64 protein-coding genes, 2 pseudogenes and 1 riboswitch (1 of these 67 running past the window's edge) are annotated in these 81697 nt (G+C 69.5%); of the genes and pseudogenes, 22 read left to right on the plus strand and 44 right to left on the minus strand.

What is annotated here, in order from left to right; all coding sequences use genetic code 11:
* From FHU35_RS14800 to clsA, 12 genes are all read right to left on the minus strand, one after another.
* Positions 1–59, minus strand: partial view of a class I adenylate-forming enzyme family protein gene (locus FHU35_RS14800; protein ID WP_145739675.1) — the 5' end (the start) only. The gene continues 1441 nt to the left of window position 1, outside the view; the window shows 59 of its 1500 coding nt (coding positions 1–59); the start codon lies at positions 57–59; the stop codon falls past the left edge of the window.
* A gap of 66 nt (positions 60–125) precedes the next feature.
* Entirely contained in the window at positions 126–902 is a 777-nt protein-coding gene (locus FHU35_RS14805; protein ID WP_425474133.1) for an energy-coupling factor ABC transporter ATP-binding protein, read from the minus strand.
* Positions 890–1657 (minus strand): cobalt ECF transporter T component CbiQ, encoded by a 768-nt coding sequence (gene cbiQ, locus FHU35_RS14810; RefSeq protein WP_145739677.1) that lies wholly within the window; start codon positions 1655–1657, stop codon positions 890–892. Before cbiQ ends, FHU35_RS14805 begins: the two co-directional genes overlap by 13 nt.
* Positions 1658–1993: a PDGLE domain-containing protein gene (locus FHU35_RS14815; protein WP_145739679.1), complete on the minus strand. Its 336-nt coding sequence runs from the start codon at positions 1991–1993 to the stop codon at positions 1658–1660.
* Entirely contained in the window at positions 1990–2658 is a 669-nt protein-coding gene (locus FHU35_RS14820; RefSeq protein WP_145740076.1) for an energy-coupling factor ABC transporter permease, read from the minus strand. Before FHU35_RS14820 ends, FHU35_RS14815 begins: the two co-directional genes overlap by 4 nt.
* Before the next feature lie 185 nt (positions 2659–2843).
* Positions 2844–3113 (minus strand): HesB/YadR/YfhF-family protein, encoded by a 270-nt coding sequence (locus FHU35_RS14825; protein ID WP_145739682.1) that lies wholly within the window; start codon positions 3111–3113, stop codon positions 2844–2846.
* A gap of 84 nt (positions 3114–3197) precedes the next feature.
* A complete protein-coding gene (gene gcvP, locus FHU35_RS14830) occupies positions 3198–6086 on the minus strand; it encodes an aminomethyl-transferring glycine dehydrogenase (RefSeq protein ID WP_145739684.1) in 2889 nt (962 codons plus the stop codon).
* A gap of 163 nt (positions 6087–6249) precedes the next feature.
* A riboswitch (glycine riboswitch) is annotated at positions 6250–6346 on the minus strand.
* A 79-nt stretch (positions 6347–6425) separates the two neighbouring features.
* Positions 6426–6998, minus strand: coding sequence for a MerR family transcriptional regulator (locus tag FHU35_RS14835; RefSeq protein WP_145739686.1), 573 nt, complete (start codon positions 6996–6998; stop codon positions 6426–6428).
* Positions 6999–7266: 268 nt separating this feature from the next.
* Positions 7267–7743 (minus strand): bifunctional nuclease family protein, encoded by a 477-nt coding sequence (locus FHU35_RS14840; protein ID WP_145739688.1) that lies wholly within the window; start codon positions 7741–7743, stop codon positions 7267–7269.
* 392 nt (positions 7744–8135) lie between these two features.
* Entirely contained in the window at positions 8136–8603 is a 468-nt protein-coding gene (garA, locus tag FHU35_RS14845) for a glycogen accumulation regulator GarA (RefSeq protein ID WP_145739690.1), read from the minus strand.
* A 117-nt stretch (positions 8604–8720) separates the two neighbouring features.
* Positions 8721–9104, minus strand: a complete 384-nt coding sequence (gcvH, locus tag FHU35_RS14850) for a glycine cleavage system protein GcvH (protein WP_145739692.1) — start codon at positions 9102–9104, stop codon at positions 8721–8723.
* Positions 9105–9206: 102 nt separating this feature from the next.
* Positions 9207–9902 carry a cardiolipin synthase ClsA gene (gene clsA, locus FHU35_RS14855; RefSeq protein WP_145739694.1) on the minus strand — a complete coding sequence of 232 codons (696 nt, stop codon included), beginning with the start codon at positions 9900–9902 and terminating at the stop codon, positions 9207–9209.
* Positions 9903–10599: 697 nt separating this feature from the next.
* Between clsA and FHU35_RS14865 the strand changes: the two genes are divergently transcribed.
* Entirely contained in the window at positions 10600–12480 is a 1881-nt protein-coding gene (locus FHU35_RS14865) for a propionyl-CoA synthetase (protein ID WP_145739696.1), read from the plus strand.
* 4 nt (positions 12481–12484) lie between these two features.
* On the opposite strand, the gene FHU35_RS14870 is transcribed toward FHU35_RS14865, so the two are convergent.
* Positions 12485–13066, minus strand: a complete 582-nt coding sequence (locus FHU35_RS14870) for a TetR/AcrR family transcriptional regulator (RefSeq protein ID WP_145739698.1) — start codon at positions 13064–13066, stop codon at positions 12485–12487.
* Positions 13067–13185: 119 nt separating this feature from the next.
* Here FHU35_RS14870 and FHU35_RS14875 point away from each other — a divergent pair, with 119 nt between their 5' ends.
* Together FHU35_RS14875 and FHU35_RS14880 are read left to right on the plus strand one after the other, a co-directional pair.
* Complete coding sequence (locus tag FHU35_RS14875) at positions 13186–14040, plus strand: NAD(P)H-binding protein (protein WP_145739700.1); 855 nt, start codon at positions 13186–13188, stop codon at positions 14038–14040.
* Between the two features lie 115 nt (positions 14041–14155).
* Positions 14156–15739 (plus strand): beta-N-acetylhexosaminidase, encoded by a 1584-nt coding sequence (locus tag FHU35_RS14880; RefSeq protein WP_145739702.1) that lies wholly within the window; start codon positions 14156–14158, stop codon positions 15737–15739.
* A 91-nt stretch (positions 15740–15830) separates the two neighbouring features.
* Here FHU35_RS14880 and FHU35_RS29635 read toward each other — a convergent pair whose 3' ends face one another.
* The 7 genes from FHU35_RS29635 to FHU35_RS14910 all read right to left on the minus strand — a co-directional run bounded on the left by FHU35_RS29635 (position 15831) and on the right by FHU35_RS14910 (position 23466).
* The gene (locus FHU35_RS29635) at positions 15831–16067 is read right to left on the minus strand and encodes a phosphopantetheine-binding protein (RefSeq protein ID WP_222429369.1); all 237 of its coding nucleotides are present in this window, start codon (positions 16065–16067) and stop codon (positions 15831–15833) included.
* A 31-nt stretch (positions 16068–16098) separates the two neighbouring features.
* Positions 16099–16752: an isochorismatase family protein gene (locus FHU35_RS14885; protein ID WP_222429370.1), complete on the minus strand. Its 654-nt coding sequence runs from the start codon at positions 16750–16752 to the stop codon at positions 16099–16101.
* A gap of 40 nt (positions 16753–16792) precedes the next feature.
* Positions 16793–18418: a (2,3-dihydroxybenzoyl)adenylate synthase gene (locus tag FHU35_RS14890; protein ID WP_145739704.1), complete on the minus strand. Its 1626-nt coding sequence runs from the start codon at positions 18416–18418 to the stop codon at positions 16793–16795.
* Between the two features lie 15 nt (positions 18419–18433).
* Positions 18434–19693, minus strand: coding sequence for an isochorismate synthase DhbC (dhbC, locus tag FHU35_RS14895; protein WP_145739706.1), 1260 nt, complete (start codon positions 19691–19693; stop codon positions 18434–18436).
* A 25-nt stretch (positions 19694–19718) separates the two neighbouring features.
* On the minus strand, positions 19719–20504 hold the full coding sequence (locus FHU35_RS14900; protein WP_145740081.1) for a 2,3-dihydro-2,3-dihydroxybenzoate dehydrogenase: 786 nt from the start codon (positions 20502–20504) through the stop codon (positions 19719–19721).
* Between the two features lie 177 nt (positions 20505–20681).
* Positions 20682–22019 carry a carboxyl transferase domain-containing protein gene (locus FHU35_RS14905; protein ID WP_145739708.1) on the minus strand — a complete coding sequence of 446 codons (1338 nt, stop codon included), beginning with the start codon at positions 22017–22019 and terminating at the stop codon, positions 20682–20684.
* The gene (locus FHU35_RS14910) at positions 22012–23466 is read right to left on the minus strand and encodes an acyl-CoA synthetase (protein WP_145740083.1); all 1455 of its coding nucleotides are present in this window, start codon (positions 23464–23466) and stop codon (positions 22012–22014) included. Before FHU35_RS14910 ends, FHU35_RS14905 begins: the two co-directional genes overlap by 8 nt.
* Before the next feature lie 181 nt (positions 23467–23647).
* Here FHU35_RS14910 and FHU35_RS14915 point away from each other — a divergent pair, with 181 nt between their 5' ends.
* The 5 genes from FHU35_RS14915 to FHU35_RS29300 all read left to right on the plus strand — a co-directional run bounded on the left by FHU35_RS14915 (position 23648) and on the right by FHU35_RS29300 (position 28918).
* Positions 23648–24349, plus strand: coding sequence for a FadR/GntR family transcriptional regulator (locus FHU35_RS14915; protein ID WP_145739710.1), 702 nt, complete (start codon positions 23648–23650; stop codon positions 24347–24349).
* A 38-nt stretch (positions 24350–24387) separates the two neighbouring features.
* Positions 24388–24888: a VTT domain-containing protein gene (locus FHU35_RS14920; protein WP_246110302.1), complete on the plus strand. Its 501-nt coding sequence runs from the start codon at positions 24388–24390 to the stop codon at positions 24886–24888.
* Positions 24889–24972: 84 nt separating this feature from the next.
* On the plus strand, positions 24973–27081 hold the full coding sequence (locus FHU35_RS14925) for a catalase (protein ID WP_145739712.1): 2109 nt from the start codon (positions 24973–24975) through the stop codon (positions 27079–27081).
* A gap of 147 nt (positions 27082–27228) precedes the next feature.
* The gene (locus tag FHU35_RS14930; protein ID WP_145739715.1) at positions 27229–28686 is read left to right on the plus strand and encodes an amino acid permease; all 1458 of its coding nucleotides are present in this window, start codon (positions 27229–27231) and stop codon (positions 28684–28686) included.
* A gap of 64 nt (positions 28687–28750) precedes the next feature.
* The gene (locus FHU35_RS29300; protein WP_186459421.1) at positions 28751–28918 is read left to right on the plus strand and encodes a hypothetical protein; all 168 of its coding nucleotides are present in this window, start codon (positions 28751–28753) and stop codon (positions 28916–28918) included.
* A gap of 48 nt (positions 28919–28966) precedes the next feature.
* On the opposite strand, the gene FHU35_RS14935 is transcribed toward FHU35_RS29300, so the two are convergent.
* The 3 genes from FHU35_RS14935 to FHU35_RS14945 form a co-directional block, all read right to left on the minus strand.
* Positions 28967–30337: an FAD-binding oxidoreductase gene (locus FHU35_RS14935; protein ID WP_145739717.1), complete on the minus strand. Its 1371-nt coding sequence runs from the start codon at positions 30335–30337 to the stop codon at positions 28967–28969.
* 148 nt (positions 30338–30485) lie between these two features.
* Positions 30486–31751, minus strand: coding sequence for an SLC13 family permease (locus tag FHU35_RS14940; protein WP_145739719.1), 1266 nt, complete (start codon positions 31749–31751; stop codon positions 30486–30488).
* Between the two features lie 2 nt (positions 31752–31753).
* Positions 31754–32944, minus strand: a complete 1191-nt coding sequence (locus FHU35_RS14945; RefSeq protein WP_145739721.1) for a pyridoxal-phosphate-dependent aminotransferase family protein — start codon at positions 32942–32944, stop codon at positions 31754–31756.
* Positions 32945–33113: 169 nt separating this feature from the next.
* Between FHU35_RS14945 and FHU35_RS14950 the strand changes: the two genes are divergently transcribed.
* Entirely contained in the window at positions 33114–35978 is a 2865-nt protein-coding gene (locus tag FHU35_RS14950; RefSeq protein WP_246110303.1) for an FAD-binding and (Fe-S)-binding domain-containing protein, read from the plus strand.
* Between the two features lie 111 nt (positions 35979–36089).
* Here the strand turns inward: FHU35_RS14950 and FHU35_RS14955 are convergent, their stop codons facing one another.
* From FHU35_RS14955 to FHU35_RS14965, 3 genes are all read right to left on the minus strand, one after another.
* A complete protein-coding gene (locus tag FHU35_RS14955) occupies positions 36090–37028 on the minus strand; it encodes an NAD-dependent epimerase/dehydratase family protein (protein ID WP_145739723.1) in 939 nt (312 codons plus the stop codon).
* A 167-nt stretch (positions 37029–37195) separates the two neighbouring features.
* Positions 37196–37399: a cold-shock protein gene (locus FHU35_RS14960; protein ID WP_145739725.1), complete on the minus strand. Its 204-nt coding sequence runs from the start codon at positions 37397–37399 to the stop codon at positions 37196–37198.
* Between the two features lie 321 nt (positions 37400–37720).
* Positions 37721–38914 (minus strand): Glu/Leu/Phe/Val family dehydrogenase, encoded by a 1194-nt coding sequence (locus tag FHU35_RS14965; protein ID WP_145739727.1) that lies wholly within the window; start codon positions 38912–38914, stop codon positions 37721–37723.
* 506 nt (positions 38915–39420) lie between these two features.
* On the opposite strand from FHU35_RS14965, the gene FHU35_RS14970 reads away from it, so the two are divergent.
* From FHU35_RS14970 to FHU35_RS14980, 3 genes are all read left to right on the plus strand, one after another.
* Positions 39421–40272 carry a hypothetical protein gene (locus FHU35_RS14970; protein WP_145739728.1) on the plus strand — a complete coding sequence of 284 codons (852 nt, stop codon included), beginning with the start codon at positions 39421–39423 and terminating at the stop codon, positions 40270–40272.
* A gap of 117 nt (positions 40273–40389) precedes the next feature.
* Positions 40390–41988, plus strand: coding sequence for an amidohydrolase (locus FHU35_RS14975; protein WP_145739730.1), 1599 nt, complete (start codon positions 40390–40392; stop codon positions 41986–41988).
* A gap of 131 nt (positions 41989–42119) precedes the next feature.
* Positions 42120–44300, plus strand: a complete 2181-nt coding sequence (locus FHU35_RS14980; protein ID WP_145739732.1) for a terpene synthase family protein — start codon at positions 42120–42122, stop codon at positions 44298–44300.
* On the opposite strand, the gene FHU35_RS14985 is transcribed toward FHU35_RS14980, so the two are convergent.
* The 6 genes from FHU35_RS14985 to FHU35_RS15015 form a co-directional block, all read right to left on the minus strand.
* A complete protein-coding gene (locus FHU35_RS14985) occupies positions 44261–45091 on the minus strand; it encodes a serine hydrolase (RefSeq protein WP_145739734.1) in 831 nt (276 codons plus the stop codon). The two genes, FHU35_RS14980 and FHU35_RS14985, sit on opposite strands and share 40 nt — an antisense overlap.
* 55 nt (positions 45092–45146) lie before the next feature.
* On the minus strand, positions 45147–45380 hold the full coding sequence (locus FHU35_RS14990) for a hypothetical protein (protein WP_145739736.1): 234 nt from the start codon (positions 45378–45380) through the stop codon (positions 45147–45149).
* 3 nt (positions 45381–45383) lie between these two features.
* Complete coding sequence (locus FHU35_RS14995) at positions 45384–45623, minus strand: hypothetical protein (protein WP_145739738.1); 240 nt, start codon at positions 45621–45623, stop codon at positions 45384–45386.
* 39 nt (positions 45624–45662) lie between these two features.
* Complete coding sequence (locus FHU35_RS15000; protein ID WP_145739740.1) at positions 45663–46517, minus strand: helix-turn-helix domain-containing protein; 855 nt, start codon at positions 46515–46517, stop codon at positions 45663–45665.
* Complete coding sequence (locus FHU35_RS15005) at positions 46504–47013, minus strand: DUF6879 family protein (protein ID WP_145739742.1); 510 nt, start codon at positions 47011–47013, stop codon at positions 46504–46506. The genes FHU35_RS15000 and FHU35_RS15005 overlap by 14 nt, the downstream gene beginning before the upstream one ends.
* A gap of 294 nt (positions 47014–47307) precedes the next feature.
* A complete protein-coding gene (locus FHU35_RS15015) occupies positions 47308–48246 on the minus strand; it encodes an ornithine cyclodeaminase family protein (protein ID WP_145739746.1) in 939 nt (312 codons plus the stop codon).
* A gap of 154 nt (positions 48247–48400) precedes the next feature.
* Between FHU35_RS15015 and FHU35_RS15020 the strand changes: the two genes are divergently transcribed.
* From FHU35_RS15020 to FHU35_RS15040, 5 genes are read left to right on the plus strand one after another with little or no spacing between them, the layout of a single operon-like run.
* Positions 48401–49981 carry an aldehyde dehydrogenase family protein gene (locus FHU35_RS15020; protein ID WP_145739748.1) on the plus strand — a complete coding sequence of 527 codons (1581 nt, stop codon included), beginning with the start codon at positions 48401–48403 and terminating at the stop codon, positions 49979–49981.
* 2 nt (positions 49982–49983) lie between these two features.
* On the plus strand, positions 49984–51120 hold the full coding sequence (locus FHU35_RS15025; RefSeq protein WP_145739750.1) for an NAD(P)/FAD-dependent oxidoreductase: 1137 nt from the start codon (positions 49984–49986) through the stop codon (positions 51118–51120).
* A gap of 12 nt (positions 51121–51132) precedes the next feature.
* Complete coding sequence (locus tag FHU35_RS15030) at positions 51133–52284, plus strand: Glu/Leu/Phe/Val family dehydrogenase (RefSeq protein ID WP_186459422.1); 1152 nt, start codon at positions 51133–51135, stop codon at positions 52282–52284.
* Between the two features lie 27 nt (positions 52285–52311).
* Entirely contained in the window at positions 52312–53226 is a 915-nt protein-coding gene (locus FHU35_RS15035; protein ID WP_145739752.1) for a LysR family transcriptional regulator, read from the plus strand.
* Positions 53223–55403 (plus strand): thiamine pyrophosphate-dependent enzyme, encoded by a 2181-nt coding sequence (locus tag FHU35_RS15040; RefSeq protein ID WP_145739754.1) that lies wholly within the window; start codon positions 53223–53225, stop codon positions 55401–55403. The genes FHU35_RS15035 and FHU35_RS15040 overlap by 4 nt, the downstream gene beginning before the upstream one ends.
* Here the strand turns inward: FHU35_RS15040 and FHU35_RS15045 are convergent.
* On the minus strand, positions 55387–56769 hold the full coding sequence (locus tag FHU35_RS15045) for an aminotransferase-like domain-containing protein (RefSeq protein WP_145739756.1): 1383 nt from the start codon (positions 56767–56769) through the stop codon (positions 55387–55389). The genes FHU35_RS15040 and FHU35_RS15045 overlap by 17 nt on opposite strands.
* Between FHU35_RS15045 and FHU35_RS15050 the strand changes: the two genes are divergently transcribed.
* Positions 56768–57679, plus strand: coding sequence for a DMT family transporter (locus FHU35_RS15050; protein ID WP_145739759.1), 912 nt, complete (start codon positions 56768–56770; stop codon positions 57677–57679). The two genes, FHU35_RS15045 and FHU35_RS15050, sit on opposite strands and share 2 nt — an antisense overlap.
* Before the next feature lie 312 nt (positions 57680–57991).
* Here FHU35_RS15050 and FHU35_RS15055 read toward each other — a convergent pair whose 3' ends face one another.
* The 9 genes from FHU35_RS15055 to FHU35_RS15095 all read right to left on the minus strand — a co-directional run bounded on the left by FHU35_RS15055 (position 57992) and on the right by FHU35_RS15095 (position 73438).
* Complete coding sequence (locus FHU35_RS15055) at positions 57992–59392, minus strand: FAD-binding oxidoreductase (RefSeq protein ID WP_145739761.1); 1401 nt, start codon at positions 59390–59392, stop codon at positions 57992–57994.
* Positions 59393–59488: 96 nt separating this feature from the next.
* Positions 59489–60946, minus strand: a complete 1458-nt coding sequence (locus tag FHU35_RS15060) for a carboxylesterase/lipase family protein (RefSeq protein ID WP_145739763.1) — start codon at positions 60944–60946, stop codon at positions 59489–59491.
* 57 nt (positions 60947–61003) lie between these two features.
* Positions 61004–62353, minus strand: a complete 1350-nt coding sequence (locus FHU35_RS15065) for a wax ester/triacylglycerol synthase family O-acyltransferase (RefSeq protein WP_145739765.1) — start codon at positions 62351–62353, stop codon at positions 61004–61006.
* Positions 62354–62997: 644 nt separating this feature from the next.
* Positions 62998–63885 (minus strand): mycobacterial-type methylenetetrahydrofolate reductase, encoded by an 888-nt coding sequence (locus tag FHU35_RS15070; protein ID WP_145739767.1) that lies wholly within the window; start codon positions 63883–63885, stop codon positions 62998–63000.
* Between the two features lie 215 nt (positions 63886–64100).
* Positions 64101–65558: an adenosylhomocysteinase gene (gene ahcY / locus FHU35_RS15075; RefSeq protein ID WP_145739510.1), complete on the minus strand. Its 1458-nt coding sequence runs from the start codon at positions 65556–65558 to the stop codon at positions 64101–64103.
* Positions 65559–65605: 47 nt separating this feature from the next.
* Positions 65606–69172: a methionine synthase gene (metH, locus tag FHU35_RS15080; RefSeq protein ID WP_145739769.1), complete on the minus strand. Its 3567-nt coding sequence runs from the start codon at positions 69170–69172 to the stop codon at positions 65606–65608.
* 18 nt (positions 69173–69190) lie between these two features.
* Positions 69191–70165 carry a carbohydrate kinase family protein gene (locus tag FHU35_RS15085; protein ID WP_145739771.1) on the minus strand — a complete coding sequence of 325 codons (975 nt, stop codon included), beginning with the start codon at positions 70163–70165 and terminating at the stop codon, positions 69191–69193.
* Positions 70166–70460: 295 nt separating this feature from the next.
* Positions 70461–71663 (minus strand): methionine adenosyltransferase, encoded by a 1203-nt coding sequence (gene metK / locus FHU35_RS15090; RefSeq protein WP_145739774.1) that lies wholly within the window; start codon positions 71661–71663, stop codon positions 70461–70463.
* A 74-nt stretch (positions 71664–71737) separates the two neighbouring features.
* The gene (locus tag FHU35_RS15095; protein ID WP_145739777.1) at positions 71738–73438 is read right to left on the minus strand and encodes a glycine/sarcosine N-methyltransferase; all 1701 of its coding nucleotides are present in this window, start codon (positions 73436–73438) and stop codon (positions 71738–71740) included.
* A gap of 999 nt (positions 73439–74437) precedes the next feature.
* On the opposite strand from FHU35_RS15095, the gene FHU35_RS15100 reads away from it, so the two are divergent.
* Entirely contained in the window at positions 74438–76180 is a 1743-nt protein-coding gene (locus FHU35_RS15100; protein WP_145740091.1) for a glycoside hydrolase family 2 protein, read from the plus strand.
* Between the two features lie 8 nt (positions 76181–76188).
* Positions 76189–76470, plus strand: coding sequence for a hypothetical protein (locus FHU35_RS29305; RefSeq protein WP_186459423.1), 282 nt, complete (start codon positions 76189–76191; stop codon positions 76468–76470).
* Here the strand turns inward: FHU35_RS29305 and FHU35_RS15110 are convergent.
* Together FHU35_RS15110 and FHU35_RS15115 are read right to left on the minus strand one after the other, a co-directional pair.
* Positions 76440–76721 (minus strand): hypothetical protein, encoded by a 282-nt coding sequence (locus FHU35_RS15110; RefSeq protein ID WP_145739779.1) that lies wholly within the window; start codon positions 76719–76721, stop codon positions 76440–76442. The two genes, FHU35_RS29305 and FHU35_RS15110, sit on opposite strands and share 31 nt — an antisense overlap.
* A gap of 106 nt (positions 76722–76827) precedes the next feature.
* A pseudogene (locus FHU35_RS15115) lies at positions 76828–77985 on the minus strand (glycoside hydrolase family 2 protein); the annotation flags it as partial.
* A gap of 999 nt (positions 77986–78984) precedes the next feature.
* Here FHU35_RS15115 and FHU35_RS15120 point away from each other — a divergent pair.
* Both FHU35_RS15120 and metK (FHU35_RS15125) read left to right on the plus strand, forming a co-directional pair.
* Positions 78985–80685 carry a glycine/sarcosine N-methyltransferase gene (locus tag FHU35_RS15120; protein ID WP_145739777.1) on the plus strand — a complete coding sequence of 567 codons (1701 nt, stop codon included), beginning with the start codon at positions 78985–78987 and terminating at the stop codon, positions 80683–80685.
* Positions 80686–80822: 137 nt separating this feature from the next.
* A pseudogene (gene metK, locus FHU35_RS15125) lies at positions 80823–81697 on the plus strand (methionine adenosyltransferase); the annotation flags it as partial.

The raw sequence follows: 81697 nt of genomic DNA on the forward strand, positions 1-81697 counted from the left end.
AGCCCCGTGTAGTGGGCGACACCCCGCTCGTCCCGCACGATCCCGGACCTGTCGAACATCGCCTGACCTCCCCGCTGAAAGGACCGTGATCACGGTCACTCCCCGGATGGCGGGGGTCAAGCCGGTCACGGCACCCGGAACCCGAACGGCAGTTCCAGCCGGTGCTGGGCCAGCAGCTCCTCGTCGGCCAGCAGCTCGGCCGTGGGGCCGTCGGCGACCACCCGGCCGTCGTCGATGATCACGCTGCGCGGGCACAGCTGCAGCGCGTAGGGCAGGTCGTGGGTGACCATCAGGGTCGTCCCGCCCACGGCGAGCAGGACCTCGGCGAGCTCGCGGCGCGCGACCGGCTCCAGGTTCGCGGAGGGCTCGTCGAGCACGAGCAGCTCGGGACGGCACGCGAGCACCGCCGCGAGCGCGACGCGCTTGCGCTGACCGCCGGAGAGCCGCAGCGGGGAGCGCTGCGCGTGCTCGGTCATGCCGACGGCCTCGAGCGCCTCCTGAACGCGCTGGTCGAGCTCGCTTCCCCGCACGCCGAAGTTGGCCGGGCCGAACGCGACGTCCTCCCGGACCGTCGGCATGAACAACTGGTCGTCCGGGTCCTGGAAGACCAGGCCGACGCGACGCCGGATCTCCTTGAGGTTCTTGCTGGAAACCGCGAGGCCACCGACGGTGAGCCGTCCGGACGCGGGACGCAGCACGCCGTTGAGGTGCAGCGTCAGGGTCGTCTTGCCTGCCCCGTTGGGCCCCAGCACGGCGACCCGCTCGCCCGGCTCGACCCGCAGGTCGACGCCCCGCAGCGCGCGGTGACCGTCCGGGTAGGCGTGCACCAGACCGGAGATCTCCAACGCGGGCGCGGTCAGCGCCTCGCGGGGTCCGGCACGCTGCTCGGTCACGCGGTCCACAACGCCACCCCCAGTACGACGGCCGCGGCCGCGGGCGCGGCCAGCCCCATGCTCCAGGTCTTCCACGAAGTCCGGCGGGCCGGGTCGACCTCGGGCATCTCACCGCTCCACCCGCGCGAGAGCATCGCGAGGTGCACCCGCTCACCGCGCTCGTAGGAGCGGATGAACAGGCTGCCGACACCACGAGCGGTGGCGCCCACCTGCCACAGGAACCTCGGGTCGTGCCCCCGGGAGATCCGCGCGACCCGCATCCGGCCCGCTTCGGCGACGATCACCTCGGCGTAGCGCAGCATCAGGGTGATGATCGTGATCACCAGCGCCGGCGCGCGCAGCCGTTGCAGGCCGAGCACGATCTCGCGCGGCGCGGTCGTCGCCGCCAGCAGCAGCGAGGTCCCCAGGCCCAGCGTGCCCTTGACCATGATGTTGAACCCGGCGAGCAACCCCTCGGTCGACAGCGCGATCCCGGCGACCTCGGTGCTCGGGCCCCCTGCGGTGAACGGCAGCAGCAGCGCCAGCACCACGAACGGCACCTCGATCAGCAGACGCGTCACCAGCCAGCGCGGCGGGATGCGCGCGACGCTCGCGAGCGCGGCCAGCAGCAGCGCGTAGCCGCCGAAGGCCCAGAAGATCTCGCGCGGTGTGGCCACCACGCACAGCACCAGCAGGAACGCCGCGGTGATCTTCACCTGCGGGTCGAGCCGGTGCAGCGCCGTGTCACCGGGCAGGTGCAGGGCGTCGGCGTGCCCGGCGCCCACCTACGCGTCCTCGGACCCGGACCGGCGGCGCAGCCCCCAGAACAGGCCACCGGCCGCGGCGAGCGTGACCACGGCACCGATGATCCCTGCGACGCCGGTGAAGCGGTCGTCACCGCCGACGGTGTAGTCGGCCAGCGGGCCGTCCGACAGCGCGTGGTCACCCGCGTGCTGGGCGATGCAGCGGCCCTCCAGCGACTCGCCGCCTCCGGTCTCCACGACCGCGCAACCGCGCTGGGTGACGGCGTCCAGACCGTCGGGGTCGGAGTCCGCGAAGTAGGCGACGCCGCCGGCCACGACGAGCACGACCAGGGCGAAGATCAGCAGAAATCGCTTCATCGGGCGAGCTCCTCGCTGCGGGCACCGCGCAACAGGTGGACGAGGTCGGGCCGGGCCGAGGCGACGGCACCGACGGTGGCCGCGGTGATCAGCCCCTCCCCGATCCCGATCAGGGCGTGCACTCCGACCATCCCCAGCGCCACGGTGGGCAGGCTGAATCCCGCGGCCCCGCCGAGTGCGTACTCCGCGAGGAAACCGCAGGAGGCGACCACGGTGTTGACCCAGGCCGCGACGAAAGCGGTGGTCATCAGCCCGGCTCGGCTTCGGGTCGCCAGGCCGCGCAGCGCCAGCGCCACCAGGTAGCCGACGGCCGTGCCGATCAGCGCCATGTTGGTGATGTTCGCGCCGAGCATCGTCAGCCCGCCGTCGGCGAACAGCAGCGATTGCACGACCAGCACGATCGCCACGCACAGCGCGCCGACCCACGGTCCTGCCAGGATCGCGGCCAGCGCGCCTCCCAGCAGGTGTCCGCTCACACCGGGCAGCACCGGGAAGTTGATCATCTGGGCGGCGAACACGAACGCCGCGACCAAGCCGGCCATCGGGGCCGTGCGGTCGTCGAGGTCGGCCCGGGCGCGTACCAGCGCCAGCGCCAAGCCGGCTATCGCCACGACGGCGAAGAGCAGGGCGGTGCGGGCGTTGAGCAGCCCGTCACTCATGTGCATGGCCAGCGTGGTGGTCGGCACCGGCTTCCTCTCCCGCGACCGGTCGTTCCCCAGCGGAACGACCGCCGGTCAAGGGTAGTTGCCGCTCAGGTGCTATCACCAGGCTCTGGCAAGAGGCCATCCTCGCAAAAAAGCCGTCGGCCCGGGCGAATCGCCCAGGCCGACGGCTTCAAGTCGCGATCGAGTCAGTCGCGCACGGCGAGTGCCAGCTCACCGTTGGCGTCCTTCTCGGCGTCCAGGGTCTTGTCCCCCAGCAGCTCCGACACCTCCTGCTCCAGGAAGATCCGGACACCGTTCTCCTCGATCACCTCGTCGCCCTCTTGGGGTTCCTCGGCGATCGACGCCTGCAGCCCCTGCCCGGCCGGCGCGATGCGCAAGCCCGAGCTGGCCGGAGAGTCGCCGCCGACGAGGACGAGCTTGATGACCTCCACGGCGCTCTCACTGATGGTGAGCATGGTGCTCAACTCCTCTCGGAGCCGGTCGGTTGAAGGGGCCACCGTGTCATCGCCGCGACCGAACGCGCAAACCGACCCGCCGACTCAGCCCTCGTACGCCGACAGCGGTGGGCAGGAGCAGACGAGGTTGCGGTCGCCCTTGGCGCCGTCGATGCGGCGGACCGGCGGGAAGACCTTGATCGCGTCGGTACCCAGCGGGTAGGCCGCCTCCTCGCGGGAGTAGGCGTGGTTCCACTCCTTGGCGAGGCTGGCCGCCGTGTGCGGCGCGCCGACCAGCGGGTTGTCGTCGGCGGGCCACTGACCTGCGACCACCTTGTCGATCTCGGCGCGGATGGCGATCATCGCCTCGCAGAAGCGGTCCAGCTCGGCGAGGTTCTCGCTCTCGGTCGGCTCGACCATCAGCGTGCCCGCGACCGGGAACGACATCGTCGGGGCGTGGATGCCGTAGTCGGCCAGCCGCTTGGACACGTCGTCAACGGTGATGCCGCTGGACTTGCTGATCGGCCGCAGGTCGAGGATGCACTCGTGGGCGACGAAACCTCCCTCGCCCGTGTAGAGCACCGGGAAGTACTCGCCGAGCCGGCGTGCGACGTAGTTCGCCGACGCCACCGCGGTCAGCGTCGCGCGGCGCAGACCGTCGGCACCCATCATCCGCACGTAGGCCCAGGAGATCGGCAGGATCGACGCGCTGCCCCACGGAGCCGCGCTGATCGGGCCGACTCCGGTGGCCGGACCGGCCGCGGGCTGCAGCGGGTGGTTGGGCAGGAACGGCGACAGGTGCTCGCGGACCCCGATCGGGCCCACACCGGGGCCGCCACCGCCGTGCGGGATGCAGAACGTCTTGTGCAGGTTCAGGTGCGAGACGTCGGACCCGAACTTGCCCATCCGGGCGAGGCCGATCAGCGCGTTGAGGTTGGCGCCGTCGACGTAGACCTGACCGCCCGCGTCGTGCACCAGCCCGCAGACCTCGCGCACGGTGTCCTCGTAGACGCCGTGGGTGGACGGGTAGGTGATCATGATCGCGGCGAGGTCCTGCGCGTGCTTCTCGGCGAGCTCGCGCAGGTGGTCCATCTCGACGTTGCCCGCCTCGTCACAGCGGACGACGACCACGCGCATCCCCGCCATGACAGCGCTGGCCGCGTTGGTGCCGTGCGCGCTCGCCGGGATGAGGCAGACCTCGCGATCGGTCTCACCACGGCTGTGGTGGTAGGCGCGGATGGCCAGCAGACCCGCGAACTCGCCCTGGCTGCCCGCGTTGGGCTGCAGGCTCACCGCGTCGTAGCCGGTGACCTCCGCCAGCCATTCCTGCAGGTCGGTGACCACCTTGAGCAGCCCCTCGGCGTCCTGCGCGGGCGCGAAGGGGTGCAGCGAGGAGAACTCGGGCCAGGTGATCGGCTCCATCTCGGCGGTCGCGTTGAGCTTCATCGTGCACGAGCCCAGCGGGATCATGCTGCGGTCCAGCGCGATGTCCTTGTCCGACAGCTGCCGCAGGTAGCGCAGCAGCGAGGTCTCGGAGCGGTGCGTGCGGAACACCGGGTGCGTGAGGTACTCCGAGGTGCGCGCCAGCGCCGACGGCAGCGCGTCCGCGGTCTCCGCGTCGAGCGCGTCGACCTCGCCCTGACTCACGCCGAACGCCTCCCACACCGCGACCAGGTGGGCGCGGGTGGTGGTCTCGTCGCAGCTGATGCCCACGTGGTCGGAGTCCACCCGGCGCAGGTTGATGCCGCCGCGGCGAGCCGCCGCCAGCACCTCGTCGGCCTTGCCCGGCACCTTGGCGAGCACGGTGTCGAAGAACTCGGCGTGCACGACCTCCACGCCACCCCGGCGCAGCTGCTCGGCGAGCACGCTGGCCATCCGGTGCGCGCGAGTCGCGATCGCCTTCAGCCCGTCCGGGCCGTGGTAGACCGCGTACATGGAGGCCACGACCGCCAGCAGGACCTGCGCCGTGCAGATGTTGCTGGTGGCCTTCTCGCGGCGGATGTGCTGCTCACGGGTCTGCAGGGCGAGCCGGTAGGCCTGGTTGCCCTCGGTGTCCACGCTGACGCCGACCAGGCGTCCGGGCAGCTGCCGCTCCAGGCCCTTCGCCACGGCCATGAACCCGGCGTGCGGGCCGCCGAAGCCCATCGGGACGCCGAAGCGCTGGGTGCTCCCCACGACCACGTCGGCACCGAGCTCGCCGGGCGCGCGCAGCAGCGTCAGCGACAGCAGGTCGGAGGTCACCACGACCTTCGCGCCCCGCTCGTGGATCTGCCCGATCAGCGCCTCGGGGTCGCGCACGGCGCCGGAGGCGCTCGGGTAGGACAGCAGCGCGCCGAAGAAATCGCCCTCGGGCAGCTCGCCGGAGCTCAGATCCGCCACCACGATCTCGATGCCGAGCGGCTCCGCGCGGGTCTCGATGACGGCGATGGTCTGCGGCAGCGTGTCGGCGTCGACCAGGAACCGCGGCGACTTGGACTTGCCCGCCCGCCGCACGAGGGTCATGCCCTCCGCCGCGGCGGTCGCCTCGTCGAGCATCGAGGCGTTGGAGACCTGCATCCCGGCCAGGTCGGCGACCATGGTCTGGAAGTTCAGCAGCGCCTCGAGCCTGCCCTGCGAGATCTCCGGCTGGTAGGGCGTGTACGCGGTGTACCAGGCGGGGCTCTCCAGCACGTTGCGCAGGATCACCGGGGGCGTCACCGTGCCGTAGTAGCCGAGGCCGATCATCTCGGTGTGCGGGGTGCAGCGGCCGGCGAGCTCGCGCAGCTCGTCGAGCGCTTCGGTCTCGGTGGCCGGTTCCGGCAGCGCCAGCTGCAGGTCACCCTCGCGAATGGTGTCCGGGACGGCCTTCTGACCCAGCTCCTCCAGGGAGCCGACGCCGATGACGTCGAGCATGCGGGCCAGTTCGGCGGGCATCGGCCCGACGTGGCGGTCAGCGAACGGCCTGCCGTGCTCCAGCGCGGCCAGAGGAATGCGGTCGTGCGTCGCGTCGGTCATCGCCAAAACCTCAATCTTCGCGGCGAACAAAGGGCGGCAGCGGTTGCTGCTCTCCCCCTCTGTCACTGTTCGCGCTGCGAACGCCTGAGAGCTTCACCCGGCGGGACCGGGCTTGCACCGTCGGCGGGGCTCACCTCATGGTGCGCCCTCTTTCCAGAGGTATCTCGCCCGTGCGGTCCAGGTGGCCTGAGAGGTTGTCGGGGAGAGTTGCTCCTTCGGCGCCGGTCCTGGCCAGGACCGGACTCTCCCGCACGGGGTCGACGATGGCGCTCAGAGTACCCGATCAACAAGGTCGATCCGGCCATCAATGTCGCCTACCGCACACTGGCGGACGGTCGTTCAGCCCGTCTCCGCCTGGCGGTCGCGGCGCCTGGCCGCGAGCTCGTCGTTGATCGCCGACTCGAGGTTGACGCCACCGTCGGCGCGCTCGGCCGGGAACTCGTGGATGGTTCCGCTGATCTCGCGCATCGCACCGCTGACCGCGATGCCGAACACGCCCTGGCCACCCTGCAGCAGATCGACCACCTCCTCGGCGGAGGTGCACTCGTAGACCGTGGTGCCGTCGCTGAACAGCGTCAGCTTCGCCAGGTCCTGAACGCCACGCTTGCGCAGGTGCTCCACCGCGACCCTGATGTTGTGCAGCGAGACCCCGGTGTCCAGCAGGCGCTTGACGACCTTGAGCACCAAGATGTCCTTGAACGAGTACAGCCGCTGCGAGCCGGAGCCCGCCGCTCCTCGTATGGACGGCCCCACCAGCTTGGTGCGCGCCCAGTAGTCCAGTTGCCGGTAGGTGATGCCCGCGATCTGGCAGGCCGCCGGCCCGCGGTAACCGACCAGCTCGTCCGGGGCAGAGGCGTCGGGGAACAGCTCACCCTGCTCCGCAGCATCCGAATTTGCTGCTTCCTCCACCACGCCTGCCTCCCCTCGTCCGGCCCGAAGCCGACGACGACGATCACCAGCGCCCGGACCGTTGGCGATCCGGGGCCGCGAAGCCGTGTACCGGCTGAATCACACCGGGGCAATTCGCGTAAGTCCGAAGGTATGCCCGCTCAGCAGGCGGGTCAACGCGACGCGCGGACCGTGCGGGCTCTCGATCCCGGTGCGACGGATCCGGCCCCCGGCTGCTGTGGGCAACCGGGGGCCGGAGTGGTCTGTTCAGCGCAGGAGTCCGCCGCGGGGCTCAGGTGTCGGCACCGCGGAAGTCCTCCGGCGAGACGGAGTCGAGGAACTCGCGGAACTTCTCGACCTCGTCCTCCTGCTCGTCCGGGATGATCAGTCCCGCCTCGTCGAGAACGGACTCGTCGGCGTGGATCGGCACTCCGATGCGCAGGGCCAGCGCCACCGAATCGCTCGGCCGCGCGGACACCCGCACGTCCCCGTCGAACACCAGCTCCGCGAAGAACGTGCCTTCCTGCAGGTCGGTGATCCGCACCTGCTCCAGGTCACGCCCCAGGGCTCCGATGACGTCCTTGAGCAGGTCGTGGGTCAGCGGCCGCTGGGGCCGCACGCCCTGCTGCTCGAGCGCGATGGCCGTGGCCTCGACCGACCCGATCCAGATCGGCAGGTAGCGCTCACCATCGGACTCGCGCAACAGCAGGATCGGCTGGTTGGCTGGTAGTTCAACTCGCACGCCGACGACGCGCATCTCACTGCTCATCGTCACATCGCCTCCTCCAGCGCGCCGAAGCGTGACATCCCCGTCGAGGGTCCCGCACCGACGCCTCCGACGCTACCCGCGATACGGCGGACACGCCCTTCCATCGGCGGTCCAAGCGGACCACCACCATCGCGGTCGTTGAGTCGGGGCGCACGGCCCGGACCGCTGGCGAGCTCGTCGTTGAGCATTACCCAGCACGATACACCGCGCAGGGCCCCGCCGAAGTCGCCGGAATTGCCCTGCTGCGCGGTGAAAACCGCTCGTGGCCCCGGGAAATTCCCGGCTAGGAGGGAGCATCCGCGCGCGGGCGGCGCAGCTGCCTCATGCGTCAGCGGGGCGACGCCTCACGGCGCCGCCCCGCTGACGGGTTCAAAAAGCCCGGTTCGACGGCCTCAGCGGCCGGCCTGGCCCCCATCGATCGGCCCGGTGAGGAACACCAGGCGGAACTTCCCGATCTGGACCTCGTCGCCGTTGGCCAGCACCGAGGTGTCCACCGGCTCCCGGTTCACGTAGGTGCCGTTGAGGCTGCCCACGTCGACCACCACGAAGTCGTTGCCCTCGCGGCGGAACTCGGCGTGCCGGCGGGACACCGTCACGTCATCCAGGAAGATGTCGCTGTCCGGGTGCCGGCCTGCGCTCGTGGTCTCCCGATCGAGCAGGAACCGCGAACCCGCGTTCGGGCCGCGCTTGACCACCAGCAGGGCGGAACCCGCCGGCAGCGCATCGACCCCGGATGCGGGGGCAGGTTCCGGGGCCGCGCTCTCGGTGCTTTCCTGCTCCGAGAGGAAGGGCCTGAAGACCGAAGTGGTCTCCGGTGACTGCTCCGGCGGAACATCGCCGAAGCCGCTGTTTTGGCTCACCTGAGCTCTCCCTTACGCGGATAGATCGTGCCAAGTATGCGCCCAACGTACCGTGCCTGGACAGCCTCGGAACGAGCGACTCCCGTCATCGTCCCACGACGTGGCCGGTCCGGACGATCATCCCTGGTCGATCAGGTTCTGGTAACCCTCGGCGTCGAGCAGACCGGCCAGCTGGTCCGGGTCGGCGAGCCGGACCTCCACCATCCAGCCCTCCCCCGCGGCGTCCGAGTTGACCAACTCGGGCTGGTCCTCCAGCGCGGGGTTGCCCGCCGTGACCTCACCGGTCACCGGGGCGTACAGGTCGGAGACGCTCTTGGTCGACTCCACCTCGCCCATCGACTCCCCCGCGGCGACCTGCTGCCCCACGTCGGGGAGCTGCACGAACACCACGTCGCCGAGCTGCTGCTGGGCGTAGTCGGTGATGCCGATGCGCACCGCGTCCTCGCTGATGCGCTGGACCCATTCGTGCTCTTCGGTGTACTTGATCTCCGGGGCCGCCACGGTGGTCCCGCCTTTCGTCCGCTGTGTGCAACGTGCCGAGTGATCGGCGCGGCGAGCGTATTCACGGGCCGCCGAAAGCCGCAAGACGACGCGCAGCGCAGATCAGGTGCGAGCTCGGGTCCCGCGCACGGCGGCGATGACCTGGGCGAGGTAGAGCACGCCCGCCCACAGGTAGAGCGCCCCGCCCCAGGCGGTGAAGGCGTAAGCGATCGGCCGGACCACGTCCGCCCCGGTGAAGTCGTCCTGCACCAGCAGCAACAGCGGGAACGCGTACATCAGGCAGAAGGTGGCGGCCTTGCCCAGGTAGTGCACTTCGGGCGGCTCGTAGCCGTGCCAGCGCAGCACCGGCAGGCACAGCGTGAGCACGACGTCGCGGACGACCAGGGCGACCGCCATCCACCACGGGATGACGTCGCGCAGCACGAAGGCGATCAGGGTGGCCACGATGTAGAGGCGGTCGGCGGCCGGATCGAGGAGTTCGCCGATGCGGCTGTACTGGTTGAGCCAGCGGGCGAGCTTGCCGTCGAGCCAGTCGGTGGCGCCGCTGATCACCAGGACGAGCAGGGCGAGCAGGTCGGCTTGCGGCCCGAGCAGCAGCCAGAGGAAGACCGGCACGCCGGCCAGGCGGATCACGCTGAGCAGGTTCGGCAGCGTCCACCACGGGTCGGCCCAGACGTCACGGGCGACCTCTCGGATCCGGTCCAGGCCCGGATCCCCCGGACCCGGGTGGTCTTGGCCGTTCTCGGCCCGCGGCCCGCTCGTGGTGTTTTCCGTGGTGCGCTCGGCGTCCTGCACCACGAGCCTCCCCTGAATGGTTGTGCGCACGGCCCCGCAACGGGTGCACACCTGTGCATCCTGACCGGATCAGGGTCTCATATCGCCAGCGCAACCCACGTGGCGGCCAGCCGGAGCCGGGACACCTTGCGCCGCAGGAAGACACACCCGCGGTTCAGCCGCGAGTGCGGCTCCACCCCCGGCGGCACAACTCGGCATCGGTCAGGAACCGGGCTCTGCCGCGATCGTCCACGCCTGCCCAGCGGGCGCCCGCGGTTCCCTCTCGGACGTAGGAGTGGCCGCCGCTCCAGACCACGCTGCACGGCGCGGTGGGAAGGTCGTTCGGCTCTTCGACGGTCGCCGTTGCCCTGGGAGGCTGTGCCGGTTCCATCATGCTCATATTTCGTAGCACCTCCGATTCATTTGTCGGCGCGGGACACCTGGGTGTTAGCCCGGCCATCGGCTCGACACCGAGTGTGGGGTCTGGAAGTCGTGCCAGCGCGCCGGAAACGCGCCTGCTGCGCCCAGCGGCCGACCGGCGTCGCCGAAGTGCATGCGGATGCAGCGCGGCCGAACTCCCGCTGACCCGTCGGACCGAAGTCCGTAGTTCGCTCACGACGAACGCGCTGCGGCCGAACGGCCGCCGGGAGCTCTGGCGCGAAGATCGGATCTGGGGTACGACACAGGCGTTGTGACAGCGGACGCGGGAGGTAGTCGGTCGATGGGTGAGTACGCGCAGATCTACCGGCGGAGCCTGACCGACCGCGAGGGCTTCTGGCTCGACGCGGCGCGGGCGATCGACTGGGACCGCGAGCCGACTCGGGCGCTGGACGACTCCGCCGCCCCGATGTACCGCTGGTTCCCGGACGGCGAGCTCAACACCTGCTTCAACGCCCTGGACCGGCACGTGCGCGACGGCCGGGGCGAGCAGCCGGCCCTGATCTGGGACTCGGCGATGTCCGGTGTCGTGCAGACCTGGACCTACCGGGAGCTGCTGGACCGGGTCGCCCGCTTCGCGGGGGCGCTGCGGGCGCAAGGCGTCACCAAGGGCGACCGCGTCGTGCTCTACCTGCCGATGATCCCCGAGGCCGCGGTCGCCATGCTGGCGTGCGCGCGGATCGGAGCCGTGCACTCGGTGGTCTTCGGCGGCTTCGCGCCCAAGGAACTGGCGGCTCGCGTCGACGACGCGCTGCCGACCGTCATCGTGGCGGCCTCCTGCGGCCTGGAGCCCAACAGGGTCGTGGAGTACAAGCCGATCGTCGACGAGGCGCTGCGGCAGACCGAGCACCAGCCCGGCAAGGTCATCGTGTTCCAGCGCGAGCAGGCGCGGGCCGAGCTCGGTCCGCGCGACGTCGACTGGGAGGACGCTGTGGCCTCGGCCGAGCCGGTCGACTGCGTCCCGGTGGCGGCCACCGACCCGCTCTACGTGCTCTACACCTCGGGCACGACCGGCAAGCCCAAGGGCGTGGTGCGCGACAACGGCGGGCACGCGGTGGCGCTGCGGTGGTCGATGACCAACATCTACGACATCTCCCCCGGCGAGGTCTTCTGGACCGCCTCCGACGTGGGCTGGGTGGTCGGCCACTCCTACATCGTCTACGCGCCGCTTCTGGCCGGGGCGACGACGGTGGTCTACGAGGGAAAACCGGTGGGAACCCCGGACGCGGGCGCGTTCTGGCGGGTCATCGCGCAGCACCGGGTCAAGGCGCTGTTCACCGCGCCGACGGCGTTGCGGGCGATCAAGCGCGTCGACCCGGACGCGGAACTGCTCGCCGAGCACGACCTCTCGTGCCTGGAAACGCTGTTCCTGGCCGGTGAGCGGCTGGACCCGGAGACCTACCACTGGGCAGCCGAGAAGCTGGGCGTGCCGGTGATCGACCACTGGTGGCAGACGGAGACGGGCTGGCCGATCTGCGCGAACCTGCGCGGGCTGGAACCGATGCCGGTCAAGCCGGGTTCGCCGACGGTGCCCGCACCGGGCTACGAGATCGTGGTCCTGGACCAGGCGGGCAACCCGCTGCCGCCGGAGACCGACGGGGCGATCTGCCTGAAGCTGCCGCTGCCGCCGGGCACGCTGCCGACGTTGTGGGGCGACGACGCGCGTTTTCACGAGTCCTACCTGTCGCGCTACGAGGGCTACTACCTCACCGGCGACAACGGGTACGTCGACGCCGACGGGTACGTGTTCGTCATGGGCCGCACCGACGACGTGATCAACGTGGCGGGCCACCGGCTGTCGACGGGCTCGATGGAGGCGGTCCTGGCGGCACACCCTGCGGTGGCCGAGTGCGCGGTGATCGGCGTTCGCGACGAGCTCAAAGGCCAAGTGCCGCGCGGTTTCGTGGTGCTCAAGTCCGGTGTGGACATCGCACCCGAAACGCTGCGCGACGAGCTGGTGGCGGCGGTGCGCGACCAGATCGGCCCGGTAGCGGCGTTCCGCGACGTTTCCGTGGTCGACGGGCTGCCCAAGACCCGCTCGGGCAAGATCCTCCGCAAGTCGATGCGCGAGATCGCCGATCGCGGGGACACCGCCGTGCCTTCCACCATCGAGGACCCGTCGGTGCTCGACACCCTGCGCCCCTCGCTGCGCGGCGAGGGCTGACTCCCTACCGCCCGCGGAGCCCGTCGAGGAGGTAGGCGGTGCGGCGGTCGTAGTCCTCCCGGCGGGGGCGGGTTCCGTGCTTGAGGGCGAGCGCGTTGTCGTGCACGAGCGCCTGAAGGTCGTCCGCGGTGAACTCGGCGCGCACCGCACCCGACGCGCGGCCCGACGCGATGAGCTCGTCGTTGATCTCGCCCCCGATGCGGCAGATCTCCACCAGGCTCTGCGCGTCGGGGTACACCTGCAGCATGGCGTCGTTGGCGGCGGGCTGGCGGTGCTGGAGATCGCGGATCGCGGTGACGTAGTGCGCGACCCGATCCCAGGGATCGTCGATGGCGCGCGTGCGATCGATGATGTCGCGCAGCTCGACGGCGACGACCTCTTCGATGACGGCGTCGATGAGCCCGATCCGCCCGCCGAACCGGTTGAAGATCGTCGCCTTGCTCACCCCCGCCGCCTGGGCGACCTCCTCCAGCGGCACGGTGAGGCCCCGTCCCTGGAACGCGTCGATCGCGGCGCGCCGGATCTGGTCGGCGTTGCGCCGGGCGTCGGCGCGCAGCCGTGGTGTTGAAGGCGCTCCACCGCTCATCCCCGCACCGTCCCTCGCCGTCGCGACTCCAAGTTGACTCGGTGGGTCATCTTACCTACGGTCGCAACGAGACCGAACATGACCCAGTGGGTCAATTTAGTGAGCGGAGGGGCAGGACCATGATCGTCGTCACCGGTGCCACCGGCGGGTTGGGCGGCGCGACCGTCGAACACCTCCTCCAGCGGCTGCCCGCCGAGCGGGTCGGCGTCAGCGTCCGCGACCCCCGCAGAGCCGGCCACCTCGCCGACCGCGGAGTGCGCGTGCGGCGGGGCTCCTACGAGGACCCGGCCTCGCTGCGGGACTCGTTCGAGGGCGCGGACCAGGTGCTGCTGGTGTCCGGCAACGACCCGACGGCCGATCTCGTCGAGCTGCACGGCAACGCGATCGAAGCCGCCGTCGCCGCTGGAGTTCGGCGCGTGATCTACACCGGTCAGCACGCCGCCACCCCGGACAACCCCTACCCGGCCTCGCAGATCCACGTCGCCACCGAGGCTGCGCTCGCCGACTCCGGGCTCGCCTGGACGTCACTGCGCAACGCCGCCTACGGCCCGCTCGACGTGGTGCTGGGCCCGTGGTCGCAGACCGGGGAGGTCGCCCAGCCCGCCGACGGCCCGGTCCCCTACACAGACCGGGCGGACATCGCGGAGGCCACGGCGGTCGTGCTGGCCGCCGAACACCACCGCGACGGGCCGGTCACGCTCAGCGCACCGACCGCCGTCACCTTGGGCGATCTCGCCGAGATCGCCTCCGGGCTCACCGGCCGCACCGTCGAGCGCGTCGTGGTGGACGACGAGCAGTGGATCGCCGACCAGGTCGCGAACGGCACGCCACCGGAGGCGGCCGAGTTCATGCTCACCTGGTATCGGGCCGCCCGCGCCGGGCACTTCGCGGACACCGATCCGCTGCTGCCCGAACTCCTCGGACGACAGCCCCGCACGGTCGCCGAGCGGCTCGCGGAGACCATCGCCGCGTGATCCGCGCCCGACTGCGCGGGTGCGGCTAGTCCGTTACGTCCGTTCGGGCGCTTCCGCGATGCGTTTTGGTCTATACCTTTGTGGTCACCGTTCCCCCGAGAATGGAGCCACGACGATGAGCGCACGACCCCGATCGAGGGCGGCGAGGGCCGGGATGGCCGTCGTCGCCGGAGCCCTGCTGGCCGCCGGAACAGCGGTTCCCGCCGGTGGTGATCCCGCCCCCGCGGCCTCCGCGATGGACACCATCGTGCCCGCCCCCGAGTCCGTGACCCCGGACCCGGCGGCGAACTTCGAGCTCTCCGAGCAGACCGCGATCCTGGCGCCCGGCGAGGCCGCCGGGGTCGGCGAATACCTGGCGGGCGTGCTACGGCCCTCGACCGGTTTCCCCGTGCCGGTCAACCCCGCGCTGCCGGGCACCGGCGACATCGCGCTGGCGCTGGACGGCGATCCGGGGCTCGGCCCGGAGGGTTACCGCCTGCAGGTCGCCGACGACGCGGTGCAGGTGCACGCCACGAGCCCGGACGGGCTGTTCAACGCCGTGCAGACGCTGCGCCAGCTGCTGCCCGCGGGCATCGAGAGCGCGACCGCTCAGCCCGGCCCGTGGACGATGCCCGGCGGCGAGATCACCGACAAGCCCCGCTTCGGACACCGCTCGGCGCAGCTGGACCCGGCGCGGCACTTCTTCACCGTCGACATGGTCAAGCGCTACATCGACCAGATCGCCAAGTACAAGATCAACAAGCTGCACCTGCACCTGACCGACGACCAGGGCTGGCGGCTGCAGATCAACAGCTGGCCGCGGCTGACCGAGTTCGGTGCGCAGACCGAGGTCGGCGGAACACCCGGCGGGTTCTACACGCAGCAGGACTACAGCGAGATCGTCGACTACGCCGCGTCCCGGCACATGACGGTCATTCCCGAGATCGACATGCCGGGCCACACCAACGCCGCGCTGTCGTCCTACGCGGAGCTCAACTGCGACGGCGTCGCCCCGCCGCCCTACACCGGCATCGACGTCGGTTTCAGCTCGTTGTGCGTGAACAAGGACATCACCTACACCTTCGTCGAGGACGTCATCCGCGAGGTGGCCGCGCTGACCCCCGGCCCGTACCTGCACATCGGTGGCGACGAGGCGCACTCCACCACCGACGAGGACTACGTCGCCTTCATGTCGAAGGTGCTGCCGCTGGTGGAGAAGTACGGCAAGAAGCCGCTCGGCTGGCACGAGTACGGCAAGGCCGCCCCGCAGGGCGACGCGGCGCTGCAGTTCTGGGGCACCACCAACGGCGACCCGATCCTCAACGAGGGCATCGCGCGCGGCAACAAGGTGCTGGCCTCGCCGGCGAACAAGTCCTACATGGACATGAAGTACGACGAGAACACGCCGCTCGGACTGCAGTGGGCCGGTTTCATCGAGGTCGCCGACGCCTACGGCTGGGACCCGGCCGACCACCTGCAGGTCCCGGAGGAGTCCGTTCTCGGCGTGGAGGCCCCGATGTTCAGCGAGACCCTGGAAACCTCGCAGCACATCGAGTTCATGGCCTTCCCGCGGTTGCCCGCCATCGCCGAGCTCGGCTGGTCGCCGAAGAACACCCACGACTGGGAGTCCTTCAAGACCCGGCTGGCCAACCAGGGTCCCCGCTGGCAGGCAGCGGGCCAGGACTTCTACCGAAGCCCCCAGATCCCCTGGACCCGGTGACCACCACCGGCAGGACCCCACGGCCTACCGAGGTGCCGTGGGGTCCTGCCGGGCAGGTGGCGATCCGAATGTCGCGCGTCAGGGGAGCCTGTCAGGTGATCTTGGGTTCGAGGACCTTCCACCAGTCGGTGAGCGTCGGGCGCTCGGCGAGGTCGGCGAAGGTGACCTGGACGCCCTGCTTGCGCCACTTCTCGACCAAGGTCATGATCCGGACCGAGTCGAGGCCCCAGTCGATGAGGTCCTCGTCGTCGGTGAGTTCCGACGGCTCCTCGTAGAGCAGCTCGGCGACCTGCTCGCGAACCGCTTCGAGGGTGAGCTTCTCCGGCATCGTGCGGGATCCTCCTGAGGACTGTTGGGGTTCAGGCGACTTCGGATTCGTGCGCGACCAGGTCGCGGCTCAGGTTGCGCGTCGTGTCGACGACGCCGCAGTTGCGCGCGGCGTAGGACACGGCCATGTCGTGATCGGCACGGGAGAAGTCGGCGACCGCGTCGGCCACGAAGAACGCCTGCACCTCCTGCTGGAACGCCTCCGCGGCGGTCATCAGGCACCCGATGTGGGCGTAGATGCCGGTGATGATCAGCTGATCGCGACCCCACTCCTGCATCCGGCGACGCAGGTCGGTGCGCTGGAACGCGCTGTAGCGCCACTTGGTCAGCCGCACGTCGCCCGCCCCGGGCGTCAGCTCGTCGATGATCGCCTCCATCGCCGGATCGGCGACGCCCGCGCCCCACCACTCCAGCTGCAGGCCGCGCTGCTCGGGCGTCTGCCCGCCCGGCTGGGCGCAGTAGACGACCGGAACGCCTGCGGCGCGGGCGCGTTCGCGCAGCAGGGCGATGTTGGGCACCACCTGGTTCAGCGGTTCGCGATCGGGGGTGAACGCGTTGACGAAGTGCCGCTCCATGTCGTGGATCAGCAGCACCGCGCGTTCCGGGTCCGGTCGCCAGGAGGCCTTGTTCCGGGGCAGGTCACCGGCCTGCGGAACGCTGTAGGGTGCGATGCTCGGAAGCGCCACGGGCTCCCCCTTCGATGTCTTCTCTTGTGGAAAGTCGTTGTCAGAGCGCGAGCTTCGGCACGAGCTCGCGGCTGATGGCCTCGCGCAGATCGCGCTTGGAGACCTTGCCGACGCCGGTCTGCGGGAACTGCTCGACGAACACCACGCGGTCCGGCACCTTGTACCCGGCCAGGCCGCGCTCGCGGACGAACTTGATCAGCTCGCGCGCCTGGGGCTGCGCACCGCGCGGGACGACGAACGCGCAGGTCCGCTCACCCAGGTAGTCGTCCGGCATGGACACCACGGCGGCGTCGTGCACGGCGGGGTGGGCCAGCAGGTGGTTCTCCACCTCCTCGGCGGCGACCTTCTCGCCTCCCCGGTTGATCTGGTCCTTCGCCCGGCCCTCGACGACGATGTTGCCCTCGGCGGTGAACCGGACGACGTCACCGGTGCGGTAGAAGCCCTCCGGGGTGAAGGCGCGCGCGTTGTGCTCGTCGGCCTGGTAGTAGCCGCGGATCGTGTACGGGCCGCGGGTCAGCAGGTGCCCGGTCTCCCCCGCCGGGACCGGCACGTCCTCGTCGTCGACCACGAGGACCTCGTCGTCGGGCGAGATGGGCCGTCCCTGGGTGGTGACGATGACGTCCTCGGGGTCGTCCAGCCGCGTGTAGTTGACCAGTCCCTCGGCCATGCCGAAGACCTGCTGCAAGGTGGCGCCGAGCGTCGGCCGGACGCGCCGGGCGACCTCTTCGCTGCACTTGGCCCCGCCGATCTGCAGCACATCCAGGCTCGAGAGGTCGTGCTCGGTGTCGGCGGCGGCGTCGAGCCACAGCAGCGCGAGCGGCGGCACGGCGGCCGTGAGCGTCACCCGTTCCCGCTCGACGAGCGGGAACACCTCGTCGGGGCTGGGCCGGCGGGCCAGCACCACGCGCCCGCCGGCGTGCAGGACGCCGAAGGTGCCGGGCGAGCTCATCGGGAAGTTGTGGGCCGCGGGCAGCGCCACCAGGTAGACGGTGTCCTCGGTGACGCCGCAGAGCTCGTTGCTGGCGCGGAACGAGTAGATGTAGTCGTCGTGGGTGCGCGGGATGAGCTTGGGCACCCCGGTGCTGCCGCCGGAGAGCTGCAGGAACGCGACGTCTCCCGGCGTGGGCTCGTCCAGCCCCGCCGGATCCGCGTCCACATCGGACAGCGCGGTGAACTCGCCCGCGTCGCCGACGACGAACACCTGCAGCCCCTCCTGCTTCGCCGCGACGTCGGCGGCCAGCGCGCGGTGGTCGAAGCCCGCTTCGACGTCGACGGTGATGTAGGCGGCGGCCTCGCTGAACTCGCAGAAGTAGGAGATCTCGGTCATCCGGTGCGAGGGCAGCGCGAACACCGGCACGGCGCCGAGCCGGAACAGCCCGAAGCAGACCTCGAAGAACTCCGCGATGTTGGGCAGCTGGACGACGACCCGGTCGCCCTTGCCGATCCCCCGCTCGCGCAGCCCGGCCGCGAGGCGGTCGGCACGCCGGTCCAGCCGGCCGTAGGTGATCCGCTGATCGCCCTCGACGACCGCGACGCGGTCGGGGTGCTTGGTGGCGCGCACCCGCAGCAGCTGGCCGAAGGTGTAGCCCTGCCAGTACCCGGCCGACCGGTAGCGCTCCGCGCACTCGTCCGGCCAGGGAGTCACGCCGGGCAGTTGTGCGATCATGATCGGTGATTCCCCTCAGACTGCCCGGCTCAGGCCCATCGCGGTGAGCGCGGTGCGGAACTTCGCGGAGGTCTCGGCGAGTTCGTCGGCCGGATCCGAGCCCGGCACGATCCCCGCACCGGCGAACAGGCGCATCGCCTCGTCCTCGACCTCGGCGCAGCGGATCGCCACCACCCACTCGCCGTCACCGGCGGCGTCGCACCAACCCACCATGCCCGCGTAGTAACCGCGCTCGAAGGGCTCGGTCTCGGCGATGACCTCGCGGGCGCGGTCGATCGGCGTGCCGCAGACGGCCGGGGTCGGGTGCAGCGCGTCGGCCAGGTGCAGCGAGGTCGTCGAGCCGTCCCGGAGCTCACCGGTGACCTCGGTGGACAGGTGCCACATCGCGTTGGTGCCGATCACCGACGGCGCCTGCGGCACGTGGAGCTCGGCGCAGTACGGGCGCAGCGCCTCGGCCACGGCCTCGACGACCACGGCGTGCTCGCGGTGGTCCTTCTCGGAGGCCGCGAGCTCGGCGGCCCGGCGCTCGTCCTCCACCGGGTCGGAGCTGCGCGGCCGCGAACCGGCCATCGGGTTGGAGCGAACCTTCGTCCCGCGCCGCGAGACCAGCAGTTCCGGGCTCGCGCCCAGGAACGTGCGCTCCAGCGCGGGATGCGGCCCGTAGCTGTCGCGGGTGCCGTCCTGCCCGCGGCGCGGGAGGTCCACGGCGAAGGTGTAGCTGGCGGGGTCGGCCATCGCGAGGTTGCGCAGCACCTCGCGCACGTCGATCGGTTCCGCCGAGGTCAGCTCCAGGCTGCGCGCGAGCACGGCCTTGGTGAGGTCCCCGTGCTCCATCCTGCGCAGAGCGCGCGCCACGCCGCGCTCGTACTCGTCGGGCTCGGGCACGGGGCGGACCGCGTAGTTCGAGGTGGAGACCGGTTTCTGGTGCGGCACCAGCACGTTCAGCGGCTCGGCGCGCACGACCTCCTCGGGCAGCACCAGGTGCGCGGGCAGGGTGCCGCCGAAGGGCACCGCACCGACGACCATCGGGTTGCGGCGGCCGAACTCCATCGCGCCGTCGAGGAATTCCTGCATCCTGGCGGGCAGGTCCGAGCGCGCGCACTGGGTCTTGGACATCGTGGCGGCCACGCCGCGGGTCAGCAGCACCCCGCGCGGGCTGGAGAACAGGAACGACTGGCCCTGCTCGTAGGCGGCCAGCAGGCGCGCCGCGGCGTCGTCGGCGAGTGCGTCGTCGGCAACGGAGTCGACGTGCCCGTCGGTCTCGATCGTGGTCATGACACCCTTTCGGCGAATGACGGGGTCAGGCGCGCAGCGTGGCGCCGCCGTCGACGTACAGGTCGTGCATCGTGATGTGCCCGGCATCGTCGGAGGCGAGGAAGACGACGGCGTTGGCGACGTCTTCCGGGGTCGCGATCTTGCGCAGCGGGATCCCGGCCTTGTAGGTCTCGAGCGAACCGGCGATGACCCGCTCCGGGCCGTTGCCGTCGGTCCACATCCCGCGCTGCATGTCGGTGTCGGTCGAACCGGGCGCGACGATGTTGCAGCGGATGCCGTGCTCGGCCAGCTCCAGCCCCAGCGATTTGGTGAACATGGTCGCGGCGGCCTTGGACGCGGCGTAGGCGGCCATCGAGTGGCGCGGCACGCCCGCGGCGTTGGAACCGACGGTCACGATGGAGCCGCGACGCCGCGAGATCATGTGCCGGGACACCTCGCGGCAGACGTTGAACACGCCGGTGGTGTTGACCGCGAAGGTGCGCTGCCACTCGGCGTGGGTGAGCTCCTGCACGGTCCCGACCTGCAGCACGCCCGCGACGTTGGCGAGAACGTCGACGGGGCCCTGCTCTGCTTCCACGCGCGTGACGACTTCGGTGACCGCGGCCGGGTCGGCCACGTCCGCGCGGTAGGCGCGCACTCGGTACCCGTCGGCGGAGAGCTTCTCGGCCGTTCCGGTGACCTCGTCCCCGTCCCGGTCCACGGCCGCGACCTCGGCGCCGAGCTCAGCGAACGCTCTCGCCACCGCAGCACCGATCCCCTGGCCTGCGCCGGTCACGATGGCGACCGTGCCGCTGATCCCCGTCCGGTTCATCTGGTCCTTCACTCAACTGAGGCTAGCCTAACCTTTGTCAGGTAAGGCTGAGTTTAGAACATGAACCGGGCGCGGATCTCCCGCCGATGAAGTGGCATTGATCACCGACGACGCGCCGTCATCGGACGACTCCGCTGCTCGCGCGGAACAACGGCGCAGAACGGGCTTACCGGACGATCAGCGCGCGATTCCCCGCGCGAACCCGAGGTCCAGCAGGTCCTGCGGACGGACCTTGAGGTGCGCCGCCAGTTCGGGCACCTGAGAGGGCTCGCGCTTGAGGATCGCGGCGGCGGATTCGGGCGCGATCACCGCGAAGTAGGCGTCAGCGGTCACCCAGGTGCGTTCCGGCGCCGCCAGCGCCAACGCACCTCCGGAGCCGCCCTCGCCGATGACCAGCGTGGTCACCGGAACCCGGGCCTCCGCGACGGCGCCGAAGACTTCGCCGATGGCCGGACCGATGCCGGTGCGCTCGGACTCGGCGTCGTTGGCGGCACCCGGGGTGTCGACCAGCGTGAGCACCGGGATCCCCAGCTGGTCGGCGAGCCCGATCAACCGGGCCGCGGTGCGGAAACCGGCTGGCGTGTTGGCGCTGCCCGTCTGGGCGGCGAAGGCGACGGTACGACCGCCGTGATCGCCGAACCCGCAGATCATCCCCTCGTCGCGGCCGCCCGCGCGATCACCGCTGATCTCGAACCGGGACGCGAAGTAGGCGTCCAGGTAGGCACCGGCCCGGGGCCGGCCGGCCGCGCGGGCTCGCTCGACGGCCTGCATCCCCGTCTCCGGCGGCGATCCTGCGGCCAGCGCGTCCGGGACCGGTGCCGGCTCCGCCGGGCGGCTCAGCCGTGCCGGGTGCAGCAGGGACACCAGCTCAGCGAGCGCGGACGGGAGCTCGGGCTCCTCGACGACGCGATCCACCTGCCCGTCGGCGAACTTGCCCTCCGCCCGGAAGGTGTCGCCGTCCTCCCCCGCCGAGCGCACCCGCGCACCGCCGAAGGCGATGCGGGCTCCGGGCACGGCCAGCACCACGTCCGCGGCGGCGCCCAGCGACGCCCACATGCCACCCGTGGTCGGATCGCGCAGCACCGCGACGTGCGGGATGCGGTCCTGCCTGGTCAGCAGGCACGCGCGGGAGATCGCCTGCAGCTGCTGCAGCGCGCGGATGCCCTCCTGCATCCGGCTGCCGCCGGAAGCGACCAGCGAGATCACCGGCAGCCGCTGCTCACGGGCGTGCTCGAAGGCCGCCACGATGCGCGCGCCGGTGTCCTCGCCGACCGAGCCACCGAGGAACGCGAAGTCGAACGCGATGAGAACCGCTTCCCACTCGCCGACCTTGGCCCGGCCGCACAGCACCGATTCCTCGGCGTCGGTGCGACCGGCGGCCCGGGCGCGCTGATCGGCGTAGCCGGGCCAGCCGAGCGGACCGTCGCCGCTGGTCTTCCGCGACGGCGGTGCGAACTCCTCGAAGCTCTGGCCGATGCTCTCGACCAGCGCGCGCACCGAGCTGTGCTCACCCATTGCCGGAGTCCTTCTGCAGGGCCTTCTTCTGGACCTTGCCCATCTCGTTGCGCGGCAGCGCGTCGCGGTAGCGGACCTCGCGCGGGCGCTTGTGCGGGGTGAGCAGCCGGGCGACGTGGTCGGCCAGCTCGGTGTCGGCGGCGTCCTGGCCGGGAACCCGCACCACCCAGGCGATGATGCGCTCGCCGAGGTCGGCGTCGGCCTCGCCGGTGACGGCCACCTCGGCCACCGCCGGGTGCTCCAGCAGGCAGTTCTCGATCTCGCCGGCGCCGATCTTGTAGCCGCCGCTCTTGATGATGTCGGTGGCCTTCCGGCCGACGATCCGGATGTAACCGTCAGGAGCGCGGGTGGCCATGTCGCCCGTGCGGAACCAGCCGGCGGCGAACGCGGCATCGGTGGCGTCCGGGCGGTTGAGGTACCCGCTGAACAGGTTGTCGCCGCGCACCAGGATCTCGCCGACGGTCTCGTCGTCGCTGGTGGCGATCTCCGCGCCCTGCTCGTCCACGAGCTTGAGCTCGACCCCGGCGAAGGGCTTGCCGACGTAGCCCGGGCGGCGGTCGCCGTCGGCGCGCACGCCGCAGTTCATGATCGTCTCGCTCATGCCGTAGCGCTCCACGACGCGCTGACCGGTGAGCCGCTCGATCCGCTCGTGCTCGACCGCGGGCAACGCAGCCGAGCCCGAGACCAGCAGGCGTGCCTTGCCGACCGCGCGGCCGATCTGCGGATCGTTCTCGGCGTCCTCGGCCAGCCGGTGGTACATCGTCGGCACGCCGAACATCATCGTGGCCGGACCGGCGAGCTCCTCGGCGATCGCCTGCGAGGAGAACTTGCCCAGGTGGTGCGCGGTTCCGCCGAGCCGGATCGGCCCGAGCGTGCCGAGGATCAGCCCGTGCACGTGGAACAGCGGCAGCGCGTGCGCCAGCACGTCGGCCGAGGTCCACTCCCACGCCTCGGCCAGGGCGTCGAGGTTGGCGCTCAGCGCGCGACGCGGGAGCACGACGCCCTTGGGCGGGCCGGTGGTCCCGGAGGTGTAGACGATCAGCGCCGGCGCGTCGGCCGCGACCTCGGCGGGCAGCTGGCTACCGCGCGCGCTCAGGTCGATCTCGGCGATCTCCACCCCGTCGAGCCCCGCGGGCGGGGTGAATCCCGGCTCGGCGAGCAGCAGCTCGGGCTCGCTGTCGCCCAGGATGTGGGCGAGTTCCCGCTCCCCCACCTTCGGGTTGACCGGCACCACGGCGACGCCCGCGGCGAGACCGCCGATGACCGCCGCCGCGGTCTCCAGCGTGTTGGTGGCCCACACGGCGACGCGGCGCTTGCCCGCGACCCGCTCGGCGATGGCTCCGGCGAGACCGGCCAGTTCCCGGTAGGTCAGGGCGCGCGGACCGAACCGCAGCGCCTCGGTGTCGTCTGGTTCGCGCAGCTTCGGGAACAGCACCTGGTCGGCCATGGCCACCTCCGGGTCCTCACCGGGCAATTTCTCACCGGCGGATGCGCGCCGCCCGGCGAAGCCCGGGTCAGCACTGGTCCACTGGCTGATCCAACTTTTGCCGTTGTGGACGAAACGAGTCAAGGGAATGTGGCAGAATTGGCTCAGCCAGTTTGCCTCTTTCGAATTCTGGAGCGCATCGGTGTCCGACTCCCTCCGCCCGCTCACCCGCCCGCGCCTCTACGAGCAGGTCGTGCAGCGGTTGCGCGAGCACGTCGCCGACTCCGGGTTGCGAGCGGGCGACCGCCTCCCGCCCGAACGGACCCTCGCCGAGCAGCTGGGCGTGAGCCGAGCCTCGGTCAAGCAGGCGATCGTGGTCCTGGAGGTGCAGGGCCTGGTCGAGGTCCGGCACGGCGGCGGCACCTACCTGCTGCGCGAGTCGCTGGAAGCCGAACCGGTCGAGGAGCTCGTGGAGCGCAAGCGGCGGCTGCCCGACGTGCTCGACGCCCGCGAGGGTCTGGAGACCAAGCTCGCCGAGCTCGCCGCTCAGCGGCGCACCGACGAGGACATGGCCGAGATCGACGCCGCGCTGGAGGCGATGCGCGGCGAGATCGACTCCGGGCAGATCGGGCAGGACGGCGACCGGCGGTTCCACGCCGCGGTGACCACCGCCGCGCACAGCGCGCTGCTCGAGGAGTTCATGCGCACCATCGCCCGGGAGATCGCCGAGAGCCGCACCGAGTCGCTGCGCCAGCCGCGCAGGCCGTCGAAGTCGCTGGCGCAGCACGAGCGCATCGCCGACGCCATCCGCGGCGGCGACGCCAAGGCCGCCGCCTCGGCGATGGGCCGTCACCTGCGCACGGTCAGCCGGGTCCGCTTGCTCGACTGGGACCCCGAGGCCTGATCGGAGGTTCACCGGATAGGCTGCCGCAGGTTTCTCTCGTGGGGGTCAGCGCTTCGGTGATCGGCTGGTTGTTGGGCACGGCGGGCACCGCTGCCCTGGGCGCGGTCTTCCCGCTGGTGAACATCGAGCTCTACCTGCTCGGCGTGGTCCCGTCGGTGCAGAGCGTCCCGTGGTGGGCGTTCGCCCTCGCGGCCGCGGTCGGCCAGGTCGCCGCGAAGACGGTGTTCTACCTCGCGGGCAAGGGCGGCTTCGCGCTCGGCGAGCGGCTCAGCAAGCGGGTGCAGAAGGAGCGCACCGGTCGCTGGGCGGCGTGGGTGGAGCGGTTCCACCAGCGCACCAGCGAGCACCCCTGGTGGGGCATGGGCGTCCTGGCCATCACCGCCGTCCCGGGCATCCCGCCGTTCAGCCTGATGTCGCTGCTCTCCGGTGCTGCGGGTCTCCCGCTGCTCGGTTTCCTCGCGGCCAGCCTGGTCGGGCGCATCGGGCACTTCCTCCTGGTGGCCGGCGCTCCTGAGCTCGTCAGCTGGCTCGGTTCCTGACCCGAACCGGTGGTGCGCGCATAGTTCGGCCGCGCAACGGGAATCCCCGGATCGATCCGCGTTCGCGACGAGGGGAGCCGACCGATGGCCAGCGGCGATGCCAAGCACGAGCAGCTCGACGGAGTTCGCGCCGATGCCGATGACACCGAACTGACCACCCAGCAGGGCGTGCGCATCGACCACACCGACGACTCGTTGCAGGCGGGCGAACGCGGTCCCACGCTGCTGGAGGACTTCCACTTCCGGGAGAAGGTCACCCACTTCGACCACGAGCGGATCCCGGAGCGCGTGGTGCACGCGCGCGGCGCCGGCGCCTACGGCCACTTCCAGCCCTACGACGGTTGGCTGGCCGACTACACCGCGGCGAAGTTCCTGACCGACCCGGAGGTGAGCACGCCGCTGTTCGTGCGGTTCTCCACCGTCGCGGGGTCGCGCGGTTCCGCCGACACCGTTCGGGACGTGCGCGGGTTCGCCACCAAGTTCTACACCGAGCAGGGCAACTACGACCTGGTCGGCAACAACTTCCCGGTGTTCTTCATCCAGGACGGCATCAAGTTCCCGGACTTCGTGCACGCGGTCAAACCCGAGCCGCACAACGAGATCCCGCAGGCGGCGTCGGCGCACGACACGCTCTGGGACTTCGTCTCGCTGCAGCCGGAGACGCTGCACACGATCATGTGGCTGATGTCCGACCGGGCGATCCCGCGCAGCTACCGCATGATGCAGGGCTTCGGCGTGCACACCTTCCGGCTGGTCAACGCCCAGGGCAAGGGCACGTTCGTGAAGTTCCACTGGAAGCCGGTGCTCGGCAGCCACTCGCTGGTGTGGGACGAGTGCCAGAAGATCGCCGGTGCGGACGCCGACTTCAACCGCCGCGACCTGTGGGACGCCATCGAGGGCGGCCGGTTCCCCGAGTGGGAGCTGGGAGTGCAGCTGGTCGAGGAGTCCGACGAGTTCGCGTTCGACTTCGACCTGCTGGACGCCACGAAGATCATCCCCGAGGAGCAGGTCCCGGTCCGGCCAGTGGGCAAGATGGTGCTCGACCGCAACCCGGACAACTTCTTCGCCGAGACCGAGCAGATCGCCTTCCACACCGCCAACGTGGTGCCGGGCATCGACTTCACCAACGATCCGCTGCTGCAGGCCCGCAACTTCTCCTACCTGGACACGCAGCTGATCCGCCTGGGCGGGCCGAACTTCGCGCAGATCCCGATCAACCGCCCGGTCGCCGAGGTCTCGACCAACCAGCGAGACGGCTACGGGCAGCAGCGGATCCACCGCGGAACGACCAGCTACACGCCCAACACCCTCGGCGGTGGGTGCCCGGCGATCGCCGACTCCGAGGTGTTCAAGCACTACCAGGCCAGAGTGGACGGAGACAAGATCCGCCGCCGCAGCGAGAGCTTCTCCGACCACTTCAGCCAGCCCACGCTGTTCTGGAACAGCATGGCGCGCTGGGAGAAGGAGCACATCGTCGAGGCGTTCCGGTTCGAGCTGGGCAAGGTCGGCGACCAGGGGGTGCGCGAACGCGTGCTCGGCGAGCTCAACCACATCGACCACGACCTGGCCGCTGCCGTCGCGCACGGGATCGGCCTGGAAGCACCCGCGGGCAGCACCGAGAACCACGGGCGCAGCTCACCGGCGTTGAGCCAGGCCAACTCCCCCACCGAGTCCGTCGAGACCCGCAAGGTCGCGGTCCTGGTCGCCGACGGCGTGGACGCCCCTGCGGTGCAGCAGCTGCGCCGCGAGCTGTCCGAGCTCGGCGCGGTCGCCGAGGTCCTCGGGGCCGGTCACGACGGGAAGGTGCGCAGCGCCGACGGATCCGAAGTGGACGTCGACGTCGCGGCGCGCACGGCGATGTCGGTGGTCTACGACGCGGTGTTCGTGCCCGGTGGGGCCGAGAGCGCGCGGACGCTCGCCGCCGACGGGCACGCCGTGCACTTCGTCGCCGAGGCCTACAAGCACCACAAGACCATCGCCGCCAGCGATGAGGGCGTGGACGTGGTGCGTCAGGCCGGAGTCGCCGAACGGGCGCGGGAGCTCGCCGAGCGCGACGGGTTCGCCGCCGACGGGGGCGTCGTGCTGGGCGCGAGCACCGGCGGGTCGTTGCCGGAGCGCTTCGTCGAGGAGTTCGCGGCCGCTCTCGGCAGGCACCGGGAGTGGGACCGGGACACGTCCTCCGTTCCCGCCTGATAGTTCCCGCTCCGCACGATTCGCGCGTTCTGCGACGATCACCCGCAGACCTCGGCGCGCACGGAGGGTGATGTTGAGTACCAGTCGGGTCACACTCCGCGAGGTCGTCCGGGGCATCCGGGGTGCGATCTTCTAACGTGCGGGCCCGTGAACATTCTGCGAACGCTGCCCGTCGAGGACGTCCTCGCCCGGGGTGAGCGGAGCGGCTTGGTCCGCAGGCTCACCGGCAAGGAGCTCGTCGGGTTCGGCATCGGAATCATCATCGGCACCGGTGTCTTCACCCTCGCCGGGGTGGAAGCCAAGGACCACGCCGGTCCCGCCGTGGTGCTGTCCTTCATCATCGGCGGCATCGTGGCCGCGCTGGCGGCGTTGGCCTACGCCGAGCTGGCCTCCGCGGTGCCCACCGCCGGCAGCGCGTACACCTACGCCTACGCGACGCTGGGCGAGCTGTTCGCCTGGATCATCGGCTGGGACCTGCTGCTGGAGTTCGCCCTGGGCGCGGCGGTGGTGTCGCGGAGCTGGTCGGGCTACATCGCCAACCTGCTCGGCCTGCCGGAGGCGTGGTTCGGCGAGGACGCCACGGTCAACTTCGGCGCCATCCTGATCATCGCGGTGCTGACCGCGGTGGCGGTCATCGGCATCCGCGAGTCCTCCTGGGTGACCAACGCGCTGGTCGTGGTCAAGGTCGCCGTGTGCGTGCTGGTCATCGTGGCCGGGCTGTTCTTCTTCAACGGCGCCAATCTGCACCCGTTCATCCCGCCGGCCCAGCCCGCGGAGAGCGGAGCCACCGTGCTGGAGCAGCCGCTGGTGTCGGCTCTGCTCGGCTTGGACCAGTCGGTCTACGGCTTCGGCGGCGTTCTCACCGCCGCTGCCATCGTGTTCTTCGCCTACACCGGTTTCGAGGCGCTGGCCAACCTCGGCGAGGAGACCAAGCGCCCGCACCGCGACCTGCCGACCGGTCTGCTGGGCAGCCTCATCGTGTGCACGCTGCTCTACGTCCTGGTGGCCGTCGTGCTGGCCGCGATGGTCGACTACCGGCAGATCGACGAAGGGGCTCCGCTGGCCGCGGCGTTCCAATCCGTCGGCCAGCCGTGGGTGGCCGCGTTGATCTCGCTCGGCGCGGTGACCGGCCTGACCTCGGTCATGATGGTGGAGCTGGTGACGATCGGGCGCATCGGCTTCGCGATGAGCCGCGACGGCCTGCTGCCGCCGAAGCTCTCGCAGGTCCACTCGAAGTGGGGCACCCCGCACCGGATGACCATCGGTGGCGCCGTGGTGATCATGCTGCTCGGCGGGTTCATCCCCATCTCGGAGCTGTCCGACATGGTCAGCATCGGCGCGCTGTCCGGGTTCCTGATCGTGGCGCTGGCCGTGCCGGTGCTGCGGCGGACCAAGCCGGACCTGCACCGGCCGTTCCGGATGCCGCTGTCGCCGGTGCTGCCGGTCATCACCGCCGTGGCGTGCCTGTACCTCATGTCGAACCTCGACGTGATCACCTGGCTGCGGTTCGCCGCGTGGCTGGTGCTGGGCCTGGTGATCTACTTCGCCTACGGCCGCACGCACGCACACCTCGCGCGGCGCACCGGTCAGGCGACCGAGGACTGAGCGACGGGCACCGCCGATCGGAGCTACGGTCGGTGGTGCCCCAGTCCACCACCTTGGAGGTTCGATGAATCCGGAGACGCCCGAGGCCGACGCCGCGGAGCAGCTGCGCCGAGCCGAGGACCTGCCCGAGGACGACGAGGCCGGGCCGACCGAGACGCCGTTCGACGCGGACCCGGCCGACGTCTCCGAGCAGTACCGGGCGGTCCCGGTCGAGGACGACTACGACCGCTGACCGCCACGACGACGCCGGGCCCCCGGTTGCCGGGGGCCCGGCGTCGTCTCATGGCAGGACCCGCGTGGGGTTGAGGATGTTGTGGGGGTCGAGGGCGCTCTTGATCGCGCGCGAGGCCCACAGCCCCGTCTCGTCGAGCTCCCGCCCCAGCCACGCCCGCTTGAGCTGGCCGACGCCGTGCTCGCCGGTGATGGTGCCGCCCAGGTCCAGGCCGAGCCGCATGATCGCGTCGAAGGCCTGCTGCGCACGTTCGGTCTCGGCCGCGTCCGCGTCGTCGAAGGCGACCACGGGGTGCATGTTCCCATCACCGGCGTGCCCGGAGCACAGCACTTGCACGCGGTGATGCTCGGCGATGCGCTGCAACCCCTCGACCAGGTCGGCCAGGTGCCTGCGCGGCACGCACACGTCGTCGATGAGCAGCGCCTTGCCGAGCTTCTCGTGGGCGTCGCCGACCAGTCGGCGGGCCTGCATCAGCATCTCGCCCTCGGCGGCGCTGTCGGAGACCACGACCTCGGCCGCGCCTCTCGCACGGGCCACCTCGCCGAAGGCGGCGAGGTCGGCCGGGGCCTGGTCGCCCCGATCGGACTGCACCAGCAACATCGCGGCCATGCCCTCGGGGAAACCGAGGTCGGCGATCTGCTGGACCGCCTTGACCGACGAGGCGTCCATGAACTCCAGCACCGAGGGGCGGTGACCTCCGGCGAGGTAGCCGGTGACGGTGCGGGCGGCGTCGACGACCTCGGGGAAGAACGCGACGGCGGTCAGCGGCTGGGCTTCCGCCGGGCGCAGCGCCACGGTCACCTCGGTGACCACGCCGAGTGTTCCCTCGGCGCCGACCACCAGTCGCGTCAGGTCGTAGCCGGCGACGCCCTTGGCGGTGCGGCGACCCGCGCGCATCACCCGGCCATCGGCCAGCACGACCTCCAGCCCGCGGACGAAGTCACCGGTCACGCCGTACTTCACGCAGCACATGCCGCCGGCGTTGGTGGAGACGTTGCCGCCGATGGTGGAGATGCTGCGCGAACCCGGGTCCGGCGGGTAGAACAGGCCCTTCTCGGCCACGGTGGCGGCGAGCACGCCGTTGACCACGCCCGGCTGCACCACCGCCAGCTGCTCCTCGGCGTCGACGTCGAGGATGGCGTCCATCTTCTCCAGCGACAGCAGCAGGCAACCGTCGAGCGCGTTGGCCGCACCGGACAGGCCCGACCGCGCTCCCTGCGGCACGACCGGCACCCGGTTGTCGTGGGCCCACTTCAGCACCGCCGAGACGTCACCGGTGTCGCGCGCCCGCACCAGCGCCAGCGGGGTTCCCGCCGGGCAGAACGTGGCCCGGTCCCTGCTGTGCGCGGTCAGCACGTCCGGATCGTCGAACACACGGCCTCCGGGCAGCAGCTCCCGCAGCGCGTCGGTGGAGATCATCGCCTCTTCTCTCCCAGGCTTCGAACGCAGGTCCTCCCGGTGCGAACCTAGACGGCCGAACGGACCGATCCCAGCCCGTGTGACCTTCTCCCCTCCCCACCCGCGCCGACTCGCGCACGATGACGCGGGGGGTTCTCCGGAGCGGCGGTCAGTTGATCCCGGGGAGGATCATGGTGATCCAGACGACGACCGGTGCGATGACGACCATGGCTCCGCCGTAGAGGGCGAGTCCCTTGAACACCGAATCCCGTTCGGGCTCACGGGAGTTGGCGAGCATGATGGCGCCACTGGTGGAGAACGGGCTGATGTCGACCACCGTCGAGGCGATCGCCAGTGCGGCGACCATGCCGGCCACTCCCACCTGACCGGCGGCCATGAGCGGCACCGCGAGCGGGATCAGGGCACCGAGCAGACCGGTCGACGACGCGAAGGCCGACACCACCGCGCCGATGAGGCACAGCAGGAACGCCGACAGCAGCGGGACGCCGATGCTGCTGACCGCGTGGCTCACGTAGTCCACGGTGCCCAGCTCCTGCAGCACGCTGACGTACGTGAGCACGCCGCAGATCAGCAGCACGGTCGGCCAGGTGACGTTCTTGACCGCATCGCGGTGCGCCTGCGGGGAGATCACGCCGAGCACCACGGCGACGGTGATCGCCACCAGTCCGATGTCGAGCTCCAGGAACAGCGTCAGCACGACCATCGTCAGGATGCCCAGCAGGGTCAGCGCCTTGTCCCGGCTCATCTCCACCCGTGTCAGCAGCGCGTCATCGCGCGCCGCCCCGGGTGCGTCCGCCGGGACCGGGAGCTCTGCGGGCCTCCGGCCTCCCAGCAGGACGAAGGCGACCGCCGCGAAGACCAGGTTGAGCGCGAAGCTGGCGAAGAAGAGGAACAGCGGGCTGCCGGGGAGTCCGCTGTCGTCGACGACGCCGTTGACGATGACGCCGAACACCGAGATCGGCGAGAAGCCGCCGACCATCGTGCCGTGCACGACCATCACCGACATCAGCAGCGGGCTGATCCCGTGCCGGGCGGCCAGTCCCATCGCGACCGGCGCGATGATCGCCACGGCCGCGGGCGGCACCGCACCGATGGCGGTCAGCAGCGCCGAGACCGCGAGCATCACCCACGGCACCAGCGCGAGCCTGCCCCGCACCAGCTGCACCGACCGGTAGACCAGCCAGTCGATGGTGCCGTCGGCCCGGGCGATGGCGAACAGGTAGGTCACGCCGACGAGGACCATGAAGATGTCGCCGGGGAATCCGGCGAGGATGCCGTCGGAGTCCATGCCGCCGGCCAGCGTGCCGACCAGGAACGCCGCGGCGAAGGCCAGCGCTCCCATGTTCACCGAGAACACGCCGGTGATGACGAAGATCGCCACCAGGGCCAGGATCGAGATGAGCTCGGCGGACATCGTCACTCCCCCGATCTGCCGGTCAGCTCGGCGATCGCGGCGGTGACGCCGCCGGTCCGGTGCGGGACTCCCGCCAGCCCGAGACCTGCTTCGACGACACCGAGGGTGCCGAGCAGGGTGGCGTCGTTGAAGGCGCCGAGATGTCCGATGCGGAACACCTTCTTGGCCACTTTGGACAGTCCTGCGCCCAGCGAGGTGTCGAAGCGGTCCAGGATGATCTCGCGCAGGTCGTCAGCGTCGTGGCCCGGTGGCATCACCACCGCCGTCAGCGCGCTGCTGTGGTGGGTGCCGGGCGCGGTTCCCGGCTCGCGGCAGAGGATCTCGAGACCCCAGGCGCGCACCGCTGCCCGGGTCGCCGCGGCGTGCCGGTCGTGCCGTGCGACGACCTCGTCGAGCCCTTCCTCCAGGAGCATCGACAGCGCTTCGCGCAGGCCGAAGAGCAGGTTCGTCGGCGGGGTGAAGCGGAAGTAGCCCTGCTTGCCCGAGTCGAGCATCGGCTGCCAGTCCCAGTACGACTTGAGCAGCGTCGAGGACCGCGCGGCCAGCAGCGCCTTGGCGCTGATGGCGTTGATCCCGATGCCCGGCGGCAGCATCAGGCCCTTCTGCGAGCAGCTGATGGTGACGTCCACGCCCCAGTCGTCGTGCCGGTAGTCCACCGATCCCAGCGAGGAGATCGTGTCCACCAGCAGCAACGCCGGGTGGTCGGCGGCGTCGAGGGCGGCGCGCACGGCGGGGATGTCGCTGACCACCCCGGTCGAGGTCTCGTTGTGCACCACCGCGACGGCCTTGATCCGGTGCTCGGTGTCGGCGCGCAGGCGCTGCTCGATGGCACCGGGATCAGCGCCGCTGCGCCAGTCCCCCGCGATCGTCTCGGGCCGCAGGCCGAGAGTGCTCGCCAGTTCGGACCAGAGCCCGGAGAAGTGCCCGGTTTCGCACATCAGCACTGCGTCGCCGGGTGAGAGCGTGTTGACCAGCGCGGCCTCCCACGCCCCGGTTCCCGAGGACGGGTAGATCACGACGTCAGCGGAAGTGCGCACCACGGCGCGGAGTTTGTCGAAGACCTCCAGGGCGAGGTCGGCGAAGTCCGGGCCCCGGTGGTCGATGGTGGGCTTGGCGATCGCGTGCAGCACCCGGTCGGGAACGTTGGTCGGTCCCGGGATCTGCAGGAAGTGGCGACTGCTGGCAACGGACATTCGTTCCTCCACGGTGAGGACGCTCTTCCGGCATGTGAAAACCAAGTCTCGGCGGGTTGAATTCTGTAGACAGTACGCCGATCATGTCAAGTGGCTCACTTCCCCCTTGACAACGGTTCTAGCCGGTCGCAGCCGTGAAATCGGCTGGAAAACGCTGGAGGGAAACCCAGTGCGCAACGCCGCCACCGCAGGGATCGCCACCGAACTCGCCCGAAACCTGGACGGCAACGTCCGTTTCGACGACTACACCCGCCACCTCTACTCCACCGACGCCAGCATGTACCGGGTTCTCCCGGCGGGCGTGGTCTTCCCGCGTCACGCCGAGGACGTCGCCACCACCGTCCGGATGTGCGCGGAGGCCGGTGTCGCCGTCCTCCCCCGCGGCGCCGGGACCAGCCACTGCGGGCAGACCGTCGGGGACGCGGTCGCGCTGGACTTCTCCAAGCACATGAACCGGATCCTGGAGCTGGATCCGGAGAACCTCCTCGCGCGGGTCCAGCCCGGACTCGTGCAGGACGAGCTGAACCTCGCGGCCGGCGCGCACGGGCTGTTCTTCGCCCCCGACACCTCCACCAGCAACCGGGCCACGCTCGGCGGCATGATCGGCAACAACTCCTGCGGTTCGCGCTCGGCCCGGTACGGCATGACCATCGACCACGTCGAACGCCTGGAAGTCGTGCTCTCCGACGGGACTCCGGCGTCGCTGGGAACCGGCGGTCCCTCCACTTCGGACGATCTGCTCGGCCGCATCCACCGGGGCTTGCCCAACATCGTCGACTCGGCACGACCCGGCCTGGCCGAGCAGAGCCGGCAGTTCTGGCGGCGGGCAGGCGGGTACCGGCTCGACCGGCTGGCCGAGGGACCGTTCGACCTGGCGAAGTTCGTCGTCGGTTCCGAGGGAACTCTGGTCACCGTCACCGAGGCGCTCGTCCGGCTCACACCCAAGCCCCGAGCCACCGTCATGGTCGTGGGGCACTTCGACTCCACGTCCGCCTGCATCGCGGGCACCGACGCGGCGATGCGCACCGGGGCCGCTGGGATCGAGATGGTGGACAACTTCATCCTCGACCTCGCCCGGCGGTCACCCGAACACCGGCACCTCTTCGGTGCGCTGGAAGGCGATCCGCGCGCGCTGATGTTCGCCGAGTTCTACGGCGACACCGTCGAGGAGGCCCGCGCCGGGGCCGCGGAGCTCGTCGCCGCGTGGCACAGCGAAGGCCACGGGTATGCGACGCGGCTGGCCTCCACCGACTCGGAGCTGGCGCCGCTGCGGGCGCTGCGCAAGTCCGGGCTCGGGCTGCTGATGGCCGCGGGCAACTCCACCGAGCGGTCGGTGGCCTTCGTCGAGGACACCGCCGTACCCCCGGAACACCTGGCCGAGTACACGACCCGGTTCGCCGAGATCCTCGACGACCACGGGTTGCGCGCCGGGTTCTACGGCCACGCCTCGGCCGGATGCCTGCACGTGCGCCCCTTCATGGACCTCACCCGTCCCGATCAGGTCGCCACCATGCGCGAGGTCGCCGAGGAGGTCTGCGACCTCGCGCTGTCCTACGGCGGGGTGAACTCCAGCGAGCACGGGGACGGGTACGCGCGCAGCGAGTTCAACCGGAAGATCTTCGGCGACACCGTCTACGAGGCGATGCGCGAGGTCAAAGCCCTCTTCGACCCGGCGGGCATCATGAATCCCGGCAAGATCGTGGACGCCCCGCCGATGACCGACAACCTGCGCGAGCCCACGATCCCCGTCGCCGCGCCCGTCGAGACGCACTTCGACTTCACCCGCTACGGCGGTATGCGGGGCGAAGCCGAGCGCTGCCAGCGCATCGGCGCCTGCCGCAAGCCCGAGACCTCGGGCGGCGCGATGTGTCCCTCGTTCATGGCCACCCGCGACGAGGAGCACTCCACCCGGGGCCGCGCGAACGCGCTGGTGCTCGCCCTCTCAGAACCCGATCCGAAGGCTGCGCTGGGCAGCGAGCGGCTCGCCGACGTGCTCGACCTGTGCCTGGAGTGCAAAGCGTGCCAGCACGAGTGCCCCATGTCGGTGGACATGGCCACGCTCAAGAGCGAAGCCCTCGCCCACCACCACGAGCAGCACGGGACCGACCTGCGCTCGCGGATCTTCGGCGCCACCAGGCGGCTCTACCGGCTGGGCGCGGCGGCGGCACCGCTGTCCAACCTGCTCGCCCGGCCGCGCCCGGTGCGCGCGCTGATGCAGCGGATCGCCGGCATCGACAGCCGGCGGCCGCTGCCGCTCTTCCGCCGCGACGACCTCGTGCGGTGGAACCGATCTCGTCCCGCCACACCGACCGCCCCCGGGGTCGCCCCGGGTGAGCGAGGCGAGGTCGTGTTCCTCGCCGACTCGTTCACCAGCCACACCGAACCCGACATCGGCCGGGCGGCGATCCGGCTCCTCGAACACGCCGGCTGGCAGGTCCGGGTCGAGTCGGGGGTGTGCTGCGCGCGCCCGCAGATCTCCAAGGGGCTGCTGCCCCGGGCCAAGGCGGTGGCCGCGAAACTGGTCGACGAGCTGGCGCCGGAGGCCGAGCGCGGCGTGCCGATCGTCGGGTGCGAGCCGTCCTGCGTCTCGACGCTGCGCGACGAGCACCCGAAACTGCTGGGCGATTCGCGGGTGGCCGCGAGTGCGAGCCTGGTCGAGGACCTGCTGCTGGAAGCGCTCGAGGACGGCACCTTGAAACCGCGTCCGGGACCGGCGAAGACGCTCTTCCACAGCCACTGCCACCAGAAGGCCGTGTTGGGAACGACGTCATCGGCTCGCCTGCTGGGCCACCTCTCGGCGGTCGACGTGCTCGACGCGGGCTGCTGCGGCATGGCCGGGTCGTTCGGGTTCGAGACCGAGCACTACGAGTTGTCCATGAGCATCGGCGGGCAGCGCCTGTTCCCGGCGATCGAGCGCGCGACCGAGGCGACGGTCGCCGCGACCGGCGTCTCCTGCCGCCAGCAAGTCGCCCACGGAACGGGCCGGGAGGCCAAGCACCCGGTGGAACTCCTCCACGATGCCCTCTTCGGGTGAAGGGGCCCGGCCGCTCCCAGTTTTAGTCCAAACCGAGGCTCTCACGCCCGAAATGTCCACTCAGTTTGGACTAAAACTGGGCCCTGCCGAGGCGCAGCACAGCTCGGACGGTCAGCCCGGCCAGAGACCGAAGAGGGAGGCGAAGCCTTCGCGCCAGCTCGGCCAGGTGGGCTTCCAGCCCAGGGTCTCGCGGAGCCGGAAGTTGCTCGCTCCGCGCTGCTCGGCGAGCTGGTGCACGGTCAACCAGTCCAACTGCGACTTCGCCTGCGCCGCCGTCAGCGCGACCGGCGCGGGAGCGCCGGCCATCCTCGCGTAGGCGGGCAGCCACTCGCTGGACTCGGCGGGCTCGTTGTCGACCACGTTGTAGGCGCCGGGGTCGCCGCCCTCCAGCAGTTCCAGGATCACCCCCGCCGCGTCGTCGACGTGGGTGAACGACGTGAGCCCGACACCATCACCGACGAGCGGCAGTTCGCTGCCGACGACGCGCGCGTGCACGTCACCACCGGGCGCGTAGTGGGTGTCCGGTCCGTACAGCGCGCCGTAGCGCAGGGACACGCCCTCGATACCGGTGCGGGTGAACAGCTCCTCCTCCATGGAGGCGAGCGCTCGCACCACGTCGCCCCAGCTGCCCGGGGCGTCCACCCACAGCGGTGAATCCTCTTCGAGGACATCGTGGCCGTGCGGGCGGTAGGCGGCGGTCATGCCCTGCGCGATGAACCGCCTGGCTCCGGCACCGACCGCGGCGTCGAGCAGGTTCTTGGTACCTCGCTCGCGCAGCTTCGCGGTGCGCCGCAGGGCTTCCTGCGGGTCCGCGGTGCCGAACGAGGAGGTCTGGTCGATCACGACGTCGGGCGCGCTGCGGCGCAGCTGTATTCGCAGCGAGTCGGGCTCGAGCACGTCAGCTGCCACGACCTCGTCGGCGGACAGCTCTTCCAGTCGGTCACTCCTGCGCCCCAGCGCGGTCACGTGATGACCGCGCTCCCGCAGCAGCGGCAGCAGAGTTCTCCCGACCACACCGGTCGCACCGGCGACAACCACACGCAGGGGCATTCCCCGAAACCTCGCACCTGGTCAAACGTCAGCGAGCCCCGAGGCTACCCCGGGATGCCTTGCCCCATCGGGTGAAACTCGCCGGTGATCGGCGAGAGGGAGATCATCTGCGACGAGTGGCGGCCGGCGCCCACGGACCGCCACCCGTCCAGACGAACCCGGAAGTCTCAGACCGTGCGGATGCCCGCCGCCTGAGGCCCCTTGGGCCCCTGGGCGATCTCGAACTCCACGCGCTGGTTCTCCTCCAGCGTGCGGAACCCGGTGGCATCGATGGCGGAGTAGTGCGCGAAGACGTCAGAGCCACCACCGTCCGGGGTGATGAACCCGTAGCCCTTCTCGGCGTTGAACCACTTGACCGTACCGCTAGCCATTCCTTGTTCTCCCGTTTCTGCTGACCGGGGTCCACACTGCGCAGATCCCTGGTTGCCGAACCGGTCACCTGCAGCCCGCCGAGCCGCACCACGGCACGAAAAAAGCGCCTGCGTTCTGGCAGGCGCTTTTCCAGCACTGCAAGGACCAAAACCGCAACCGGAAATCACGCTAGCACCACGGTTGCGGGTTGTCACACGTTGATCGCAGGCAGTCAACATGAGACGGTATCCGGTCCACCGCAGGACTTTTCACGCGGTTCACACGTCCGGACGCAAGCAGCGGTCCCCGGGCCGTCCGACCCGGGGACCGCGCAGCCCGCGTCACGGGATGCTCAGCAGCGCCTCCCCGCTCTCCTCGGCGACCCTGTTCTGCTCGGTGCGCTGCTCGGCCAGCATCAGCGCCGCGTCGCGCGGGGTGTGCCCCTCGGTGTCCCACGCCGCCAGCAGCAGCGGGATCTTGGCGAGCATCTCCTCGCGCAGCACCTGGAAGGACAGCACCGGGTCGGCGTCGACCCGGCCCAGCAGCAGCCACCAGGCCCAGGCAGCGGCTCCCGCGTTGGCCACGAAGTCCGGGATGACCGGGATCCCCTTGGCCGCCAGCATCTCCTCGGCCTCGGGCGTGACCGGGTTGTTGGCCGCCTCGACGATCACCCGAGCCGCCACGTCCGGCACCTGGTTGGTGCCGATGGCGAAGGAGACCGCCGCCGGGATCAGCACGTCGACCTGCTGCGAGAGCACCGCCTCGCGCGGCAGGTGCTCGACATCGGCCGGGACCTGGTCGCGGTCGATCTCGCCGAAGCGGTCGCGCGCCTCGAGCAGAGCCGGGACGTCCAGGCCGTCCGGGTGGTACAGAGTGCCCTTGGCGTCGGCGAGGGAGACCACCTTCAGCCCGGCCTCGTGCAGGTAGAAGGCCGCTCCGCCGCCCATGGTGCCCACGCCCTGCACCGCGACGGTCGTCTCCTGCGCACCCCAGGACCGGGAGTGCACGACGCCCAGGCAGCACTGCGCCACGCCGTAGCCGCCGACCACGTCACCGAGCAGGAGGCCGCCCGGCACCGGCGCGTTGAGCCCGGCCCGGACCCGGCGCAGCGTGCGCTCCGCGTCGGGCGCCCGGCGGATCGCCGCGTGGTAGGACTGGTGCATTCCCAGCTCTTCGAAGGCGTCGTCGATCAGGTGCTGCGGAACGCCGAGGTCCTCGGCGGTCACCCAGTGCGCGTCCAGCCACGGCCGCATCGCGTGGAGGTAGCGCCGGAGCACTCCCTTGGCCTGCGGGTCCTTCGGGTCGCAGTCGATTCCGCCCTTGGCTCCGCCCACGGGCAGCTCGAACACCGCGGTCTTGCGGGCCATGCCGCGCGCCAGGTGCTCTACCTCTTCCATCGTGCAACCGGCACGCATCCTGGTTCCACCGGTAGCGAGGCCGGATACCAGGGTGTGCACGACCAGGAAGCCGTTGCTTCCCGTCACCGGATCCGTCCAGGTGACCTTCATGAGCGGTTCGCCGCCGACGAGTCCCATGGGCGAATACCTCCTTTCAGAGCGCATACGAGATGGATCAAGCGATGGGGCTATGCCGAGATGGGGCGGTGATCCGCCCTGCTAGCCGGAAAGCCCGATCAGATGTGGGATAAGAGGGGTCTGATCGAGGGGAGAAGGTCCGCAGACCCGGCCGGACGCGGAAGGAGATTCAACTCAGTTCGCACAAGACCACCTCCCGCATCCGCCCGAATGGCTCGAAGCTAAGGCCGGGGAGTTGAGATTGTCAACAATCGTCGGTTCGGACAACCGTTACGGCGTCGAAACGGGTGCATGACGGCGTGTGAAACGGGCGTATCCGGTTGGTGCGTAACGAGATCAACTCACCTGGCCCCGTCGGGGCCGCGTTGGTTCTAAGCTTCTGATCGAAGGCTCTGGTGATGCCTTCACCGCCCCCTCGGGAACCCGTCGTTCGCGATCGAACCGACGGCCTCGGAGCGCGGTCATGGCGTGCATCGCCCCGCTGCACGACTGGAAGGATGGGAGTCATGAGTCAACCTGACCCGCCGGGTTCGCTGGACGAGGCCTCGCAGCAGCAGCTGATCCAAGAGATCGGCCGAGTGATCGTGGGTGCGCTGCCTCCCGGCTGGCAGGAGTCCACGACCGAGTACCGCGCGGTCGGCGACCACGTCGAGACGGTCTCCCGGCTCATCGCCCCCAACGGCAGCGCCATCCCGCTCGCCGCGCCCGCCGGCGTCGCCGATCTCTTCGCGCGGTTGCGCAGCGGCATGTACCAGTCCGACCGGGGCACCTGGGTCAGCGCCGTCTACCGGCTGCAGCGTCCCGGGAGCTTCGCGGTCGACTTCAACGGCGACAACGAGCCGGACTGGCAGACACCTCCCCCGGCCTCGGCCTACGCGCAGGAGCTGCGCGTGCACCCGCGCCCGCCCGAGGCGACACCGCAGTGGCTGGCCGGCGATTCGGCCCAGCCGGCGCAGGCCCAGCCCGCCCAGGGACAGCCCGACCAGGCATCGGCGTCGCTGCGCACGGCCGAGGTGTTCGACGACAGGGGCAATCCGATCACCGAACGCGCCGAGATCGGTCGCGCCGAGGCCGACCGCGTCGCGGAGTACCTGGAGAAGGCTCCGATCGTGCTGGCCGCGCGCAGCTACGACAACGACCGGATCGACCCGCAGCGGACCGCGTCGGTGCCGATGACCTTCCACACCGACGGCAGCTGGATCTGGCCGGGCGCGGTCGGTTACTACCTGCGTCAGCACGGCGTGGCACCTGAGCCCGAGCTGCTCAACCACATCCGAGCGCAGGGCTTTCACCTCCCGCAGGTCTCCGAACCGCAGCGCGAGCTGGCGGTGTCGGTGATAACGGGAGACCGTCGGTAGCAGCGTTGGCGGGAGCGGGGCGGTTCGGTCGAGCCGCCTCCTGCCGTCCCTCCTGTCCGGACGATCTCGGCGCAACTGGCCGCTCCACCGGTGCGCAGCGCCTGCGACAATCACCCCATGCGCGATGACGTGGCCTTCGTCGGCGGCCCGGTGGCCACCATGGACGCCGCGCGCTCGTTCTCCGATGCCGTCCTGGTGCGCGGCGGCCGGATCGCTGCCGTCGGCGACGCCCAGGTGCGGGAGCGGATCGGCCCTCGCACCGAGGTCGTCGAGCTCGGCGGACGACTGCTGCTGCCCGGTTTCCACGATGCGCACGTTCACCCGGTCTACGGCGGGATGCTCCGGTTGCGCTGCGACCTGTCGGCGGCCACCGGCGGGGCCGATTGCCTGCGGCTGATCGCCGAGCACCTGACCGCCCTGCCCGATTCGCCGTGGTTGCTGGGCGGCGGCTGGGACATGGCGCAGTTCCCCGGCGGGACGCCGACCCGGCGCGCGCTGGACTCGGTGACCGGAGATCGGCCCGCCTACCTCGTCAACCGCGACCACCACGGCGCCTGGGTGAACTCGGTGGCGCTGCGCTTGGCGGGCATCGACCGGCACACACCGGATCCGCCGGACGGGCGCATCGAGCGCGATCCGGCGGGCCGCCCGGACGGAACGCTGCACGAGGGTGCCACCCGTCTGATGGAGCACGTGCTGCCGGTGACCGGCGCCGCCCAGTACCTCCAAGCGCTGGAGGAGGGACAGCGCCACCTGCACGCGCGCGGGGTGACCTCCTGGCACGACGCCATCATCGGCCGCTACCTGGGTTACGAGGACCTGCTGCCGACCTACCTGGCAGCCGACGAGCGCGGGCTGCTGACCGGCAAGGTGCGCGGGGCGCTGTGGTGGGACCGCGACCGGGGCGTCGAGCAGGTCCCCGACCTCGTCGAGCGCCGCGAGCGGGCGCGCGGGCGGCGCTTCCGCGCCGAGACGGTCAAGATCATGCAGGACGGCGTGTGCGAGAACGCCACCGCCGCGCTCCGGTTGCCCTACCTCGGGCCGGACGGGCGCGGGTTGTCCTTCGTGTCCCCGGAGGAGCTGGCGGAGGCGGTGCCGCGGCTGACCGCCGAGGGCTTCCAGCTGCACTTCCACGCGGTCGGCGACCGGGCGGTCCGCGACGCGCTCGACGCGGTCACCGGCAACGGGCCGGAGCTGCGCCATCAGATCGCCCACGTGCAGGTGGTCCACCCGGGTGACATCGCGCGCTTCCGCGAGCTCGGGGTGGCGGCGACCGTCCAGCCGCGCTGGGCCGTCAACGACGCCGCGATGACCGAGCTGACCACGCCCAAGCTCGGCCACACCCGGGCGTCCTGGCAGTACCCGTTCCGCTCGCTGCGCACGGCCGGGGCGGTGCTCGCGGCCGGCAGCGACTGGCCGGTCTCGGAGGCCGATCCGATGCTCGGCGTGCACGCGGCGGTCACCCGGTGCGAGCCGGGGTCGGACGAGCCGCTGGAGCCGGGCGAAGCGCTCGACCTCGTCGACGCGCTGGCCGCCTACACGGCCGGCGGCGCGTGGGTGAACCACGTGGAGCACGAGACCGGGACCGTCGAGGTGGGCAAGGCCGCGGACCTGGTGGTGCTCGACGCCGACCCGTTCGCCCTGCCTCAGGAGGAGATCAGCGGCTGCGGGGTGGATCTGACCATGGTCGACGGGGAGTTCGTGCACCAGCGGTGATCTCGGCGCTGGGCCGGGCGGGCGATGTCGCAGCCCGATCGTGTGCCAACTCGGGCGAGGCATTGGCGGCGGGGCGAGTCACTGGTTCCGTCAGCGAGCGACGGTGCACACCTCTGGGAGGCCGCTGACCCATGTCGTTCCGACTGCCCGACTTCTACCTGTCCTACCCCGCCCGGCTGAACCCGAACCTGCAGCGCGCCCGAGAGCACAGCAAGGCGTGGGCGCGTGAGAGGGAGATGATCGACGTTCCGCAGCAGGGCAAGGAGATCTGGTCCGAAGCCGATCTGGACCGCGACGACTACGCCCTGCTCTGCGCCTACACCCACCCCGATTGCGACGGCGACGAGCTCGACCTCGTCACCGACTGGTACGTGTGGGTCTTCTACTTCGACGACCACTTCGTCGAGCTCTACAAGCGGGATCCGGACCTGACGGCCGCGCGCGAGCACCTCGACCGGCTGCGGATGTTCATGCCGGTGGAGGGCGACATCACCGAGCAGCCGACCAATCCGGTGGAGGCCGGGCTGGCGGACCTGTGGCGCCGCACGGTGCCGTCGATGAGCGCCGACTGGCGGCGCCGGTTCGCCGGCAGCACGACGGCGCTGCTGGACGAGTCCCTGTGGGAGCTGCACAACATCAGCGAGAACCGGCTGTCCAACCCCATCGAGTACATCGAGATGCGCCGCAAGGTCGGCGGCGCGCCGTGGTCGGCGAACCTCGTCGAGCACGCCGTGGGGGTCGAGGTTCCGGCGGAGCTCGCCGCGACCCGCCCGCTGAAGGTCCTGCGCGACACGTTCTCCGACACGGTGCACCTGCGCAACGACCTGTTCTCCTACGAGCGCGAGGTCACCGACGAGGGCGAGCTGAGCAACGGCGTGCTCGTCTTCGAGCGGTTCCTCGGCTGCGATACCCAGGAGGCCGCCGAGACGGTCAACGACCTGCTGACCTCGCGGATGCACCAGTTCGAGCACACCGCGCTGACGGAGGTGCCGAGGCTGCTCGAGGAGCACCGGGTGGACCCGGTCGGACGCTTGGCGGTGCTGTGTTACGCCAAGGGCCTGCAGGACTGGCAGTCCGGCGGGCACGAGTGGCACATGGCCTCCGGGCGGTATCCCGAGGGCGGGGGCATCTCGTCGGTCCTGGGTGGCCCGACCGGCCTGGGAACCGCGGGCGCCTACATCGCCAAGTCCCTGGCCTCGACTGCGCCACAACGCCTTCGGAGCTTCACGAGGGTTCCGTTCCAGCCGGTCGGCCCGGTTCAGCGGCCCGAGCTGGAGGTGCCGTTCGAGTTGAGGTTGTGCCCGCACCTGGACGTCTCGCGCGAGCACGCGGTGGACTGGTCGCGGGAGATGGGGATGTTCGCCGACGCCCCGCCGGTGTGGGACGAGGCGGCGGTGCGGTTCAACGACCTGCCGCTGTGCGCCGCCGGTCTCGACCCGGACGCCTCGATCGAGGAGCTCGACCTCGCCTCGCACTGGCTGGTGTGGGGAACCTACGGCGACGACCTCTACCCGCAGCGCTACGGCCACGTCCGGGACGTGACGGGCGCGAAGGCGCAGAACGAACGGCTGAAGCAGGTCATGACCGACGCCGGTGAGCCGGGGATCGTGCCGGTCAACATGATGGAGCGCGGTCTGGCCGATCTGTGGCGGCGCACCACCGCTCCGATGAACGCCCGGGAGCGGCAGTCGCTGCGCAGCGCCGTGGAGGTGATGATCGACAGCTGGGTGTGGGAGCTGGACAACCAGGCCCTCAACCACGTTCCGGACCCGGTGGACTACGTCGAGATGCGCCGCGCCACCTTCGGTTCGGACATGACGATCAGCCTGGCCCGCTTCGCCCACGGCGACGTGGTGCCTCCGGAGCTGTACGAGACGCGCGCGGTGCAGAACCTGGAGAACTCCGCGATCGACTGCGCGACGATGCTCAACGACGTCTTCTCCTACCGCAAGGAGATCGAGTTCGAGGGCGAGGTCCACAACGCGGTCCTGGTGGTGCAGAACTTCCTGGACTGCGACGCCGATCGCGCCTTCGAGATCGTGCACGGGCTGTTCAACGCTCGGATGGAGCAGTTCCGGCACGTCGTCGACGTGGAACTGCCCGTCCTGTACGAGGAGCGGCAGGTGTCGCCGGAGGCCCAGGAGGCGTTGAACGAGCACGCCGAGGAGCTCAAGGACTGGCTCGCCGGCATTCTCAACTGGCACCAGCAGGTCGCCCGGTACCGGGACACCGAGCTTCGCCACAACGTCCCGATGAGCGGGATCCGCTCGCTCTACGCGCCTTCGGTTCCGTGGAACCCGGTGTTCGGCTGAACCATCGCTCGCCAAGCGGCTTCTCCGATGGCGGCGATGGCCTCGACGCCGTCGCCGCCTCGGTAGCCCTTGTTGGACACCGGGTCGGTGAGCTGGTCGACGAGCACGGCCAGCACCACCTGCGGGGTGTCGTCGGTGCTCAGCAGAGCGACGTCGTGACGCAGCCCCTTGATCTCGCCGGTCTTGTTCCAGCAGCGCGCGTTCTCCGGCAGCAGCAACGGGATTCGGTCCACGACCTGCTGCCGCGACAGCACCGCCAGGGCGTGCTCGGCGAGCTCCGGCGGCAAAGCCTCGCCCTCGGCGAGGGCGGCCAGGACGCGGGCCTGGTCGAGCGCGGTGGTCCGCAGGACCCCGGGAGCTTCCGTGTCCATGATGTGCCGCTCGATCCGGGTTCCGGTGCAGCCCAGGTCCGATGTGCACTCGGCGATCGCGCGGAACCCCACCTGGTCGATGACGGCGTTGGTGGCGGCGTTGTCGCTGACCACGATCATCAGGTTGATCAGGTCGCGCAGCGAGATCGCGGGCACGCTGGGCATCTCGAACAGCACGCCGGTCCCCCGGGTGCGCTCGGGCGGGAGCGGCACCAGCTCGTCGAGGTTCGAGCGCCCGTCGGCGACGGCCCGCAACGCGGTGATCATCACCAGCACCTTGATGGTGCTGGCCGAGTGCACCTCGACCTCCGCACCGCGCAGCACCGGCGCGTTCTCGCGGAGGTCCCAGCTCGCGATGCCCACGCGCCCGGGAAGCTCCAGTCCCGCCAGCGCCGCCTCGAACCTCGCCGCGTACCCCACCCGCAAACCTCCTCAACGCCGTCCTCGCCCGCCAAGGAAAGCACACCGAGCGGCGTCACTCGCGGACCCCGGCCCGCTTCGCCGCAGTGGCCCGCAACCAGGACCGGGCTCGTTGGTGCAGGTCGTGGACGTCCTTCCACGACCGATCGACGGGGATCACGGCGACTCGTCGGCCGTTGCCGTGCACGGGCCCGGTGTCGCCGCGCAGCACGTCGATCGCCGGATCACCCCTCCCCCAGCGGAAGGTGAAGCCGCCGAGGAACAACCACTGGCACGGGATGCGGGCCATCGCTCACCGCCCGCAGCACGGGCAGCCGCACGCCAGGAAGTGGTTCTCCGCGTGGAAGTCGACAGCGTCCCTGGCGATCTGATCCATGTCCGCAGCGACCCGGAAGCAGGCCGGCCCACCGACCGGGCACACCAGCCAGCTGCGCCCGTCGACGAGAACCGTCGTGCGCCTGCGCGTTTCGCACTCCGCCGGCGACCTCGGGGGCTTTTCGGGATCAGTCCGCCCCTCGCTCAACATCACCATGAAGCGAAATTAGACGCAGCGAGAACCGCAATTCCAGTTCTAGTCAGGACCTCGCATAAACTCGTCGGCCACCGAATTCAGAAGCCGCCGAGCCGCAGTTCCCGAAACTGCTCGCTCCCGAAAGTAGTCGAACACGTTGAGGTGATACGAGATATCGCGGTAGTCCCGGAGAGCGACGGTTCCGGAGAACATTTCGACGGTGGCAAGGCGCTCGTCGTAGATCACGAATATGTTCAACGGCGGCGACGTGATCGAGGCCGTGTGCGGCAGGATTGCCAGGTCCACGTTCGACCGCTCGGACGCAGTGGCCATGTGCCGGAGCTGCTTCACCATCACTGGCGCGGACGCTTGCTTCAGTCGCACAGCCTGCTCCGTTAGCAGGAAGTGGAACGTCCGGGATTCGTCGTCGAGGACTTCCTGGGCTTCCGTCCGGGCTTTCACAGCGCGGTCGACGTCACGCGCGGTGTCACCCTCGATAACCGGAGTCAAGACGCTTCTCGCGTACTCCGGATCCTGAATGAGACCGGACGGGATGACCGGGAGAAAATGCCGAACCGTCGTGGATGCTTCGCACAGCGCCTTGATCTCGGCCTGTCGACGCCAGATTCCCAACCGGGCCGCCGAACGAGCCGAGACGTAATCAACATTGGCCGATCGCGCGGCTGTGAGGATGTCGAGTTGAGCGTCCGCCGGCACATCGAGTGCCAGCATGATCCGTTCGACATCGGCAACGCTGGGAAGGGCCCGTCCCGATTCGATCCTGCTGATCTTGGACTGGGACATGGCAGCACGAGCGGCCAGCCTCTCCCCGGAGAGCCCGGCCGCTTTACGCAACTGCTTCAGCGAATCAGCTAAATCCCTGCGATCCCGCTTCTCGTTCTCAGGTTCCAGCATGGAACTCGTGGAAAGCAACCGAATGCGCGAGCGCTGTATCGCGCCACTTCAGGTACTTCGAGAGGTCAGGATTCTCGAGCTGCTCCCGGTTGATCATCGTACCGTCGGGGTTGAAGTTGAGATCCACCACGATCTGATCGTCGAAGAGCCAGAAGTCCTGGGACGGCAGATCAAGCTCAAGTTCGGTGAGATCCAGGATCCGGATGTCCTCCCCAGCCTTGATGTTGCCAGGAATGGCCCACTCGAACTGATGCCGCAGGTACTCCGTGAGCGGCCTGCGGACAACGCGGACACGTCCCATGGACACACCGCGTTCGACATAGCCCGAAACACGCTCGTGCCAAGCGGAGTTGAATCCCTCCGGCACAGGCTCACCAGCGCGCCAGAGCTCAAGGTCATCCTGCTCACCAGGCATGGTGTAGGTCGGCTGAGCCTCGAACCGCCATGCCGAGCTCTGACAATTCGCGAACCGCTCACGCAGGTTCGAAAGGATCACTTGTGACCTCCTGAAGGGCTCCAACAGCGGCAAGGACAACGCTCGGGGGAAGCTCGACGGCCGACTCCCCGTCTCCCAGGGTGAGCCCTTCCGTGCCCACTTCGACCGGCACCCCCTGGATCACGGCCGTCCCCCTATCGGACACGTACACGGCAGGACAATTCTCGTCCTTGCACTCCGTCACCTTGGATAGCTTCATGGCTCCATGATTCGTGGAGCTGAGACCGTCGATCAAGCTCCAGGAGGATTTATGCACGATGTTGGGTAACCGTCACCCGCATGAGGCACTCGCGATCACAGCAAGCCCAGGACTGCGAGGGCTGCTGCTGCGTCTTGGACGCCGATGCCGACGCTGTTGTAGAAGATGAGCTCCTCGGCGGATTTTCGGCCCGGGGCTTGGGCGGTGAGGATCGTGCCGAGCGGGGTCAGTCCGTCCCTGTCGAGGTCGCCGGTGTCGAGGGCGGCCATGATCGGACCCGCGTGGTGGGCGGCCGTGTCGACGTCGTCGACGACGATCCTGTCCGCTGCGCGCAGGAGGTCGCCGTCGACCTCCCGGCGGTGGGGTTCGAAGCTCCCGACGCTGACCACGGTGGCACCCGGGGCGAGATCGGCGGTCTCGACGACCGGGTCGGGGCTCAGGGTGCAGGCGACCACCATCGCCGCGTCGCGGACCGCCTCGGCCGCGGTGGCGGCCGGCCGGACGTCGAGTCCGAGCTCCGCGGCGAGCGCAGCGGCGGTGGACTCGCGGCGGGCCGCGTCGCGGCTGTGCACCCGGACCTCGGTGAGCGCGCGGACTCGGGAGACGGCGCGCACGTGGGCTCGGGCTTGGACTCCGGAACCGATCACCGCCAGCACGTCCGCGTCGGTCGGCGCCAGGGCGTCGAGGGCGACGGCGCTGCCCGCGGCGGTGCGGAGCTCGGTGAGCGCGGTGCCGGACATCGTCGCGGTGAGCGTTCCCGTCTCGGCGTCGAGCACCAGGACCGTGGCGTTGATCGACGCCGTGCCGCGAGCGGCGTTCCCGGGGTTCACGGACACGAGCTTGGCGACCGGGCCGTGCCGGGGCGAGAGCCTGCTCAGGTACGACAGGGCCGTGTCCTCTCCCGTCCTGATCGCCGTCTTCGCCGCTTGCTGGGCCTCTCCCCGCCCCAGGGATTCGAAGGCCAGGCGTTGCGAGGCGATCGCGGCGTCGTAGTCCAGCGCCGCCGCCACGTCCGTGTCGCTGAGGAACCTCATGCTGCCCGACGTTGGCACATCGGTGGGCCCACCGGAAGGCAGCAGCAGCGATGCTGGATCTCAGCGAGACGAGAAATCACCCTTCTGATGCTCAACAGGGCGGGCTCCGGCGTTCTACGGTGATCCCAGCGTGGTCCCGAGCAGGAAGAGGTGCATGTCGGTGCAGGCGACGTTGAGCTCCGTGATCGGCCCGGACGCCCCGGAGGTGATCGACGGCGGAGGCGAGTACCTCTCGAAGAACCCCGCGAACCTCGACGACGTCGTCGCCAAGGTCGCGCTGGGCACCCCCGAGACCCTGCGGGTCGCGACCGAGCAGGCCCACCGCGCCCAGAAGGAGTGGGCCGAGGTGCCCGCCCCGGTGCGCGGTCGCGTGATCGCCGGGTTGGGACGTCTCGTCGAGGCCAACAAGGAATCGCTCGCCCGGCTGGTGACCCGCGAGATCGGCAAGCCCTACGCCGAAGCGCTCGGCGAGGTGCAGGAGATCGTCGACACCTGCGACTTCTTCCTCGGCGAGGGCCGCAGGCTCTACGGGCAGACCGTGCCCTCCGAGATGCCCGACAAGCAGCTGTTCACCTTCCGCGCGCCGGTCGGCGTGGCGGTGGTGATCACCGCGGGCAACTTCCCGGTGGCGGTGCCGTCCTGGTACCTGGTCCCGGCGCTGCTGTGCGGGAACGCGGTCGTGTGGAAGCCCGCTGAGTACGCCGCGGGCGCGGCGCGCGCGGTGGCCGAACTCGCGTGGAAGGCCGGCGTGCCCAAGGGCGTGCTCAACCTCGTCTACACCGACGGCGAAGCGACCTTCAAGGGCTTGGAGGCCTCCCTGGAGGCGGGAACCGTCAACAAGGTCGGCTTCACCGGCTCCAGCGCCGTGGGCACCCGGGTCGGCGAGCTGTGCGGCCGCCACCTGCAGAGCCCGTGCCTGGAGCTCGGCGGCAAGAACCCGATGATCGTCACCGAGGACGCCGACCTGGACCTGGCCGTGGAGGGCGCGCTGTTCTCCGGGTGGGGCACCGCGGGCCAGCGCTGCACCTCGCTGGGCAACCTCATCGTGCACCGCGACGTCAAGGACGAGTTCACCTCCCGCCTGGACGCGGCCCTGCGCGCGGCCACCGTCGGCGAGCCGAGCGGCGACGTCCTCTACGGGCCGATGCTGGACGCGAAGTTCGCCGAGAACTTCGAGTCCATCTTGGACACCCTGCAGCCGCACCACACCCCGCTCGGTTCCGACTCGGTCGGGCGCATCTCGAACGACAAGCCGCGCAAGGGATTCCACGGGGACCCGGCATCCGGCCTGTACTACCACCCGGTGCTGGTCGACGGGATGCGCAGCGACGACCACATCTTCCGCAACGAGACCTTCGGCCCGATCGTCGGCATCACCACCTACGAGACGCTGGACGAGGCGATCGAGCTCGGCAACGCCCCCGGTTACGGGCTCTCGGCGGCGATCTACACCTCCGACCCGGCCAAGGCGTTCCGCTTCCGGCAGGGCACCGGGGCGGGCATGGTCAGCGTGAACAACTCCACGTCCGGTGCCGAGGCGCACCTGCCCTTCGGCGGCAACGGCAAGTCCGGCAACGGCAGCCGCCAGTCGGGCATCTGGGTGCTCGACCAGTTCACCCGCTGGCAGTCGCTGAACTGGGACTTCTCCGGCAAGTTGCAGAAGGCCCAGATGGACGTCGACACCGTCGAGCCGGAGCTCGACTTCCGACTGCCTCCGGAACTCGGCGGGAAGTAGTAGTGCTCCCGCCCTCAGCGGAGGTCGTGGTCGTCGGAGGCGGGGCGGTGGGCGTCAGCACCGCCTTCCACCTCGCCGAAGCCGGCGCGGACGTGCTGTTGCTGGAGCGCGCCGAACTGGGTTCGGGCAGCACCAGCAAGGCGGCCGGAGGTGTCCGGGCCCAGTTCTCCGACCCGGTGAACATCGAGCTCGGGCAGCGCAGCCTGACGGCGTTCGAGGACTTCGCCCGCAGGCCCGGCGGCGAGATCGACCTCAAGCAGCAGGGGTACCTGTTCCTGCTGTCGGATCCCGACGACGTCACGGCGTTCGAGACGAGCGTCGCGCTGCAGAACTCGCTGGGCGTGCCCAGCAGGATGCTCACTCCGCAGCAGGCGTGCGCGCTCTCACCGCTGGCCTCCCCCGACGGGTTGCTGGCGGCGGCCTACTCGCCCACCGACGGGCACTGCACCCCGGAGGGCGTGGTGCAGGGCTACGCCCGCGCGGCCCGGGAGCACGGCGCGGTGCTGCGACACGGCGTGGAGGTGACCGGGATCGACCTCCGTGGCGGCGAGATCGCCGGGGTGCGCACCGCCGAGGGGTCGGTGCGCACCACCGCGGTGGTGTGCGCGGCCGGGGCGTGGTCGGCGGCGATCGGCGAGTTCGCCGGCGTCGAGCTGCCGGTGCGCCCGCTGCGCAGGCAGATCCTGGTCACCGAGCCGATGCCCGACCGCCCGCCGCGTTCGCCGTTCACGATCGACTTCGCCACCAGCTTCTACTTCCACGAGGAAGGCCCCGGGATGCTCGTCGGCATGTCGGACCCGGACGAGGAGTTCGGATTCCGGCTGGGCACCGACGACCGGTGGCTGGGCAGGCTCGGCGAGGCCGTGGAGCACCGAGCCCCTCGGCTGGCCGAGGCCGGTGTCGCGCACGGCTGGGCCGGGCTCTACGAGATCACCCCTGACCACAACGCGCTGGTCGGCCACGACGGCGGGTTCTACTACGCCACCGGCTTCTCCGGGCACGGCTTCCTGCAGAGCCCGGCGATCGGCGAGGTGATGCGCGATCTGGTCCTGGGCCGCACACCGCCCATCGACGTCTCCGGCCTCGACGTGCGCCGCTTCGACGGCGCCGCGCCCCGGCCCGAGCACAACTGCGTGTAGGAAGGGACAACCGTGGTTGATCTGTTGCAGGAGATCGACGAGTGGGGCCCGGAGAAGGTCGTCTGCGTCTCCGACGCGCGCACCGGGATGCGGGGCGTGCTGGTCATCGACAACACCGCGCGCGGCAGCGGCAAGGGCGGTACGCGGATGGCCGCGAGCGTGACCACCGCTGAGATCGCCCGGCTGGCGCGGGTGATGACCTGGAAGTGGGCGGCGGTCGACCTCTTCCACGGCGGGGCGAAGGCCGGCATCGTCGCCGACCCGGGCTCCCCCGACAAGGAAGCCGTGGTGCGGGCCTTCGCGCGCCGCCTGGCCGACCAGATCCCGGCCAGCTACGTCGCCGGGCTCGACATGGGCATGACCGAGCACGACGCCGCGATCATCCAGGACGAGCTCGGCGATCGCGGGGCCGCCGTCGGTGTTCCCGAAGCCCTCGGCGGGGTTCCCTACGACCAGCTCGGGGTGACCGGGCACGGTGTCGCCGAAGCCGCCCTGGCGGCGCTGGAACGAGCGGGAAAACCGGTCGCCGGCGCGAGGATCGCGGTGCAGGGCTTCGGCGCCGTCGGCACGGCCACCGCAGCGCGGCTGAGCGCGCTCGGAGCCCAGCTGGTCGCGCTGTCCACAGCGGACGGTTCGGTGCACGACCCGAACGGTCTCGACGTTCCCGCGTGGCTGGCGGCCCGGGCGGAGTTCGGCGACACCTGCGTCGCGAAAGCCACCCCCGCGCAGCGCATCTCGCACGGCGAGGAGCTGACGGTGGACTGCGACGTGCTGATCCCGGCCGCCCGGCAGGACGTCATCGACGAGTCGGTCGCCGCCCGGATCCGCGCCGGGCTGGTCGTGGAGGGCGCCAACCTGCCGACCAGCGTCGCCGCTCGCCGGGCGCTCGCCGCTCGCGGGGTGGAGATCGTGCCGGACTTCATCGCCAACGCCGGTGGAGCGATCGCCGCCGGGTTCGCGATGGACGCGAGGTACTCCCCGTTCCGCCCGGAACCCGCCAGGATCCTCGACGAGGTCGCGACCCGGACCCGGCGCAACACCCTGCTGGTGCTGGAGACCGCGGCCGTCTCGGGATCGCTCCCGCACGCCGCGGCGCTGGAGATGGCTCAGCAGCGGGTCCGCGAAGCGATGCGGCTGCGCGGCCGCTCGCCCGTGCCGGCCTGAACCCATCGGAGGCGGTGAGGAGTCCGCGTGCTCAACCCGATTCATCTCAGAACGCTGCAGGAGTGCGTGCGGACCGGCTCGTTCGCCGAGGCCGGTCGGATCCTGGGCTACACCGCCTCAGCGGTGTCCCAGCAGATGGTGCTGCTGGAACGCGCGATCGGCGCGCCGCTGTTCGAGCGGGCGGCGCGCTCCGCCCGCAGCACCGCGCTCGCGCTCCGGCTGGCCGATCGCAGCCGGGACGCGCTCAACGCGCTGGACTCCCTGGAGCGCGAGGTCCGGGCGATGGTGGTCGGCGAGGAGGGCAGCCTCCGGCTGGCGTCCTTCGCGACCGCCAACTCGCGCGTGCTGCCCGACGTGCTGGCCTCGGTCATCTCGCAACGCCCGAACGCCGAGGTCCAGCTCGACGAGGGCGAACCGGACGAGGTCGTCGACGGCGTCCTCGACGGCGTGCTGGACGCGGCCCTGGTCTTCGAGTACGACCTGGATCCGCGCCGGTGGCCGGTGGAGCTGTGCGCCGAAGAGCTCCTGTCCGAGCCGTTGCACGTGGTTCTGCCCGAATCGCACCGCCTGGCCGGCCGAACCCGCGTGGAGCTGCCCGATCTGGCGCGCGACAACTGGATCTGCACCCGGCAGGACACCGCGGGCGCCCGCTCGCTGGTCCGATTGACGGCCGCGGCGGGCTTCGCACCGCGAATCACCTTCCGCAGCAACGACTACTCCGTCATCCGCGACCTGGTCCGGCGGGAGCTGGGCGTCGCCGTCCTGCCCGCGCTGGCGATCCCCCACGACCAGCGCGGTGTCGCGCAGATCGTCGGCTTCGACCCGCGTCGCCGGGTGAAGGTCCTCTACCGCAAGCAGAACACCAACCCGCTGCTCCCGGTCGCCCTGGAGTTCCTCGCCAAGTCCTGCACAGCGGTCGCATCCGAGTGGGAGCAATCATGACCGAACCCATCGACGAGCACTTCCGCAACGCGGTCCCCCACCTGGCAGTCCGGAACTCCACCGGGATCCGGTCCACCGGTGTCTCGGGAGAGGACCTGGTCGGGTTGTTCGACTCCCAGGCCGGGAGTCGGCACCTGGACTTCAAGGCCCGCGAGCTGGGCAAGCGCGGTGAGGGCTTCTACAGCATCGGATCGTCCGGGCACGAGTCGAACGCGGCCGTGGCAGCGGCGCTGCGGGTGAGCGATCCGGCGCTGCTGCACTACCGCTCCGGGGCGTTCTACCTGGAGCGAGCCCGCTCCGTCGCCGGGAGCACGCCGTTGCGCGACGTGCTGCTGGGCGTGGTCGCTTCGGCGGACGAGCCGATCTCCGCCGGGCGGCACAAGGTCTTCGGGCACGGCGACCTGTCGGTGATCCCGCAGACCTCGACCATCGCCTCGCACCTGCCCCGCTCGGTGGGGCTCGCCTTCGCGCTGGAGCGCGGCGCGCGGCTGGGGGTGCCTGCCGAGTGGCCGGCGGACTCGGTGGTGGTGTGCAGCTTCGGGGACGCCTCGGCGAACCACTCCACCGCCGTCGGCGCCATCAACTCCGCACTGCACTGCGGTTTTCAGGGTCTGCCGCTGCCGCTGCTGCTGGTGTGCGAGGACAACGGCATCGGCATCAGCGTGCGCACCCCGTCGGGCTGGATCGCCTCCACCTACGGGAATCGGCCGGGACTGCGGTACTTCACCGCGGACGGCGCGGATCCCGTCGAGTGCCTGCGCGTGTCCCGGGAGGCAGCCGAGTGGGTGCGCGAGCACCGAGCACCCACCTTCCTGCACCTGCGCACGGTCCGGTTGATGGGCCACGCCGGTTCCGACGTCGAGTCGTCCTACCGCTCGCGCACCGAGATCACCGCCGATCACGACCGCGATCCGCTGCTGGCCACCGCGGAAGCGCTGATCTCCCAGGGCGTTCTCACCCCCGACGAGGTCATGGCGCGGTACGAGGCCAAGCGCGCCGAGGTGGCCGAGATCGCCCAGGACGCTCTGACCCGCCGCAAGCTCGGCAGCGCCGCCGAGGTGATGGGCGCGCTGCACCGCCACTCCCCCGAGGCCATCGCCGACCGCGCCGCCGAGGTCCCGGCGGGCCGGGGCGAGAACTTCCGCACCGCACCGGAGGACGAGGGCCCGCTGACGCTGGCGCAAGCGATCAACCGCTCGCTGGCCGAAGAGCTCGGCCGCGACGAGAAGGTCGTGGTCTTCGGCGAGGACGTCGCCCGCAAGGGCGGTGTCTACGGAGTGACCCGAGGCCTGCGCAAGACCTTCGGCGGCAGCAGGGTTTTCGACACCCTGCTCGACGAGCAGAGCATCCTCGGCACGGCGCTGGGAGCGGGTCTGGCGGGGATGGTGCCGATCCCGGAGATCCAGTACCTCGCCTACTTCCACAACGCGGCCGATCAGCTGCGCGGCGAGGCGAGCACGCTGAGCTTCTTCTCCGACGGCCGCTACACCAACCCGATGGTCGTGCGGATCGCCGGTTACGGCTACCAGAAGGGCTTCGGCGGCCACTTCCACAACGACGACAGCGTGGCCGCGCTGCGCGACCTGCCCGGTGTCGTGGTCGCCTCCCCGTCGCGGCCGGACGACGCGGCATCGATGCTGCGGACCTGTGTCGCCGCCGCCCGCGAGGACGGCAGGGTGTGCGCGTTCCTCGAACCCATCGCCCTCTACCACACCCGCGACCTGCACGAATCGGGCGACGACGGCTGGCTGGCCCGGTATCCCGCCCCGGGCGAGCACCACGTGCCCCTCGGTCGCGCCCGCGTTCACGGCGACGGTGGCGACCTCACGCTCGTCAGCTTCGCCAACGGCGTCCCGATGAGCCTGCGCGTGGCCGAGCGTCTGAGTCACCGAGGCGTGCGGGCCCGGGTGCTCGACCTGCGCTGGCTCGCCCCGTTGCCGCTCGACGACCTCCTCGAAGCGGCGGAAGCCACCGGGAAGGTGCTCGTCGTGGACGAAACCCGCCGCAGCGGAGGCGTTTCCGAGTCGGTGGTGACCGCGCTCGTCGACGCCGGGTTCACCGGCCGGATCGGACGCGTGGCCAGCGAGGACAGCTTCATCCCGCTCGGTGCCGCCGCCTACCACGTCCTGCTCGACGAGCACACCGTCGAAACGGCCGCCCTCAAGCTCGTCGGCTGAGCGCCTCACCGATCAGCCGTGCCGCTTCGGGGAAGGTGCCGGGGTTCGGGCCCGCGTAGTTCAGGCGCAGGAAGCGGCCGGTCGGCTCGGCCGGGAACCACTCGTCACCAGGGGCGACGACGACCCCGGCGGTCTCGCAGTCCCGCACGAGCGCGGCCAGATCGGTGGTGTCCGGCAGCCTCACCCACAGGTTGAGGCCACCGGCCGGGATCTCCAGGTGCGCGCCGGGAACGTGCTCGCGCACGGCGTCGGCCAGCAGGTCGCGGCGAGCGGTGAGCTGCCGGCGCAGGTCGCGCAGGTATCGGCGCCAGGCGGGCTGGGTGACCACGTCCAGGGCCACGGCCTGCAGCATCCCGCTGACGTAGACCGCCTCGGACTGGGTGTCGGCGAGGATCCGCTCCCGCGCTGGGCCGCGCGCGATCACCCCGGCGATGCGCACCGAAGGCGACACGGTCTTGGTCAGCGATCGCAGGTGGACGACGTGCCCGTCCTCGTCCCGGGCCGCCACCGGTTCGGGTTCGGTCGTGATGCCGAGATCGCGCGCCCAGTCGTCCTCGATCAGGAACGCGCCGTTCCGGCGGACCACGTCCAGCACCTCCCCGGCCAGACGCGACGACCACTGCACTCCGGTCGGATTGGCGTAGTTCGGCTGGGCGTAGAACGCGCGGGCGCCGGTGCGCGCGAAGGCACCGGCGAGTTGGTCCGGATCGGGGCCGTCCGGTCCGCTGGGAACCGGGACCGTCTGCACGCCCACCTGCGCAGCGGCCACGATCGCACCCCAGTACGTGGGCGACTCCATCAGCAGCGGGCGCCCTGCACCTACCAGCGCGCGGAAGATCGCGCTCAGCCCGCTCTGGCTGCCCGGGAAGATCACCACGTCGCCCGGCGCCGCGGTGCCGAGCTCGGCGGCGAACCACGCCTGCAGCTCCGGAACGCCTGCCGTGGGCGGCCTGCCGACGACCGCATCGCTGCGGGCGGCACGGGTGAACGCGGACCGGACGAGCCGTTCCGGTAGCAGTTCGCGGCACGGGTAGCCGGAGTGCAGCGCGATCACGTCGTTGGGAGCGGGACGCATGGCGGCGGACAGGGTCGGGCGGTTGTTCTTCCGCGAACCCAGCGCCGCGGTCTGCCAGCCGTAGTCGCTCGGCTGGGCGACGCGCACGGATCGGACGAACGTGCCCACACCTGGGCGACTTTCGACCGCTCCCTGGGACGCGAGAGTGCGCAACGCCTTCTGCACGGTGACGGGGCTGACTCCGTGCCGGGCGACGAGCTCACGCGTCGACGGGAGCTTCGCACCCGCCTGCGCCGTCGCGATCCACTCGCGGAGTTCCGCGACAATGCGCGCACTGCTATCGTCAACCATGACAGACAATAGTAGCGCTACTGCCATCAGGGACACGGCGCTATCCTCGCCGCGCTCGGGACTGGCCTGGGGGCTCCTCGGCGTCACGGCGTTCTCCTTCACCGTCCCGCTCACGCGCGTCGCGGTCGGTGGACTCTCCCCTCTGTTCATCGGTGCTGGTCGTGGCGCCGTCGCCGGGTTGATGGCCTTCGCCGCCCTGCTGCTCACCAGGCAGCGGCTCCCGAACCGCGGCCAGTGGGCCCGCGCCGCCGTGGTCGCGGCCGGTGTGGTCGTCGGGTTCCCGTTCCTCACCTCCTACGCGCTGACCAGCACCCCGGCCAGCCACGGTGCCGTCGTGATCGGAGTGCTGCCCGCGGCGACCGCCGTGATGGCCGTGGTGCGCGGGCACGAACGACCGCCGAGGACCTTCTGGATCGCGGCAGGCCTGGGAGCGCTGGCCACGGTCGCCTTCGCCGCACTGCAGGGCCTGGGCGGACTCCACCTCGCCGACCTGCTGCTGTTCGGCGCCGTGGTGGCCGCCGCGGTCGGGTACGCCGAAGGCGGCCTCCTGGCGCGGGAACTCGGGGCCTGGCAGACGGTGTCCTGGGCGCTCGTGCTCGCCGCACCCGTGATGGTCGTGCTCACCGCGATCTCGATCGCCGAACAACCGCCGAGCGCGACCCCGGCTCAGTGGGCGGCTTTCGCCTACCTCGCCCTGGTCAGCCAGTACCTCGGATTCCTCGCCTGGTACCGGGGGCTTGCCATCGGGCCGATGACCCAGGTCAGCCAGATCCAGCTCGTCCAGCCGGTCATGACCATCGGCTGGGCGGTCCTGATCCTCGCCGAACCGCTCACCTTGCCGACGCTGCTGGGCGGTCTGGCGGTGATCACCTTCGCAGCACTCTCGGTCCGGTCCCGCCGTCCGGGCTAACTCCTCGGAGTCCCCCGGGTCCCAGTTTTAGTCCAAACTGAGCGGACAATCCGGACATGATCATGGCTCGGTTTGGACTAAGGAGTCGTTTCAGAATGCGGCGGGTGCCGTTGCTTCAGGTGTGGGACTCAGCCCGCACCGCCGCGGGTTCTCACACGCTGTCTGGCGAGTACGCCGCGACGCCGTGTATTGGCATACAAAAGGAGTGGCGCACGGAGTCCAGGCGGCGTGTGAGGTTCCGCCACCCGCACCGCCAAGCAAAGTGATTCTGCCAATGACCCCTAAAACTGGGACTGGTCGAGCGCAGGACGGTCAGGAGGGGTCGCCGAAGACCTTGCCGGGGTTGAAGATCCCGGCGGGGTCGAGGGCGCTCTTGATGTCGCGGTGCATGTCGACGACCTTCGGCGAGAGCTCGGCGTGCAGGCCCTTGCGCTTGAGCAGGCCCACGCCGTGCTCGCCGGTGACGGTGCCGCCGAGGTCGATCGCGTCGGTCACGATGTCGTCGAAGGCCCGCTGGGCGCGCAGGCGCGCCTCGTCGTCACCGGGCGGCGTGATGATCAGCGGGTGCAGGTTCCCGTCGCCGGCGTGGGCGATGTTCGCGATCTGCGTGTCGTGCTTCTGAGCAGCGGCTTCGATGCGCGCGAGCATGTCGGGGACCAGGGCGCGCGGCACGCACACATCCTCGGTGAGCAGCGGGCCGAGGCGCTCCAGCGCCGGGTAGGCGAGCCGTCGGGCCGCGAACAGCGCGTCGGCCTCCTGCTCGTCGGTGGAGCGGGCGCTCCAGGTGGCGCCCGCCGCGTCGAAGCAGCGGACGAGGGCGTCGACCTCCTGCTCCCCCGCCTGCCCGGGAGCGTCGGAGCGGCCCAGCAGCAGGACGTTGGCCTCGGCCGACAGGCCCATGTTCTTCCACTCGTCGACCGCGCGCAGGCAGTGCTGGTCGAGCAGTTCCAGAGCAGAGGGCACGATCCCCTCGGCGGCGACTGCCGCGACGGCTTCACCGGCGGCCACCAGCGAGTCGAAGTAGCCCACCACGGTTCGCTCCGGAGCCCGCACGCCCGGCAGCAGCTTGACGGTCACCTCGGTGACCACGCCGAGCGTGCCCTCCGACCCGACGAACAGCCCGCACAGGTCGTACCCGGCGACGCCCTTCGCGGTGCGCCGCCCCAGCCGCACGACCTCGCCGGAGCCCACGACGGCCTCCATGCCGAGCACGTAGTCACGGGTCACGCCGTACTTCACGCAGCACACGCCGCCGGCGTTGGTGGCGACGTTGCCGCCGATCGTCGACCACGGCGAGCTGGCCGGGTCCGGCGGGTACCACGCACCGTGCTCGCGGCAGGCGGCGCGCAGGTGGTCGTTGACCACACCGGGCTGCACCACGGCGAGCTGCTCGCGAGGGTTGATCTCCAGGATCTCGTCCATGCCCTCGACGGAGATCAGCACGCACCCGTCGATGGCGTTCGCCCCACCGGAGAGCCCGGTTCCCGCGCCGCGGGGCACGACCGGAACCCGGTGCTCAGCGCACACCCGCACGGCCGCGACGACGTCCGCGGTGCTGCGGGCACGCACGACCGCGAGCGGCTTGTCCCAGGGCGCCCACTCGGCCTCGTCGTGGGAGAAGCGGCCGGTGGAGTCGGGATCGGTGAGCACGACCTCGTCGGGCAAGACCTGCCGCAGCGCGTGCAGAGCGGCGTTGTCCGAGTTCTCCACCATCTGCTACCTCCTGCTGGGCGACCCACCCACACATTAACCCTGCCGGAGGAACGAGAAGTTCGAGGCCTCGGGCGGTCGCCGAGCGAGCACGACCTCCTAGTCGAGCTCGGGGAACAGCGGGTTCCAGATCTGCCGCGACCCCCTGATCGGATCGGAGGCCAGCGACACCGGGACGTCGAGGATCCGCGTCTGCCGTTCGGCCGGACCGTAGGCGGGCCAGCCGGGATCGCCGGTGGCGGCGAACGAGGTCCAAGCGTCGCGCATCGCGCCGGACAGCTCGTCGGCCCCCGCAGGCTCCTCGCCCAGCATCACCTTCGCCAGCGGGTCGTCGAAGTTGCCGAAGGTGAAGGGCACGTCCAAGCCGTGCGAGGCACCGAGCACCCCGTCGCGCTGGGCGGTCTCCCAGGTGAACTCGTAGAGAAAGCCGCGCCCGCCGGCCGCGGCCACCGCCTCCGCCATCCACACTGCGGGCATCCGGAACAGCCGGTCGCTGAGCAGCACGGTGTAGAGATCGGAATCGGCCACGCCCGGGTACGCGGACCGGTACTCCGCGACCGCGGCCGGAGGCAGGTGCACGCCCCGCGCCAGTCCCTCGAAATCGCGGAACTCCACGGGCAGGTCGGCGGTGAACGCGGTCGCCTCGTCGCGGTTGAACCCGGCGATCACGTCGATGCCGTTGGCCGCGCCACGGCGCATCGCCACCCACGGCAGCTCCGAGAGCACCTCGCCGTCGAGCACCACGTGGTGGGGCGTGCTGTTGGTCCAGGCCGCGCGGTTGTTGTTGATCTCCGCCATGGCGTTGGCCTGCGCGGCGTGCAGATCGGTGGCGGGCAGCTCCGAGAGCGCGGTGGCGGTGGCCGGGACGCCGAGCGGGCCGGTGATGAGCTCGCCGATCTTGCGGTGCTCGTCCTCGTCGAGGTACATCGACGCCGGGCTCTGCGCGATGGCACGGCGGAAGAGCCCCCGCCGCCCCGAACCCGCCACCAGGGTGGCCACCGAGACCGCGCCGGCCGATTCCCCGAAGATCGTGACGTTGTCGGGGTTCCCGCCGAAGGAGATGATGTTGTCGCGAACCCAGCGCAGCGCCGCCAGCTGATCGAGGATGCCGCGGTTGGCCGGTGCGTCCTCCACCCAGCCGAAGCCCTCGTAGCCGACGCGGTAGTTCACCGTCACCACGACCACGCCGCTGCCGGCCAGGTTGACCCCGTTGAAACCATCCGTCGACGCGGTCCCGCCCAGGAAGGCTCCGCCGTGGAACCAGACCATCACCGGCAGGTGCCCGCCGCGGTCCGGCGTCCACACGTTGACCGTCAGGCAGTCGGTGGAGTCACCGGCCTTCCACGGCGAGGGCATCGGTTCGACCGAGGCCTGCGGAACCGACGCGCTGTACTGCGAGGCGTCGCGCAACCCGTCCCAGCGCTGCGGCGGGACCGGCGCCCGGAACCGGCGCGGACCGTCGAGCGACGCCGCGTAGGGAATGCCCTTGAAGGCCATGACGCCGTCGTCGGTGGTGCCCCGCACAGCGCCGTGCTCGGTGCGAACGATGAGGTCCATGCCGCCATACAACCACTGGAATCCGGATAACGGAGGGGGTTCCGCTGAGGCCACGTCTCACGTCCCGTCGCTGAGTTCGGCCACCGCCTGCGGCAGGGCCTCGGTGAGCTTCTCCAGGTCTGGCAGGGCGGCCCGGTTGGCCTGCACCCCGATGTGCACGGTGTCGCGGAACTGCGAGACCGCGATCGACAGCGCCTGCCCGGCGGCCAGCGGGGCGACCGGGAACAGCTCCGCGACCTCGGCGCCGTCGAGCGCGGCGTGGAACCTCGGCAGCGGCACGTTGGTGACCATCGTGTCGAACAGCAGCGGCGCGCCTTGCGCGACCAGCGGTGTGGCCAGGTGGTGCAGCAGCTGCGGCAACCTCCCGGCCAGCACGGGGAACGCTCCGGGTCCGCGCATCGGGCCCGCGCTCTTGTTGGCGCTCATCTCCTCGCGGATGGTCCTCAGCCGCGATGCCGGGTCGGGTTCGTCGACCGGGAGTCCGCACAGGTAGCCGGAGAGCTGGTTGTTGCCGCTGCGCGGCTGGTTGCTGCGTCGGCGGCACACCGGGATCAGGGCGCGCACCGGCACCTCGTCGACGTCGGCGCCGCGCGCGGCCAGCCAGCGGCGCAGCGCTCCCGCGATCACCGCGAGCACCACGTCGTTGGTGGTTCCGCCGCCGTGCCGGGTGCGGATGCGGCGGATGTCGGCGAGGTCGATGGGGACCAGCCCGAGCCTGCGGGCCGGGGAGGTCGAGGCGTGCATCGGCGACGACTGCACCGGGATCCGCACGTTGCGCATGACCGACGCGGCGATGCCCAGCGACTCGCCGGATTTCGACAGCGTTCCGCGCAGCGCTCCGACCAGCTTCTCCGGCCGGCGGATCAGGCCGAGCGCTTCGTCCAGCGGGTTCGGCGACGTAGCCGCGGGCGTGTCGGTCAGGTCGGTGAACTCGTCGAGCAGCCGCACCCCGACCTCGACGGCGTCGTGCCCGTCGACCAGCGAGTGGTGGAACTTCATCAGCACCGCGAACCGGTTGTCGGCGAGCCCGGTGATCAGGTGCAGCTCCCACAGCGGGCGGCGCTGGTCCAGCGGGTCGGCGACCAGCTCGGAGGTGAGAACCGCCAGCTCTTCACGACCACCGGGAGTGGGCACCTCGTGGTCGTAGACGTGCTCGGTGGCGTCGAAGTCGCGGGCCTCGCGCCAGTGAGGTTGCAGCCACGAGCGTTCCAGCCGCATCCGCAGCCTGCCGATGCGCCCGGCTCGCTCGGCGAGCAGTCGCCGCAGCCGGTCGCGGTCCACCGGCCTCTCGGCGCGGAACACCGCAACCGCCCCGACGTGCATGGGCGCGTCCTCGTGCTCCATGCACAGAAAGGCCCAGTCGAGCGGCGTGAGTTCACTTCTGGATGGCGTCTCGGTCGCGCTCATCGCCCATTCCTCGTCAACACTGAAATTGGTCTTTCGCGTTGCGGATCAGTTTCCGAATGGAACGCTCGGTGTCGTGCGAAGCAATCCGAATCCAGTTCGCAATCCGACGATCCGGTGAACCGCGACCGAGCCGACGAACCTCGAACCTGCAGGTGAAGACGGCATCGACGGATTCCTCCCGGCGCTGCAGACGGTCGGCGTGCGCGCACCGGACCCCACAGCTGCGAGTTCTTCTCGGTTTGGCGCACGAGATCCATTCGCGTTCAGGTGCGCCGTTGCACAATTCGTCATCGTAACCGCTGGCGAGCGTTTCGACCTTAGCGAAGAAATGATCCGCTGAGAACGACCGCCATCGGCCGCGGTGAAACCCGGAAGGGTTTTGATCACTCCGCTCGGTTCCGATTCGGGCTCCGCTGATCACCCGAACGGAGGCACGAACACGACGGCCGCCTCCCCCGGTGGGGCGGTTGATGACCCCTAGCGCAGAGGACGGGCGATCAGGGGCCGCCGATTCTCACTCGAACGCTGCCCCGGACAACACGAAACCCCGCCCCCGCAGGCGTGTCGCGCTGCGGTGGCGGGGTTTCGCGATTCCCAGCCGGGTGGCTCGTGGGATCGGAGCGAACCGATTCCGGAACGACTCCTTACTTGCCGGGCTCCCAGTAGTCCAGCATCGCCGCGAACGTCTCGAACGCGGGAGCGTTGAATCCGTAGGGGGCCTCGAGGTGGATGCTGATCGGGAAACCGAGGTCGCGCACGCCGTCGACGACGCGCTTGTAGAGGTCCACGACCGCCTGCTTGCGCTGCTCGAACCCGAGCTCAGCGGTCTTGGCGACGAACTCCTGCTCGGCGGCGACGGCCTCGTTGCCCGGGTCCTGGATCAGCCACTGGATGAGCTTCTTGCTGCTCTCCACACCGGGGATGAACCCGAAGGACAGCAGGATCTCCGGGCGGTGCGGAGTGGTGCGGGCGAACTCGGCGAGGAAGTCCACGATCGCGTCGGAGTGCAGCAGCTGCGTCATCCCGTAGGTGGCGCCGCGCTCGCACTTGAACCCGAAGCGGCCCTGCTCCCCTTCCCGGGTCGGGATGAGGATGGACCCGCGGTGCGGGACGACGTCCTGGTACTTCGTGAGGGCGTCGGTGGGTGCCACGCCGGGGCCTTCGCCGTCGGCCATGTTGCGGGGCACGCCGACGAAGGCGATGCCGTCCATGTCGACGTCGCGCAGAGCCTGCAGGCGTTCGCCCAGGGCTCGCTCGTCGTGGAAGGCGGTGACCTGCGTGCACAGGCCGCGCACGTCGGAGCCGAGCTCCGGCTGGATCGTGCGCCAGAAGTCGATGGTGTCCATCTTGGGGCGGAAGTCGACCGGGCGGTCGCCGTCCTCCTGGATGATCCCGGGGATCATCACGTGCCGAATGCGGCCGGTCAGCCCGAATTGGCGGCTGAGCTCGGCGATCTTCTGTCCTTCTTCAACGGCCCTCTGCACACCGCCGTCGAGGTCGGGCGGAACCAGTTCGAGTGCGATGGTGGTCATGTCGGCCTCAGGTTTTCCTTCTGTCGACTTCGGTCACCGCAGCGCTCGAGAGATACGCCTGCGAACCTGCTCTCAACGGCAGGGACCGTTTTCTTTCAATGAGAAGGGTTTCGACCCGATCGGCGAGCCCGGAGAGCGGAAGTTCCCCGGGCTCACCGATGTTCGCGGATCCGGGGGTGGTCACCGCTCGCGGAGAGCGGTGACCACGGACCGGATCAGTAGCGGTAGTGCTCGGGCTTGTAGGGCCCGTTGACGTCGACGCCGATGTACTCGGCCTGCGCCTTGGTCAGCTTGGTCAGCTTGACCCCGAGCGCGTCCAGGTGCAGACGCGCGACCTTCTCATCGAGGTGCTTGGGCAGCACGTACACGTCCTTGGCGTACTCACCCGGCTTCGTGAACAGCTCGATCTGCGCGATCGTCTGGTTGGTGAAGCTGTTGGACATCACGAACGACGGGTGACCCGTCGCGTTGCCCAGGTTCAGCAAACGACCCTCCGACAACACGATGATGCTGTGCCCATCGGTGAACGTGTACTCGTGAACCTGCGGCTTGATCTCCAACTTCTGGACACCCGGAGTCTTCTCCAGCCCCGCCATGTCGATCTCGTTGTCGAAGTGACCGATGTTGCCCACGATCGCCTGGTGCTTCATCTTCGCCATGTGATCAGCGGTGATGATGTCGTAATTACCCGTCGTGGTGATGAAGATGTCCGCGTACTCGACAACCTCATCCAGGGTCTTGACCTCGTAACCCTCCATCGCCGCCTGCAACGCGCAGATCGGGTCGATCTCCGTCACGATCACCCGGGCACCCTGACCCCGCAACGACTCCGCGGAACCCTTACCCACATCACCGAAACCGGCCACCACAGCGACCTTGCCACCGATGAGCACATCCGTGGCACGGTTGATGCCATCCACCAACGAGTGCCGGCACCCGTACTTGTTGTCGAACTTCGACTTCGTCACCGAGTCATTCACGTTGATCGCCGGGAACAACAACTCCCCGGACTTCACCAACTCCACCAGCTTGTGCACACCAGTGGTGGTCTCCTCGGTCACACCCTTGATCTCACCCGCCAGCTTCGTGAACCGCTTACCATCCGCGGCCACCGACTTGCGCAACGTCTCCAGAACGACCTTGAACTCATCCGGGTCATCAGCCGCCGGCTGCGGCACCGCACCCGCAGCCTCGAACTCCACACCCTTGTGCACCAGCAGCGTCGCGTCGCCACCATCATCCAGGATCATGTTCGCGACCTTGCCGTCACCGAAATCCCACAGCTGATCGGTGCACCACCAGTAGTCCTCCAGCGTCTCGCCCTTCCACGCGAACACCGGAACACCCGCCGGAGCCTCCGGAGTGCCCTGACCCACCGCCACCGCAGCAGCAGCCTCATCCTGGGTCGAGAAGATGTTGCACGACACCCACCGCACATCCGCACCCAGAGCGACCAGCGTCTCGATCAACACCGCCGTCTGCACCGTCATGTGCAACGAACCCGCAATCCGCGCACCCTTCAACGGCTGACTAGCAGCGAACTCCTTCCGCGTAGCCATCAAACCCGGCATCTCGTGCTCGGCCAAACGGATCTGATGCCGACCAGACTCAGCCAACCCCAGGTCCTTCACGGCGAACTCCAGGCCGTTGACCTTCTGCAACTTGACGCTCATGACTCCCCTTCTGTTTCTTTCTGATCAGCAGCTGATGGACAGCGGAATCAGGTGTTGAAGTACTTGGCTTCCGGGTGGTGCGCGATGATCGCGTCGGTCGACTGCTCGGGGTGCAGCTGGAACTCCTCGGAGAGCTCGACTCCGATGCGTTCGGCCTCCAGCAGGTCGACCAGCTTGGCGCGGTCCTCGATCTCCGGGCACGCGCCGTACCCGAACGAGTAACGAGCGCCCCGGTAGCCGAGCTTGAAGAACTCGCGGACGTCCGTCGGGTCGTCCTGCGCGACGTTTCCGCCGTTGGCCCAGGCCATCTCGCGCCGCACGCGGCGGTGCCAGTACTCGGCCAGCGCCTCGGTGAGCTGCACGCCCATGCCGTGCACCTCCAGGTAGTCCCGGTAGGCGTTCTTGGCGAACAGCTCGTTGGCGAAGTCGGCGATCGGCTGGCCCATCGTCACCAGCTGGATCGGCAGCACGTCGACCTGACCGGTCTGCTCGGCCTGCTCCCGCGTGCGGAAGAAGTCGGCCAGGCACAGCCGGCGGTCACGCTTCTGCCGGGGGAAGAAGAACCGGTGCCGCTCCTGGGCGTCGGGCTCCTCCTTGTCCAGCACGATGAGGTGGTTGCCCTCGGTCACGCACGGGAAGTAGCCGTAGACCACTGCCGCGTGCTGCAGGATGCCCTGCGTCGACAGCTCGTCGATCCAGTGGCGCAGCCGCGGGCGGCCCTCGGACTCGACGAGCTCCTCGTAGGTCGCTCCCTCGCCCTTCTTGGCCCCGCGCAGGCCCCACTGGCCGAAGAACGTGGCCCGCTCGTCCAGCAGCTGCAGGTAGTCGTTGACCGCGACTCCCTTGACCACCTTCGAGCCCCAGAACGGCGGAGTCGGGACCTCGACGTCACCGTCCACGTCGGACCGCGTGGTGTCGTCGTAGCCCGGCTCGTCACCGGCCTCGGCCTTGCGCTTCTCGGCGATGCGCTGGGAACGCGCGCGGCGTTCCTTGCGCTCGGCCTTCTTGGCCTCCTCGGCGGCGTCCTCCTCGGGGGAGTCGCCGCGCTTGATGGACATCAGGCGGTCCATCAGGTTCAGGCCCTCGAAGGCGTCCTTGGCGTAGCGGACGTCGCCCTCGTAGACCTCGTCGAGGTCCTGCTCCACGAAGGAGCGGGTCAGCGCCGCGCCACCGAGCATCACCGGGTACTTGTCGGCGACGCTGCGGGAGTTCATCTCCTGCAGGTTGTCCTTCATGATCACGGTGGACTTCACCAGCAGACCGGACATGCCGATCACGTCGACCTTGTTCTCCTCGGCGGCCTCGATGATGGTGTTGATCGGCTGCTTGATGCCGATGTTGACCACGTCGTAGCCGTTGTTGGAGACGATGATGTCGACCAGGTTCTTGCCGATGTCGTGGACATCGCCCTTCACCGTGGCCAGCAGCAACTTGCCCTTGCCGCCGGAGTCGTCCTTGTCCATGTGCGGTTCGAGGTGAGCCACCGCCGCCTTCATGACCTCGGCGGACTGCAGCACGAACGGCAGCTGCATCTGGCCGGAGCCGAAGAGGTCACCGACGACCTTCATACCGCCGAGCAGATCCTCGTTGATGATCTGGATCGGGGCCTTCTCCTGCATGCCGGCGTCGAGGTCGTCCTCGAGACCGTTGCGCTCACCGTCGACGATCCGCTTCTGCAGACGCTCGAACAGCGGGAGCTTGGCCAGCTCCTCGGCGCGCGAGGCGCTGGAGGACTTCGCGGTCTGACCCTCGAAGAGCTCCATGAGCTTCTGCAGCGGGTCGTACTCCCCGTCACGCCGGTCGTAGACCAGGTCCAGGGCGACCTTGCGCGGCTCCTCGTCGATCTTGTTCATCGGCAGGATCTTCGACGAGTTCACGATCGCCGAGTCCAGCCCGGCCTCACGGCACTCGTTGAGGAACACCGAGTTCAGCACCTGGCGGGCCGCCGGGTTCAGACCGAAGGACACGTTGGACAGACCCAGCGTGGTCTGCACGTCCGGGTGCAGCCGCTTGAGCTCCTTGATGGCCTCGATCGTCTCGATGGCGTCCTTGCGGACCTCTTCCTGACCGGTGGTGATCGGGAAGACCAGGCAGTCGATGATGATCGCCGACTCTTCCAGACCCCAGTTGGTGGTCAGGTCCTCGATCATCCGCTCGGCGACGCGCAGCTTCCAGTCCTTGGTGCGCGCCTGACCCTCTTCGTCGATGCAGGTCACCACGACGGTGGCACCGTGCTCGCGGACCATCCGCATGACCCGGTCGAACCGGCCGCCCGGCTCGGTGCCGTCCTCGTAGTTGATCGAGTTGACCGCGCAGCGACCGCCCAGCTCCTCCAGGCCGGCCTCGATCACGTCGGGCTCGGTGGAGTCGACCATGATCGGCAGGGTCGACGCGGTGGCCAGCCGCGAGGCCAGCTCCCGCATGTCGTGCGTGCCGTCCCGGCCCACGTAGTCCACGCACAGGTCCAGCATGTGCGCGCCTTCGCGGGTCTGGGCCTTGGCGATCTCGACGCAGTCCTCGTAGCGCTCCTCGAGCATCGCCTCCCGGAACGCCTTGGACCCGTTGGCGTTGGTGCGCTCACCGACGTTGAGGATCGAGGCGTCCTGGTCGAAGGGAACGCTCTGGTACACCGACGAGATCGCCGGGATGACCTCCGGCGTGCGCACGGTGGGGGCGGTGCCACCCACTGCTTCGGCGACCGCGCGGACGTGGTCGTTGGTGGTACCGCAGCAGCCGCCCACGAGCCGTGCGCCGTAGTCGCGCACGAAGCCCGCCAGCGCCTCGGCCAGTTCGTCGGGCTGCAGCGGGTACACCGCACCGTTGGCGCCGAGCTCCGGAAGACCGGCGTTGGGCATCACCGACAGCGGGATCCGCGAGTTCTGCGCCAGCACCCGGAGGTGCTCGCTCATCTCCGCGGGACCCGTCGCGCAGTTCATCCCGATCAGGTCGATGCCCAGCGGTTCCAGCGCCGTCAGCGCCGCACCGATCTCGGAACCGACCAGCATCGTGCCGGTGGTCTCCACGGTGACCTGCGCGATGACCGGCAGCTCCTGCCCGGTCTCGGCCATCGCGCGCTTGGCGCCCACGATCGATGCCTTGGTCTGCAGCAGGTCCTGCGAGGTCTCCACCAGGAAGACGTCGATGCCGCCGTCGAGCATGCCCAGGGCCTGCTCGTAGTAGGCATCGCGCAGCTTCGCGTAGGGCGCGTGGCCCAGGGTGGGCAGCTTGGTGCCCGGTCCCATGGAACCCAGCACGAACCGCTTGCGGTCCGGCGTGGAGAACTCGTCGGCCGCCTCGCGGGCCAGCCGCGAGCCGACCTCGGCGAGCTCCCGGATGCGCTCCGGGATGTCGTACTCGGCGAGGTTCGCCCAGTTCGCGCCGAAGGTGTTGGTCTCGATCGCGTCCGAGCCCGCTTCCAGGTAGCCCCGATAGATCGAGGACACCACGTCGGGCCGGGTCACGTTCAAGATCTCGTTGCAGCCCTCCAGGTTGGAGAAGTCGTCCAAGCTGAGGTCGTAGGCCTGCAACGCGGTACCCATGCCGCCGTCGGCGACGAGAACGCGCTCGTCGATGGCGGACAGGAAACCACTTGGATCGTTGTGCCGGTCTGACATGCCGCTACTCCCCGTTCGTCAGCGCAGCTTCGGCCCGACCTCGGCGGCAGCCTCGTCGCCGTAGGCCTCGGCGATACGAGCAAGGAACGACTCCCGCTCGACGTCGTATTCCTGGGGGCCGTCGGTCTCCAGCGACACCGTCGCCAGCGTGCATCCCAGCTGCAGGGCTCGCTCGATGCTCAGCTCTGCCTTCAGGCCGGCGAGGAAGCCCGCCCGCAGCGCGTCGCCGACACCGGTCGGGTCGCCCTTCTGCTTCTCCTTCGGGGGCTCGACCAGCAGAGTCGGCTCGCCCTTGGACTTGACCTGCACACCCTTCGCGCCGAGCGAGGTGACCCACTTGCCGACCCGGCCCAGGACGTCGTCCTCGGTCCAGCCGGTGCTCTGCAGGAGCAGGCCGTGCTCGTACTCGTTGGTGAACAGGTACTGCGCGCCGTCCACGAGTTTACGGATGTCGTCGCCTTCCATGCGGGCCAGCTGCTGGCCCGGGTCGGCGAGGAAGTCGTAGCCGCGGTCCCGGCACTCCTGGGTGTGCCGCACCATCGCGTCCGGGTCGTTGGCCGAGATGACGACGATGTCGAGACCGCCGAGCCGCTCGGCGACGGGCTTGAGCTCGATCTCGCGAGCCTCGCTCATCGCACCGGGGTAGAACGACGCGATCTGGTTGTGGTCGGCGTCGGTGGTGCAGAGGAACCGAGCGGTGTGCTTGGTCTCGGAGACGTGCACGGACTCGGTGTCCACGCCGTGCCGCTCCAGCCACGAGCGATAGTCGTTGAAGTCCTCGCCGACAGCGCCCACCAGCGTCGAGGTCACACCCAGCTGGCCGAGACCGAAGGTGATGTTGCCCGCGATGCCGCCGCGGCGCACCTCCAGCTCGTCCACCAGGAACGACAGCGAGACCTGCTCCAGCCGGTCGGCCACGAGCTGGTCGGTGATCCTACCGGGGTAGGACATCAGGTGGTCGGTGGCGATCGAACCGGTCACCGCAATCCGCACTTGAAATACTCCTTCACCAGGGCAGGCCGCAGGTCACCGCCATGAGGGTGGCGCCCCGCAGCCCGCGGCAGCTTCGTCGGTCGTGCCCCGTGGACACGGGTGAACGGCGTCCGGTCCTGGCTGAGCTGAGCCGCTCGCCGGACCGCCAGCAGCACGCGCCGGCGCGGGAGGTGGTCTCCTGCGAGGGCGCCTCGGCCCGTGCACCGAAGTGCACCGGCCGGGGCGCCCTGAGCAGGAGGACCGCCTGGGTCCCGCAGCTGGCGCCACCGCGTGCGCCGTTCTGCGTGATTCCGCCTTACAGGCCGGCAGCGCTCTTCAGGGCCGCTGCGCGGTCGGTGTTCTCCCACGGCAGGTCGACGTCGTTGCGCCCGAAGTGACCGTATGCCGCGGTCGGCGCGTAGATGGGCCGAAGGAGGTCGAGGTCACGAACGATCGCGCCGGGGCGCAGGTCGAAGACCTCGTTGATGGCGGCCTGGATCTTGACCGGGTCGACGTTCTCGGTGCCGAAGGTCTCCACGAACAGCCCGACCGGGGCGGCCTTGCCGATCGCGTAGGCGACCTGGACCTCGATGCGACCGGCCAGGCCCGCGGCGACCGCGTTCTTGGCCACCCAGCGCATGGCGTAGGCCGCGGAGCGGTCCACCTTCGACGGGTCCTTGCCGGAGAAGGCACCGCCACCGTGGCGGGCCATGCCGCCGTAGGTGTCGACGATGATCTTCCGGCCGGTCAGTCCCGCGTCACCCATGGGGCCACCGAGCACGAAGCGACCGGTGGGGTTGGTCAGCACGCGAGCGTCGGAGGCGTCCAGACCGGCACGCTCCAGCTCCGGAGCGATGACGTGCTTCTGGATGTCGCCGACCAGCTGGCCGTCGAGGTCGATCTCCTCGGCGTGCTGGGTCGACAGCACGACCGTGTCCAGGCGAACGGCCTGGTCACCGGCGTACTCGACGGTGACCTGGGTCTTGCCGTCGGCACGCAGGTACGGCAGCGTGCCGTCCTTGCGGACGTTGGTCAGCCGGCGGGACATGCGGTGTGCCAGCGTGATCGGCAGCGGCGCCAGCTCATCGGTGTCGTTGCAGGCGTAGCCGAACATGAGGCCCTGGTCGCCGGCGCCCTGCTTGGCGATCTCGTCCTCGCTGCCCTCGACGCGCTTCTCGTGCGCCTCGTCGACGCCCTGCGCGATGTCCGGGGACTGCTTGCCGATGGCCACGTTGACACCGCAGGTGGTGCCGTCGAAGCCCTTCTCCGAGGAGTCGTAACCGATCTCCAGAATCTTGTCCCGAACCAGGGTCGGGACGTCGATGTTGGCCTTCGTGGTGACCTCGCCGGCAACGTGCACCTGGCCCGTGGTGACCATGGTCTCCACGGCGACGCGCGAAGCCGGGTCCTGGGCCAGCATCGCGTCCAGGATCGAGTCGCTGATCGCGTCGCACATCTTGTCCGGGTGGCCCTCGGTCACCGACTCACTGGTGAACAACCGGCGGTTGATCTCACTCACGACTGCTCCTCACCTCACAAGCTTTGCAGCTTTGATCCTTGCGTACGGTAGTCAGGTTCTTTACCCGGGGGACCTCACACTCGGGCGTGAATGATGCCCCATGCGAGGTTCCCGGCCTTGCCCCCCGACACCCAGTTCTTAAGGCCGGTCTTCATCTTGGTGCGGTAGGCGTCACTGATCTTGTCTGCAAGATCACCCTCTCGGGCTTCCAGCTCCTGCAGAACCCGGCCGTAGTGGAGGGCCAGGTAGTCCGTCAGGTTCTCGAACTCGAAGCTCTGCAGACCCAGGCGGGCGAGCTCGCGGCGGTAGAAGCCGGGCGAGCCCATCGTGTCCAGGCTCAGCCGGTCGAGGATCGGGCCGAGGTCGGCGGTCTTCGCCGTGTCGGCCGCCATCGGGTCGGTGAACAGGAACGACCCGGTCGGCTTGAGGACGCGGGCGACCTCTTCCAGGACGCGCGGGCGGTCACCGCTGTGCAGGATCGCGTCCTGCGACCAGACGATGTCGAAGGCGTTGTCCTGGAACGGGACGTCCTCGAAGGACCCGTCCTTGACCTCGATGAGCTCCTCGAGGCCCTCCGCGCGGTTGAACTCCACGTTGCGCGCGTTCTCCACCTCGGAGAGGTTCAGGCAGGCGACCTTGCAGCCGTAGGTCTTGGCCAGGTAGCGCGCAGCGCCGCCGTAACCGGCACCGATGTCCAGGATGCGGGTATCAGCCGTGATCTCGACCTTGGAGGCCATCCGCTCGACCGTGCGCCGGGAAGCGGTGTCGATGTCCTCGGTCTCCGAGCTGTAGAGGCCGACGTGGATGTCGTTGCCTCCCCAGACGTGGTAGTAGAAGTTGTCCGCGTCCTCGGAGTTGTAGTAGTCGCGGGCGGTGTGCACCGCGGACGAGTAGACGTCGGAAAGATCGTCTTCCTCGACGTACTTCTTCTCCGCGACGTGGATGTAGAAGTCCGGCTCGCCCTCCTGGTAGGTCTCCTGGAAGTCGCCGTAGGTGTCGATCCGCTGGAATCCGACCTCGCGCAGCAGCCGCCGAGCGTAGTTCTTCCGCAGCGGGTACATGTTCAAGAAGAATTCGGACTTGTCCGGGAACGTGTACTTGAACCTCGCCAGACCTTCATCAACATAATCCGGCTCAGCGGAAACGTCCTCGCCCGCGTAGTAATACGTGTGCTTCGAGCTGAATCCGTCATCCAGAATCGAATCGTAATTCCGCTGATCAAGAATCAGGACGCCGTCGTGCTTGAGCATAGCGTAGAACTCGGCGAGAGTCTTGCGACGATCGCGCTCGGAGAACAGGTGCGTGAACGAGTTCCCGAGGCAGATGATCGCATCGTATTCGCCGTGGACGTCACGATTCAGCCAGCGCCAGTCGGCGTGCACGACGCGCAGAATGTGCCCGCCGTACTCGAGCCCGTTCTGGAACGCCTTGGCCAGCATCTGCGGACTCCCGTCCGCCGAAACCGTCTCGAAGCCCTCCTCGAGCAGCCGCACCGAGTGGAACCCGGTTCCCGTGGCCGCGTCCAAGACGGACTTGACACCGCGAGCCTTGAGCTGGTCGATGAAGAAGCTGCCCTCGCTCTCGTAGCGCTTCTTCCAGTCGATCAGATCGTCCCACTTGTCCACGAATCCACCGACGTACTCGTGGGTGTAGTGGTCGGACTCGCGGACTTCCAACGGATTTTCGCCGAACACCTGCTCTTCACGGGCCACAAGATCGGCCGTATCAGGCGAACCACCCTCGTTAGAAGTCAAGTCGTCCACGCTCTTGGCCATTTTCACTCCCACCACTCACGTTGGTCATGCGCCACCCACGCACTTCAGGCATGCGCAAATCCGTGCCCCGAGCATGTCGTCTCGCGGCCGTGCGGGTCGCCACTGCGAAAAAAGGCAACACCTCTGACCGGCGCGGGCAGCCGAGAAAACGCTCAAGGCCGCGACACCAACACCGATCACACTCGGCCAGCACCCTTGCCAACCGGCGCGACGCATTTCCGTGCGTCGCTTAACCAACTTAGGCGAAGGAGATCACGAAGCAAGCGTACGAACGTGTGACTGTAATCACCGCAATGCGATGATTGCGTGATTCGGATTGTCACCCTGGGTGAAAAAATGCGCGACTACCAGGGAATATTCCAGTCGATTTTGCCGCCGATAACGATCACGCCAGTGCGATAAAAATTCAAAAGATGTAGACTGCGCGCGCCTGATATAGCACATCGTTCGCTCTATATCAAGGGTTCCGATCGACAAAGAATTGTTGAAATGCCGATGCGGCGGTTGACTTTTTGCTCTTCGTAACCCTTCCATCGAAGAGCGGAGCACGGATGTTACGGCTTCCACCCCGGAAGCGCCATACCTTTTCTCAAAGTTTCGGTCAACCAGGTGAGGATCGTTGTCACCGCTCCGCGGCGGTGGCGAAGACCTCCCCCGACTGAAGCCGGTCCCCCAGCGGGACGGCGATCCGGCACTCGCGAACCGGACTGATGCGCGCCAGCAGGATGCCGGAGCCCGGCCTCGTTGGCCTTGCCCGGCCGCTCGATGAACGTGATCTTCTGCTCGACCGCGGGGTCGGGCCGCTGCGGCCGGCGGTAGTTACTCCGATGTGCGGGTCCTCGCTCGTCGGCGTTGACTCCTCGTGCGGTTGTGGTCACTGTTGTTGATTACTGGTGATTTTCTTTCGGAATTTCCGGCGTCAAGGAGGACACCGTGTTCCGACCTGTCACGACGATTGCCGCCACCGTCCTGCTCACCTTCTCCGGAGTACCCGCTTCGATGGCCACCGCCGAACAGACCTGGCAGCCCGGGCAGCCACCGCTGACCACACCGTGGACCGACCAGGTCGGCCCGGACAACGCGCTGCCGGAGTACCCGCGACCGCAACTGACCCGAGAACGATGGCTGAACCTCAACGGCCTCTGGGACTACACCGGTGGGGAGAACGCCACCGAGCAGATCCTGGTGCCCTACCCGCCCGAATCAGGGCTCTCCGGGGTGCAGCGGCACGACGACCAGATGCTCTACGAGCGCACCTTCGACGTGCCCGCCGACTGGTCCGGCCAGCGGCTGATCCTGCACTTCGGCGCCGTCGACCAACGCGCGGAGGTCTCGGTCAACGGCCGCCAGGTCGCCGTTCACGAGGGCGGCTACACCGAATTCTCCGCCGACATCACCGACGCCGTGGAACCAGGCGCACCGCAGCGGCTGACGGTCGCCGTCTCCGACGGCAACGAGACCCAGCCCTACCCGGTGGGCAAGCAGCGCAACGATCCCGGCGGCATCCTCTACACCGGCGCCTCCGGCATCTGGCAGACGGTGTGGCTCGAACCCGTCGCCCCGGCGCACGTCACGAAGCTCGACATCACCCCCGACCTCACCGGGTTCGGGATCAACGCGCGGACCGCCGCCGACGACGGCGAGCAGGTCGAGGTCGCGGTGCGCGACGCCGAGGGCACCGAGGTCACCAAGACCACCGGACCGGCCGGTGAGCCGGTGCGCGTGGACGTCCCGCAACCGCACCTGTGGACGCCGGACGACCCGTACCTCTACGACCTGACCGTGCGGCTGCTGGACGCCGGCGGAGCCGTGCTCGACGAGGTCGGCAGCTACACCGGCCTGCGCACGACCGGCCTGGTCAACGACGAGCAGGGCCGGCCGAGGATGGCGCTCAACGGCGAGATCGTGTTCCAGCACGGTCCGCTGGACCAGGGCTTCTGGCCGGACGGCATCTACACCGCACCGACCGACGAGGCGCTGCGCTTCGACCTGGACAAGACCAAGGAACTGGGCTTCAACATGGTCCGCAAGCACGTCAAGGTCGAACCGGCGCGCTGGTACTACTGGGCGGACAAGCTGGGCCTGATGGTGTGGCAGGACATGCCGTCGCTGCCGATCGACCTGGCCATCCCGCCGGAGGACAGCCCGCCGCCGACGGAGGAGATGAAGGCCCACTACCGCACCGAGTGGGTCGACATCATCGACCAGCTGCGCAGCTCGACGTCGATCGTCGCGTGGGTGCCGTTCAACGAGGGCTGGGGCGAGTTCGACACCGCCGAGACCACGGATCTCACCCGCGACACCGACCCGACCCGGCTGATCAACCCCTCCAGCGGAGTGAACTGCTGCTACTCGCTGCCCGACAGCGGTGCCGGGGACATCTACGACGACCACACCTACGTGGGACCGGGCGCCCCGACGGTGAAGGACGGCCGGGCGATCGTGGACGGCGAGTACGGCGGGCTGGGCCTGGCCGAGGAAGGTCACCTCTGGCCCGGCGAACCCAGCGCCTACGAGATGACCGAGAGCCGGGAACAGCTGACCCAGCGCTACGGCGAGGTCAGCGACGAACTCGCGCGCATCATCGGGGCCAACGGCCTGTCGGCGGCGATCTACACCCAGACCACCGACGTGGAGAACGAGGTCAACGGCTTCCTCACGTACGACCGGCAGATCATGAAGCCGGACGTGGCCTCCGTGCGCGCGCACAACACCGCCGCCATCGAGGCGGGAAGCCGGTGAGGAGTCAGATGAGATCAACGCAGATCAACAGACGGGGTGCGCTGCTGGGAGCCGCCGGTGCGGCAGGCGCGATGGCGGCGCTGCCCGGCATCGCGCAGGCCGCGCCCGGTGGTCGCCCGACGGCCAGCGGCCACCTCTACGAGATCGGTGCGGGAAGGAGCCGCGTCGTGGTCGGCGGAGTCGCCGCCTCGATGCTGTCTTGGAAGGTCGACGACCAGGAGATGCTGCTGACCCACGACCCCGACGACGTCGGCGAGGGCTACCAGGGCAAGACGATCCTGCCCTGGTAGCCCTCGCCGACGTCGTCGGGGTCGTGGGTCAGCAGCATCTCCTGGTCGTCGACCTTCCAAGACAGCATCGAGGCGGCGACTCCGCCGACCACGACGCGGCTCCTTCCCGCACCGATCTCGTAGAGGTGGCCGCTGGCCGTCGGGCGACCACGGGCGCGGCTGCGCGATGCCGGGCAGCGCCGCCATCGCGCCTGCCGCCACCGGCGGCTCCCAGCAGCGCAACCCCGTCTGTTGATCTGCGTTGATCTCATCTGACTCCTCACCGGCTTTCCCGCCTCGATGGCGGCGGTGTTGTGCGCGCGCACGGAGGCCACGTCCGGCTCACCCACTCGGTGCGGTAGTGGGCCTTCATCTCCTCGTCGGCGGCGGGCTGTCCTCCGGCGGGATGGCCAGGTCGATCGGCAGCGACGGCATGTCCTGCCACACCATCAGGCCCAGCTTGTCCGCCCAGTAGTACCAGCGCGCCGGTTCGACCTTGACGTGCTTGCGGACCATGTGAAGCCCAGTTCCTTGGTCTTGTCCAGGTCGAAGCGCAGCGCCTCGTCGTGTCGGTGCGGTGTAGATGCCGTTCCGGCCAGAAGCCCTGGTCCAGCGGACCGTGCTGGAACACGATCTCGCCGTTGAGCGCCATCCTCGGCCGGCCCTGCTCGTCGTTGACCAGGCCGGTCGTGCGCAGGCCGGTGTAGCTGCCGACCTCGTCGAGCACGGCTCCGCCGGCGTCCAGCAGCCGCACGGTCAGGTCGTAGAGGTACGGGTCGTCCGGCGTCCACAGGTGCGGTTGCGGGACGTCCACGCGCACGGCTCACCGGCCGGTCCGGTGGTCTTGGTGACCTCGGTGCCCTCGGCGTCGCGCACCGCGACCTCGACCTGCTCGCCGTCGTCGGCGGCGGTCCGCGCGTTGATCCCGAACCCGGTGAGGTCGGGGGTGATGTCGAGCTTCGTGACGTGCGCCGGGGCGACGGGTTCGAGCCACACCGTCTGCCAGATGCCGGAGGCGCCGGTGTAGAGGATGCCGCCGGGATCGTTGCGCTGCTTGCCCACCGGGTAGGGCTGGGTCTCGTTGCCGTCGGAGACGGCGACCGTCAGCCGCTGCGGTGCGCCTGGTTCCACGGCGTCGGTGATGTCGGCGGAGAATTCGGTGTAGCCGCCCTCGTGAACGGCGACCTGGCGGCCGTTGACCGAGACCTCCGCGCGTTGGTCGACGGCGCCGAAGTGCAGGATCAGCCGCTGGCCGGACCAGTCGGCGGGCACGTCGAAGGTGCGCTCGTAGAGCATCTGGTCGTCGTGCCGCTGCACCCCGGAGAGCCCTGATTCGGGCGGGTAGGGCACCAGGATCTGCTCGGTGGCGTTCTCCCCACCGGTGTAGTCCCAGAGGCCGTTGAGGTTCAGCCATCGTTCTCGGGTCAGTTGCGGTCGCGGGTACTCCGGCAGCGCGTTGTCCGGGCCGACCTGGTCGGTCCACGGTGTGGTCAGCGGTGGCTGCCCGGGCTGCCAGGTCTGTTCGGCGGTGGCCATCGAAGCGGGTACTCCGGAGAAGGTGAGCAGGACGGTGGCGGCAATCGTCGTGACAGGTCGGAACACGGTGTCCTCCTTGACGCCGGAAATTCCGAAGAAAATCACCAGTAATCAACAACAGTGACCACAACCGCACGAGGAGTCAACGCCGACGAGCGAGGACCCGCACATCGGAGTAACTACCGCCGGCCGCAGCGGCCCGACCCCGCGGTCGAGCAGAAGATCACGTTCATCGAGCGGCCGGGCAAGGCCAACGAGGCCGGGCTCCGGCATCCTGCTGGCGCGCATCAGTCCGGTTCGCGAGTGCCGGATCGCCGTCCCGCTGGGGGACCGGCTTCAGTCGGGGGAGGTCTTCGCCACCGCCGCGGAGCGGTGACAACGATCCTCACCTGGTTGACCGAAACTTTGAGAAAAGGTATGGCGCTTCCGGGGTGGAAGCCGTAACATCCGTGCTCCGCTCTTCGATGGAAGGGTTACGAAGAGCAAAAAGTCAACCGCCGCATCGGCATTTCAACAATTCTTTGTCGATCGGAACCCTTGATATAGAGCGAACGATGTGCTATATCAGGCGCGCGCAGTCTACATCTTTTGAATTTTTATCGCACTGGCGTGATCGTTATCGGCGGCAAAATCGACTGGAATATTCCCTGGTAGTCGCGCATTTTTTTCACCCAGGGTGACAATCCGAATCACGCAATCATCGCATTGCGGTGATTACAGTCACACGTTCGTACGCTTGCTTCGTGATCTCCTTCGCCTAAGTTGGTTAAGCGACGCACGGAAATGCGTCGCGCCGGTTGGCAAGGGTGCTGGCCGAGTGTGATCGGTGTTGGTGTCGCGGCCTTGAGCGTTTTCTCGGCTGCCCGCGCCGGTCAGAGGTGTTGCCTTTTTTCGCAGTGGCGACCCGCACGGCCGCGAGACGACATGCTCGGGGCACGGATTTGCGCATGCCTGAAGTGCGTGGGTGGCGCATGACCAACGTGAGTGGTGGGAGTGAAAATGGCCAAGAGCGTGGACGACTTGACTTCTAACGAGGGTGGTTCGCCTGATACGGCCGATCTTGTGGCCCGTGAAGAGCAGGTGTTCGGCGAAAATCCGTTGGAAGTCCGCGAGTCCGACCACTACACCCACGAGTACGTCGGTGGATTCGTGGACAAGTGGGACGATCTGATCGACTGGAAGAAGCGCTACGAGAGCGAGGGCAGCTTCTTCATCGACCAGCTCAAGGCTCGCGGTGTCAAGTCCGTCTTGGACGCGGCCACGGGAACCGGGTTCCACTCGGTGCGGCTGCTCGAGGAGGGCTTCGAGACGGTTTCGGCGGACGGGAGTCCGCAGATGCTGGCCAAGGCGTTCCAGAACGGGCTCGAGTACGGCGGGCACATTCTGCGCGTCGTGCACGCCGACTGGCGCTGGCTGAATCGTGACGTCCACGGCGAATACGATGCGATCATCTGCCTCGGGAACTCGTTCACGCACCTGTTCTCCGAGCGCGATCGTCGCAAGACTCTCGCCGAGTTCTACGCTATGCTCAAGCACGACGGCGTCCTGATTCTTGATCAGCGGAATTACGATTCGATTCTGGATGACGGATTCAGCTCGAAGCACACGTATTACTACGCGGGCGAGGACGTTTCCGCTGAGCCGGATTATGTTGATGAAGGTCTGGCGAGGTTCAAGTACACGTTCCCGGACAAGTCCGAATTCTTCTTGAACATGTACCCGCTGCGGAAGAACTACGCTCGGCGGCTGCTGCGCGAGGTCGGATTCCAGCGGATCGACACCTACGGCGACTTCCAGGAGACCTACCAGGAGGGCGAGCCGGACTTCTACATCCACGTCGCGGAGAAGAAGTACGTCGAGGAAGACGATCTTTCCGACGTCTACTCGTCCGCGGTGCACACCGCCCGCGACTACTACAACTCCGAGGACGCGGACAACTTCTACTACCACGTCTGGGGAGGCAACGACATCCACGTCGGCCTCTACAGCTCGGAGACCGAGGACATCGACACCGCTTCCCGGCGCACGGTCGAGCGGATGGCCTCCAAGGTCGAGATCACGGCTGATACCCGCATCCTGGACATCGGTGCCGGTTACGGCGGCGCTGCGCGCTACCTGGCCAAGACCTACGGCTGCAAGGTCGCCTGCCTGAACCTCTCCGAGGTGGAGAACGCGCGCAACGTGGAGTTCAACCGCGCGGAGGGCCTCGAGGAGCTCATCGAGGTCAAGGACGGGTCCTTCGAGGACGTCCCGTTCCAGGACAACGCCTTCGACATCGTCTGGTCGCAGGACGCGATCCTGCACAGCGGTGACCGCCCGCGCGTCCTGGAAGAGGTCGCCCGCGTCCTCAAGCCGACCGGGTCGTTCCTGTTCACCGACCCGATGGCGGCCGACACGGCGAAGACCGCCGACCTCGGCCCGATCCTCGACCGGCTGAGCCTGGACACGATGGGCTCGCCCGGCTTCTACCGCCGCGAGCTCGCCCGCCTGGGTCTGCAGAGCTTCGAGTTCGAGAACCTGACGGACTACCTGGCCCTCCACTACGGCCGGGTTCTGCAGGAGCTGGAAGCCCGAGAGGGTGATCTTGCAGACAAGATCAGTGACGCCTACCGCACCAAGATGAAGACCGGCCTTAAGAACTGGGTGTCGGGGGGCAAGGCCGGGAACCTCGCATGGGGCATCATTCACGCCCGAGTGTGAGGTCCCCCGGGTAAAGAACCTGACTACCGTACGCAAGGATCAAAGCTGCAAAGCTTGTGAGGTGAGGAGCAGTCGTGAGTGAGATCAACCGCCGGTTGTTCACCAGTGAGTCGGTGACCGAGGGCCACCCGGACAAGATGTGCGACGCGATCAGCGACTCGATCCTGGACGCGATGCTGGCCCAGGACCCGGCTTCGCGCGTCGCCGTGGAGACCATGGTCACCACGGGCCAGGTGCACGTTGCCGGCGAGGTCACCACGAAGGCCAACATCGACGTCCCGACCCTGGTTCGGGACAAGATTCTGGAGATCGGTTACGACTCCTCGGAGAAGGGCTTCGACGGCACCACCTGCGGTGTCAACGTGGCCATCGGCAAGCAGTCCCCGGACATCGCGCAGGGCGTCGACGAGGCGCACGAGAAGCGCGTCGAGGGCAGCGAGGACGAGATCGCCAAGCAGGGCGCCGGCGACCAGGGCCTCATGTTCGGCTACGCCTGCAACGACACCGATGAGCTGGCGCCGCTGCCGATCACGCTGGCACACCGCATGTCCCGCCGGCTGACCAACGTCCGCAAGGACGGCACGCTGCCGTACCTGCGTGCCGACGGCAAGACCCAGGTCACCGTCGAGTACGCCGGTGACCAGGCCGTTCGCCCTGGACACGGTCGTGCTGTCGACCCAGCACGCCGAGGAGATCGACCTCGACGGCCAGCTGGTCGGCGACATCCAGAAGCACGTCATCGCTCCGGAGCTGGAGCGTGCCGGTCTGGACGCCTCCGACGCTCGCGTGCTGACCAACCCCACCGGTCGCTTCGTGCTCGGTGGCCCCATGGGTGACGCGGGACTGACCGGCCGGAAGATCATCGTCGACACCTACGGCGGCATGGCCCGCCACGGTGGCGGTGCCTTCTCCGGCAAGGACCCGTCGAAGGTGGACCGCTCCGCGGCCTACGCCATGCGCTGGGTGGCCAAGAACGCGGTCGCCGCGGGCCTGGCCGGTCGCATCGAGGTCA

This window comes from Saccharopolyspora dendranthemae (genome assembly GCF_007829955.1).
Taxonomy (GTDB): domain Bacteria; phylum Actinomycetota; class Actinomycetes; order Mycobacteriales; family Pseudonocardiaceae; genus Saccharopolyspora; species Saccharopolyspora dendranthemae.

Coding starts and splice junctions, on each gene's coding strand:
- FHU35_RS14815 (WP_145739679.1), bottom strand. CDS start 1,993: ATGAAGCGATTTCTGCTGATCTTCGCCCTGGTCGTGCTCGTCGTGGCC.
- metH (WP_145739769.1), bottom strand. CDS start 69,172: ATGTCAGACCGGCACAACGATCCAAGTGGTTTCCTGTCCGCCATCGAC.
- FHU35_RS15110 (WP_145739779.1), bottom strand. CDS start 76,721: ATGAGATCAACGCAGATCAACAGACGGGGTTGCGCTGCTGGGAGCCGC.
- gcvP (WP_145739684.1), bottom strand. CDS start 6,086: ATGACCGACGCGACGCACGACCGCATTCCTCTGGCCGCGCTGGAGCAC.
- FHU35_RS14990 (WP_145739736.1), bottom strand. CDS start 45,380: ATGGCCCGCATCCCGTGCCAGTGGTTGTTCCTCGGCGGCTTCACCTTC.
- FHU35_RS14840 (WP_145739688.1), bottom strand. CDS start 7,743: ATGAGCAGTGAGATGCGCGTCGTCGGCGTGCGAGTTGAACTACCAGCC.
- FHU35_RS14900 (WP_145740081.1), bottom strand. CDS start 20,504: ATGAACCGGACGGGGATCAGCGGCACGGTCGCCATCGTGACCGGCGCA.
- FHU35_RS15065 (WP_145739765.1), bottom strand. CDS start 62,353: ATGAGCGCGACCGAGACGCCATCCAGAAGTGAACTCACGCCGCTCGAC.
- FHU35_RS14865 (WP_145739696.1), top strand. CDS start 10,600: ATGGGTGAGTACGCGCAGATCTACCGGCGGAGCCTGACCGACCGCGAG.
- FHU35_RS15060 (WP_145739763.1), bottom strand. CDS start 60,946: ATGGACCTCATCGTTCGCACCGAGCACGGCGCTGTGCGGGGCACCACC.
- FHU35_RS14870 (WP_145739698.1), bottom strand. CDS start 13,066: ATGAGCGGTGGAGCGCCTTCAACACCACGGCTGCGCGCCGACGCCCGG.
- FHU35_RS15070 (WP_145739767.1), bottom strand. CDS start 63,885: ATGACCACCATCGCACTCGAACTGGTTCCGCCCGACCTCGACGGCGGT.
- FHU35_RS14975 (WP_145739730.1), top strand. CDS start 40,390: ATGCGCGATGACGTGGCCTTCGTCGGCGGCCCGGTGGCCACCATGGAC.
- dhbC (WP_145739706.1), bottom strand. CDS start 19,693: ATGACCACGATCGAGACCGACGGGCACGTCGACTCCGTTGCCGACGAC.
- FHU35_RS15055 (WP_145739761.1), bottom strand. CDS start 59,392: ATGGTGGAGAACTCGGACAACGCCGCTCTGCACGCGCTGCGGCAGGTC.
- FHU35_RS14875 (WP_145739700.1), top strand. CDS start 13,186: ATGATCGTCGTCACCGGTGCCACCGGCGGGTTGGGCGGCGCGACCGTC.
- FHU35_RS14995 (WP_145739738.1), bottom strand. CDS start 45,623: ATGGTGATGTTGAGCGAGGGGCGGACTGATCCCGAAAAGCCCCCGAGG.
- FHU35_RS29300 (WP_186459421.1), top strand. CDS start 28,751: ATGAATCCGGAGACGCCCGAGGCCGACGCCGCGGAGCAGCTGCGCCGA.
- FHU35_RS14825 (WP_145739682.1), bottom strand. CDS start 3,113: ATGCTCACCATCAGTGAGAGCGCCGTGGAGGTCATCAAGCTCGTCCTC.
- FHU35_RS14960 (WP_145739725.1), bottom strand. CDS start 37,399: ATGGCTAGCGGTACGGTCAAGTGGTTCAACGCCGAGAAGGGCTACGGG.
- FHU35_RS15000 (WP_145739740.1), bottom strand. CDS start 46,517: ATGCTGGAACCTGAGAACGAGAAGCGGGATCGCAGGGATTTAGCTGAT.
- FHU35_RS14880 (WP_145739702.1), top strand. CDS start 14,156: ATGAGCGCACGACCCCGATCGAGGGCGGCGAGGGCCGGGATGGCCGTC.
- FHU35_RS14955 (WP_145739723.1), bottom strand. CDS start 37,028: ATGCCCCTGCGTGTGGTTGTCGCCGGTGCGACCGGTGTGGTCGGGAGA.
- ahcY (WP_145739510.1), bottom strand. CDS start 65,558: ATGAGCGTCAAGTTGCAGAAGGTCAACGGCCTGGAGTTCGCCGTGAAG.
- FHU35_RS14925 (WP_145739712.1), top strand. CDS start 24,973: ATGGCCAGCGGCGATGCCAAGCACGAGCAGCTCGACGGAGTTCGCGCC.
- FHU35_RS14890 (WP_145739704.1), bottom strand. CDS start 18,418: ATGATCGCACAACTGCCCGGCGTGACTCCCTGGCCGGACGAGTGCGCG.
- FHU35_RS14965 (WP_145739727.1), bottom strand. CDS start 38,914: ATGGGACTCGTCGGCGGCGAACCGCTCATGAAGGTCACCTGGACGGAT.
- FHU35_RS15020 (WP_145739748.1), top strand. CDS start 48,401: ATGTCGGTGCAGGCGACGTTGAGCTCCGTGATCGGCCCGGACGCCCCG.
- FHU35_RS15120 (WP_145739777.1), top strand. CDS start 78,985: ATGGCCAAGAGCGTGGACGACTTGACTTCTAACGAGGGTGGTTCGCCT.
- FHU35_RS14940 (WP_145739719.1), bottom strand. CDS start 31,751: ATGTCCGCCGAGCTCATCTCGATCCTGGCCCTGGTGGCGATCTTCGTC.
- FHU35_RS14970 (WP_145739728.1), top strand. CDS start 39,421: ATGAGTCAACCTGACCCGCCGGGTTCGCTGGACGAGGCCTCGCAGCAG.
- FHU35_RS15100 (WP_145740091.1), top strand. CDS start 74,438: ATGGCCACCGCCGAACAGACCTGGCAGCCCGGGCAGCCACCGCTGACC.
- FHU35_RS15095 (WP_145739777.1), bottom strand. CDS start 73,438: ATGGCCAAGAGCGTGGACGACTTGACTTCTAACGAGGGTGGTTCGCCT.
- FHU35_RS14980 (WP_145739732.1), top strand. CDS start 42,120: ATGTCGTTCCGACTGCCCGACTTCTACCTGTCCTACCCCGCCCGGCTG.
- FHU35_RS15040 (WP_145739754.1), top strand. CDS start 53,223: ATGACCGAACCCATCGACGAGCACTTCCGCAACGCGGTCCCCCACCTG.
- FHU35_RS14935 (WP_145739717.1), bottom strand. CDS start 30,337: ATGATCTCCACCGACGCGCTGCGGGAGCTGCTGCCCGGAGGCCGTGTG.
- FHU35_RS29635 (WP_222429369.1), bottom strand. CDS start 16,067: ATGCCGGAGAAGCTCACCCTCGAAGCGGTTCGCGAGCAGGTCGCCGAG.
- FHU35_RS15015 (WP_145739746.1), bottom strand. CDS start 48,246: ATGAGGTTCCTCAGCGACACGGACGTGGCGGCGGCGCTGGACTACGAC.
- FHU35_RS14820 (WP_145740076.1), bottom strand. CDS start 2,658: ATGCACATGAGTGACGGGCTGCTCAACGCCCGCACCGCCCTGCTCTTC.
- FHU35_RS14910 (WP_145740083.1), bottom strand. CDS start 23,466: ATGGCCGACCAGGTGCTGTTCCCGAAGCTGCGCGAACCAGACGACACC.
- FHU35_RS14945 (WP_145739721.1), bottom strand. CDS start 32,944: ATGTCCGTTGCCAGCAGTCGCCACTTCCTGCAGATCCCGGGACCGACC.
- FHU35_RS15045 (WP_145739756.1), bottom strand. CDS start 56,769: ATGGTTGACGATAGCAGTGCGCGCATTGTCGCGGAACTCCGCGAGTGG.
- FHU35_RS15050 (WP_145739759.1), top strand. CDS start 56,768: ATGACAGACAATAGTAGCGCTACTGCCATCAGGGACACGGCGCTATCC.
- FHU35_RS14905 (WP_145739708.1), bottom strand. CDS start 22,019: ATGGGTGAGCACAGCTCGGTGCGCGCGCTGGTCGAGAGCATCGGCCAG.
- FHU35_RS29305 (WP_186459423.1), top strand. CDS start 76,189: ATGAGATCAACGCAGATCAACAGACGGGGTGCGCTGCTGGGAGCCGCC.